This is a genomic window from Pseudomonas nitroreducens, assembly GCF_024170165.1.
Lineage (GTDB): Bacteria > Pseudomonadota > Gammaproteobacteria > Pseudomonadales > Pseudomonadaceae > Pseudomonas > Pseudomonas nitroreducens_C.
This window is the reverse complement of sequence record NZ_JALJXP010000006.1, coordinates 1-110,956: the sequence shown is the minus strand read 5'-3', so window position 1 is coordinate 110,956 and position 110,956 is coordinate 1. Positions and strand designations below refer to the sequence as shown.

Sequence of the window (110,956 nt, the reverse complement as noted above, 5' to 3'; positions counted from 1 at the left end):
GCGATGCGCTGCAGGACCACGTCACCGACCTGGTGGCCATAGACGTCGTTGATCTTCTTGAAGTCGTCCACGTCCAGCAGCAGGAACGCCAGCGGCGTGGAGGTCGCCTTGCAGTCGCGGAAGGCCTGTTCGGCGCTGTCGAAGAAGTAGCGACGGTTGCTGCTCTGGGTCAGCACGTCGGTGGTGGCCAGGCGGTGCAGCTCGGTTTCCAGGTGCTTCTTGTCGGTGATGTCCTCGGCGATGCCGACGATCATCAGCGGCAGGCCGGCGTCGCTGTGCTGGCTGACGAAGCATTTGTCGCTGAGCCAGCGCACCTCGCCGTCGGCGCGCAGAATGCGGTATTCGCGCTGCTCGATGGCGCCGCGTTCCAGCACCTCCTGCAGGGTGCTCTGGGCGTAGTCCAGGTCATCGGGATAGATGCAGTTGCGCCACTCGTTGTAGTCCGCCAGCAGCAGTGCGGCGGAGCGCCCGAAGATGCGCTCGTACGCCGGGCTGACATAGACCATGCGCTGGGCCTGCCAGTCGAAGGCCCAGAGCACCGAGTTGACGCTGGCCAGCAGCGCGCTGAAGAGTTGTTCGCGCTCCTTCAGGCGAGTCACTTCGGCGCGGCTGTGCAGCAGCGCCAACAGGGCCTCTTCCTGATCCATCGGCATTTTGTTCTGTTCATCCATGTATCGGTTTCCTCCCGCTCATTGACCGGGGCTATGACCGCAAACTACGCCAGGCTGCTGCAAAATAAACGAAAAGCCCGCCGAACGGCGGGCTTTTCTGAGACGCATCTCTCAACGTCCTAGGACGATTCCGTCAATCAGACGGCAGGGCGCAGGGAGTAGGTCTTCAGCTGCTCGGCGAACTCGCGCAGGGACTGGATGCCGCTGGCTTCCGCCTCGTGCACCCACTGCTTGATCGCGGCGAGCATGTCGTGGCCGTTGGCACTGGTTTTCACCCAGATCTGCTGCAGGGCCAGACGCTTCTCGTAGATCACCTGCAGGGACTGGCTCTGCGCGAGCAGATCCTGGATGCGCGCATGGTGGCGATCCTCCAGCAGGCTGGTCTCACGCGACAGCAGGCGCTTGGCGCGACGGAACAGATGGCGCACCGACTCGTCGGCCTTGGCCAGCTCCTGCTTCACCAGGGGGCCGATCACCAGCTTGCGGTACTGCGCCATAATCTGGAAACGGTTGTTGAGGATGGCCATGGCGGTGTCCATGTCCAAGTTGCCCTTGCCTTCCACACGGTGGGCAATCGGCGCCACGCGGGCGACCTTGGCCAGGCGCAGGAAGCTGAACACCTGAATCCAGGCCCAGCCCAGGTCGAACTCCCACTTCTTCACCGACAGCTTCGCCGAGTTCGGGTAGGTGTGGTGGTTGTTGTGCAGTTCCTCACCGCCAATCAGGATGCCCCAGGGCACCAGATTGGTGGCGGCATCGCGGCACTCGAAGTTGCGGTAGCCGACGGCATGCCCCAGGCCGTTGATGACGCCGGCGGCCCACACGGGGATCCACATCATCTGCACGGCCCACACGGTCATGCCGAGCACGCCGAACAGGGCGAGGTCGATGATCGCCATCAGCACCACGCCGCCGATGGGGAAGCGCGAATAGACGTTGCGCTCGATCCAGTCTTCCGGGCAGTTCTTGCCGTAGATTCGCAGGGTGTCGGCGTTCTCCGCCTCCTTGCGATACAGCTCGGCGCCGGTGCGCAGCACGGTGCCCAGGCCTTTGTACACCGGGCTGTGCGGGTCTTCGGCGGTTTCGCACTTGGCGTGGTGCTTGCGGTGGATGGCGGTCCATTCGCGGGTGTTCATGGCCGTGGTCAGCCACAGCCAGAAGCGGAAGAAATGCTTCAGCGCCGGATGCAGTTCGAGTGCCCGGTGCGCGGAGTAGCGATGCAGGTAGACCGTGACACCGACGATGGTGATATGGGTCAGGACCAGGGTGACTGCCACCAGTTGCCACGGCGACAGGTCAAGGAAACCGTTGTACCACATAGGCGATACTGTACCTCGGAAGGGGGTATGGCCAAGCCCTGCTGGGCGTGCCGTACCGGGAAAAGACAGCCGCATTATCACCAAGCAGGTCCGGATTACCATCCGGTCTTTTAGATACGAATGTGGCCACGTGGCCATCATTTATACTGCACAGCCAATAAATCCAACCCACTACCGCATGAATCCACGCCTCAGCGCCCTGCGCATCAGTCTCCTGTACCTGGTCGCCGCCGCCCTCTGGGTCTGGCTGGGTGACCAATGGTTACAAAATATCCTGCTCGACCCTGCCGCGCTGGAGCGGGCACTGGAGCTGAAGAAGTACGGATTCCTCGCGGTCACCTCCCTCGTCCTGTTCTTCGTGCTCTGGCGGCATTTTCGCCAGCAGGACGCCGCCTACGCCGAGCTGGCCGACAACGAGCAGCGCCTGAGCCGCGCCTTCGCGATCGTCGAGGACGGCATCTGGGACTGGGACCTGGAAACCCAGCGCATTCATTATTCCCCCGGTTACGCCAACCTCATCGGCCTGCCGCTGGAGCGCCTGAGCGACGACCTGCTGCTCTGGGAAAACCGCCTGCACCCGGAAGACCGCGCACGCGTCCTGGCCCTGCATCAGGACTGCCTCCAGGGCCTGCACTCGCGCCTGGAGTGCGTCTATCGCATCCGCCACAGCGACGACACCTACCGCTGGGTTCGCAGCAGCGGCCGCCTGACCCGCGGGGAGGACGGCCGCCCGCTGCGCCTGACCGGCGTCAACCGCGATATCACCCACCAGCGCAACAACGAAGACCACCTGCGCCAGGCTGCCGCGGTATTCGAGGCGACCCAGGAAGGCCTGCTGGTGACCGACGCGCGCGGCGTGATCGTGCACACCAACCCGTCGTTCTCGCGCATCACCGGCTACAGCGCCGAAGACGTGCTCGGCGGCCAGCCGTCGCTGCTCAAGTCCGGCCGCCAGGACGATGCCTTCTACCGGCAGATGTGGACCGCCCTGCACGATCACGACGTGTGGAGCGGCGAAATCTGGAACCGCCGCAAGAGCGGCGAGGTGTACCCGCAATGGCAGCACATCCGTGCCGTGCGCAATGAAGAAGGCGAACTGACCCACTACGTCGCAGTGTTCTCCGACCTCAGCAGCCTCAAGCGCTCGCAGCACGAGCTGGACTTCCTCGCCCACCACGACCCGCTTACCGGGCTGCCCAACCGCCTGCTGCTGCGCGAGCGCATCGAGCAGGCCCTGGCCCGCGCCGAGCGCGAACAGGGCGCTGGCGCGCTGCTGAGCATCGACCTCGACCATTTCAAGCACATCAATGACAGCCTCGGCCACACCATCGGCGACCTGCTGATCCGTGCAGTGGCCGAGCGCCTGGCAAACTGCCTGGACGAACGCTGCTGCCTGGCGCGCCTGGGCGGCGACGAATTCGCCGTGGTCCTCGAAAGCCAGCAGCCGCACCACGCCAGCAGCCTCGCCCAGCGTCTGCTGGAAGCGATGAAGGCGCCATTCGAGGTCAACGGGCAGATCATCTATATGTCGGTGAGCCTGGGTGTCAGCCTGTTTCCCGAGGATGCGCGCAACGTCGACCACCTGCTGCAGCACGCCGACGCCGCGCTGTTCCGGGCCAAGGCCAGCGGGCGCAACCTGTATGCCTTCTATACCCCCGAGCTGACGGCCCGCGCGCGCTCCCACGTGCAGGTGGAATCGGCACTGCGCCACGCGCTGGACCACGACGAGCTGCGCCTGTACTTCCAGCCGGTGCATGACCTGGCCAGCGGCCGCATGGTCGGTGTCGAGTCGCTGGTGCGCTGGCAGCATCCGAGCCAGGGGCTGATCCCGCCCAGCGAGTTCATCCCGGTGGCGGAGGAAAGCGGTCTGATCACCGCCATCGATGCCTGGGTGCTGGATCAGGCCTGCCGGCAGATGCGCCGGTGGCTGGATGCCGGAGCCGGCCTGGACTTCATCGCGGTCAACGTCTCCAGCCGGCTGTTCGGCCGCGGCGGCCTGGAAGAACGCGTCGCCCTGGCCCTGGAGCAGAGCGGCCTGGAGCCGCATCACCTGGAGCTGGAGGTCACCGAAAGTGCGGTGATGGAAAACTTCGACCAGGCCCTGGAGCTGCTCTGCCAGCTGCGCCTGCTGGGCGTGCACCTGGCCATCGACGACTTCGGCACCGGCTACTCCTCGCTGATGCGCCTCAAGCGCATGCCGGTGCACAAACTGAAGATCGACCAGGGCTTCGTCGCCGGCCTGCCGGACGAATCCGATGACGCGGCCATCGCCTGTGCGGTAATCGCCCTGGGCCAGAGCATGGGCCTGCAGGTGGTCGCCGAGGGCATCGAGCGGCCCGACCAGGCCGCCTTCCTCCTCACCCACGCCTGCGATTTCGGCCAGGGCTACTGGTACGGCGCACCGCAGCCGGCCAGCGAGTTGCTGGCCCAGTTGCCGCGCGACCCCGCATGAAATCGCGCTAAAAACTTTCGGATATATAAAAATTCTTAAACAGTATTTTTAAGAATATCCAGCTCCTGCCTAAGATGCGCTCACACCGCACGCGCCGTCGATGAAACGGCCGGTGGTAAACCCACTAGGAGCAGATACCCATGAGCGCAACCCTCCGTAGCCTGGACGGCCAGGACGAAGCCAACATCCTGCGCGAAGTGCAGAGCGCCCTGCGTGGCCTGCGTTTCGGCGCCGTCGAGATCACCGTGCACAACGGCCAGGTCGTACAGATCGAGCGCAAGGAAAAATTCCGCCTGCAGCAGAGCCCCGGCAAACCCGCCTGAGCCTGCGCCGCCCGGCAGAAAGAGCCGCGAACACGACTGGACCACCGGAGCGTCGCCATGACCGCCCTGCCCCACCGGTACTGCAGCAGCCAGCCACGAATGCGTGGCTGAGATCGCCCCCCGAAAGACCCTGCCAAACAAACATAAAGAACTGCATTTTTTTCAGGAGCTGCACATGTCCATCCGCCGTTTCGCCCTGGCCGCACTGGCCAGCGCATTGATCGCAGGCCCCGTCTCCGCCGCGACCCAACTGCTCAACGTTTCCTACGACCCGACCCGCGAGCTGTACCAGGCCTACAACGCCGCCTTCATCAAGCACTGGAAGGCCCAGGGCGGCGACGACCTGACCGTGCAGCAATCCCACGGTGGTTCGGGCAAACAGGCCCGCGCCGTGATCGACGGCCTGAAGGCCGACGTGGTGACCCTGGCCCTGGCCGGCGACATCGACGAACTGAACAAGCTGGGCAAGCTGCTGCCCGCCGACTGGCAGGCGCGCCTGCCCGACAACAGCACTCCCTATACCTCGACCATCGTGTTCCTGGTGCGCAAGGGCAACCCCAAGAGCATCAAGGACTGGGCCGACCTGACCCAGCAGGGCGTGGAAGTCATCACCCCGAACCCGAAGACCTCCGGCGGCGCCCGCTGGAACTTCCTGGCCGCCTGGGCCTGGGCGAAGAAGGAATACGGCAGCGACGCGAAAGCCCAGGAATACGTGCAGAACCTGTACAAGCACGTGCCGGTTCTGGACACTGGCGCCCGCGGTTCGACCATCACCTTCGTCAACAACAACATTGGCGACGTGCTGCTGGCCTGGGAGAACGAAGCCTTCCTGGCCAAGAAGGAACAGGGCGGCGAGAACTTCGAGATCGTCGTGCCGTCGGTGTCCATCCTCGCCGAGCCGCCGGTGGCCGTGGTCGACAAGACCGTCGACAAGAAAGGCACCCGCAAGGTCGCCGAGGAATACCTGAAGTACCTGTACAGCGAAGAAGGCCAGCGCATCGCCGCGCAGAACTTCTACCGCCCGCGTAATGCCAAGGTCGCTGCCGAGTTCGCCAACCAGTTCCCGAAACTCAATCTGGTGACCATCGACAAGGACTTCGGCGGCTGGAAAGAAGCCCAGCCCAAGTTCTTCAACGACGGCGGCATCTTCGACAAGATCTACCAGGCGCAGTGATGCGCCACCCGCCCGGCCTCGCGCCGGGCGGCCCGATCCACGCGGGCCGGTGCACAGCCCGCGTGGAAGGAAAACCCCCGCCCCATGGCGGGGGCTAAACGCGTTCAAGAGAAAGGACAGACAATGTCGCGACGCATCTCCCCGGTCATACCCGGCTTCGGGCTGACTCTGGGCTACACCCTGGTGTATCTCAGCCTGTTGGTGCTGATTCCGCTGGGGGCCATGTTCCTCAAGACGACCCAGCTCTCCTGGGATCAGTTCTGGACCATCATCACCGCGCCGCGGGTCATCGCCGCGCTCAAGCTGAGCTTCGGTACCGCGCTGATCGCCGCCCTGATCAACGGCGTGATCGGTACCCTGCTGGCCTGGGTGCTGGTGCGCTACCGCTTCCCGGGGCGCAAGATCATCGACGCGATGATCGACCTGCCCTTCGCCCTGCCCACCGCCGTCGCCGGTATTGCGCTCACCGCGCTGTACGCGCCCAACGGCCTGGTCGGCCGCTTCGCCACCGAGATCGGCCTGAAGATCGCCTACACCCCGCTGGGCATTACCCTGGCACTGACCTTCGTGGTCCTGCCCTTCGTGGTGCGCACGGTGCAGCCGGTACTGGCGGACATCCCGCGTGAAGTGGAAGAGGCCGCCGCCTGCCTGGGCGCCAAGCCGCTGCAGGTGTTCCGCCACGTGCTGCTGCCGGCGCTGCTGCCAGCCTGGCTGACCGGCTTCGCCCTGGCCTTCGCCCGCGGCGTCGGCGAGTACGGCTCGGTGATCTTCATCGCCGGCAACATGCCGATGAAGACCGAGATCCTGCCGCTGCTGATCATGGTCAAGCTGGACCAGTACGACTACACCGGCGCCACCGCCATCGGCGTGCTGATGCTGGTCGTCGCCTTCGTCCTGCTGCTGCTGATAAACCTGCTGCAACGCCGCATCGAAACGCCCTGAGGAGCGCGCCATGAGTACCGCAAGCCTTTCCGCCGCGGCCGCTGCCAACGCTGCTCGCCGGGGTAATGTCTGGGGCCGCCGTGCCCTGATCGCACTGGCCTGGCTGGCCTTCGCCCTGTTCCTGTTGCTGCCGCTGTTCGTCGTACTGAGTGAAGCGCTGAAGCAGGGCTTCGGCACCTTCTTCGAAGCCATCCTGGAACCCGACGCGCTGGCCGCGCTGAAGCTGACGCTGATCGCCGTGGGCATCTCGGTGCCGCTGAACCTGGTGTTCGGCGTCGCCGCCGCCTGGTGCGTGACCAAGTTCGAGTTCCCCGGCAAGAGCATCCTGGTGACCCTGATCGACCTGCCGTTCTCGGTCTCGCCAGTGATCGCCGGCCTGATCTACGTACTGCTGTTCGGCGCCCAGGGCTACTTCGGCGAGTGGTTGTCGGACCACGACATCCAGATCGTCTTCGCCGTGCCCGGCATCGTCCTGGCCACCCTCTTCGTCACCTTCCCCTTCGTCGCCCGCGAACTGATCCCGCTGATGCAGGAACAGGGCACCCAGGAGGAAGAGGCCGCGCGCCTGCTCGGTGCCAACGGCTGGCAGATGTTCTGGCACGTGACCCTGCCGAACATCAAATGGGGCCTGATCTACGGCGTGGTGCTGTGCACCGCGCGGGCCATGGGCGAGTTCGGCGCGGTGTCGGTGGTCTCCGGGCACATCCGCGGCGTCACCAACACCCTGCCGCTGCACGTCGAAATCCTCTACAACGAATACAACCACGTCGCCGCTTTCAGCGTCGCCACCCTGCTGCTGCTGATGGCCCTGGTCATCCTGCTGCTCAAGCAGTGGAGCGAGTCGCGCCTGTCCCGCACCAAAGTCAAAGCTGACGATGAATAAGTGAGAGCCACGCCATGAGCATCGAGATCCGTAACGTCAGCAAGAACTTCAACGCCTTCAAGGCGCTGAACGACATCAACCTCGACATCCACAGCGGCGAGCTGGTCGCCCTGCTCGGTCCGTCCGGCTGCGGCAAGACCACCCTGCTGCGGATCATCGCCGGCCTGGAAACCCCGGACGTGGGCAACATCGTGTTCCACGGCGAGGACGTCTCGCAGCACGACGTGCGCGATCGCAATGTCGGCTTCGTGTTCCAGCACTACGCGCTGTTCCGCCACATGACGGTGTTCGACAACGTCGCCTTCGGCCTGCGGATGAAGCCGAAGAAGGAGCGCCCGAGCGAGTCGCGCATCGCCGAGAAGGTCCACGAGCTGCTCAACATGGTGCAGCTGGACTGGCTCTCCGACCGCTACCCGGAGCAGCTCTCCGGCGGCCAGCGCCAGCGCATCGCCCTGGCCCGCGCCCTGGCGGTGGAGCCGAAGATCCTGCTGCTCGACGAACCCTTCGGCGCCCTCGACGCCAAGGTGCGCAAGGAGCTGCGCCGCTGGCTGGCGCGCCTGCACGAGGAGATCAACCTGACCTCCGTGTTCGTCACCCACGACCAGGAAGAAGCGATGGAAGTCGCCGACCGCATCGTGGTGATGAACAAGGGCGTGATCGAGCAGATCGGCTCCCCAGGCGAGGTCTACGAGAACCCGGCCAGCGACTTCGTCTACCACTTCCTCGGCGACTCCAACCGCCTGCACATCGGTGGTGACGAGCACGTGCTGTTCCGTCCGCACGAGGTCTCGCTGTCGCGCTCGGAAGTCGCCGAGCACCGCGCCGCCGAAGTCCGCGACATCCGCCCGCTGGGCGCGATCACCCGGGTGACCCTCAAGGTCGACGGCCAGGACGAGCTGATCGAGGCCGAAGTGGTCAAGGACCACGACAGCCTGACCGGCCTCGCCCGTGGCGAGACGCTGTACTTCAAGCCGAAGGCGTATCAGCCGGTGGCGAATATCTGATCGGGCAGTTTTCCGCCTCATGCTCCTGCGCGGGGGGCTTGCCCTCTCCCTAACCCTGAAGGGAGAGGGGACCGTTCGGAGTGCGATGGTTCCACAGAGTCCGCCGGACAAATTGGGGGCAGGGAGCAGTATTCTCTCAGCCGGCACGGATAGCGCCCTCTCTCTTCAGGGAGAGGGCTGGGGAGAGGGGCCGCGCTTTCCCCTGACCGCCAAACCCTCGTATCCTGCCGACCCTGATTTCAACAAGGCCCGGCCATGTTCGACGCCCTCCCCCAGCACCTCGAACTGATCATCCTCACCTTCCTCCTCGCCGGCCTGGTGAAGGGCGTGGTGGGGCTCGGCCTGCCCACGGTCGCCGTCGGCCTGCTCGGGCTGGTGATGCCGCCCATGCAAGCGGCCGCCATCCTGGTCGTCCCTTCCACCGTGACCAATATCTGGCAACTCGCCGCCGGGCCGCGCTTCCTCGGGCTGCTCAAACGGCTGTGGGGCATGCTGGTCGGTATCGTCATCGGCACGCTGCTGGTGGGCTGGCTGCTGGCGGGGCGCAACTGGCCGGCGGCCACGCCGCTGCTCGGCGTGGCGCTGATTCTCTATGCGCTGCTGGGGCTATCGAACAAGCGCTTCAGCGTGGCGCCGAAACACGAGCGCTGGCTGTCGCCGCTGATCGGCATGATCACCGGCGGGGTTACCGCCGTGACTGGCGTCTTCGTGATTCCCGCTGTGCCCTTCCTGCAGGCCCTTGGACTGGAGAAGGACGACCTGGTGCAGGCGCTGGGCCTGTCCTTCACCGTCTCGACCCTGGCCCTGGCGATCACCCTCAGCCAGCACGGCTCGCTGCTGCAGGCCGACGTGCTCGGCCTGTCGCTGCTGGCGCTGCTGCCGGCACTGGCAGGCATGTACCTGGGCACCTGGCTGCGCTCGCGGATCAGCCCATTGGCGTTCCGCCGCTGCTTCTTCGGCGGGCTGCTATTGCTGGGCGCTGACCTCGCCATCCGCGGCCTCTGACCCGCGCCGCCCTGCTTTTCGTAGGAGCGAGCTTGCTCGCGAACAAACCCCGCAGCGAGGCCGGGTTCGCGAGCAATAACCAGGCGTCCCACTCGCTCCTACAGGTCACACTCGACCGTAGGGCGCATAACGCCTAAGGCGTTATCCGCCATCCCGGCGGATAACCCGTGTCGGGTTATGCGCCCTACGGGATAGCACCTCACTTCTCGTCGAGATGACGGAGCAAAAACTCCCGGCTCGATTCGATGATCGCCTTCTGCGTCTTCTCGCTGGCAACCATCCGCGCCACCACCAGCGCGCCAACGCACTGCGCCAGCAGCGCCCAGGCATCCTCCGGCGAGCCCAGCGCCTCGGCCCAGGCCTGCTGCAACTCCACCAGCGCATCCTCGGCGCTCTGCCGCACGGACTCATCGGCGCGGGCGATCTCCGCGCCCAGCGCCGGAATCGCACAACCGGCGCCAGCATCCTGCACGTGGGTGACGCTCAGGTAGCGCTTCAGGCCGCGCTCCAGGCGCGCGCGGTCGAGCACCTTGCCCTTGGCGGCGAGGCGCTCGACGCTCTGCTGCAGTTCGCGTTCGACGATGGCGGCGAACAGTTCGTCCTTGGAACCGAAGTGGTTGTAGAACGCCCCGCCGGACAAGCCCACCGCCTTCATCAACCCGTCCACGCCGCTGGTGGCGAAGCCGCCCTGCTTGGCGAGCGCGCCGCTGCTGTCGAGCAGGCGCTGGCGGGTTTCTTCCTTGTGGGTGGCTGAGTAGCGCATCGGGGCGACTCCGGTGAAGCGGTTGACGATGCTGCGCAGATTAACATAACGTTCGTTTACCTAACGACCGTTTACCCAATATCGCGCACTGCAGAGGAAACGAGCATGTCGAACAAGAAAGTCGTCCTGGTCATCGGCGCCGGCGATGCCACCGGCGGCGCCATCGCCCGTCGCTTCGCCCGTGAAGGCTACGTCGCCTGCGTCACCCGGCGCTCGGCGGACAAGCTGCAGCCGCTGGTGGAGCAGATCCGCGCCGAGGGCGGCGAGGCCCACGGTTTTGCCTCCGACGCACGCAAGGAAGAGGCGGTGGTCGAGCTGGTGGAAACCATCGAGCGCGACATCGGCCCCATCGAGGCCTTCGTCTTCAACATCGGCGCCAACGTGCCCTGCAGCATCCTCGACGAGACCGCACGCAAGTACTTCAAGATCTGGGAAATGGCCTGCTTCTCCGGCTTCCTCACCGGCCGCGAAGTGGCCAGGCGCATGGTCAAGCGCCAGCGCGGCACGATCCTCTTCACCGGCGCCACCGCCGGCCTGCGCGGCGCCTCGGGCTTCGCCGCCTTCGCCGGAGCCAAGCACGGCATCCGCGCACTGGCCCAGAGCATGGCCCGCGAGCTGGGACCGATGGGCCTGCACGTCGCCCACGTGGTGGTGGACGGCGCCATCGACACTGAATTCATCCGCGAGACCTTCCCCGAGCGCTACGCACTGAAGGACCAGGACGGCATCCTCGACCCCGAGCACATCGCCGACAGTTACTGGTACCTGCACTCCCAGCCGCGAGACGCCTGGACCTTCGAACTCGACCTGCGCCCGTGGATCGAGCGCTGGTAAAAATCAACAGACGACTAGCTGCGCGTCGGCCAGGCGTCGTTGGAATCCAGCAGGGGCTGCTCATTTACAAACGTAAACTCCGCGCCCCTGCTGGATTCCGCCTAGCCTGGCTCTAGCTCGCAAGGTCGTCTGTCGATTTTGCGAACCTACAAAAAAGAGAGAGCCACTCATGAGCAAGAGCGTCGAGTTCTACTTCGATTTCGGCAGCCCGACTTCCTACCTGGCCTACACCCAGCTGCCAGGCATCTGCGCCGAGGCCGGCGCCTCGCTGGTCTATCGCCCGGTGCTGCTGGGCGGCGTGTTCCAGGCCACCGGCAATGCCTCGCCCATCGCCATCCCGGCCAAGGGTCGCTACACCCTGATCGACATGACCCGCTTCGCCCGCCGTTATGGCGTGCCGCTGAAGATGAACCCGCATTTCCCGATCAATACCCTCACCCTGATGCGCGCCGCCACCGGCGTGCAGCTGCGTCAGCCGGAACGCTTCGAGGCGCTGCTGGCCTGCGTGTTCAAGGGTATGTGGGTCGACGCGCTGAACCTCGGCGACCCGGCAGTGCTCGGCCCGTTGCTGGCCGAAGCGGGCTTCGACCCGCAGGCGCTGCTGGCGCTGACCGCCGAGCAGGAAGTGAAGGACGCGCTGAAGGCCAACACCGAGGCGGCGATCAAACGCGGGATGTTCGGCGCGCCGACGATGTTCGTCGGCAACGAGATGTTCTTCGGCCAGGATCGCCTCGACTTCGTCCGCGAAGCCCTGGCGTAAAGCAGTTCGCATCCGACGAGCACGATCCTACAAGGCTTCATCTGCAAGGCCCGGTGTAAAGCGGTTCGCGAGCAAGAACTGGGCGCCCCCCTCGCTCCTACAAGTCAGCACCGGAGTGCTCTTCGTAGGAGCGAGCTTGCTCGCGAACATCACAGCGCCAGAATCTCCGACCGGCGCAGGCCGAAGAACTCAAGCTCCGCCAGCAGCAGGACCACCAGCGCCTGGCCGATGACGAAGGCGTAGCCCAGGGCGGTCGGCTGCACATAGCCGGTCACCAGCAGGGCGACGCTCTCCACCACCCACAGCGCATTCAGGGCGATCACCGCCCAGACGCCGGTGCGCGACAGGACGCTCTGGTTGCTCATCCAGTAAAGCACCAGCGCCAGCGGCAGGAGCACGATCCCGGCCACCAGCAACAGGACGAAGGGCAGGCCCAGCAGGGTGCCCAGCGGCTGCGCGGCGAGGGCCATCAACAGGCCCATGGCGCCGCCGGCGATGGCATCGACTTTCAGGGTCAGGCGAAGCAGCGGGGAGGATTGCAGCAGAGTCATGGCGAAGCTCCTTCAGGGGTCGCCACCGGTTGGCGGCGTGTGGCTGAAGAATCTGCCCGTGACGTAGGTGCGTCGATTACCTGCCAGGTAATGGCCGTTACCGGGCGGCAGGTCTATCGTTCGAGCCATGAACAGATCAGCCCACGAAAACCCGGCCCAACCGGTCGGCGCCCTGCTCCGCCAATGGCGCCAGCGCCGCCGGCTCAGCCAGCTCGACCTGGCCTGCGACGCGGAGATTTCCACGCGTCACCTGAGCTTCGTCGAAACCGGCCGCGCTCTGCCCAGCCGCGAGATGCTGCTGCACCTGGCCGAGCAGCTGGACATTCCCCTGCGCGAACGCAACCGCCTGCTCAGCGCCGCCGGCTACGCCCCGGTGTATTCGGAGAAGGGCCTGGACGACCCGGCGCTGACCGTGGCCCGGCAGGCCATCGACCAGCTGCTCAAGGCCCACGAGCCGAACCCGGCGATGGTGGTGGACCGCCACTGGAACCTGCTGGCGTCCAACCGCACGGTAGATATCTTCCTGCTCGGCGTCGATCCGGAACTGCTGCAGCCGCCGATCAACGTGCTGCGCATGAGCCTGCACCCCAAGGGGCTGGCGCCGCGCATCCTCAATCTGGGGCCGTGGAAGGCGCATGTAGTGGAGCGCCTGCAGCGCGACTTCGAGGCCAGCGGCGACCCCGCACTGGCGGCGCTGCGCGATGAAGTGGCGGCCTACCCGGCGCCACCCTGTGACGAGGCGGCCAGCGGCGACATGGTACTGATCCCGGTGCAGCTGCAGACCGAGCTGGGTGTGTGCAGCCTGATCGGCACCATCACGGTGTTCGGCACGCCAGTGGACGTGACGCTGTCGGAGCTGGCCCTGGAAACCTTCTTCCCGGCCGACCCCGACAGCGCGCGAATCCTGCGCCAGCTCAGCGGTACGGACTGACTCGAATCAGGCAGTCGCCTTCTTCTCGCGGATACAGGTGGGGCCGGCGCGCTCCTCCACGGCGTGGCGCACTTCATCGCGCAGGCCAAGCAGAAAAGCTGCTTCGGCGGCAACGAACAGCGGGCCGACGATCAGCCCCGTGAGGTCATCGACGAAGGCCGGCTTGCGTCCCTCGTAGTAGTGGCCGACGAACTGGATGATCCAGCCCACCACGAACAGGCCGATGCCCCAGGTGAGCCAGTAGGCGGTGCTGCCGGCGGCAAAGCCGGCGCCCAGCCACAGCGACAGCGCCAGCAGCGCGGTCATCAGCAGGCCGAAACGCAGGTCCAGGCGCAGGTAGAAGACCACCGAGGCCAGCGCCAGCAAAGTAGCGGGCGAGACCAGCAGGCCGGCCAGCTCGAAGCCGGGGCGCGACAGCAGGGTGGCGATAGCCAGCACGATCATCGGGATGCCGATGAAATGGCTGACGATATTCCGCCGGTCACGGTGGTAGGCGGCATATTGGGCAAGGTGGTCGACCAGAGTTTTCATTGTTGTTCTCCCGCAAGGTACTGGCATGATGGCGATCTGTGCCTTGCCACTCTGTCAGCTAGCCGACATTGCCCATGACCGACGCCAAGCCCTACCTCGCCTGCCTGCAAGATGGCCGCTGGTTCCAGACCCTCCCCGAGGGCCTGCGCCAGGCCCTGCGCGACGCCGCCGTGGTGCGTCGCCTGCCTGCCGGCCAGCGCCTGTTTGCCCGCGGCGACGCACCGTGTGGCCTGTACTGCGTGGTGGAAGGCGCGATGCGTGTCAGCGTGGTCGGCGAGACCGGCAAGGAAGCGCTGCTGGCGCTGGTGGAAGCGCCCAACTGGTTCGGCGAGATCTGCCTGTTCGACGGCCAGCCGCGCACCCACGACGCCTACGCCGAAGGTGCCACCGTGCTGCTGCAGGTGCCCGTGGCACCGCTGCAGGCCCTGCTCGCGCAGCACCCGGAATACTGGCGCGACTTCGCCCTGCTGATGAGCCACAAGCTGCGCATCACCTTCGCCGTGCTGGAGGAGCTGTCGCTGCTGCCGGCCGCGCCGCGCCTGGCCCGGCGCCTGCTGATGATCGCCGAAGGCTACGGCGAGTCGGCCACCGCCAAGCGCGAACTGCACCTGCCACAGGAGCAGCTGGCGGCCATGCTGTCGCTGTCGCGGCAGACCACCAACCAGATCCTCAAGGAGCTGGAAGCCCAGGGCATCGTGCGCCTGAGCTATGGCGGCATCGAGATACTGGACCGCGAACGCCTGCGCCAGGCGGCCCACGCCTGACGCCCGGCGAAAGCCTCTAGAACAAAAGCCAGACGACTCTCGACAAGCTTCGATGGTCGCGCACGCTACCGCCCCGCTCTAATGCCCCCGCCGCCGCGCCGGCGCCGAAAGGCCCGCGCCAGAGCGGCACCCCACCCTCCGCAAGACAGCAAGGCGGCCGGCACTCCACGCCGGCCGCAAGGGAATCCTATGCGCCTTTCGAAACTCCTCTGCGCCCTCGCCCTGACCGCTCCGGCCCTGGCGATGGCCGATGACAGCGGCCTCTATGTCGGGGGCGGTGTCACCCGCCTGGAAATCGACGACCGCTCCTTCGACGACCAGGACGACAGCTACAAGCTGTACGCCGGCTACCGCCTGAACAACTACCTGTCCCTGGAAGGCGCGGTGGTCGACTTCGGCAACATGAGCGACGGCGACAAGCACTTCGACGGTCAATCGCTGCAGGCCAACGTGCACCTGGGCTTCCCCATCGGCCAGCGCATCCGCCTGTACGGCATCGCCGGCGTGCACGCCTGGCACGCCGATAAGGATGCCGCCGGCAAGTCCGACGACGTGGACGCGCTCTACGGCTTCGGCGGCGAGATGGACGTGATTGGCGGTCTGGGCGTGCGCCTGGAGCAGGAATACCTGGACGTCGGCGATATCGACCTCGACCAGACCACCCTCTCGGCCTACTGGCGCTTCTGACGCCGCTCCGTTCGCGTTAAAGCCCGGCGGAAGGTCCGGCTCTCTCCCCAGAGCGGTCCTCCCCCTCCAGCCTTCCGCCGGCACCTTCCCCCGTATCCAGCATCAGCTGCACAAATCACTCTTTCGGTCGGTTGCAGCCGCTTCGTTCGCGGCTAGCCTAGGAATAGCTGCGTTTCTGGCGCCAAAAAGACACACACCCGGCGAATCGCGCGGCTCACAATAACAATAAGGACGCCTCCGCCATGCTCCGGAATCTCGATGTCGTTCGTGGGTTCATGCTGTGCTGTTTCGGACTCTTCGCCCTCGCCGCCCAGGCCAACCTCCCCAGCGAGGAACTGCAGCTGCAGACCCTGCAGGTGTACACCTGCCGCTCGATCAACAGCCTGTTGCTGCTGCGCGGCGAAGGCTTCCAGGAAACCCACGCCGCCCAGCTGGAGAAGGACCTGGCCACGCTGGACAACGCGGTCAAGGGCTACCCCAAGTCCGATGACGCGTTGAAGAAGGCGCACGATGCCTTCGTTACCCAGATTCGCAATGGCGTTTCCTACGGCCCCAAGGAAGAAGACCTGCCCTGGCGCTACAACCAGGACCTGAGCCGCTCCCTGCGTGACCTGCTCAACCAGATCGAACGTTTCGTCCCCGCCACCGCCGACGCCAGCCAGATTCCGCTGTGGGAGCTGCCGGTGCGCGTGGAATACCTCGCCACTCAGTACCTGGGCCGCGCCTACATGAGCGGCCTGGAGCTGGCCCGCGAGCAGCCGCAGGAATACCTCGGCCAGGACGAAAGCGTGCTGGTGCCGCTGCTCTCCCAGCGCATCGACCAGCTGCCCGAGAGTGACGCGACCAAGAAACTGCGCACCCGCTGGGAATACCTGAGCAAGGCGCTGCTGGACATGAACAGCAAGAGCAACGCCCTGGTCAGCGCCTCCGGCCGGCCCTGGGCGCCGATCATCGTTGATCGCAACGCCCGCGCCGTCTCCGGCCAGCTCATGCTGATCAGCCAGCAGTAGCGCCTCAGGCCGGGACAGGCTCCGACTCCGGCGCCGGGACCTGCGCCGGCACCACCGATTGCCCCGGACGCTCCAGCTCGTCCCGGTCCATCAGCGCGGCGCGGCCCGTCAGCAGCGCATCCGGGGCGCGGGCGATCTTCGGGTTCTTGTCCGGGTAATCCAGGCTATGCAGGAAGTGCCGCAGGCAATTGAGCCGCGCGCGCTTCTTGTCGTCGGACTTGACCACCACCCAGGGCGCGTCGGCAGTGTCGGTGTGGAAGAACATCGCCTCCTTGGCCTGGGTGTAGTCGTCCCAGCGGTCCAGCGACTGGATGTCGATGGGCGACAGCTTCCAGTGCTTGAGCGGGTCGTCGCGGCGCGAAACGAAGCGGCGCAGCTGCTCCTCGCGGCTCACCGAGAACCAGAACTTGAACAGGTGGATACCGTTGCGCACCAGCATGCGCTCCAGCTCCGGCGTCTGCTGCATGAACTCCAGGTACTGGCGCGGCGAGCAGAAACCCATCACCCGCTCGACGCCAGCGCGGTTGTACCAGGAGCGGTCGAAGAAGACGATTTCACCGGCCGTGGGCAGGTGCTGGATGTAGCGCTGGAAGTACCACTGGCCGCGCTCGGCGTCGCTGGGTTTCTCCAGCGCCACCACGCGGGCGCCGCGCGGGTTGAGGTGTTCGGTGAAGCGCTTGATGGTGCCGCCCTTGCCGGCAGCATCACGGCCCTCGAAGAGCAGGACGATGCGCTGGCCGGTCTCCTTCACCCAGCTCTGCACCTTCAGCAACTCGATCTGCAGCTCGGCCTTGGCCTTCTCGTACTCCCTGCGCTGCAGGCGCTTGCGGTAGGGATAGCTGGCGGGCAACTGGGCGGAGGCGGAGTCCTCGTTGCTGCCGCGCGGGGCCATGGCGACGGTCAGCGCGACCGGGCCCTGGCTCTGCGCCTGGATCTGCGCGCCACCCTCGGTGGTCGCGCCGGGCAGTGCCGCGGTGTCGGGCTTGCCGGCTTCAGGTTGCGGCAGGCTCTCCTGGGAAATGGGCTGCCGGGGCTTGGACTGCTGGGCCATGGTCTCCTCCTGTGAGACGTGGGGACGGCCCTCCACTGTGCTACCCGTGCCGCAAGCCTTTCTTGACCCGTATCAACCCGTCTAGAGCCAGCCTTTGTACTTGAACCAGTAGTAGGGAATGATCGCCGAGATGACCATCGCCACCAGCGCCATGGGGTAGCCGGCCAGCCACTGCAACTCGGGCATGTGCGCGAAGTTCATGCCATACACCGTGCCCACCAGGGTCGGCGGCAGGAACAGCACGGCAGCGATGGAGAACACCTTGATGATGCTGTTCTGCTCGATATTGATCAGGCCCAGGGTGGCATCCAGCAGGAAGGTGATCTCCCCGGCCATCTTCGTCTGGTACTCGCTGAGCGAGCGCACGTCGCGTTCCACCGACTTCATGCCGAGCTTGACCTCGTCGCTGATCCAGCCGTTGCTGCCCTGGCGGAAATAGGACAACGGCCGGCTGATGCTCAACAGGCTCTCGTTGAGCTTGGACAGCAGCGAGTTCTTGCGCCCCAGCTGCTTGACCACTTCCTGCAGGTCGGCCTTCTCGCTGGCCGGGCCTTCGCGGAAGATACTGCTGCCCAGACTGTCGAGCTGCTTCTGGACGATCTCCAGCACGTCCGCGATGCGGTCCACCACGCTGTCCATCAGGGTCACGAACAGCTGGTCGCTGCGCCCTTCGCAGCCGCCGCGCTGGGTGCGCGTCTCGAAGGTGCGGAAGGCCAGCAGGTCGGTGTAGCGCACCGTCACCAGCCAGTGCGGCGTCAGCACGCAGGTGACTTCCGAGACGGTGGGATTGTGCTCGCGGATGCCACCAACCACGCTGGTGGTCATGTACAGCGCGCCATTGCTCTCGTAGAAGCGCGAGGAGTCCTCGATCTCGGCCATTTCCTCGCGGGTCGGCACATCCACCTCGATGATCGACTCCAGCAACTGTTCCTCTTCCGCCGTGGGCTGGAACAGGTCGATCCACAGCGTGTCCTTGGGCATGCCATGGCACTCGTTGCCGTTGTGGCGCACCAGGCGGTCGCCGACGAGGGTGTAATAGGTGATCATGACGCCCGACAATCCTTTTACGCACCGTAAGTTGCCCCGCAGGTTGGCCAACTTCCCGGCGCTTCACAAGTCCAGCGGAGCATCCCGTGATGAGCGAGCAAGACGACAGCGAAGAGGCCTTCGCCGAAGACACCCTGATCCAGGCCATCGAAAACCAGATCGAAAGCGAGAGCCCGGCGGCGGCCCGTGCGGTGTTCAACAAGCTGACCCTGGTCGGCTACGAACGCGAGGACGCCCTGCACCTGATGGCGCTGGTGCTCGCCCACGAGATCGAGGCGATGCTCGCCGAAGACCGTCCGTTCAACGGCGAGTGGTACGAGCAGGCCCTGCGCGCGCTGCCGACCCTGCCCGACGGTACTGTTGCCGAATGAGACAGCGACATAACAGCGCTTGCCGAACCGGTCGGACTTGAGACTACACTGAGGCCTCATTGACCATCGGGAGTTAGGCGAATGGCTTTCACGAAAGAAATGGTTGAGGAACTGGACCTGCTGGCGCTCTATGACCTGGAGAACAGCCAGGCGGGATTGAAAGTCCACCACGACGCCTCCGCCCAGGCCGTGGCGGCTGCCGGTCGGCTTCACGCCAAGGGGCTGATCGACAAACAGGACGGCGGCTATCTCACCAACCTGGGTCTCGACGCCGCCGAGCACGCCCAGGTCCTGCTCGGCATCCTGCGCGGCTGACCTCAAGTTCCCCCGCGAGCGGGCGATAAACTGGCACACTTCCGAGCGCCGCATTCCCTGATGCGGCGCCGCTGGCCAGACAGCAGTACGCCATGACGCTCACCCCCGAGATCCGCCCGGACATCGACGACGGCATCGACCGAAAGGTGCTGACGCAATTGCGTCAGCGCTTCCTCAAGGTCAATGCCGCGCGCCTGCAACGGGCCAGCGAAGCGCTTTCCACGCGCCAGCAGCTGGTTCTCAAGCTGTTGCCGCTGCTGCTGGACGTGAACCACCCGCTGCTGCCCGGCTACGTTTCGGCCAGCACGCCCGCCGGGCTGTCGAACTTCGTCCCGGACGACGAGATCCTCGCCGAGGCCCAGCGCCTGACCCGCTCCTTCAGCTACAAGACCCGTCGCGGCAATCCGCCGCTGCCGATCCACGGGCTGTTCCTGATGGGCAGCCTGGGCACCGTCGCGCAGGCCGAGCAGAGCGACCTGGACCTGTGGGTCTGCCACGCATCCGATCTTTCGGAAAAAGAGCTGGCCGAGCTGCGCCGCAAGTGCGAGCTGCTCGAACAATGGGCCGCGACCCAGGGCGCCGAGGTGCACTGCTTCCTCGTCGACCCGCAGCACTACACCCAGGGCGCCCGCGAGGCCCGGCTGACCTCCGACGACTGCGGCACCAGCCAGCACTACCTGCTGCTGGACGAGTTCTACCGCACCGCCATCTGGCTCGGCGGCCGCACGCCGCTCTGGTGGCTGGTGCCGGTCTATGAAGAGAACCGCTACGCCGACTACTGCCAGACGCTGCTGAACAAGCGCTTCATCCGCGCCGACGACGTCCTCGACCTCGGCCACCTGGCACGCATTCCGCCGGGGGAATTCATCGGTGCCGGCATGTGGCAGCTGTTCAAGGGCATCGAGTCGCCCTACAAGTCGGTGCTCAAGCTGCTGCTCACCGAGGTCTACGCCAGCGAGCACCCGCAGGTGTCCTGCCTGAGCCTGCGCTACAAGCAGGCGATCTACGCCGGGCGCCTGGACGTGGAGGAACTCGACCCCTACGTCATGCTCTATCGCCGCCTGGAGGAATACCTCAAGGAGCGCGGCGAAACCGAGCGCCTGGAACTGATCCGCCGCTGCCTCTACCTGAAGGTCGGCAAGAAGCTCAGCCGCCCGCCGCGCCAGGGCCACAAGAGCTGGCAGCGCAAGGTGATGGAGCGCGTTTCGGCGCCCTGGAAGTGGGACAGCCGCGCCTTCGCCCAACTCGACAGTCGCAGCCAGTGGAAGGTGCGCCAGGTGTTGCTGGAACGCCGTGCGCTGGTCAACGAACTGACCCACAGCTACCGCTTCCTCTCGCAATTCGCCCGCCTGCAGCACGCTGCCAGCGGCATCAACCCGCGGGACATGGGCATCCTCGGCCGGCGCCTGTACGCCGCCTTCGAGCGCAAGGCCGGCAAGGTCGAGTTCATCAACCCGGGCATCGCCCCGGACATGGCCGAAGACATCCTCACCCTCGCCCAGCTGCCCGGCGGCGAGTCCGGCAAGTCGCCGTACTGGGCGCTGTTCGGCGGCAACCTGTCGCTGCAGGAAATGGCCGATTTCGCGCCGCTGCGCCGCGCCCGCGACCTCATGGACCTGCTCGCCTGGAGCCACCGCAATGGCGTGATCGACGCCACCACGCGGCTTTCCCTGCAACCGGGTGCCAGCGACCTGACCGAATTCGAACTGCAGAACCTGCTGGGCAGCCTGCAGCAGGCCGTTCCGCTGCCTCTCGACGAAGTGCCGGAAAGCGCCCTGCTGCGCAGTGCGGTGCCATCGCAGGTGTTGCTGCTGGTGAACGTCGGTGTCGACCCGTTGCGCCAGCACAGCCAGATGAACGTGCACATGACCACCGAGCGCACCGACTCGCTCGGCTACTCCGGCGTGCGCGACAACCTGGTGCTGACCCTCGACCAGATCACCCTGAACAGCTGGAACGAACTGCTGGTCAGCCGCTATTCCGGCCCGCACGCACTGCTCGACTGCCTGCGCGAATTCCTCAACGCCGTGCCCGCCGATGCCCCGCCGCCGCGCTTGCTGGTGCGCTGCTTCTGCCGCAACCGCGCCACGGCCATTGCCCAGCGGGTGGAAGACCTGTTCCGCGACGCCCATGCGCAACTCGCCAGCGGCAAGGGCGGGCGCTACCTGTTGCAGGTGCGCCAGCACTTCCACCTGCTGCACCTGGTACCCGGCAGCGTCAGCCACCGGGTGATCGACGGCTTGCCGGCGCTGGTCGAGCACCTGGGCGATACCCAGGACGACAGCGGCTTCCTGCAACTGGACCGGCACGCGCTGGAGGGCGACGACCTCGCCATGATCCTGCCGCTGGGCCGGGCCAATACCGTGCAGGTGTTCTACCGACTGGACGAAGGCAGCGCGGAAATCACCATCCTCGACGAGCGCAACGCCCTCTGGCGGCGCCGTCAGGAGTACGACAGCGAGGAAGGCCTGCTGCTGCCGCTGCAACGCTTCCTGCAATCGGTGCAGTACCGTCGCAACGCCGTGATCTCGCTACTGGAAGCCCAGGGCCCGGTGGGCGCCGACATTCTCTTCTACGAGGTGGTGACCAACGGCCACCAGCGCGCGCAACGCATCGAGCGACGCAACGCGCCGCAGCCGCTGGAAGCATTGCCGTTCTACAACGTGCAGGCCATCGTCGAACCGGGCGAAGGCCAGCGCGCGCGCACAACGCTGTTCTGCAACCACCGCGAGTTCTCGGAACTGGAGTTCGGCAACGAGCTGTTCCAGGCCGCGGCCCGGCACATTCTCGACCGCCGGCGCGGGCAGGAGCGCTACCCCTGCTACATCACCGACCTGGACCTGTCGGCCATGCGTGAAGGCGGGGAGCTGCAGACGGTACATTTCCTGCGCTACAAGCAGAGCCTGGAGCAGGCTCTGAACCGGGCGCTGGCCGAAGCCTGAACGGCTAGGCCGGGCACCCGGGGAAAGAGGTTCCCGACGGGGAACTCAGCGATCGAAGTCGCCGGCCGCTTCGGGCTGGTATTCCACTTCCAGCAGGGTCAGCTTCAGCGTCTTGCCACTGGGCGCCGGCCAGTCGATGGTCTGGCCGGTGGTCAGGCCCAGCAGCGCGGTGCCCACCGGAGCGAGGATCGAGACCTTGCCTTCACCCTTCACATCGGCCGGGTAGACCAGGGTCAGGTGGTATTCCTTGCCACTGCCTTCCTCGCGGCAACGCACGGTGGAGTTCATCGTGACCACGCCCGGCGGAATCTCGTCGTGGCCGACGACCGTGGCACGGGCCAGCTCGGCCTCCAGCGCCTCGGCAGCGGGGCCGTACTCATCCAGGCTGTCGAGCAGGCGCTCCAGACGTTGCAGGTCGAGTCGAGTAACGGTGATGGGTGTCGTGGTCATGATGGTTGGCAGTCTCCTTACAGGAGAGCCCCGGACGCTCGCGCGTTCGGGGCCCTGGGTGTTCTGGCAGTAAAGACGTTCGTGGGCGAACGCACAGTGAATTCCGAAAAAAGAAAAACCCCGCCCAAGGCGGGGTTTTTCTGGACACTAACACAGCACAGAAAATAAGCAACACCGACCAGTCACCACTTCGGTGAGTGGTTGTTTCGGCGCTTTTCGCAGTCCGCCAGGATCGCCCGGCGCCGCTCGCCACCCGCTTCGTTCCACTCCAGGATCTCGCCCAGGGTGCGCCCGCAGCCGACGCAGATGTCCGCGTCATCCAGGCAGCAGCGCCGGCAGCAGGGCGAGGCGACGCTCGCCTGCGGCTCAGATGCCGGGGAAGTCGACATCCTCGCCCGCCTGCTCCAGGGTCGCGCGATTGAGCAGCGCGCCCAGCGGCTCACGGGTGCTGTCACAGATCCACAGCGAGCCGGATTCGTCGTAGTCGAAGTGGAAGCCGCCGGAGCGCGCCGCCACCCACAGCTGGCGCAGCGCCGGCTGGCGGCTGAGGATCAGCTGGGTGCCGTTCTCGAAGCGCACGGTCAGCACGCCGCTGGAGTTTTCCAGGTCCAGGTCCAGGTCGCTGTCGTCGAAGGCGTCCTCCACCGTTACCTGTACGGCGTCCACCAGGTCATGGAAGCGGGCTTCGCTCAAAGTGCTCATGCATCGTCCTCGGAATCAGTCAAAGGCACCAGTTTACGCCGGTATTCGCCCAGACTCTGCCCCGTCCAGCGCCGGAATGCGCGGGCGAGCGAGCCGGCTTCGCTGAAGCCCAGCAGGTAGGCGATGTCGGCGCTGTCCAGTGCCGGGTCGCGCAGGTAGTGCAGCACCAGTTGCTGGCGGGTTTCGTCCACCAGCTGGCTGAACGACAGGCCGGTGTCGCGCAGCCGTCGCTGCAGGGTGCGCGGGCTCAGCGCCAGGGTCTGCGACAGGCGCTCCAGGTCCGCACCCTGCTCGGGCAACTGCCGCGCCAGCTCCAGGCGTGCGCGGTCGAGCACGGTGTCGCCCTTGTTGATTTCCACCAGCAGGCGTTCGGCGTAGGCATCCAGGGTGCGCTGCACCTGGGCATCGGCCTGGCCCAGCGGCAGGGAAAGCAGGCGCCTGGGGAAGACCAGCGCGTTGTCCGGCTGATCGAACAGCACCGGGCAGCGGAAGATGCGCTCGTGCTCGCGGGTATCCGCCGGGGCGCTGTGGCTGAAGCGCACCTCGAACGGCGCCTCGCTCACCCCGCTGACCCAGTGGCCAAAACTGACCCAGCCGGCCAGCGTCTCTTCGCTCATCTGCCGCTGCTGTTGCGGCAGCAGGGGCTCCCAGCTGTGCTTCACCAATGCCTCGCAGCCCGGGCGCGGCGGTTCGTCGGCCAGCTCGACGCGGCCCAGGTTGCCCACCAGCGCGGCATAGCGCGCCTGCCGATGCAGGGCATCGGAGAGCGTCGCGCAACTCATGATCAGGTAGCCAAGCACACCGTAGTAACCGGGGCGCACCGCCTCGCCCAGGTGCAGGCCGAGGTTGTCGTCACCGCTCAGGCGCACGCCGGCGCCCACCAGCTCCAGGTAGGCGCTGGCGGCGATGCGCTGGTCGCGCTGGGCGAGGATCGAGGGCTCCAGGTGCACCGTCGCCAGCAACTGCGCCGGGTCCACGCCCTGACGCTGCAGATGCTCCACGAGGCCCTGCAGGTAAGCCACCGACACCGAACTGGGCAGGGGATCGCGATAATCCATCAGGCATTCCATTTTTTGCCCGCCATCATAGAGCCACCGGCCCTTTCGGCGCGAGCCGCAAGCCCCGCCGGGCGGGAGTCCGCTTGAATAGGCAAGCCGGCGGGGGGTCGGTATACTCCGGACCCATTGACGCTTTACTACAAGGATTCCGCCATGAAGCGACTGCTGCTTCCCTTCGTCGCGCTCGCCGTCTTCACCGCCGCACTGGCCGGCTGTGGCCAGAAAGGCCCGCTGTACCTGCCGGACGACCAGAAGGCCAAGAGCGAGCACAGCAAGGACCGCTACGGTCTCTGAGGGCGTTCCCATGGACGCCTTCGACGTCCGCGACGGGCATCCGGTCGCGGGAGAAGTGCCGTTTGCGGCGCTCGCCCCGTTCCCGGCTCCGCCACCGCGTCCCGGAAGAAGGTGACCTGCTGGCCGTCCGTTCGGCCGGCGCCTATGGTTTCGTCATGAATTCCAACTACAACACCCGGTGCCGCGCCGCCGAGGTGCTGGCGAATGGCTCGGCCGCGCAGGCGTTGCATCGCCGCGACGCAAGACGAGAGCTGATCGCTGGCGTAAGCCTGCAGCCGGACTGAGGCCGAGACGACGATGCTTCTGCGCTTTACCAAGATGCATGGGCTGGGCAATGACTTCATGGTCCTGGACCTGGTCAGCCAGCACGCCCATGTGCAACCACGCCACGTCAAACAGTGGGGCGACCGCAACTTCGGGGTCGGCTTCGATCAGTTGCTGATCGTCGAGCCGCCGAGCACCCCGGACGCCGATTTCCGCTACCGCATCTTCAACTGCGACGGCACCGAGGTCGAACAGTGCGGCAACGGCGCGCGCTGCTTCGCCCGCTTCGTGGTCGACAAGCGCCTGACCGCGAAGAAGACCATCCGCGTGGAAACCAAGGGCGGCATGATCGAACTGACCATCGCCAACGATGGCCAGGTCACCGTCGACATGGGCCCGCCGCGCCTGCAACCCGAGCAGGTGCCCTTCCAGGCCGGGGCCGAAGCGCTGAGCTACCCCCTCGAAGTGGATGGCCAGCAGTACCAGCTGGCAGCCATCTCCATGGGCAACCCGCACGGCGTGCTGCGCGTGGATGACGTGGACAGCGCTCCGGTACGCACCCTGGGGCCGAAACTGGAAATCCACGAAAGCTTCCCGCAGAAGGCCAACATCGGCTTCCTGCAGATCGTCAATCCGCACCAGGCGCGCCTGCGCGTCTGGGAGCGCGGCGCCGGCGAGACGCTGGCCTGCGGCACCGGCGCCTGCGCCGCCGCCGTCGCCGGCATCCGCCAGGGCTGGCTGCAATCGCCGGTGGAAATCGACCTTCCCGGCGGACGGTTGTCCATCGAGTGGGCAGGACCGGGTCAGCCCGTTATGATGACCGGGCCCGCCGTGCGGGTGTTCGAAGGCCAGGTACGTCTATAACCGGGACGCTTATGACCGATACTCCGCAGGACTCCACCGTTACGCTCGAAGCCGAACAGGTCGCCGACTATCTTCGCCGGCACCCTGAATTCTTCGTCGATCATGACGAGCTGATCCCGGAGATGCGCATTCCGCACCAGCCGGGAGATGCCGTGTCACTGGTGGAGCGCCAGGTCCGCCTGCTGCGCGAGCGCAACATCGAGATGCGCCACCGGCTGTCGCAGCTGATGGACGTGGCCCGCGACAACGACCGTCTGTTCGACAAGACCCGCCGCCTGGTGCTCGACCTGCTCGACGCCACCAGCCTCGAGGAAATCGTCAGCACGGTGGAAGACAGCCTGCGCCACGAGTTCCTCGTGCCCTACGTCAGCCTGATCCTGTTCAGCGACAACAACCTGCCGGTGGGCCGCTCAGTGAGCAGCGCCGAGGCGCACCAGGCCATCGGCGGCCTGCTGTCGGGCGGCAAGACCGTCTGCGGCGTGCTGCGTCCCCACGAGCTGGCCTTCCTGTTCTGCGAAAGCGAACGCGAGCAGGTCGGCTCCGCCGCCGTGGTGCCGCTGACCTTCCAGGGCCTGCACGGTGTGCTGGCGATCGGCAGCCCCGACCCGCAGCACTACAAGAGCTCGCTGGGCACTCTGTTCCTCGGCTACGTCGCCGAAGTCCTCGCACGGACCCTGCCGCGCTTCTCCACGCCACTGCGCTCGGTGCGCTGATCCCGCCGGGCCTTAACCGCTGGGAGCTGATCGCTTGTCGCTCGAAGCCGATCTGGATGCCTACCTGGAACACCTGCGCAGCGAACGCCAGGTGTCCGTCCATACCCTCGACGGCTATCGCCGCGATCTGCTGCGCCTCGCCACGCTCTGCGAAAAATCCTCGCTGAACGAATGGCCCGCGCTGCAGGTGCGCGACCTGCGCATGTTCGTCGCCCGCCTGCACCAGCAGGGCCTTGCCAGCCGCAGCCTGGCGCGCCTGTTGTCAGCCACCCGCGGGCTCTACCAGTACCTGATCCGCGAAGGCCGCTGCCGGCACAACCCCGCCGACGGCCTCGCCGCGCCCAAGGGCGCACGCAAGCTGCCGCGTACGCTGGACACCGACCGCACCGCGCAACTGCTCGACGGCGGCGTCGAGGACGACTTCATCGCCCGCCGCGATCAGGCACTGCTGGAGCTGTTCTACTCCTCGGGCCTGCGCCTTTCCGAACTGGTTGGCCTCGACCTGGAATGGCTGGACCTCAAGGACGGGCTGGTGCGCGTGCACGGCAAGGGCAACAAGGTGCGCGAATTGCCGGTCGGCCGCGCCGCGCGGCAGGCCATCGAGAACTGGCTGCCGCTGCGCGCCCTCGCCTCGCCGCAGGACAGCGCCGTGTTCATCGGCCGCAGCGGCAAGCGTCTGACGCCCCGCGCGATCCAGCTGCGCGTGCGCGAAGCGGGCGTGCGCGAGCTGGGCCAGCACCTGCATCCGCACATGCTGCGGCACTCCTTCGCCAGCCATATGCTGGAGTCGTCCCAGGACCTGCGCGCAGTGCAGGAGCTGCTCGGCCACGCCGACATCGCCACCACGCAGATCTACACCCACCTGGACTTCCAGCACCTCGCCACGGTCTATGACCAGGCTCACCCACGGGCACGCCGTAAACCCGGAGCAGAAGAATGAGTATCCGTCTGGTCACCTTCGACCTCGATGACACGCTGTGGGATGTCGCCCCGGTGATGAACAGCGCGGAAGCCACCCTGCGCGACTGGCTGGCGGTGAACGCCGCACAACTGGGCCCAGTGCCCATCGAACACCTGTGGGCAATCCGCTCGCGGCTGATGGAGCAGGACCCGATGCTGCGCCACCGGCTGAGCGAACTGCGCCGGCTCATCCTGTTCCACGCCCTGCTCGACGCGGGTTATCCCCAGGCCGAGGCCAGCGACCTGGCCGAGGCCGGCTTCCAGACCTTCCTCCAGGCGCGGCACCAGGTGGCACTGTTCCCCGAAGTGCACCCGACCCTGGAGCAACTGGCCAACCGCTTCATCCTCGGCGTGCTCACCAACGGCAACGCCGACGTGCGCCGCCTGGGCCTGGCCGACTACTTCCAGTTCGCCCTCTGCGCGGAAGAACTGGGCGTCGGCAAGCCCGACCCGCATCCCTTCCAGGAAGCGCTCAAGCGCGGCGGCGTAGCGGCGGAGAACGCCGTGCACATCGGCGACCATCCCAGTGATGACATCGCCGGCGCGCGCCGCGCGGGCATGAAGGCGATCTGGTTCAACCCGGCGCGCAAGCCGTGGGATGGTGAAGAAGCGCCCAGCGCGATCATCCACAACCTCTCCGAGCTGCCGGACGTTCTGGCGAAGCTCTGATGCTCCTGCTCCGCGGGCAACACTGACGCTCGGACACAAACCCTCTCCCGAGCCCTCTCCCTGAAGGGAGAGGGAGCTATCCGTGCCGGCTGATAGCAAGGCTTCATCCTGCATCGCTCCAGTCCCCTCTCCCTTCGGAGCAGGGCGCGCAGCCAGGCCGCAGATACTTCCCGCAGGAGCGGACTCCGTCCGCGATAGGTCCGCCTCGCGCCGGATGCCATCGCGGACGAAGTCCGCTCCTACGCACATGACAGGCCGCGGGAAATAAACGGACATGAAAAAGCCCCGCCGCTCCTCACGGAACGGCGGGGCTTTTCATGTCGAGTCAGATATCAGATAGGGCGGCTGCCGTATTTGCTATCCGGCTTCTTCGGCGGGTCGGCCACGACGTTCGGCTCGATCTCCTGCACCTTGCCGCCGCGAGTGAGGAATTCCTCCATCGCACGGGCCAGTGCATCACGATCCTTCTGCTTGGCTTCGACCGAGGGCAGTTCCTCTTCTTCCGCAGCGGCCTTGGCTTTCTTGCCACCGCCCTTGGGAGAAGGGGCTTCATCCCCATCGCCGCTGTCTGCTTCGGCGTCGCTGTCGTCCGCTGCGGCGAGTTCCTCGCCATCGTCCTCGTCAGCGCCGTCCAGCTCGTCCTGTTCCAGTTCTTCGTCGCTCATCGTTCAACCTCTGTGGTGCTGCAAAGCACGTTAGTTATAGCCCAGCTGCGCGCTTTGACGAACGCCGCCGGAAAAAATTCATACAAGCTCGCCCTGCCAGGTCGCCACTATGCTGCGCGGGCCGCCGTGGTCACGGTGCTCGCCCAGATAGATACCCTGCCAGGTGCCCATTGCCAAGCCTCCCCCCTGTATCGGCAGCGTCAGCTGACAGCCCAGCAGGCTCGACTTGAAATGCGCCGGAAGGTCGTCGGGACCTTCATAGTCATGTTCATAGCCGCTCTCGCCCTGGGGCACCAGGCGATTGAAGAATCGCTCGAAATCGCGGCGCACCGAAGGGTCGGCATTCTCGTTCACCGTCAGCGAGGCGGAGGTGTGCTGCAACAGCAGGTGCAGCAGGCCGACCCGGCACTTCGACAGCTCCGGCAACGCGGCCAGGATCTCGTCGGTGACCAGGTGGAAGCCTCGCGGGCGAGGGCGCAGGGTGATGCTCTTCTGCTGCCACATGGCGGGCAATCCTTGTGTCGCTAACGGTGATGCGCGCGCATTCTAGCGTGCTGTCGAAAAAAACAAAGGGCGCCCGAGGGCGCCCTTCGTCGAACTTGCGCGAACCCTTACAGGTTGTAGCCACGTTCGTTGTGCAGGGAGAGGTCCAGACCCACGGTTTCCTCTTCCTCGGTGACGCGCAGGCCCATGACCAGGTCCAGGACCTTGAGGATCACGAAGCTGACGATACCGGTGTAGACGATGGTGAAGGCCACGCCCTTGAACTGGGTGAACAGTTGCGCGCCGATGTCGGTCACGGTGCCGAAGCCGCCCAGGGCCGGTGCGGCGAACACGCCGGTGAGCAGGGCGCCGACGATACCGCCGACCGCATGCACGCCGAAGGCGTCCAGGGAATCGTCGTAGCCGACGGCACGCTTGAGGCTGGTGGCAGCGAAGAAGCAGATCACGCCAGCGGACAGGCCGATGACGATGGCGCCCATCGGGCCGCAGGTACCGGCAGCCGGGGTGATGGCGACCAGACCGGCAACCACGCCCGAAGCGATGCCCAGGGCGCTCGGCTTACCGTGAGTGATCCACTCGGCGAACATCCAGCCCAGAGCGGCGGCGGCGGTGGCGATCTGGGTGACCAGCATGGCCATGCCGGCGGTGCCGTTGGCGGCGGCGGCGGAACCGGCGTTGAAGCCGAACCAGCCGATCCACAGCAGGGCGGCGCCGATCAGGGTGTAGCCCAGGTTGTGCGGAGCCATGGCAGCGGTCGGGTAGCCCTTGCGCTTGCCGAGCACGATGCACGCCACCAGGCCAGCGATACCGGCGTTGATGTGCACCACGGTGCCGCCGGCGAAGTCCAGCACGCCCCAGTCCCACAGCAGGCCGCCGTCACCGCTCCAGACCATGTGGGCGATCGGTGCGTAGACCAGGGTGAACCACAGCGCGGTGAAGATCAGCATGGCCGAGAACTTCATGCGCTCGGCGAAGGCACCGACGATCAGCGCCGGGGTGATGATCGCGAAGGTCATCTGGAACATCACGAAGACGCTCTCAGGGAACAGCGCGGCGGCGGAAGTCAGGCCGCTGGTGGTCAGGCCGCTGAGGAAGGCCTTGTCCAGTCCGCCAACGAAGGAAGCGAAGTTGACCACGCCCTTTTCCATACCGACGGTATCGAAGGCCAGGCTGTAGCCGTAGACGACCCAGAGGATGCTGATCAGCGCGGTGATAGCGAAGCACTGCATCATGATCGACAGGACGTTCTTGGCGCGCACCATGCCGCCGTAGAACAGCGCCAGGCCGGGGATGGTCATCAGCAGCACCAGGGCGCTGGAAATCAGCATCCAGGCGGTGTCGCCGCTGTTCAGGACGGGGGCCGCAGCCTCGTCGGCCAAGGCCAGACCGGGCATTGCGAGGGGCAATAGGGCGCCTAGCCCTGCGTATTTGCGCAGAGTCATTGTTGTTTCTCCTGGGGCGTGGGGTTCGGTGTGGGCTTGGCTTAGATCGCGTCGGTGCCGGTTTCGCCGGTACGGATACGAATGGCCTGTTCCAGATTTACGACAAAGATCTTGCCGTCACCGATCTTCCCGGTGTTGGCGGCCTTGGTGATGGCTTCGATAACACGATCCAGCTGGTCATCGGCGATGGCGACGTCGATCTTCACCTTCGGCAGGAAATCGACAACGTATTCCGCGCCACGGTACAGCTCGGTGTGACCCTTCTGCCGGCCGAAGCCTTTGACTTCGGTCACAGTGATGCCCTGCACGCCGATCTCGGACAGCGACTCACGAACGTCGTCCAGCTTGAACGGCTTGATGATGGCTGTGACTAGCTTCATGTAACTCTCTCCCGTGTTTTGGTGGACCCGCCCCAGGAAGAACGAACCCGGAGACAAGTCTAAGCGCAGTGTCTGGCTTTTGTAATGCGCCGGCCGCCCTACCTCAGCACTCCGACTGCCTTGATCGAAGCGATCCACCGCCTCGCCTGCCGCACCGGAACTGCATCGGTGCACGCCATGTATGCCCCAAAGCATGAAGCTTGCCAGTTCGTGAAAATGCCCGGCGCATCAGGCACTTGGCCGGAAACAGGGGCTTCTGGCGAATCGCCAGCGCCGCCCTGGCGCACCGAAAGCGCGCACGCCGGGCGGGCACACTGCTCAAAAAGCGTGCAACCCCGCACGCCGCAGCGGGCGCAGGCTGCGTGATAGACTGCGCTCTGATTCAATCCGGAACCCATGAACCATGCTGCCGCCCAAAGCCTTCCTCGATGCCATCAGCCAACAAGCCGGACGCCTGTTCGGTGGCGAATCGCCCCTGCCGAAGGCCGAGCTGGAAGCCCAGTTCAAGGTTCTGATGCAGAGCGCCTTCAGCAAGCTCGACCTGGTCAGCCGCGACGAATTCGACAGCCAGATGGTCGTCCTCGCGCGCACCCGTGCGCGTCTCGAGGCGCTGGAAGCCAAGGTCGCGGAGATGGAAGCCAGGCTCTCGCCCGCCGACACCACCGCCCCCGCCGCCTCAGAATAAGTCCCGCCTGGCGGGTGGCATGGAATCCAGGAGTGATCCATGTCCCTCGCCATCGTCCATAGCCGCGCCCAGGTCGGCGTGGAAGCGCCCGGCGTCACCGTCGAGGCGCACCTCGCCAACGGCCTGCCTTCCCTGACCCTGGTCGGTCTGCCCGAAGGCGCCGTGAAGGAGAGCAAGGACCGCGTGCGCAGCGCCCTGCTCAACTCGGGCTTCGACTTTCCCAATCGCCGCATCACCCTCAACCTCGCCCCGGCCGATTTGCCGAAAGACGGCGGGCGCTTCGACCTGGCCATCGCCCTGGGCATCCTCGCCGCCAGCGGCCAGCTGGCCGATGCCGCCGGGCTGGATGAGCTGGAATGCCTGGGCGAGCTGGCGCTCTCCGGTACGCTGCGGCCGGTCCCCGGCGTACTGCCCGCCGCTCTCGCCGCCCGCGCTGCTGGCCATGCCCTGGTGGTGCCGAAGGAGAATGCCGAGGAAGCCAGCCTCGCCAGTGGCCTGACCGTCTACGCCGTCGGCCACCTGCTGGAGCTGGCCGCGCACTTCAGCGGCCAGGAGCGCCTGCGCCCTTACGAGGCCAACGGACTGATGCGGGTGACGCCACCCTATCCCGACCTCTCGGAAGTGCAGGGCCAGGCGGCCGCCAAGCGCGCGCTGCTGGTGGCCGCCGCCGGTGCGCACAACCTGTTGTTCAGCGGGCCGCCCGGCACCGGCAAGACCCTGCTCGCCAGCCGCCTGCCCGGCCTGATGCCGCCGCTGGATGAAGACGAGGCGCTGCAGGTCGCGGCGATCCACTCCGTCGCCGGGCGCGGGCCGCTGACTCACTGGCCGCAGCGGCCTTTCCGCCAGCCCCATCACACCGCCTCCGCACCCGCACTGGTCGGCGGCGGCAGTCGACCGCAGCCGGGGGAAATCACCCTGGCCCACGAAGGCGTGCTGTTCCTCGACGAGTTGCCGGAATTCGATCGCAAGGTCCTGGAAGTGCTGCGCGAACCGCTGGAAGGCGGCGAGATCGTCATCGCCCGCGCCAACGGCCGCGTGCGCTTCCCGGCGCGCTTCCAGCTGGTGGCGGCGATGAACCCCTGCCCCTGTGGCTATCTCGGTGACCCCAGCGGCCGTTGCCGCTGTTCGCCGGAGCAGATCCAGCGCTACCGCGCCAAGCTCTCCGGGCCGCTGCTGGACCGCATCGACCTGCACCTCACCGTCAGCCGCGAAAGCACCAGTCTCGCGCCCAGCGGGCCAAGCACCAGCAGCGCCGAACTGGCGGTTCAGGTCGCCGCCGCGCGCCAGCGCCAGCTTGCCCGGCAGGGCTGTGCCAACGCCTTTCTGACCCTGAAGAAAATGCACCAACATTGTGCATTGAGCCCGGAAGACCAGGCCTGGCTGGAGAAGGCCGGCGAGCGCCTGAACCTGTCACTGCGCGCCCTGCACCGGATTCTCAAGGTCGCCCGCACCCTCGCCGACCTGCAGCAGGCCGACGACATTGCCCGCCCGCACCTCGCCGAGGCGCTGCAATACCGCGCGGGGCACTAGCCCGGCAGGTCCTGCGCGACGGCAACGAGGTTCAGCTCGACCGTGGCGCTCTTCGGCAACTGATAGACGCCGACCGAAGTGCGCGTGTGCACACCGGCCGCGCCCAGCACTTCGTAGAGCACCGCCGATGCGCCGTCGGCCACCTCGCTCAATTGCGTGAAGTGCTCCGCCGACTGTACGAACACGTTGAGCTGCAACACCCTGCGCACCCGGTCGAGATCGCCCAGTGCCTGCCGCAGCAGCGCCAGCGCCCGCATCACGCAGACCGTGGCAGCCAACTGGGCATCGGCCAGTGAAACCTCACTGCCCGCCCGGCCGGTGACGACGATTTCATCGCCCACCCGCGGAATCTGCCCACTGACATGCACCTGGTTTCCTTCGATGAGAAACGGCACGTAGTTGCCGCCGATCTTCATCTCACCGCTGAAGTCGTAGCCGAGTTCGGCGGCGATCCTTTCGAACGCCGCAGCGCGCGTCTCGCTCATGAATACCCCCTGATGGGTCAGTTTCCGGTCAGCAGCGCCAGAACGGCCGCATCGCCTCTATCCGTGCCTGCTCGCGGGTGACGCCGATATCCTTGAGCTGCGCATCGGACAGCTCCAGCAGCTGCTTGCGGGTACGCACGCGGCGCCAGAACTGCTGCCAGCGGCTTTCCTGCGGGGCGCGCGGAGCTTCGCGCACGCCGGGGATCTCCAGCAGTTCCTGTTGGTAAAGGGTCAGCCGCACATCGCTCAGGCCGCTCATGTCGTCACTCCTCCAGTCGAGCTCTTTCGAACGTGGGACTAGCGTGACGAATCGGCGTAAACCATTACAGATTCAACCCATGGAAGTTTTTTCCATACAGAGGCGAGCGAAATCCTTCTGAATGGCGTATTTTTTCCCGATCTGTACTGCATTCCGCCGAGTCCATCCGGCACGGGAGATCTGTCATGAAACGCTACGCGCAGTTGGCCGCCACCCTCGGCGACCGTATCGAGCAAGGCCTGTACCGTCCCGGCGACCGCCTGCCCTCGGTGCGCGCACTGAGCGAGGAGCACGGCGTCAGCATCAGCACCGTGCAGCAGGCCTATCGCGTGCTGGAGGATTCCGGGCTGGTGGAGCCCAGGCCGAAGTCCGGTTACTTCGTGCCCGAACGCCGCGAGCTGCCGCCGATGCCAGCCATGAGCCGCCCGGCACAAAGGCCGGTGGACGTGTCGCAGTGGGACCAGGTGCTGGAACAGGTGCGCCGCGCGCCGGGCGGTGATTTCGTCCAGCTCGGGCGCGGCACGCCGGACATCGCCAGCCCGTCGCTCAAGCCGCTGCAGCGGGCGATGGTGCACGCCGCGCGCCGTACCGACCTGCAGAGCCTCGGCTATGAAGGCATCCAGGGCTCGTTGCCGCTGCGCGAGCAGATCGCCCGGCTGATGCTGGATTCCGGCTGCCAGGTGCCGCCCAGCGAGATCGTCATCACCACCGGCTGCCAGGAGGCGCTGGCCATTACCCTGCGCGCCATCTGCGAGCCGGGCGACATCATCGCCATCGACTCGCCGAGCTTCCACGGCGCCATGCAGGCGCTCAAGGCTTATGGCCTGAAGGCGCTGGAAATCCCCACCGACCCCAGCAACGGCATCAGCCTGGAAGCGCTGGAACTGGCCATGGAGCAGTGGCCGGTGAAGCTGATCCTGCTAACCCCCAACTGCAACAATCCGCTGGGCTACATCATGCCCGACGCCCGCAAGCGCGCCCTGCTCACGCTGGCAGCGCGCTACGACGTGCCGATCCTCGAGGACGACGTCTATGGCGAACTGGCCTACGCCTACCCGCGCCCGCGCAGCATCAAGTCCTTCGATACCGACGACCGCGTGCTGCTGGCCAGCTCCTTCTCCAAGACGGTAGCCCCCGGCCTGCGCACCGGCTGGGTGGTACCGGGGCGTTACCTGGACCGCATCCTCCACTTCAAGTACATCGCCAGCGGCACCTGCGCGCCGCAACCGCAGATGGCCCTGGCCGAGTTCGTCGGCGGCGGCCACTACGAGCCGCACATCCGCCGCATGCGCGCGCAGTACCAGCGGCATCGCGACCTGATGACCGAATGGGTCGGCCGCTATTTCCCCGAGGGCGCGCGAGTTACCCGGCCGCGTGGCGGCTTCATGCTCTGGGTCGAGTTCGACCCGCTGTTCGACAGCGTGCGGCTGAACCAGGAGCTGCGCCGCGACAACGTGCAGGTGGCCGCAGGCAACATCTTCTCGGCCTCGGGCAAGTACCGTAATTGCATCCGCATGAACTACTCGAACCGCGACCTGGCGGTGATCGAGGATGCCGTGCGCAAGGTTGGCGCCTGCGCCCGGCGGCTCACCGCCGAGCTGCGCGAGCAACAGGCCGAGCTACTGCCAGCCTGAGGCGAAACATTTATCCACAGCCCGGCGCTGCCGCGCGGCGGCGCCCTGCTGTACCTTGGTTTCCTTTTGCCAGGCACCCGCTTTGACCAGTCTCACCCTCGGCCCGCTGGCCCTTCCCCTGCCCCACGTGCTGCTCTACCTCGGCTTCTTCGGTGCCCTGCTGGCCGGCTGGCTGGCCGGGCGCAGGCGCGGCGCCAACCCCGAAGGCGCGCTGTTCGCCATGCTCATCGGCGGCCTGCTGGTGGCGCGTCTGACCTTCGTCGCGCGCTACTTCGAGCAGTACGCGGCGACGCCGCTGAGCATCGTCGACATCCGCGATGGCGGCTTTCTCGCCCTGCCGGGGGTGATTGCCGCTGCGCTGATCGGCGCGCTGCTGGCCTGGAAGCGGACAGAACTGCGCCGCCCGCTGGCCGTCGCGGCGGTGGTCGGGGTCTGCCTGTGGGGCGGCGGCAAGGCCGTGACCTCGGCGCTGGACCGCAGCCAGCAGATTCCCGAACTCACGGTGATGGACCTGCGCGGTGCCGCCGTCGACCTGCGCGCACTGGATGGCCGGCCCATGGTGGTGAACCTCTGGGCGACCTGGTGTCCGCCGTGCCGGCGCGAGATGCCGGTGCTGGAGGCCGCGCAGCAGCAGCGCAGCGACGTGCGCTTCCTGCTGGTCAACCAGGGCGAGAACGCCGAGGCCGTGCAGCGCTTCCTGCGCGACCAGGGCCTGAGCGAAGCCGCTGTGCTGCTCGACAGCGGCAACCGCCTCGGCCAGGCCACCGGCTCTTACGGCATGCCCACCACGCTGTTCTACGACGCCCAGGGGCGCCTGAAACACAGCCAGATGGGCGAGCTGTCCGCCGCCAGCCTGGAGTACGGGCTGGGCCAGCTCAAGGACTGACCCGCCCGGCGTTCCTAGCGGAAGCGCCCGACTTCGTCGCGCAGGCCGGCGGCCAGGCTGTCCAGCTCGCGTACGGTCTGCGCCAGATCGGCCACCACCTGACGCTGTTCGCTGTTGGCCTGGGCGATGCCCTGCAGGTTGCTGCTGAGCAGGGTCGCGGTGCGGCTCTGCTCCTGGGTCGCGGTGGTGATGGCGGCGAACTGCTCACCGGCCGCGCTGCTCTGCTGGGAGATTTCCGCCAGGGCGGCGGCGACCTTCTCGTTCAATGCCAACCCGTGCTGCATCAGCTGGCTGCCCTGCTCGATGGTTTCGGTGGCGCTGCCGGTGTCCTGCTGGATGGCGCCGATCATCTGCGAGATTTCCGTGGTGGCCGCCTGGGTGCGCGCCGCCAGGCTGCGCACTTCATCGGCGACCACGGCGAACCCGCGCCCCTGCTCGCCGGCACGGGCGGCCTCGATGGCGGCGTTGAGCGCCAGCAGGTTGGTCTGTTCGGCAATCGAGGTGATCACTCCGACGATGCTGCCGATCTCCTGGGAACGCGCGCCCAGACGGTTCACCCGCTCCACAGTCTGCTGCAGCGCGCCGGCGATCTGCGCCAGCGAGGCGGAGGCATCGTCCATGGAGTGCAGGCCGATTCGCGTCTGGCGGGTGTTCTCGCTGGCCATGCGCTCGGTGCTGCGCATGTTGTCGGCGATGTCCATCGAGGTGGCGCTGAACTCTTCCACCGCACCGGCCATGCTGTTGATCTCGCCGGACTGCTGCTCCATGCCGGCATAGGCGCCACTGGAAAGGCCCGACAGCGAACGCGAGCAATGCCCCACTTCCTCTGCCGCGCCGCGCACCCGCTCGACCATACGGGAGAGTGCCTCGCCCATCTGGTTGAAGCTGCGCGCCAGGTCGCCGATCTCGTCACGGCTGGCAACCGACAGGCGCGCGCCCAGGTCGCCGGCGCCCAGCGCATGGGCCTGGCGCACCAGGTCGCCCAGCGGGCGCAGGCGACGCTGCAGCAGCCAGGTGGTGGCGATCACCGCCAGCAGCATGGCGATCAGGCTGCCCATGGCCAGTTGGCCACCGACGCGCCAGGTCACCGCGCGGATCTCGTCCTTGGGCATGCTCGCCACGACGGTCCAGGGGCCACCGGCGAAGGGCTGCGCCAGGCTGTAGAACTCGTCCTGGCCGTCGCTCCAGAAGCGGCCGCGGCCGGGGTTGTCCAGCAGGCTGGCCAGGCTGTCAGCAGCGCGTTCGGGGTTGCGCGCGCCGGCCGGTGGCACCAGCCAGTGGTGCTGCTCATCCAGCAGCGCCAGCGAACCGCCCTGACCGAGGCGGAAGCGACCGAGGTTGTCGAATTGGCGTTTCTGCGCGTCGGTGTAGTCGAAGCCGACGAACAGCACGGCAATCACCCGCCCGCTGCGATCGCGCACCGGGGTGTACTGGGTCATGTAGAAGCGCTCGAACAGCAGCGCGCGGCCGACGTAGCTCTCGCCGCGCATCAGCAGCGGGTAGGCCGGGCTGTTGTGGTCCAGGACGGTGCCCATGGCGCGGCTGCCGTCCTGCTTCATCAGCGAGGTGGTGATGCGCACGAAGTCGTCGCCGTCACGCACGAACACGGTGGCGACGCCAGCGGTGAGCTGGCGGAATTCATCGACCAGGGTGAAGTCGCCATTGAGGCGGGTGTCGCCCAGGTACAGCGCCGGGGCTTGCAGCGCGGCGACCGGCACACGCTCGTCGGCGCGCGCTTTCAGGCCGGCGGTGAAGCGCTGCTCGAACAGGCCGGCGAGGCGCTGGGTGCTCTCGCGCAGGGTGCCGTGGAAGGTTTCCAGCTGGTCCGCCAACAGGCGTGCCTCGCTGGCGAGGTGTTCCTCGCGGGTAGTCAGGGTAGCGCTGTCTAGCGAGCGCAAGGCAAACAGCGTGCTGCCGCTGATCAACAGGATCAGGAGCACGGCCAGGGCCATCGCCAACTGCAGGGCGATGCGGGATCGGGGCTGGTTCATTTTTCTGTTTCTGCACGCAACGGCGGGCCGTCGCCCGTGGTTCGAGGAGCGGCCTGCTTCGGTTCGAGGGGAGTGCCGGCGTGGTTCGCCGGTCTGCCAAGGATATCGGCGGGGGCGGATAATACTTGAGTCGATCACCCGGAAATAGCGTGGGACGGGGGTTTCAGACAGGAACGCGACCCAGCCGCTCCTACGGGGGAGTCCGGCGTTGGGTGGTTCGCGAGCAAGCTCGCTCCTACAAGGAAGCGCCGGAACTGGCCTGTAGGAGCGAGCTTGCTCGCGAACATTCCCGCCGCAATCGAAGAGCGGTAGGGGATGCGGCGAGAACAGGCTGGCGCAGGAGCTACGCGCTTACTGGATTTCTTCCGGGGTGACGATCACCCAGTTCTTGTCGGCGGTGACCGGCTGGCCGAGCCTGGCCTGGGCTTCGGCATTCTTCTTGATCATGCCGTTGAGCTGGTCCATGTACTTGGCCTTGCGGTTGATCCACAGGTGCACGCCGTTCTCGGCGGTGCCGTTGAACAGCATGTAGCCATCGCTGCTGGGGGTGTCGCCGCCGACCAGGATGGGCTTCTTCCACTGGTCGATGTAGGTGAGGATCGCCGCCTGCTTGCCGGCCATCCAGGTCGCCGGGGTCCACAGGTAGGGAGTGATCTCCAGGTCCTGGTTCGCCTTGGGATCGTACTTGCCTTCGGCGATCTGCTTGCGCGCGGTGGTCAGGGCGCCGCTCTGGCGGTCCTTGAGCAGGGTGGTGACGCCGATGACGTTCTCCGGCTTGACGTTGTAGCCGTACTTCGGATCGCTGGCGACCATGCGCACCAGTTCCTCATGGGCGGCGGTCATCACGTAGACCTCGATGCCGTTCTCCATCAGCTTGTTGTACAGCTCGGTCTGGCCGGTGAAGACCTTGGGCGGGTTGATCTCGATGGTCTTGACCACGTCGCCTTCGTAGTAGGTGCTGGGCACCGGCTTGCCGTAGGCCATCAGCTCGTCGACGTAGCCCTTGAGCTCCTTGAGGGTGAAGCCGGAGAACACCTGGGCGACCCACGGGTAGCAGACCAGGTCGTCGACTTCGCAGAGGCGGTAGTAGTAGCTGTTGAGGCTTTCCTTGTGGCCGTTGACGTCCTTGAAAGGGATCAGCTTGAGCGAGGGGTCGAGCTTCTCACGGGTCAGCACGCCTTTCATTTCGAGGAAGGGCAGCAGCGATTCCTCGAGGTCGTAGCGGTAGCTGGTGTTGTCCATGTCGAAGACCGCGAAGGCGCCCTTGTTGGCATTGGCGGCGATCAGGGCATCGAGCTGCTTGGCGGCCGGCGCGGGCCAGTGTTTCAGTTCAGTCGCGGCGAAAGTAGTGCTGGCTAGGCCGGCCAGGATCAGGCCGGCGAGCAAGGTGCGCATGGGCTTCATGGAATTCCCCCGAGTGGTCTTGTGGGTATGGGGAAGGCCCATGGCGGGCCTTCACTGGACTAGTCCAGCAATGACCCTAGCAAAGCGCTGTTTCAGCTCTGCGACGGCAGCGACGTGAATAGTCGCGAGGGCGGCAGGACATATCCATCCGCGCCACGCGGCTTGGCTGCAGGCGACGGCTGGTCTAGTTCACCGCGCGACGCACGCGACCGGGGGCGTCACCGTAGGTTTCCCTGAACTTCTTGGTGAAGGACGCCTGGGACTGGTAACCGACCTGGGCGGCGATGTCGGTGAGGCTCAGCTGCGAGCTGCTCAGCAGGCGGTAGGCCAGCTCCATGCGCACCTTGGTCAGCAGCGCCCAGGGCGACAGGCCCGCCACCTGGGTGAACAGGCGCATGAAGGTGGCGCGGGACATGCTGGCGCGCTCGGCCAGCGCTTCGATGGTCCACTCGTGGGCGGGGTCGTCGAGCATCGCCTGCCAGGCTCGGCTCAGGCGCTTGTCGGCGAGCAACGCCAGGGTGCCGCTGGTGGGGACGTACTCCTGCAGGTAGACGCGCAGGATCAGGGTGAACAGTGCCGAGGACAGCGCATCGACCAGGAAGCGCGCGCCAGCCTGGTTGCCGTCGGCCTCGCCGCGCAGCAGACCGACCAGCGCAGCCAGTTGCTCGCTCAGGCCCAGCTCCTGGCTGGATATGTTGAGGAACGCCGGCAGCGCGCCGATCAGCAACGAGTCGCGCTGGTAGTGGAAGCTGCCACAGAGGATATCCAGCGCCTCGCCTTCGCTGCCGATGCGGTGCACTGGCAGCAGGCCGTCCTGGCTGACCCGGGCAGGCGCCGGGCTGACCTTCGGCCCCTGGCTGCGCAGCAGATGCGCGCCACCGCGGGGGAAGACCAGGATGTCACCGGCTTCCAGCTGCAGGACCTGGCCGTCAGGCATTTCTGCCTGGCAGCGCCCCGATAGCAGGATGTGGTACTGCGCCACGCCGCCCGGCGCCTGTTCGTGGTCCAGCGCCCAGTCGCCCTGGAGTTGGCAGCGCAGGTCGAGGCTGCCGCGCAGGCCGGCAAGCTGGATCAGGCGGTCGATGGAGTTCATGGCGTTCCACGCGCAGGAAAGGGCCTACAGATTACGCGCGAGATCAGCCAAGTAAACGCAGCTACCCCCTTCTTTCCCGCTGCCGTACTCCCTTGGGGCGAAGCCACTGGCGGGCAAAAGCGCATCTGAGACCCACCGACAAAAACCCGAGCACAACGCGCAAGAAGCGCAGCGGCGCGATTCCGACAATGGGCACTCCTGATTTCAACCGACTCGCAAGGAGTTTCCCATGACCTCTCCCATCACCCAGGGCCTGCAGGCGCTGACCCGCCTGGACCACTTCGGCGCCAACCTGATGCGCGTCGCCATCGCCGTGGTGTTCATCTGGATCGGCGCGCTGAAATTCGTGCCCTACGAAGCCGACAGCATCACGCCCTTCGTCGCCAACAGCCCGTTCATGTCGTTCTTCTACGAACACCCCGAGGACTACCGCGCGCACCTCACCCACGAGGGCGAGCTGGATGTGGACAAGCGCGCCTGGCAGACCGCCAACAACACCTACGGCTTCTCCAGGGGCCTGGGCGTGGTGGAGCTGAGCATCGCGCTGCTGGTGCTGCTCAATCCGCTGTCGCGGCGCCTGGGCCTGCTGGGCGGCTTCCTGTCGTTCGGCACGCCGCTGGTGACGCTGAGCTTCCTGATCACCACACCCGAGGCCTGGGTGCCGGCGCTGGGCGATGCGCAGCACGGCTTCCCCTACCTGTCCGGCGCGGGCCGGCTGGTGCTCAAGGACACCCTGATGCTCGCCGGCGGCCTGCTGGTGATGGCCGACTCCGCCCGCTCGCTGCTGCGCGAACGCGCCTGATCACATTCTTCCGAAGGAAACACACCATGAAAGCGCTGATCGCCCTGATCCTCACCACCCTGTTCGTCGCCGCCTGCGGCACCGTGCCGGCCCACGACAAGCCCGACGTGCACCGGGTCATTTCCATCACCGATACCCAGGAGGCCTGTGGCATCGTGCCGGTGACCATGGTCTACGAAGACGCCCAGGCCCGGCAGCACGAGCTGCATTACCAGGTCTGGGCCAATGGCTGCAGCGGCGACTGATCCGTCGCCGGGTTCATTCGAGATAGACCACCGGCGGCAATTGCATGGCCTGCATTTCCGCCTGCAGGAAGTCGCGCAACCGCCGCAGCCGTTCCTGATGCCGACGCGCACGGGGCCAGACCAGGTAGTAACTCTCGCCACTGGCCACCGCGCTGGGCCAGGGCAGCGCCAGCCGGCCCTGGTTGGCATCCTCGGCGACCATCACCAGGTCGCCGATGGACACCCCGTAACCACGGGCGGCAGCCACGATACCCAGCTCCAGGGTGTCGAACACCTGGCCGCCCTTGAGCGACACCTGCTCCCCCAGCCCCATGCGTTGCAGCCAGCGTCGCCAGTCACGGCGATCCGGCGTAGGGTGCAGCAGCTCGGCGCCGGCCAGCCGCCCGGCATCCCATGGGCCTTCGGCGAGCAGTTCGGGCGCACCCACGGGAATCAGCCACTCGGGGAACAGCAGGGTGGCCTCCCAGTCCGGCGGGAAGTGCCCGGAGCTGAGCAGCACCGCGCAATCGAAGGGCTCATGGACGAAGTCCACGCGGTCCACATCCATCCAGGCACTGGTCAGTTGCACCTCGATATCGCTGTGCTGCATGCGGAACCGGCTCAGCCGCGCCAGCAGCCAGCGCATGGTCAGGGTCGACGGCGCCTTCAGGCGCAGCACGCCCTCTTCGGCGCGCAGGCTGGCGCAGGCACGCTCCAGCGCATCGAAGCCATCGCGCAGGCCGGGCAGCAGCATCCGCGCCGTTTCGGTCAGTTCCAGCTGGCGCCCGCGGCGCTGGAACAGGCGGCAGGCGAAGTGTTCTTCCAGGGTCTTGATGTGCCGGCTCACCGCGCTCTGGGTGATCGCCAGTTCCTCGGCGGCGCGGGTGAAGGATGCATGCCGGGCGGCCGCCTCGAAGGCGCGCAGGGCATAGAGGGGCGGCAACTGGCGGTTCATGGCGGGCTCCAAAGGCTGTCATGCATGAGTATGACTCATGGATGGCATCGCATTTATCCTTTTGTGCCCACCGCCACAGCGGCCGGAGAATGGAAGGCTCCCCATCGATGCGGCACCTGCCGCTTGCTGAGCCTGACTCATGAAACGCCTGTACCGTGACGAACTTGCCGCCATCCTCCGCCTCGCCGGCCCGCTGATCGCCGCGCAACTGGCCTACGTGGCCATGGTGTTCACCGACACCGTGATGATGGGCAAGCTCGGCCGCGAGGCGCTGGCCGCTGGCGGGCTGGGCGCGTCGACCTATGCGCTGGTGTCGACCTTCTGCGTCGGCGTGGTCGCCGCCACCGGCAACCTGGTGGCGATCCGTCACGGCGCGAAGGACGCGCGCGGCGTGGTGCAGGCGACCCAGGCCGGCCTGTGGATCGGCGGCGCCCTGGCGCTGCTGGCGGGCCTGCTGCTGTGGAACCTGGGGCCGATCCTGATCGCCTTCGGCCAGGCCCCGGAAACGGTCCAGGGCACCCTGAGCTTCCTGCACAGCATCGTCTTCGCCCTGCCCGGCTACATGGCCTTCATGGTGCTGCGCGGTTTCACCAGCGCCATCGAGCGGCCGGGCCCGGTCATGGCCATCAGCCTGATCGGCGCGCTGGCCAACTTCGCCCTGAACTACGCCTTCATCGAGGGCCTGTTCGGCCTGCCGCGCCTGGGGCTGGCGGGGATCGGCATGGTAACCGCGGTGGTGATGAACGCGCTGCCGGTGATCTTCGCCCTGTACCTGCGCTGGCACCGCGCCTATGCGCCCTACCCGCTGCTGGCCGGGCTGTCGACGCCGGACTTCAAGGTGATCGGCGAATCCCTGCGGCTGGGCATTTCCATCGGCGGCACTTACGCGGTGGAGTCGGGCATGTTCACCGTGGCGACCCTGTGCATGGGCGTGATCGGCAGCACCGCGCTGGCGGCGCACCAGATCGCCATCCAGTCGGTGTACGTGGCCTTCATGGTGCCCATGGGGATTTCCTACGCGGTGACCTTCCGTATCGGCCAGCACTATGGCGCTGGGCGGCTGGTCGAGGCGCGCCGCGCCGGGCGGCTGGGCATCGGCTTCGGCGCCAGCTGCATGTTCGCCTTCGCCGCGCTGTTCTGGCTGGCGCCGGAGCTGGTCATCGGCCTGTTCATCGACCACAACGACCCGGCCAACCGCGAGGTGGTGCAGCTGGCCGTCGGCCTGCTGGCCATCGCCGCGTGGTTCGAACTGTTCGACGGCACCCAGTGCATCGCCATGGGCGCGATCCGAGGCCTGAAGGATGCGCGCACGACCTTCTTCGTCGGCCTGGCGGGCTACTGGCTGGTGGGTGTGCCGATGGCGCTGCTGCTGGCCTTCCCGCTGGGCTGGGGGCCGAGTGGCGTGTGGTGGGGGTTGGCCTCCGGGCTGGCCTGCGCGGCCATCGGGCTGACCCTGGCCTTCGAGGCGAAGACCTCGCGCCTGCTACGCCCGCACCCGGCCGGCGCGTCCCTGGCTGTGCTGGCGGGCCGCTAGCTGGCCGAGTCCTGCAGGCGCAGCGCGCGGTTGGCGCCGAACACCAGGAAGCGCGCCAGCTCCGCGAGCGGCAGCGGGCGACTGATCCAGTAGCCCTGCACCTGGTCGCAACCGAACTGGCGCAGCTCGTCCTGCTGGGCGATGGTCTCGACGCCCTCGGCGACCACTTCCAGGTTCAGGTTGTGCGCCAGGTTGATCATGGCCCTCACCAGTTGCAGGTTTTCCGGCCGCTCGTGCATGTCGCCGACGAAGCTCTTGTCGATCTTCAGCAGCGTGATGGGCAGGCTGCTCAGGTGCACGAAGGACGAGAAGCCGGTGCCGAAATCGTCCAGCGAGAAGCGCACGCCCAGTCGGCCAAGGGCCTGCATGGTCTGCTGGACCTGGTCGCTGCGGCGCATCACGGCGGTTTCGGTGAGTTCGAACTCCAGCCACTGGGCGTCGACGCCGCGCTCGCGGATCAGGCGCTCCAGGGTCGGCAACAGCTGGCTGTCCTGGAACTGGCGGAACGACAGGTTCACCGCCATGTGCAGCGGCGGCAGGCCACGCCCGCGCAGCCACTGCATATCGCGCAAGGCGCGGGAGATGACCCAGTAGCCCAGCGGCACGATCAGCCCGCTTTCCTCGGCCAGCGGCACGAAGTCGCCCGGCGTCAGCAGGCCGCGCTCGGGGTGGCGCCAGCGCACCAGCGCTTCGAGGCCGACGATCTGCCCGGAGTGCAGGTCCAGGCGCGGCTGGTAGTGCAGCTCCAGTTCGTCGCGGCGCAACGCCCGGCGCAGTTCGCTTTCCAGGTCGGCGAGGCTGCGCGCACCGCGGTTGATGCGTTCGTCGAAGATGTGGAAGGTACAGCCCTGGCGCGACTTGGCCTGCTGCATGGCGATGTGCGCGTGCCACAGCAGCGGATCGGCGGCTTCGCCGGCGCGGGCATGGGCCATGCCCAGGCTGCAGCCCAGCAACAGGCTTTCGCCTTCCACCCAGTAGGGCTCGCCCAGGGATTCGACGATCAGCTCGGCAATCTTCTCCACCCGAGCCGGATCGCGGCGGGTGTCCAGCAGCAGGGCGAACTCATCGCTGCCTAGGCGGGCAATGTCATCGCCGTTATCCAGGTGCGCCTTCAGTCGTGCCACTACCTGCAGGATCAGGCGGTCACCGGCCTGGTGGCCGAGGGCGTCGTTGACGTGGCGGAAGTTGTCCAGGTCCAGGTGGCCCAGCGCCAGGCCGCGCCCTTCGCTTTCGCTGAGACGGGCGGCGAGCAGGGTCTGGAAGCCCTGGCGGTTGGCGATGCCGGTCAGCGGGTCCTGTTCGGCCAGGCTCTGCAGGGTGTTCTGCAGCGAGGTGCGCTCACGCACGTAACGCAGGGTGCGGCGCAGGACTTCGACGTTGAGGGATTCGGCCACCAGGTAGTCGGCGACGCCGACCGGCTCTTCCGCGGGCTCGCGCTCCAGCAGCAGGACCAGCGGCAGGTGGCATTGGTGGGCGGACGGCAATTTGCCGGGCGTGGCGAGCACCAGGCCGACCTGATCTTCGTCGAACAGGCTGCTGGCAGCCTGCCAGGACGGGGCCGTGATCAGCGAATAGCCCTGCCCCAACGCGGCCAGATGCCCGCGCAGTAGCTGGGCCCACTGCGGCGCTTCCGCCAGCAGGAGCAGGCGCGTTGGTTCGACCGACGCTGCCAAGCGACCCCCATGTATCTCTGAAAAGGGGAGAAACTCCAGACGCCATCCCTGCGCCCACTTCTCCCGGTTTTGAAGCAACGTCCTCCGGACATCCCACGGATGTAGACGAAACTTCAGAGAAACTCTTAAGAGTTTTCTTCAAGTAATGCTGTCACAAGCCTAATACATGTACAGATTTATCCAAAACACATAAGTACGATCGTGTCACAGATCGCCGCTATTCCGAGCGGCACCCCGACGCCCGGCACGGCCTGCTAGAATACGCGCCCGCTCCACTACAGACCCCCGCCTTTCATGTCCCGACTCAATCCCCGGCAGCAAGAGGCCGTGAACTACGTCGGCGGCCCGCTCCTGGTGCTGGCCGGCGCCGGCTCCGGCAAGACCAGCGTGATCACCCGCAAGATCGCCTACCTGGTGCAGCAGTGCGGCATCCGCGCCCAGTACATCGTCGCCGTGACCTTCACCAACAAGGCCGCCCGCGAGATGAAGGAGCGCGTCAGCACCCTGCTGCGTCCCGGCGAAGGCAAGGGCCTGACCGTCTCGACCTTCCACAACCTGGGCCTGAACATCATCCGCAAGGAACACGCGGCCCTGGGCTACAAGCCCGGCTTCTCGATCTTCGACGAGAGCGATGTGAAGGCGCTGATGACCGACATCATGCAGAAGGAGTATTCCGGCGATGACGGTCTGGATGAGATCAAGGGCCTGATCGGCAGCTGGAAGAACGACCTGATCCTTCCGGAAGAGGCGCTGGAAAAGGCGCGCAATCCCAAGGAACAGACCGCGGCGATGGTCTACCTGCACTACCAGCGCACGCTCAAGGCGTACAACGCGGTGGACTTCGACGACCTCATCCTGCAGCCGGTGAAGCTGTTCCAGGAGCACCCGGAGATCCTCGACAAGTGGCGCAACCGCGTGCGCTACATGCTGGTGGACGAATACCAGGACACCAACGCCAGCCAGTACCTGCTGGTGAAGATGCTGGTGCAACAGCGCGCGCACTTCACCGTGGTGGGTGACGACGACCAGTCGATCTACGCCTGGCGCGGCGCGCGCCCGGAAAACCTGATGCAGCTCAAGGAAGACTTCCCTTCGCTGAAGGTGGTGATGCTGGAGCAGAACTACCGCTCCACCAGCCGCATCCTCAAATGCGCCAACATCCTCATCGCCAACAATCCCCACGTGTTCGAGAAGCAGCTGTGGAGCGAGATGGGCGAAGGCGACCCGATCCGCGTGATCCGTTGCCGCAACGAGGAGTCCGAGGCCGAGCGGGTGGCGATGGAAATCCTCACCATCCACCTGAAGACGCAGCGGCCCTACAGCGAATTCGCCATCCTCTACCGGGGCAACTATCAGGCGAAGCTGATCGAGCTGAAACTTCAGCACCACCAGATTCCCTATCACCTGTCAGGCGGCACCAGCTTCTTCGGACGCCAGGAAGTGAAGGACCTGATGTCCTACTTCCGTCTGCTGGTGAACCCGGACGATGACAACGCCTTCCTCCGGGTGATCAACGTGCCGCGCCGCGAGATCGGCTCCACCACCCTGGAGAAGCTCGGCAACTACGCCACCGAGCGCGGCTGCTCGATGTTCAACGCCTCCGGCGAGCTGGGCTTGTCCGAGCACCTGGACGCCCGTTACATCGAGCGCCTGCAGCGCTTCAAGCGCTTCATCGACAAGGTCCGCGAGCAATGCGCCGGCAGCGACCCGATCGGTGCGCTGCGCAGCATGGTGATGGACATCGACTACGAGAACTGGCTGCGGCAGAACGCGTCCAGCGACAAGATCGCCGACTTCCGCATGGGCAACGTGTGGTTCCTCATCGAAGCGCTGAAGAACACCCTGGAGCGCGACGAAGAGGGCGACATGACCATCGAGCAGGCCATCGCCAAGCTGGTGCTGCGCGACATGCTCGAGCGCCAGCAGGAAGAGGAAGAAGGCGCTGATGGCGTGCAGATGATGACCCTGCATGCCTCCAAGGGCCTGGAATTCCCCTACGTGTTCATTCTCGGCGTGGAAGAGGAAATCCTCCCGCACCGCTCCAGCATCGAGGCCGACACCATCGAGGAAGAGCGGCGCCTGGCCTACGTGGGCATCACCCGGGCGAAGAAGAACCTGGCCATGACCTTCGCCGCCAAGCGCAAGCAGTACGGCGAGATCATCGACTGCTCGCCCAGCCGCTTCCTCGATGAACTGCCGCCCGAGGACCTGGTCTGGGAAGGCCAGGAAGACGCGCCGCAGGAGGTCAAGGTGGCCAAGGGCAACTCGGCGCTGGCGGATATCCGGGCGATGCTCAAGCGCTGATCTTTCCGCGCCACCTATCACTCCCGGGCTGGGCACCCTCTCCCCCGCCCTCTCCCTGAAGGGAGAGGGAGCAGTGCGTGCCGGCTGATGCCGTGGTTTCAGCCGGCACTATCCAGTCCCCTCTCCCTTCAGGGAGAGGGCAACGCCCAGGCACAGATTCCCCGGCAGACGATCCTCGACACTTCCATCCATCGAAAAACTGTCCAGTCGATCAGCAATTGCATTGGTCGGAACGTCGCGCAGATGGCCAATGGCGTTGTAGAATGACGCGCTTCATCAGCGACAGCCGCTTTCGGAAGCACCCCCGTGAACACTCTCAAAGACAAAATTCGCAGCGAAGGCATCGTTCTCTCCGAACAGGTCCTCAAGGTAGACGCCTTCCTCAACCACCAGATCGACCCGGCGCTGATGAAGTTGATCGGCCACGAGTTCGCCGAGCGCTTCAAGAACCAGGGCATCACCAAGATCGTCACCATCGAGGCCTCGGGCATCGCCCCGGCGGTCATGGCCGGCCTTGAGCTGGGCATCCCGGTGATCTTCGCCCGCAAGTTCCAGTCGCTGACGCTGAAGAACGACCTGCTGATCTCCAAGGTCTTCTCCTTCACCAAGCAGACCGAAAGCACCATCGCCATCTCCGCCAAGCACCTGACCGCCGCCGACCACGTGCTGGTGGTGGACGACTTCCTCGCCAACGGCCATGCCGCCAAGGCGCTGATCGACCTGATCCAGCAGGCAGGCGCCAGCGTCGCCGGTCTGGGCATCGTCATCGAGAAGTCCTTCCAGGAAGGCCGCGCCCTGCTGGAAAGCGAAGGCTACCGGGTGGAATCCCTGGCTCGCGTGAAGTCCCTGGCCAACGGTCAGGTCGAGTTCCTCGAGGACTGATCCAGCGCGTTTCACGAAAAAGGCGGGCACCGACAGGGCCCGCCTTTTTTCATGCCGGAAAATCCCCCCACTGTAGGAGCGAGCCATGCTCGCGATCGCGCGTAAAACGCGCACCTACAGGAAATCATGCGTGACGGCCGGCTACCGGCGGTTCGCGGGCATGGCCCGCTCCTACAGGATTTGCTGGCTGGCTTTCAGGCCAGCCAGCACCAGGCGCTGATAGAGCTCCTCGCGCAATCCATCAGGCTTGGCCAGCCCCATGCGTTCGAGGTGCTCCGGGAATGCCCCCGGCTCCGGCGCATCCAGGGTCGCCTTGCCCAGTTCGAGTATCTCGCTCAGGCGCAGCTTGCTCTTCAGCCAGCCCAGCGCCCGCAGCAGATCGCGCTCGTGCTCGGTGAAGTCGCAGCCCAACGGGAATTCCGGCAGCAACTCACGCAGTCCCCGAGTCGCCTCGCGCAGGCGCTCCGGGGTGTTGTGGCGGTAGCGTTCGTCCAGTTCGAAATCCTTCGGCAGCTTGCCGGCCTCCCGGGCCTGGGCGATCAGTTCGTCCTGGAAGCGCGAGTCGGCCACGGCGAGCATCGCGGCGATCACCTCGGCGTCGTTCTTGCCGCGCAGGTCGGCAACGCCGTACTCGGTCACCACCATGTCGCGCAGGTGCCGGGGAATGGTGGTGTGGCCGTAGCTCCAGACGATGTTGGAGCTCAGCTCGCCCTCGGACTCGCGCCAGCTGCGCAGCATGATGATCGAGCGCCCGCCTTCCAGTTCATGAGCCTGGGCGACGAAGTTGTACTGCCCGCCTACGCCGCTGAGCACGCGGCCGTCTTCCAGCTGATCGGCTACGCCGGCGCCCAGCAGGGTGACGGTGAAAGCGCTGTTGAGGAAGCGCGCGTCGCGCCGCTGCTCGCGCTTGAGCTCTTCGTCGCGGTAGAGGTTGTTGACGAAGCCGATGCCGGTCATGCCGATCCCGGCCAGTTCCTCACGGGGCATTTCGCGCAGGCGCCGGTAGAAGGCCTGCGGGCCGAGGAAGAAGCCGCCATGCAGCCAGACGCCCGGCTCTGTGGGCGAAGAGCCCGGCCGCGCCGCCACCCGCCGGTTCAACACGCCCGCCTCGGCCAGCGCCAGCAGACCGGGAACGAACATCTCGCTGCAGCCGTACAGGCCCTGTTCGAACATTCCGAGGCCGCCGTCGCGCTCGATCAGCCCGGCGTGGCGGGCGGTGGAATCGAGGCTGTCGAGCAACGCGCGGTAACCGCCGTTGTCGCGTTGGCGCGTCAGCAGCGCGGAGGTGAGGGCATCGCCCATGGAGCCGATACCCACCTGCAGAGTACCGCCGTCGCGCACCAGGGCGCTGGCGTGCAGGCCGATGCAGTGATCCTGCAGGCCCACCGGCAGATTGGGCGTGGAGAACAGCGTGCTGCTGTCGCCCGGCGCGTCCACCAGCAGGTCGAAGAAGTCCTCGTCGACCTCGGCGTCGCCAGGCATGTAGGGCATCTGGTCGTGAACCACGCCGATGGTGACGATGGTTTCCCCCGCGGCGCGGCGGCGCTGCAGCATCGGCAGCAGATCGAGGGTGATGTCCGGATTGCAGGCCAGGCTGAGCTTGCCCGGTCGGGCCGGGTCGCGGGCCACCAGCTGGGCGACGGCATTGACGCCCTTGGCATTGATGTCACGCGCCACGTGGCTGTAGTTGCAGCTGATGTAGTTCTGCTGCGCCGGGGCGCTGTCCAGCAGGCTGCCGGGCTGCAGGTAGAACTCCTCGACGCGGATGTTCTCCGGCAGGCTGCCACTGCGCAGGTCGTGCAGGTAGTCCAGCTCGGGGTAGTCGCCGTAAATGCGCTCGACGAAGGGTTCGAGGAAGCGCCGCTGCAGCTCGCCGCCGGCCTGCGGACGGCCGAGTGACAGCGCGGTATAGAGCGTCAGCTGGCGGCGCGGGTTCTCGCGGATGTGCCGGTACAGCGCGTTGGCCAGCTGGTTGGGCTTGCCCAGCCCTAGCGGCAGGCCGAGGCGGATGTGCCCGTCCAGGCGTTGCAGCAGTTGTTCGACGGCAGTTTCGATCGAGCAGGATTGCACCGGGCATCCCTCCTGGTTCGTTTCAACGACAGGAGTTTGGACCGGCTTTACGCAAAAGTTGCTCCCGCGACTCACCCGGTGACAAATCACGGGCATGAAAAAGCCGCCCTTGGGCGGCTTTTTCGCACAGGTCGGCTATTACAGGCCGGACATGTGGTGAATCGCAGCTTTCAGCTCGTCATCGGAGCAATCAGCGCAAGTGCCCTTGGGCGGCATGGCGTTGATACCCGAGATGGCCTTGGCCAGCAGGCCGTCGAGGCCGCCCTGCTCTTTCGCGCGCTTGCCCCACTCGGCCTTGTCGCCGACTTTCGGCGCGCCCAGCAGGCCGCTGCCGTGGCAGTTGGTGCAGACCTTGCCGACAATCTCTTCGCCCGAACGCGGGGCACCGCCACCACCGGCGGCTGCTACGGCGCCAACGCCTTCGCACTCCTTGCCCTGGACGCAGACTTTGCCGACAGGTTCGAGACGCTTGGCAATGGCGTCATCGTTGGTCGCGGCCTGAACGCTTACTGCCCACAGGGCCAGTACGGCAGCTTGGGCTGCCAGGATTTTTCTAATCAGGTTCACCCTTTCACCCTCATCGTGGCTTATCACGCCCGGTCGCGGTGCAGTCACAGTCTCGGGCCGCGCGAGCGGGCGCAAGTATAACGGCAAAGGCGGCGAGCTCGAAACAATTGCACCCTCTGGCGGGGTCTTGCGGCATTAGGTCGCAGCGGGTCTGGCCGGTCCTACCGGCTGTTCAAAAATTTGCCGGTGTGGTCGCGCTGATCAGCCGGGCCGGAGCTTCGAACGGGTTGCGGAAGCGGTGCGGCTTGGTGCTGTCGAAATAGTAGCTGTCGCCGGATTCGAGGACGAAGGTTTCGTCGCCGACGGTCAGTTCCAGACGACCTTCGACCAGCACGCCGGTCTCTTCGCCTTCGTGGGCGTACATGTCATCACCGGTGTCGGAGCCCGGCGGATAGGTCTCGTCGAGCAGGGTGATGGCGCGGCTGGGGTAGTCCTTGCCGATCAGCTTCATGATGATCGAGCCACTGGACAGGTCGCTGAGTTCGTCTGCCTTGTAGACCACAGGAGTGTTGCTGCTCTGCTCGAGATCGAGGGAAAAGAACTCGACCAGGGACATCGGAATACCACCCAGCACTTTCTTCAGCGAGCTGATGGAGGGGCTGACGCTGTTCTTCTCGATCATCGAGATTGTGCTGTTGGTCACACCCGCCCGTTTGGCGAGTTCGCGCTGGGACAAACCTTTGAGCTTACGGATGGCTTGCAGACGAGCACCGACGTCCAAGGGTGGGGTCCTCCTTATTCTTGTGATCAGGCAGGCTCTGAAAGGCAGAACCCGCAGCGGCTTGAGCCGAGCGGGTTCCAAGTGCCACGTATCATGGCAACACCGTTCAGTATTTACAACAGATCGCCCGACGATCCTGCGCAAACTTTACGGGCGGTATCCGTCACTCGCCGCTATAGACCCGCGGCACCCGCTTGAGGTTGCAGAACAACTGATAAGGGATGCTGCCGCACCGGGAAGCCAGCTGGCTGGCGGGGACGTTCGGACCCCAGAGCTCGACGCGGCTACCCAGGCCTGCGCTCGGCAGGTCGGTCAGGTCTACGGTGAGCATGTCCATGGACACGCGGCCGATGATGCGGCTGGGCTTGCCGTCGATGAACACCGGCGTGCCGTCCGGCGCGTGGCGCGGATAGCCGTCAGCGTAACCCATGGCGACCACGCCGACGCGCACCGGGCGGTCAGCGATGAAGCGCGCGCCATAGCCCACCGGCTCGCCGGCCGGCAGTTCGCGGATGCTGATGACCTGGGATTCCAGGGTCATCACCGGGCGCAGCTGGTCAGCCAGCGGGTGCGCCTGTTCGAACGGGGTGGCACCGTAGAGCATGATGCCGGGGCGCACCCAGTCGCTGGGCACGTCGGACCAGCCGAGGATGCCGGGGGAGTTGCGCAGGCTGATCTCGTGGCCCTGCCCCGCGGCTTCACGCACGGCCTGGAAAGCGGCGACCTGTTCCTCGGTGCGCGGGCAATCCAGCTCGTCGGCACGGGAGAAGTGGCTCATCAGCACGACCTTGGCCACGTGCGGCAGCGCCTTCAGACGCGCCAGTGCGGCGGCGTAGTCCTGCGGGAAGAAGCCGACGCGGTGCATGCCCGAGTCCATCTTCAGCCAGACCGTCAGCGGCTTGCCCGGACGGGCGCGTTCGAGGGCTTCCAGCTGCCAGGCCGAGTGCACCACGCACCAGAAGTCGTGGGCGTCGATCAGCTCCAGTTCACTGGCCTCGAAGAAGCCCTCGAGCAGCAGGACCGGCGCACGGATGCCGGCTTCGCGCAGCTCCAGTGCTTCCTCGATGCAGGCCACGGCGAAACCGTCGGCCTCGGCTTCCAGTGCCTTGGCGCAAACTACAGCGCCATGACCGTAGGCATCAGCCTTGACCACTGCCAGCGCTCGGGCGCCGGTGACTTCACGGGCCAGGCGGTAGTTGTGGCGCAGGGCGGCGAGGTCGATCAGGGCACGGGCGGGACGCATGGCGAGGCTCTCTTATGGTCTGTGTGGAACGCAAACGACGGACGAAAAAAACCCGGCGCTCAGGCCGGGCCACGCAAAAACGATCAGGGCAGTGCGGCGACGATGGAGACCTCGACGAGAATCTCCGGGTAGCACAGCGCCGCCTGGACGGTGGCGCGCGCCGGGGCGCAGCCCTGCGGGACCCACTGGTCCCAGACGCCGTTCATGCCGGCGAAGTCGGCGGCGACGTCCTTCAGGTAGATGGTTGCCGAGAGCACCCGCGACTTGTCGGTGCCGGCTTCTTCGAGCAGGCGCTCGACGCTGGCGAGGACTTCGCGGGTCTGTTGCTCGACACCGGCGGAGAGGTCATCGGCCACCTGGCCGGCGAGGTACACCGTGCCGTTGTGGACGACGACCTGGCTCATCCGCTGGTTAGTGTGCAGGCGCAGGATGGCCATCGTGGACCTCCGAGGCAGAGCCGTAGCGGGAGATGTCCAGGCCTTCGGTGCTGATCTGCGGGCGCTTCTTGGCCATCAGGTCGGCGAGGTAGCGGCCCGAGCCGCAAGCCATGGTCCAGCCCAGGGTGCCGTGGCCAGTGTTGAGGAACAGGTTGCGGTAGCGGGTGGCGCCAACGATCGGGGTGCCATCCGGGGTGGCCGGGCGCAGGCCGGTCCAGAACTCTGCCTGGCTGACGTCGCCGCCTTCGGGGTAGAGGTCGGTGGTGATCATTTCCAGGGTGGCGCGGCGACGCGGGTTCAGCGACAGGTCGAAGCCGGCGATTTCCGCCATGCCGCCCACGCGGATGCGCTGGTCGAAGCGGGTGATCGCGACCTTGTAGGTCTCGTCGAGGATGGTCGAGGTCGGCGCCATGTCCGGGTTGGTGATCGGCACGGTCAGCGAGTAGCCCTTGAGCGGGTAGACCGGGGCGTCGATGCCCAGCGGCTTGAGCATCTGCGGCGAGTAGCTGCCCAGCGCCAGCACGTAGCGGTCGGCGGTGACCAGCTGGCCATCGACCCAGACACCGTTGATGCGGTCGCCGGCGAAGTCCAGGCGCTGGATGTCCTGGCCGAAGCGGAACTCCACGCCCAGGGCCTTGGCCATCTCGGCCAGCTTGGTGGTGAACATCTGGCAGTCGCCGGTCTGGTCGTTGGGCAGGCGCAGGGCGCCGACCAGCTTGTCGGCGACCTTGGCCAGGGCCGGTTCGACGCGGGCGATGCCGGCGCGGTCGAGCACTTCATAGGGCACGCCGGTGCTTTCCAGGACCGAGATGTCCTTGGCGGCGGCGTCGAGCTGAGCCTGGGTACGGAACAGTTGGGTGGTACCCAGGGAGCGGGATTCGTAGCTGATGCCGGTTTCGGCGCGCAGTTCGTCGAGGCAGTCGCGGCTGTACTCGGACAGACGCACCATGCGCTCCTTGTTCACCGCGTAGCTCTTGGCGTTGCAGTTGCGCAGCATCTGCCACATCCAGCTGTACTGGAAGGGATCGCCGGTCATGCGGATGGCCAGGGGCGCGTGGGTCTGCAGCAGCCACTTCATGGCCTTGAGCGGGATGCCCGGGGCGGCCCAGGGCGAGGCGTAGCCAGGAGACACCTGGCCGGCGTTGGCGAAGCTGGTTTCCAGGGCCGGGCCGGGCTGGCGGTCGACGACGACCACTTCGAAGCCGGCACGGGCGAGATAGTAAGCACTGGCGGTACCGATCACACCGCTGCCAAGCACCAGAACGCGCATCTTTGCCTCCTACGTCGCGCCAGGGACGCGGACGTTTCTTATTCTGAACGTAGATGCGCGCAGTATAGGAAGTCAGGCTCAGCGATATTCACTGATTGCGATGCGTGTTTTGACGAAAATTCCTGGCAAAAGTCGCTTTCACGGAGGGACATCCACCAGGATTACGGCGTTTTCACCCGAGACCGAATGGTCGAGGATCTGGCGAAATTTTCACCAGATCCAGAGGAAATAGCGAACAGAGCGGGATTGACCAGAACTTCTCGCGCCGGACCGTTCGCTGGCGGGAATTACCTGCTTCCGCCGCAGCACCCCGGACTCGCCGCCGGCAGCGGCGGCGAGCAGGGAAATCCCCTTGGCGCGCTTACTTGCGCACCCACTGGCCGTTGACCTGCACGTACTGCCCCGAAGGCGTACGTTCGATGGCCTTCTTGCCGGCCAGGGATTCCACGTCCTTCAGGGTGGCGCCACTCTGGCTGGCGACCTTCTGGTACTCGGCGCGGCGCGCGGCGTTGATCTGCGCGGCAATATCGGAGGCGTCGCCGCCATTCTTCACGACGCCGAGGTACCCGTCGGCCTGCTCGCCGACCAGCCCCTGGGACTTGGCGCCGCCCAGGGCGGACATCGCCTGCTCCAGGCTCATGGCCATGACCGGCAGGCTCAGGCAGAGGGCGACCAGCGCGACGCCCAGTTTGCGGTGCAATCTCATGCAAAGGCTCCTTGTCAGAACAGGCCGCTGTTCTCGTTGATGATGCCGTCGAGCGCCTTGTCGACCTTGATATAGATCTCGTGCTCGATCTTCACGTTGAGGTTGATGTTGATCGGCTCCTTGGGCGCCGCCAGCTGCACGGTGGGCGTGCAGCCCTGGGCGAGGCCGGCCAGGAGCAGTAGGGCGAATAGGGCGCGGAGGCGCATTTCAGGTTCTCCTTGCGGTCATGGCGCGGCGGCCGGGTCGTTGCGCAGGCGGTCCTGCACGCGCTTGCGGATGGTGTCGCTGACCCGGTCGCTCAGTTGCAGGCTGGTGAGCAGCTTGGGCACGTTCTCCTCCAGGTTGACGTTGAGGTTGATCGGCCGGCCCTGCTCCAGCGCGGGGTTCTTCCCGCTCAGGCTCAGGGCAAGGAGCAGCTTGCCGGATTCAGCATAATCCACGCGGCTGCTGAGCTTGTCGTAGCGGAAATCGTCGATGGCGGTGGCCACCAATTGCATGGCCGGGTTGCTCTGGCCCAGCGCCTGGATCTTCGCCGAACGGAACTGCAGCACGCCCGGCTGGCGCGCGGCCACTTCGCCATTGCGGATCACCAGCTTGCCCTCGTGCAGGCCCAGCGGCAGGTTGCCGTCGAGAATCCCGCTGCCGGACAGCCCTTCCGCGGGATACGCCGCAAGGATCGCCTCCAGCGTCAACCCTTCCAGCTTCAGGATAAGACCCTGGCCCAGGGCAGAAAGATCCACGGCCCCCGGCGGCAGCCAGGCACGGCCCTTGAACAGTCCCAGCTCCGCCTGCTGCCAGTCGACCCGGCCTGCCAGCGGCGCCGACAGCGAAGCCTTGTAATGGCCCTGCAGGGACAACGGCCCCAGGGTCACGCCGGGGTTCAGCGAGGCGACTTTCACCTGCGGCAACTGCAGCTCCATCTGCGAGCCCTTCAGGGCGAACTTCGCCTGCAGGTCGAGGCCATGCACTTCGCTGCGGTCGTAGACACCCTCCAGCCCGCTGCCGCGCAGGTTCAGGTCAAGACTTTGCGGCGCACTGCCTGGCGGCAGGCGCCAGTTCAGGTCGAAGCTGGCCTTGCCGTTGTTCAGGCTGAGCAGGCCGGGCCAGTCGCCCAGGGACTTTTCCAGCGGGTTGCCGCTGCGCAGGAAGAACTCCGGCTGCCGCGCGGCCAGGGCAACGCCCTGCTTCGCCGAGTTGTTCAGCTCGACCTCGGCATTCAGGCCGCCACTGTTGAGCAACCGGCCCTTGAACTGCTGGGCGTCGAGGCTCGCCGCGAGCGTGCCCATGGCGCTCCAGGAGAGGGGTTTGACGTGGGGCTGGCGCAGCTCGCTCACCGCCAGCTTCAACGGCGCTTCCAGTTGCAGGGTGGCCGGCGTGTCGCTGGCATATCCCAGGCTCAGCACGCCTTTCCCCAGGGTGGCGGCGAGCTTGCTGGCCTTGAGCGACGGCGGGCCGGCCAGCGTGCCGACCTGCAGTTGCGCACCATCGGCAAGGTTGAGACTGGCGGACTGCTGATCGACACGGCCGTCGAAGCTCAGGTCGATGCGGCTGTTGTCGCCGCGCAGGCCGGCCAGCTCCAGGTGCGGCACCTTGCCCTCCAGTCGTGCATCGCGCAGCTGCAGTGCCAGCGGGGTCGCCTCCAGCAGGGCGACGCGGGAACGCAGGCGCAGGTCGGCGGCACCCACGGCGCGCAGGTCGGCGCGCACGCTGCCGGCTTCCTCCTCCACGCCAGGCTCCAGATGCAACGTCAGGCGCGCCGGGCGCAGGCCGACCGGCAGCGCCTGCAGCCAGTCGCCGTAGAGATCGGAAAGGCGCAGGTCGCCGCTGACCACCGAGGGGCGCCAGCCGCTATCGGTGGCACTGGCGATCAAGCGCAGGTCGCCCTGCAGGTTGCCCGCGCCCGGCAGCGGCCAGGGCTGCGGCAGTTGCAGGGAGAGATCGATGCTGCCACGGCCATCGCGCAGGCCGGGCCAGTCCGGCCAGGCGGCGTCGCCGGCCAGGTGGGTGTCCCAGCTCAGGCGCAGGCGCCCGGCCTCGGGGATCGGCAATGGCAGGTTCGGTGTCGGCAACCACATGCCCAGCCAGTTGCGCACCGCCTGCACCGGCGGCACGGCGGGGCTGGCGATGCTGCCGCTGAGCTGGCGGCTGGCAGGGGCCCAGCTGGAATCCAGGGAGAGCAGCTGCTCGTTGTCCAGGTAACTGTCCAGGTGCAGGCGCCACTGGCCATCGCCGGGTTGCAGCAGGCCATTGAACGCCAGTTGCTGGCCACCCTGGCGCAGTTCGCCGCCCAGTGCCGCGGCGCCACCCTGGATCTGCTGCCAATGGGCGCTGCCATTGAGCGTGCAGCGCTGCTCGCGGGCGCAGGGCAATTCGACGGCGACGTGCTCCAGCGCCAGCCGGCCGGGCAGCAGCGCCAGCCAGCGGTTGAGCTGGGCAATGTCCGGCAACCCGGCGTCTTCCTCCGGCGAGCCCTGCCCCGGCCACTGGCGCACCTCGATGCTGCCGGCAGCCAGTTCCTTCAGACGCCAGCGTCCGTCTTCGTGCTCGGGCCAGCCAATGCGCAGGTCCTGCAGCTGGATCACCAGGCGCGCGCCGTCCGGCGTCTGCCGCTGGGCAGCAAAGCGCTGCAGCGTCAGCCCCTGGCGGGAAATGCCCGGCCCCTGCCACTGCTCGACGCTGACTCCGGCACCCGCCAGCAGGCGCGGAACCGCCAGCCACGCCGCGCCGACCGCCATTGCCAGGAGCAGCAACAGCAGCAGGAGAACGGTGCGCAGGCGGGGCAGCGACATGCGAAAACCTCGGCGGAAACGGCAGGCTTCGCCCGACAGGGACAGAAGCTTGGCCTACAGGCTGGCCGTCCAACGCGGGAAGTTCAAGGGTTGCCAGTGATATTCCCTGCGCAACCGACTATATTGCCGACATTCCCCCAAAGCTCATCGCTCGACTTCAGAGTCATACCCATGAGAACCCAGCACCAAAGCCGCCGCGAACTGGACAAGATCGACCGCAACATCCTGCGCATCCTGCAGGAGGAAGGTCGCATCTCCTTCACCGAACTGGGCGAGCGCGTCGGCCTCTCCACCACGCCGTGCACCGAGCGCGTGCGCCGGCTGGAGCGCGAGGGAATCATCATGGGCTACAACGCCCGGCTGAATCCGCAGTACCTCAAGGCCAGCCTGCTGGTGTTCGTCGAGATCAGTCTGGACTACAAGTCCGGCGACACCTTCGAGGACTTCCGCCGCTCGGTGCTCAAGCTGCCCCACGTACTGGAGTGTCACCTGGTGTCGGGCCACTTCGACTACCTGGTGAAGGCGCGCATCTCGGAGATGGCCTCCTACCGCAAGCTGCTGGGCGACATCCTGCTCAAGCTGCCCCACGTGCGCGAATCCAAGAGCTATATCGTGATGGAAGAGGTGAAGGAAAGCCTCACCCTGCCCATCCCGGACTGAAACGCGGGCTGATTCCCCGCCGTTCGCGGCAAGCTCCACAGATTTATTTACGACTTCCCGGCGTTTTTTCCCGTGCGGCTATTGGCTGGGCGGGAAGTCGGCGTTTATCCTGCGTAAAATTTTAACAACACAAAAATCAGGATATCGCACATGAACGCCCGCGTTCACCAGCCGGTGCACACCGACCGCCACGCCCCGTCCTACTACGCCGCGAGCGCCAACCGCCGCCTCGAAGTACCGCCCCTGGCCGGCGAGGAAAAGGCCGACGTGTGCGTCATCGGCGGTGGCTTCTCCGGGCTGAACACGGCCATCGAACTGGCCGAGCGCGGGCTCTCGGTGATCCTGCTGGAAGCGCATCAGATCGGCTGGGGTGCCAGCGGCCGCAACGGCGGCCAGCTGATCCGCGGCGTCGGCCACGGCCTGGAGCAGTTCGAGCCGGTCGTCGGCGCCGCTGGCGTGCACGCCATGAAGCTGATGGGCCTGGAAGCGGTGGAGATCGTCCGCCAGCGCGTCGACAAGTACGCCATCGACTGCGACCTGACCTGGGGCTACTGCGACCTGGCCAACAAGCCCTCGGACGTCGAAGGCTTCCAGGAAGATTTCGACGAGCTGAAAAGCCTCGGCTACCGCCACGAACTGCGCATGATCCCGCAGGAGCAGATGCGCTCCATCGTCGGCTCCGACCAGTACGTCGGCGGCATGGTGGACATGGGCTCGGGCCACCTGCACCCGCTCAACCTGGCCCTGGGCGAAGCCGCCGCGGCGCAGAGCCTGGGCGTGAAGATGTTCGAGAATTCTGCCGTCACCGGCATCGACTACGGCAGCGAAGTGCGCGTGCGCACCGCCCAGGGCAGCGTGCGCGCCAAGTCCCTGGTGATCGCCTGCAACGCCTACCAGAACGGCCTGAACCCTTACCTCGACGGCAAGGTGCTGCCCGCCGGCAGCTACGTGATCGCCACCGAGCCACTGTCCGCCGAACAGGCCCGCGCCCTGCTGCCGCAGAACATGGCGGTGTGCGACCAGCGCGTGGCGCTGGACTACTACCGGCTCTCGGCCGACAACCGCCTGCTGTTCGGCGGCGCCTGCCACTACTCCGGGCGCGACCCGGCGGACATCGCCGCCTACATGCGCCCGAAGATGCTCAAGGTGTTCCCGCACCTGGCGAACGTGCGCATCGACTACCAGTGGGGCGGCATGATCGGCATCGGCGCCAACCGCCTGCCGCAGATCGGCCGCCTGCCCGAGCAGCCCAATGTGTACTTCGCCCAGGCCTACGCCGGCCACGGGGTGAACGCCACGCACCTGGCCGGCAAGCTGCTCGCCGAAGCCATCAACGCCCAGCAGGGCAGCGGCTTCGAGCTGTTCGCCAAGGTGCCGCACATCACCTTCCCCGGTGGCAAGCTGCTGCGCTCGCCACTGCTGGCCTTAGGGATGGCCTGGTACCGCTTCAAGGAAACCCTCGGCGGCTGACCGCCCAAGCGATCCAGCGGCTAGAATCTTCCGCAGCCCGTCATCGGCGGGCTTGTCGGAGACTCCTCCTTGCTTCCACGCCTGCTCCTGCTGGTCCTGCTGGCCCTGGGAGGCTGCGCCAGCGCGCCGCCGCCCGAGCCCTCGCACGTGCTGCCGGTGCAGGGTACGCGGCTGGACAGCGAGATCGGCGAACGCGCCGCAGCCCATCCCGGCCAGTCCGGCTTCCACCTGCTGGCCTCCAGCGTCGATGCCTTCCTCGCCCGCGCCGAGCTGATCCGCAAGGCCCAGCGCAGCCTCGACGTGCAGTACTACATCGTCCACGACGGCCTCACCACCCGCGCGCTGATCCGCGAGCTGCTGCACGCGGCCGATCGCGGCGTGCGCGTACGCATCCTGATCGACGACACCAGCAGCGACGGCTGGGACTACGAGCTGGGTACCCTCGCCGCCCACCCGAACATCCAGGTACGCCTGTTCAATCCGCTGCACCTGGGCCGCAGTACCGGTGTCACGCGCAACCTCGGGCGGCTGTTCAACCTCTCAGAGCAGCACCGGCGCATGCACAACAAGCTGCTGCTGGCGGACAACAGCGTGGCCATAGTCGGCGGCCGCAACCTGGGTGACGAGTACTTCGACGCCAAGGCCGAGATGAACTTCAGCGACCTCGACCTGATGGGCGTCGGCCCGGTGGCGCAGTCGCTGGGGCAGAGTTTCGACCAGTACTGGAACAGCCGCATCAGCCGGCCCATCGAGGACTACCTGTGGGGTGACCCGGACCTCGACGAGCTCAACCGCATGCGCCGCAGGCTGGACCACTACCTGGCCAAGGAGCGGGTGAAGAGCTCCAGCTACATCGCCCGGCTCAACCGCAACAGCGACCGCCCGCACCTGCAGAACTGGCTGGACGATCTGGTCTGGGCGCCGGGCAAGGCGGTCTGGGATACCCCGCTGAAGGTGCTCGACCAGGGCGACCCGCAGGGCGAGCAGTTGCTCAGCACCCAGTTGCAGCCGCTGTTCGATGGCGTGTCGAAGGAACTGATCCTGGTCTCGGCCTACTTCGTGCCGACCAGCGCCGGCGTCGACTACCTGACCCGGCGTGCCGACAGTGGTGTCAGCGTGCGCCTGCTGACCAACTCGCTGGAAGCCACCGATGTGCCGGCGGTGCATGCGGGCTACGCGCCCTATCGGTTGGAATTGCTGGAGCACGGGGTGAAGCTCTATGAACTGCGCGCCGACCCGGACCAGCGCCTGTCCGGGGCGCCGTGGATGGTGCGCGGATCGAGCAGCGCCAGCCTGCACAGCAAGGCAGCGGTATTCGACCAGCGCCAGGTGTTCGTCGGTTCGCTGAACTTCGACCCGCGCTCGGTGATCTGGAACACCGAGGTCGGCATCATCGTCGACAGTCCGGAGCTGGCCGAGCAGGTGCGCCGCCTGGCGCTGGCGAGCATGTCGCCGAGTGTCAGCTATCAGGTGAAGGTCGCGCCGCACAGCGACCCGCCGAAGCTGGTCTGGATCGAGGAACGCAACGGCCACCTGGTGGCGCTGGAGCGTGAGCCGGGCAACGTCTGGCGCCGGCTCAACGCGTGGATCGCCGGTGCCATCGGGCTGGAGAAGATGCTCTAGGAGCGTTCCTGCTGCAGCTGCGCGTCGGTGCTGCGCATGACCGGCGGCAGGCCGCGCAGGCCCACCAGGACCACGAAGCCGGCGGCGCCCAGGGCCATCACCAGCGGCAGCGCATGGCCGCTGATCCACTGGCTGGCCGCCCCGGTCGCCAACGGCCCGATCAGGCAACCGATACCCCAGAGCTGGGCGATGTGCGCGTTGGCGCGGACCAGCGCGTCGTCGCGATAACGCTCACCGATGAGGATCAGCGACAGGGTGAACAGCCCGCCGGCGCTGGCACCGAACAGCACCAGCACCGGCCAGATGGCGATGTGGTGCAGCAGCATCGGCATGGCCAGGCTGCTGGCGCAGAGGACGATGCCGCAGCCCTTGAACAGCGTCTGCCGGGAAATGCGGTCGGCCAGCCAGCCGATGGGCAGTTGCAGCAGCGCATCGCCGACCACCACGGTGCTGACCATCGCCAGTGCTACCGCCTGGGTAAAGCCCTGCTGGATGCCGTAGACCGGCAGCAGGGTGAGGATCATCGCCTCGAAGCCGGCGAACAGCACCACCGCCCAGGCGATGGCCGGGAGTTGGCCGCAGAAGGCGAACAGCCCGCGTCCGTTGGCGCTGTGCGGGTCGACCTTGGGCGCGCCGGTACGGCCGAGCAGCAGCAGGGAACCGCCTACCAGCAGGCAGACGCTGAACCAGAAGCCGCGGTTGTCGGCGGTGCCTATGAACGTCAGCAGCACCGGGCCGGACAGCTGGCTCAGGGCATAGCCGGTGCCATACAGGGCGACCAGGCGACCGCGCCATTTCTCGATGGCCAGCTGGTTGATCCAGCTTTCTCCGAGGATGAACACGACAGTCAGTTGCACGCCGATCAGCAGGCGCAGGAACAGCCAGATCGGGTAGCTCTGCAGCAACGCCAGCAGGCCGACCGAGAAGGCCCCGGACAGCAGGCACAGGCGCATCAGCAGCGGGGTACCGACCCGCGCGGCCAGGCGCCCGGCAATCATCGCACCGAGCAGCACGCCCACAGCCGGCGTGGACGCCATGACGCCAATGGCGAAGTTGCCGTAGCCCCAGCCCTCCAGGCGCAACGAGACCAGCGGCATGGTCAGGCCCAGGGCCAGACCGATGCTGATGACGGCAGCACACACAGCAAAATACGGTCCCCAACGCATTGTCTTTCTCCCGTTCCATCCGGAGCGCACGCCAGGCGCGAGGGGTGCCCGATGCGCAATGCACAGCGGCCGGGCTTCCCTGAGGGAAACCCGGCCGCGGGTGTGGCTCTTTGTCAGAGCCGGCCCCTGACTCGGGGCCGACCTGTACCAGCCTGGATCGCTAAGTTCGCCACGGAGGGCGCGAGCTAGAGCCAGGCAAGGCGAGAACGAATTTTGGCGCGGAGTTTACTCTCGTAAATGAGCAGCCAAAATTCGTTCTCAACGCAGCATGGCCGACGCGCAGCCCCTCCGAACCGACCTTAGAGTTTGATCCAGGTGGCTTTTAGCTCGGTGTACTTGTCGAACGCGTGCAGCGACTTGTCGCGGCCGTTGCCGGACTGCTTGAAGCCACCGAACGGAGCGGTCATGTCGCCGCCGTCGTACTGGTTCACCCACACGCTGCCGGCGCGCAGCGCCTTGGCGGTCAGGTGGGCCTTGGACAGATCGCTGGTCCACACCGCAGCGGCCAGGCCGTACGGGGTGTCGTTGGCGATGCGTACGGCTTCTTCGGCATCGGTGAACTCGATGACCGACAGCACCGGGCCGAAGATCTCTTCACGGGCGATGCGCATGGCGTTGGTCACGCCGTCGAAGATGGTCGGCTCGACATAGGTGCCGCCAGTCTCTTCCAGGGTGCGCTTGCCGCCGGCCACCAGCTTGGCGCCGTCGTCGTGGCCAGCCTGGATGTAGCTCAGCACGTTGTTCATCTGGGTGGTGTCGACCAGCGCACCGACGTTGGTTTCCGGGTCCAGCGGGTTGCCCGGCTTCCAGCCCTTGATGGCTTCGACGACCATCGGCACGAACTCGGCCTTGATCGACTTCTCCACCAGCAGGCGCGAGCCGGCGGTGCAGACTTCGCCCTGGTTGAAGGCGATGGCGCTGGCAGCGGCTTCGGCAGCGGCTTTCAGATCCGGGGCGTCAGCGAAGACGATGTTCGGGCTCTTGCCGCCAGCTTCCAGCCAGACGCGCTTCATGTTGGACTCACCCGCGTAGATCATCAGCTGCTTGGCGATCTTGGTCGAACCGGTGAACACCAGGGTGTCGACGTCCATGTGCAGGGCCAGAGCCTTGCCCACGGTGTGACCGAAGCCCGGCAGGACGTTGAACACGCCTTTCGGGATACCGGCCTCGATGGCCAGCTGGGCGACGCGGATGCCGGTCAGCGGGGACTTTTCGGAAGGCTTGAGGATCACCGAGTTACCGGTGGTCAGCGCCGGGCCGAGTTTCCAGCAGGACATCAGCAGGGGGAAGTTCCACGGCACGATGGCGGCAACCACGCCGACCGCCTCGCGGGTGACCAGGCCCAGTTCGTTGTGGGGAGTGGCGGCCACTTCGTCGTAGATCTTGTCGATGGCCTCGGCGCTCCAGCGCAGGCTGTTGGCCGCACCGGAAACGTCCACGTTCAGCGAGTCGCTGATCGGCTTGCCCATGTCGAGGGTTTCCAGCAGGGCCAGTTCCTCGGCGTTCTCCAGCAGCAGCTCGGAGAAGCGGATCATGACCTTCTTGCGCTTGGCCGGAGCCATGCGCGACCACACGCCGGAATCGAAGGTGGCACGGGCAACCTGCACGGCACGTTCGGCATCGGCCAGGTCGCAGCTGGCGACCTTGGCCAGGAAGCGGCCATCCACAGGGCTGAGGCAATCGAAGGTGGCGCCGGATGCGGCGTCGACATATTCACCGTTGACGAAGGCGCGGCCTTCGATCTTCAGGTCCTTGGCGCGAGCTTCCCAATCGGCGCGAGTGAGGGTACCCATGACAACGTGTCCTCTTATTAATGTACTTATCAGGTGCAGGCGCCCGACGGGCGCACTGTCAAAAATTCCGCAAGGCGGAGCAAACGCATGCTGTTCGCCACCCTAAACCGGAGACCGCCAATTTTCAATATTTTTTACACTAAGCGGCTAAATGGCCTTGTCACGTTCGTTTTATTAAACATAGACTGCCCTGATTCGTCGGCTGATGGTTTTCCGACAGCCGCTTCGGAGTAAATATCCAACAGCGCTGCGCGTGCCCGCACGCACTCTCGCCAACAACTCTAAAGAACCGAGACCGCCATGAACGTCGAGCAGATCGTCGATTTCGCCCAGGCCACCACCGCCCCCGAACACTACCGCCCCGCCCCGGACCGCATCATCAAGGGCGACCCGGCGCAGAACGTGCGCAACCACTACGCCAGCGCGTGCGGCCAGTTCAACGTGGGTATCTGGGAAGGCGAGCCGGGCCACTGGAACGTCAGCTACACCGAGCACGAGTACTGCGAGATTCTCCAGGGCGTGTCGGTGATCCGCGACGCCAATGGCGGCGCCAAGACCGTGCGCGTCGGCGACCGCTTCGTCATCCCGGCCGGTTTCAGCGGCACCTGGGAAGTGCTGGAGCCCTGCCGCAAGGTCTACGTGATCTTCGAACAGAAGGCCTGAGCCCCGCACACGAAAAAGCCCGCCGATCGGCGGGCTTTTTTTTCGCCCGGAGTTTCTTCAGGGCAAGAAAAAACCCGCCACGAGGGGCGGGTTTCTTCACAAGGGCGAAGATCAATTACTTGATCTTGGCTTCCTTGTAGATCACGTGCTTGCGAACAACCGGATCGAATTTCTTGATCTCGATTTTCTCAGGCTTGGTGCGCTTGTTCTTGTCGGTGGTGTAGAAGTGGCCGGTACCGGCGCTGGACACCAAACGGATCAGTTCACGCATGACTGCAGCTCCTTAGAATTTTTCGCCGCGGGTGCGCAGGTCGTTCAGAACGGCCTCGATACCACGCTTGTCGATGATACGCATGCCTTTAGCGGAAACGCGCAGACGCACGAAACGCTTCTCGGATTCTACCCAGAAACGGTGGTGCTGCAGGTTCGGCAGGAAACGGCGACGGGTTTTGTTGTGTGCGTGGGAAATGTTGTTCCCGGTAACCGGACCCTTACCGGTCACTTGGCAAACTCTCGACATGGCTCAGCCCTCTGTAAACCACATGCCAAACCCGGCATGGGTTGGCTGCTTAACTCAATAGGATTCTCAGTTTCACCGGGGTCTTAACTGCCGCTTCGCCGCGATCGAGTCGCAGGATCAGAGCAGGGCCCCAGAAAAGAGCGCAGCTTTATATCAGAAAGTCACTTCCAGCTGCAAGGGAAAGCATGACTCGGAAAAGCCGACGCCAGCCCCCGCGGGCCGCGGCACGGGTGCCGTTCGTCGCTTGTCATCGTTGTGACGGGCCGCAGCTTGGTCTAGGGTAGCCCCTTCGAGGCTGCCAACAGCCTTGCATGACCCGCCCAGCCTCGCGGATGGGCATCTTGCCAGCTCACACGGAGTTCGTCATGCGTCTTGCCCTTCTTGCCCTCCTGCTTTCCCCGGCCCTGGCCAGCGCCGCCTCGCTGAGCGTGTGCACCGAAGCCAGCCCCGAAGGCTTCGACGTGGTGCAGTACAACTCGCTGACCACCACCAACGCCTCGGCCGACGTGCTGATGAACCGCCTGGTGGACTTCGACGCCGCCCGCGGCGAAGTGGTGCCGAGCCTGGCCGAAAGCTGGAAGGTCTCCGCCGACGGCCTGACCTACGACTTCCAGCTGCGCGACGGCGTGGCCTTCCACCACACCGACTACTTCAAGCCGAGCCGCGCACTGAGCGCCGACGACGTGGTGTTCAGCTTCCAGCGCATGCTCGACCCGGCCCAGCCCTGGCACAAGGTCGCCCAGAGCGGCTTCCCCCACGCCCAGTCGATGCAGCTGCCGAGCCTGGTGAAGGCCGTGGAGAAGGTCGACGAGCACCACGTGCGCTTCAGCCTCAACCACCCGGACGCCACCTTTCTGGCGATGCTCAGCATGGGCTTCGCCTCCATCTATTCCGCCGAGTACGCCGACCAGTTGATGAAGGCCGGCACCCCGGAGAAGCTCAACGCCCAGCCGATCGGCACCGGCCCCTTCGTGTTCAAGCGCTTCCAGAAGGACGCCGTGGTGCGTTACAGCGCCAACGCCGAGTACTTCGGCGGCAAGCCGGCCGTGGATAACCTGGTATTCGCCATCACCCCGGATGCCAGCGTGCGTCTGCAGAAGCTCAAGCGCGGCGAATGCCAGATCGCCCTGTCGCCCAAACCGCTGGACGTCGAGGCCGCGCAGAAGAGCGCCGAGCTCAAGGTCGAGCAGACCCCGGCCTTCATGACCGCCTTCGTCGGCATCAACAGCCAGCACCCGCCGCTGGACAACCCCAAGGTGCGCCAGGCGATCAACCTCGCCTTCGACAAGGGCACCTACCTGAAGAGCGTGTTCGCTGGCAGCGCCACCGCCGCGGAGGGCATCTACCCGCCCAACACCTGGAGCTACGCCAAGGACATCCCGGGCTACCCCCGTGACCTGGACAAGGCCCGCGCGCTGCTGGCCGAAGCCGGGCAGAAGGACGGCTTCAAGACCACCATCTGGACCCGCCCCTCCGGCAGCCTGCTCAACCCCAACCCCAGCGTTGGCGCGCAGCTGCTGCAGGCGGACCTGGCGCAGATCGGCATCCAGGCCGAGATCCGCGTGATCGAGTGGGGCGAGCTGATCCGCCGCGCCAAGGCCGGCGAGCATGACCTGCTGTTCATGGGCTGGGCCGGCGACAACGGCGACCCGGACAACTTCCTCACCCCGCAATTCTCCTGCGCCAGCGTCAAGTCCGGGCTGAACTTCGCGCGCTACTGCGACGACAAGCTCGACGGCCTGATCAGCCAGGGCAAGGCGGTAGCCGACCAGGCCAGGCGCAGCGAGCTGTACCACCAGGCCCAGCAGATCATCCACGACCAGGCGCTGTGGCTGCCGCTGGCGCACCCGACCGCCTCGGCGCTGACCCGCCAGAACGTCAAGGGCTACGCGGTAAACCCCTTCGGCCGACAGGACTACTCGAAGGTGCAGCTCTGAGCAGCGCGCTGCTCGACCAGCTGCTGCCCGAGTTCCAGTTCGCCGAGCGGCACTCGCTGACCATGCGGGCGTCGCCCGGCCAGGTGCTGGACGCCGTGAGCCAGCTGACCGCCGAGCATGACCCGCTGGTGCAGCGCTTCCTGCAGATCCGCGAGGCGCCAGCGCGGCTGGCCTTGCGCCTGGGGCTGCGCAACGCGCTGGCAGACCGCCCGCGCTTCGGCCTGCATGAATTCACCCTATTGGGTCGCCGGGGCGACCAGGAAATCGCCTACGGGCTGATCGGGCGCTTCTGGCGCAGCGACTTCGGCCTGCGCCCGTGCGCCGACACTGAAACCTTCGGAAGCTTCGCCGAACCCGGCACGGCCAGGCTGATGCTGCATTTCTCCTGCGAACCGACGGGACTGGACGGCCTCACCCACGTCCGTACGGAAACCCGCGTGCATTGCCCGGACCGCCGCAGCCGCCTGCTGTTCACGCCCTACTGGCTGGCCATTCGCCCAGTCAGCGGGCTGATCCGTCGGCGCCTGCTGCGCGACATCCAGCGCCGTATCTCAGACCATCCCCAGCTCAGCCATTGACTGTGGATCACCGTCACCGACGATGAAGTGATCCAGCACGCGCACGTCGATCAGCGCCAGCGCCTCGATGATGCGCCGGGTCAGCAGGCGGTCGGAGTGGCTCGGCTCGCAGATGCCCGAAGGATGGTTGTGCGCCAGGATCAGCGCCGCGGCGTTGTGCGCCAGGGCGCGCTTGACGATCTGCCGCGGGTAGACGCTGGCGCTGTCGATGGAACCGTGGAACAGCACCTCGAAGTCCAGCATGCGGTGGCGGTTGTCCATGAACAGACAGGCGAAGACCTCGTGGGGCTCGTGGCGCAGCCGCGCCTTGAGGAAGTCGCGCACCGCCTGCGGGCTCTCCAGCGCGGGGCCACGGTCCATGTCCTCGGCCAGGTGCCGGCGGCTCATTTCCAGCACCGCCTGCAGCTGGGTGAACTTGGCCGGACCCAGCCCGCGGTGACTGCAGAACGCCTCGAAATCCGCCTCCAGCAACGCACGCAGGCTGCCGAACTCGACCAGCAGCCGGCGCGCCAGGTCGACGGCACTGCAACCGGTGACACCGGTGCGCAGGAAGATGGCCAGCAATTCTGCGTCACTCAGGCTCGCCGCGCCCTGTTCGAGCAAGCGCTCACGGGGTCGCTCGGATGCAGGCCAATCCAGAATTCTCACGCAACCTCCCAGGTCTGGTCCGCCCGCTGTTCCGGCGCAGGCGCTGTGCTATCTTAGCCCCCTCGCTTCGCGCAGCCGGAGGCCTGGGGAGGCGTCATCGGCTTCAGCGCGCGTCATCCATTTCCGTATTTAAGGCTGGCCTATGCAGCGGCTCTATCGTAAACGCATCGTTCTGGGCGTCGGCGGCGGTATCGCCGCCTACAAGAGCGCCGAACTGGTCCGCCGGTTGCGCGACCAGGGTGCCGAGGTGCGTGTCGTGATGACCCAGGGCGGCCGCGAGTTCATCACCCCGCTCACGCTCCAGGCGCTGTCCGGCCATCCGGTGCACCTGGACCTGCTCGACCCCGCCGCCGAAGCGGCCATGGGGCATATCGAACTGGCCCGCTGGGCTGACCTGGTGCTGATCGCCCCCGCCACCGCCGACCTCATGGCGCGCCTGGCCCAGGGCGTGGCCAACGATCTGCTGACCACCCTGGTACTGGCCACCGACGCACAGGTAGCCCTGGCGCCAGCGATGAACCAGGCCATGTGGCGCGACCCGGCCACCCAGGTGAATGCCGAACTGCTGCGCTCGCGCGGCCTGCACTTCTTCGGCCCCGCTGCCGGCAGCCAGGCCTGTGGCGACGTCGGTCCGGGGCGCATGCTCGAGGCCGAAGAGCTGGCGCAGCTGGCCGCCGACTGCTTCGAGTTCAAGGCCCTGACCGGCCAGCACATCCTCATCACCGCCGGGCCGACCCAGGAAAACATCGACCCGGTGCGCTACATCACCAACCACAGCTCCGGGAAGATGGGCTTCGCCCTGGCCGAAGCCGCTGCCGAAGCCGGCGCCCGCGTGACCCTGGTGACCGGCCCGGTGCACCTGCCTACCCCGGACCGGGTGAGCCGCGTCGACGTGGTCAGCGCCCGCGACATGCTCGCCGCCTGCGAAGCGGCGATGCCGGCGGACATCCTGATCGCCTCTGCCGCCGTGGCCGACTATCGCCCGGAACTGGTCGCCACGCAGAAACTCAAGAAAGACCCCACCACCGGTGACGGTCTGCTCTTGCAGCTGGTGCGCAATCCCGACATTCTCGCCACCCTCTCGCTGCGCGAAGACCGGCCCTTCAGCGTCGGCTTTGCCGCGGAGACCGAGAACCTGCTGGAGTACGCCTCGCGCAAGCTCAAGGACAAGAATCTCGATCTGATCGTCGCCAATGACGTCGCAAATCCGTCCATCGGCTTCAATAGTGAAGAGAACGCCATCACGGTCATCGACCGCGAACTGCACAAGACTGCGTTCGCCCAGACCAGCAAGGCCAAGATCGCCCGCCAGCTGATCGCCTTCATCGCCGAACGCATCAATCAACACTGAGAACTCAATGCATTCCCTGCAAGCCAAGATCCTCGATCCCCGCCTGGGCAGCGACTTCCCGCTGCCGCAGTACGCCACCCCGGGTTCCGCCGGCCTCGACCTGCGCGCCATGCTCAAGGAGGACTGCGTCCTCGAGCCGGGCCAGACCGTGCTGATCCCCACCGGCCTGTCCATCTACGTCGCCGATCCGGGCCTGGCTGCGCTGATCCTTCCGCGCTCCGGCCTGGGCCACAAGCACGGCATCGTGCTGGGCAACCTGGTCGGCCTGATCGACTCGGACTACCAGGGCGAGCTGATGGTCTCCTGCTGGAACCGCGGCCAGACGGCTTTCAAGATCGCCATTGGCGAGCGCATCGCCCAGCTGGTCCTGGTGCCGGTGGTGCAGGCACATTTCGAGCTGGTCGAGAGCTTCGACGAGAGCCAGCGCGGTGCCGGCGGCTTCGGTCACTCCGGCAGCCATTGACCCCTTTCCCTTTCAGGATGAATCGCCGAGGAGACGTTGCATGAAACTTTTCCAACGCACTGCCAAGGACAGCGCCGAGCTGCCGGACCTCGTGCCGGCGGAGAAGGCCGTCAGAGGGCCGGCGGCCAGGCTCGACCTCAAATCGCTGCTGCCAGCCTTCGCCATTACCGTAGGCGGTGTCGCGGCGGCCGGCGCGCTGCTGTGGTTCAGTCTGTTCGGTCATGCCGACAAGACCCACGTCACCCAGCTGAGCAGCGCCTGGACGGAAAACCAGGCCGGTGCGCTGCACCAGTCCCTGAACCTGCTGGCGGCGGATAGCCGCGCCGTGGCGAGCGATCCGCAGCTGCTGCCGGCCCTGCAGAGCAATGATCCGACGCGCATCGCCGCGCTGGAGAAAGCGCTGACCCAGGGGCATCTGGACGGGCTGGTGGACGTCCACCTGAACGCCAATGGCCAGGCCGTGCAGGACACCGCCCGCCCCGGCCCGCTGAACTACGCCGCGCTGGACATGCTGCACCGTGTCGAAAGTGGCCAGACCGTGGCGCCGGAGGCCTACAAGGTCGGCAGCCGCTGGCTGGTCTACAGCCCCACCGCCCTGCGCGGCGCGGACAACTCGATCCAGGGCTCGCTGCTGCTGGTCGTCGACCTGCAGCGCCTGCTCGGCAGCCTGCCACCGATGTCCGACGACATCGGCCAGCTGCAGCTGTCCCAGCAGTTCGGCAACTCGCCGGCCCAGGTCCTGCTGCAACGCGGCCAGGCGGGCGATGCCGCGCCGGTCAGCCTGCCCAGCGGCAACCCGAACTGGAAGCTGAGCTTCACCCCCGGGGCGACCATCACCGACCCGCTGTACTCGCCGGCCATGCTCGGCATCGCAGCGCTGATCGCCCTGGCGGGCGCCCTGCTCGGCCTCTATCTTGCGCAAAGTGCGATGCAGCGCCGGGTCAGCAAGGATGCCCAGGCCCTGGGGCAGTTCATTCAGGAACTCGCCGGCCAACGCACTGCCAAAGCTCCTGAGCTGAGCCTGCCGAGCCTGCAGGCGCTGGCTCAGGCACTGGCCCGCCAGCCGCGCCGCAAGACCGAAACACCCAGTGCCAGCGCTCCCGCCGCGCCTGCAGCCGCCGCCCAGCCGGTTCCGGTTGTCGCCGCTGCCAGCGCCCCGGCCGCTGCCACTGAAACGCCAATGGTCGATCCGCTATTCCAGAACACCGACATTCTGGACATCGACATTCTTGATGAAGACCAGGATCTCCTGGGATTGGAGCAAACACCCGCTATGAGCACGCCTAAAGCCCCGCAGCTACCCGCCAGCATCTTCCGCGCCTACGACATTCGTGGCGTGGTCGGCGACACCCTGACCACCGAGACCGCCTACTGGGTCGGCCGTGCGATCGGTTCCGAAAGCCTGGCGCGCGGCGAGCCGTGCGTCTCCGTAGGCCGCGACGGCCGCCTGTCCGGCCCCGAGCTGGTCCAGCACCTCATCCAGGGCCTGCTCGACTGCGGCTGCCAGGTCACCGACGTCGGCATGGTGCCGACGCCCGTCCTGTACTACGCCGCCAATGTCCTGGAAGGCAAGTCGGGCGTGATGCTCACCGGCAGCCACAACCCGCCGGACTACAACGGCTTCAAGATCGTCGTCGCCGGCGAGACACTGGCCAACGAGCAGATCCAGGCCCTGCGCGAGCGCATCCAGAACGATGACCTCGCTTCGGGCGTGGGCAGCGTGCAGCAGGTCGACATCCTGCCGCGCTACTTCCAGCAGATCCGCGACGACATCGCCCTGGCCAAGCCGCTGAAGGTGGTGGTGGACTGCGGTAACGGCGTGGCCGGCGTGATCGCCCCGCAACTGATCGAAGCCCTCGGCTGCACCGTGATCCCGCTGTACTGCGACGTCGACGGCAACTTCCCCAACCACCACCCGGACCCGGGCAAGCCCGAGAACCTGGAAGACCTGATCGCCAAGGTGAAAGAGACCGGCGCCGACCTCGGCCTGGCCTTCGACGGCGACGGCGACCGCGTGGGCGTGGTGACCAACGAAGGCACCATCATCTACCCCGACCGCCTGCTGATGCTGTTCGCCAAGGACGTGGTATCGCGCAACCCGGGCGCCGACATCATCTTCGACGTCAAATGCACCCGTCGCCTGATCTCGCTGATCAGCGGCTACGGCGGTCGTCCGGTGATGTGGAAGACCGGCCACTCGCTGATCAAGAAGAAGATGAAGGAAACCGGCGCCCTGCTCGCCGGCGAGATGAGCGGCCACATCTTCTTCAAGGAACGCTGGTACGGCTTCGACGACGGCATCTACAGCGCCGCGCGCCTGCTGGAAATCATCAGCCTGGACAAGCGCGACGCCGAGCGCGTGTTCTCCGCGTTCCCGATGGACATCTCCACCCCGGAAATCAACATCACCGTCACCGACGAGGGCAAGTTCGCCCTGATCGAGGCGCTGCAGGCCCGCGGCCAGTGGGGCGAAGCCAACCTCACTACCCTCGATGGCGTGCGTGTGGATTACCCCAAAGGCTGGGGCCTGGTTCGCGCGTCCAACACCACTCCGGTGCTGGTCCTGCGCTTCGAGGCGGATTCCCAGGAAGAACTGGAACGCATCAAGGAAGTGTTCCGCACCCAGCTGAAAGCGGTCGACCCCGCCCTCAGCCTGCCCTTCTGACCCTGTAGCACTATGCCGGAGCCCACCATGACCCAGAGCCGCGATGACGCCGCCCAGGTTGCCCGCGTCCTTGCCGAAGCCCTGCCCTACATCCGCCGTTTCGTCGGCAAGACGCTGGTGATCAAGTACGGCGGCAACGCCATGGAAACGGACGAGCTGAAGAACAGCTTCGCCCGCGACGTGGTGCTGATGAAAGCCGTCGGCATCAACCCGGTGGTGGTCCATGGTGGTGGCCCGCAGATCGGCGACCTGCTCAGCCGCCTGTCGATCGAAAGCCACTTCATCGACGGCATGCGCGTTACCGACGCGCAGACCATGGACGTGGTGGAGATGGTCCTCGGCGGCCAGGTGAACAAGGACATCGTCAACCTGATCAACCGGCATGGCGGCAGCGCCATCGGCCTGACCGGGAAAGACGCCGAGCTGATCCGCGCGAAGAAGCTCACCGTCACCCGCCAGACGCCGGAGATGACCAAGCCGGAAATCATCGACATCGGCCACGTCGGCGAAGTCACCGGGGTCAACGTCGACCTGCTGAACATGCTGGTGCAGGGTGACTTCATCCCGGTCATCGCACCGATCGGCGTGGGCGCCAACGGCGAGTCCTACAACATCAACGCCGACCTGGTGGCCGGCAAGGTGGCCGAGGCGCTGAAGGCCGAGAAGCTGATGCTGCTCACCAACATCGCCGGCCTGATGGACAAGCAGGGTCAGGTGCTCACCGGCCTGACCACCGAGCAGGTCAACGAGCTGATCGCCGACGGCACCATCTACGGCGGCATGCTGCCGAAGATCCGCTGCGCCCTCGAGGCGGTCCAGGGCGGCGTGACCAGCGCGCACATCATCGATGGCCGCGTACCCAACGCGGTGCTGCTGGAGATCTTCACCGACAGCGGTGTCGGTACGCTGATCACCAACCGCAAACAGCGCTGATCAATAAAAAACACCCGCCAGGAGCGATCCTCGCGGGTGTTTTTCTGCCTGGAGTTTTCGTATGGCCGCGTCCCCCGTTTCCCGTAACGACTTCAGCTTCTTCCACGGCCTGCGCGTGCGCTGGTCGGAAGTCGATCCGCAAGGCATCGTCTTCAACGGCAACTACCTGACCTACGCCGACGTCGCCACCACCGAGTACTACCGCCACCTGGGCGTGAGCTACCCGGCTGACCTGCTGCGCGGCGGCGGCGATCTGTTCGCGGTGAAGACCACCCTGGAATACCTGGCGCCCGCGCGCTTCGACGACTGGCTGGAAATGGGCGTGCGCGTCAGTCGCCTGGGGCGCAGCAGCCTGACCTTCCAGGTGTCGATCTGGTGTGATGAAACCCTGCTGACGCTGGGAGAGCTGATCTACGCCTATGCCGGCGAAGACCGGACGAGCCAGCCCCTGCCGGACTGGCTGCGCGGGAAGATCAACGAATTCGAGCGCGTCTCGCCGCAACAGTAAGCGCGGCGAGCGCCTGCCTCAGTTGCCGCCGGAGATCTGGGCGAAACGCGCCCGGTCGGAGGCGAAGCTGTCCTGCGCCTGGGTGCGCAGCTGCTGATAGCGCGCGATGTCCTGCTGCAGGCGTTGCTCGTCGCTGCGCAGGTTGCTCAGCTGCGCGACCAGGTCATCCGGCACCTGGCGCCCGGCGCGCTCCTGGTCGGCAGCGCGAGCCTGCAGATTGGCTTGCTGTGCCTTGAGCGACTGCAGGTTGCCCTTGGCCACGCTGGTCAGGCCGTCGAGCTCGGCCAGCTTGCGATCGCGGGCACGGTCGACGTCATCCACGCTGGTGTACATGCGCAGCAGTTGCTGGTCGGAACTGGCGCGGGCGGCATCCGCCTTGCGCTGCTCGATCTCGGCAGCGGTCGGCGCCGGCGGTACCTCGCGGATCACCCGGCCCTGGTCGTTGAGCACCTGGTAACCCTTGCCGATGTACTGCGGCGGAACGCCAAGACGGTCGATGACGGTGATACCCCGGTCATCGACGTAACGGTACATCTCAACCGGACCGCCGGCAGTGGCGGCCGGCTTGCCCGCAGCGAACACCTGGCCAGCGAGCATGGCCCCCAGAAGCCCCATCAACACCCTGTAGCGGTAAGCACCCTGCTTGGCCATGCCCGACACCCTTGTTCCGGTTAGATACCGTACTGCGCTCGATACGCCTCGACAGCTGCGAGATGCTGCTTGAGCTGTCCGTCGCCGGCCAGGTACTCCAGCACTTGCTCCAGCGAGACAATGCTTACGACCGGGATCGAGAAGTCCCGTTCAACTTCCTGGATCGCCGACAGCTCGCCCTTGCCGCGTTCCTGGCGGTTCAGCGCGATCAGCACGCCGGCGGCCTGGGCCCCTTGTGCGTCGATGATCTGCATGACCTCGCGGATCGCGGTGCCGGCGGTGATCACGTCATCGATGATCAACGCGCGACCCGTCAGCGGTGCGCCAACCAGCGTGCCGCCTTCGCCGTGGTCCTTGGCTTCCTTGCGGTTGAAGCACCAGGGCAGGTCGCGGCCGTGCTGTTCCGCCAGCGCAATGGCTGTAGCGGCCGCCAGCGGGATTCCTTTATAGGCGGGGCCGAACAACACGTCGAAAGGTATGCCGCTGTCGACCACCGCGCTGGCGTAGAAACGACCCAGCTGGGACAGCGCAACGCCGGTGTTGAACAGGCCTGCATTGAAGAAGTACGGACTGGTGCGTCCGGACTTGAGGGTGAATTCGCCGAAACGAAGAACGCCGCGCTCGATGGCGAAGCGGATGAAATCGCGTTGATATGGCTGCATGGGAGAGAACCGGCCGGTATGAATTTAGCTAAACCGTTTGAGCTCGGGTATCATACACACACGTGATTTTGGGGGCCATTTATGCGGATCATCAGTGTGAACGTGAATGGTATTCAGGCTGCAGCCGAGCGTGGATTGCTCAGTTGGCTGCAAGCCCAGAATGCCGACGTGATCTGCTTGCAGGATACCCGCGCCTCCGCTTTCGATCTGGATGACCCATCCTACCAACTGGATGGCTACTTCCTGTACGCCTGCGATGCCGAAGTGCCCAGTCAGGGCGGCGTCGCACTCTATAGTCGTCTGCAACCCAAGGCTGTCATAAGCGGCCTGGGTTTCGAGATGGCCGATCGTTACGGGCGCTACCTGCAAGCCGATTTCGATAAGGTGAGTATCGCCACTCTCCTGCTGCCTACCGGGCAGGAAGGGGATGAGAACCTGAACCACAAGTTCAAGTTCATGGACGATTTTGCCCAGTACATGAACAAGCAGCGCCGCAAGCGCCGCGAATACATCTATTGCAGCTCGCTCTACGTTGCGCACCAGAAGCTGGACGTGAAGAACTGGCGCGAATGCCAGCAATCGCCGGGCTTCATGGCGCCGGAGCGTGGCTGGATGGATGAGATCTTCGGCACCATGGGCTACGTCGACGCCCTGCGCGAGGTCAACCGCGAAGGCGACCAGTACAGCTGGTGGCCGGACAGCGAACAGGCCGACCTGCTCAACCTGGGCTGGCGCTTCGACTATCAGATCCTCACGCCGGGTCTGCGCCGTTTCGTGCGCAGTGCCAAGCTGCCGCGCCAGCCGCGCTTCTCCCAGCATGCGCCGCTGATCGTCGATTACGACTGGACCCTGAGCATCTGAGTCCTGTCGCGCCGCCGCAAGGCGGACAGAAAAAAGCCGGCTTCGAGCCGGCTTTTTCGTGCCTGGAGCGTGCTTACTTGATCGGCCGCCAGGTGAAGGGATAGCGGTAATCCAGCCCTTCGTTGGCCTTGATCCCGGCAATGATGGTCAGCACCAGCGCGCCGATGCTCACCAGCCCCAGCAGGAAGAAGCCGATCACCACCAGCATCAGCAGGCAGCTGACCACCACGGCGAGACTCACGGTGATCTGGAAGTTCAGCGCTTCCTTGCCCTGACGGTCCACGAACGGGTCCGATTCGCGCTTGATCTGCCAGACGATCAGCGGCCCGAGCAGGTTGCCGAAGGGGAAGATGAAGCCGAGGAAGGCGGCGAAGTGGCAGAACATCGCCCACTGGCGGGCTTCCTGGCTCGGCTGAACCTGCTGTACCGGTACTTCGTCGCTCATCCTTTCGCTCCTTGCACGTGAAGATCGGGCGAGCTGGCCGCCCGTCGGATCAGTCTGCCAGCGCGGCGCGCTGCAGATCGAACAGTTCGCGCAGGCCCTGCTGCGCCAGTTCCAGCATGGCATTGAGTTCGGCTGGCTGGAAAGGAGCGCCCTCGGCGGTGCCCTGGACTTCGATGAAGCCGCCGGCATCGGTCATGACCACGTTCAGGTCGGTCTCGGCGGCGGAGTCTTCCAGGTAGTCCAGGTCCAGTACCGGCTCGCCCTGGTACATACCCACGGACACCGCGGCGACCATCTGCTTGAGCGGGTTGCCCTTGAGCGCGCCGCGCTTCTTCAGCACGGCCAGGGCATCGATCAGCGCCACGGTGGCGCCGGTGATGGAAGCGGTGCGGGTGCCGCCATCGGCCTGGATCACATCGCAGTCGATGTACAGGGTGTTCTCGCCCAGCTTGGACAGGTCCAGCGCGGCGCGCAGGGAGCGGCCGATCAGGCGCTGGATTTCCAGGGTGCGGCCACCCTGCTTGCCGCGCGCGGCTTCGCGCTGGTTACGCTCGCCGGTGGAGCGCGGCAGCATGCCGTATTCGGCGGTCAGCCAGCCCTGGCCCTGGCCCTTGAGGAAGCGCGGCACACCGGATTCGGCGCTGACGGTGCAGATCACCTTGGTGTCGCCGAACTCGACCAGCACGGAGCCCTCGGCGTGCTTGGTGTAATGGCGGGTGATACGGATCGGGCGCAGTTGGTCGGCGGCGCGGCCACTGGGACGGTTCATGGAGGCATCCTGTACAGATTACTGGCGGGGAATGTCCGCCATTATAGAGGCCAGCGGACGGGCGCAACCACCGCCAGCGTGCTGCGGCGCGCTACGCTGGGGTACAATTACCGGTTTCCGACGACCTGTCGGCCGTTTTCCCAGCCCATTCAGAGAGGTGACTCCATGGTCCACAGCATGACCGCTTTCGCCCGCGTCGAGCGCGCCAGCAGCCATGGAACCCTGAGCTGGGAGCTGCGCTCGGTCAACCACCGCTACCTCGAACCCAACCTGCGCCTGCCCGAAGCCTTCCGCGACCTCGAAGGTGCGGTGCGTGAGGCGCTGCGCCAGGGCCTGTCGCGCGGCAAGGTGGAATGCACCCTGCGCTTCAACGAGGAAAACGCCGGCAAGACCCTGCAGGTCGACCGTGAGCGCGCCGCGCAACTGGTTGCCGCCGCCGAGAGCGTTGCCGGCCTGATCCAGAACCCCGCCGCGCTCGACCCGCTGGCCGTGCTGGCCTGGCCGGGTGTGCTGGTGGGTGACGCTGCCGACCCGCAGGCGCTCAACGCCAGCGCCCTGGCCGCCTTCACCCAGGCCCTGGACGAGCTCAAGGCCGGCCGTGCCCGCGAAGGAGCGGAGCTTTCGAAAATCATCGAAGAGCGCCTGACGGCCATGCAGGACGACGTCGCCAACCTGCGCCAGCTGGTGCCGGAAATGCTCGCCAACCAGCGCCAGAAGGTGCTCGACCGCTTCGCCGAGATGAAAGCCGAACTCGATCCGCAGCGCCTGGAGCAGGAAATGGTCCTGCTGGCGCAGAAGAGCGACGTCGCCGAGGAACTGGACCGCCTGACCACCCACGTCACCGAAGTACGCCGCGTGCTCAAGGCCGGCGGTGCCGCCGGCCGTCGCCTGGACTTCCTGATGCAGGAACTCAACCGCGAGGCCAACACCCTGGGTTCGAAGGCTTTCGACCCGCGTTCCACCCAGGCCGCGGTCAACCTCAAGGTCCTGATCGAGCAGATGCGCGAACAGGTGCAGAATATCGAGTAAGCCGGACGCTTCCGGCTTCAATACCCGTCAACCGCAACTCCAGGAAAGCGCCATGTCCGGCACCCTGTACATCGTTTCCGCGCCGTCGGGCGCCGGCAAGACCAGCCTGGTCAAGGCCCTGCTCGACGCCATGCCCAGCGTGCGCGTCTCCGTCTCCCACACCACCCGCGGCATGCGCCCGGGCGAAGTGGACGGGGTGAACTACCACTTCGTCGGCCACGACACCTTCCGCGCCATGCTCGAACGCAACGAGTTCCTCGAGCATGCGCAGGTCTTCGACAACCTCTACGGCACCTCCCAGCGCTGGGTCGAGAAGACCCTCGCCGAGGGCAACGACCTGATCCTGGAGATCGACTGGCAGGGCGCACAGCAGGTGCGCCGGCTGATGCCCCAGGCGCAGTCGATCTTCATCCTGCCGCCGACCCAGGAGGCCCTGCGCCAGCGCCTGACCAACCGTGGCCAGGACAGCGACGAGGTGATCGAGCGGCGCATGCAGGAAGCCGTCAGCGAAATGAGCCACTATGTGGAATACGATCACCTGGTGATCAACGACGATTTCGCCCACGCGCTGGAAGACCTCAAGGCGATCTTCCGCGCCCGCCAACTCCGTCAGGACGCCCAGCAGCAACGTCACACCGAGCTGCTGCAACGCCTGTTGGCCTGAAGTCGCCGAGAGAAGGCACTTCCATAAAGATTGGCGATTTTTTAGACTATCCAGTCCGCCCGGCATTTTCCGGGCCTACATTTCAGTACGAGGAACACCATGGCCCGCGTCACCGTTGAAGACTGCCTGGACAACGTCGATAACCGTTTCGAGCTGGTCATGCTCGCCACCAAGCGTTCGCGTCAGCTGGCCACCGGCGGCAAAGAGCCGAAGGTACCGTGGGAAAACGACAAGCCCACCGTCGTCGCCCTGCGCGAAATCGCTTCCGGCCTGATCGACAACGAAATCGTGCTGCTGGAGGACGTGGTTGAAGAAGAACCGCTGTTCGCTGCCTTCGAAGACGAGGCCAACAACGAGGCCCTGTAAGTCGATGTCCGGCCGACGAATCGGTGCACTGCGACGTACCGCTCGGCAGGGGGTGAACCCATGCCGAGCATAGATGCCTTCGCCGATCGTCTGTCGAGCTATCTGGGCCCGGATCAGGTCAACCTGGTCCGCCGCGCCTACTACTACGCCGAGCAGGCCCATGACGGGCAGCGCCGCCGCAGCGGCGAGGCTTACGTCACCCATCCGCTCGCCGTCGCCAACATCCTCGCCGACATGCACATGGACCATCAGAGCCTGATGGCGGCCATGCTGCACGACGTGATCGAGGACACCGGCATCGCCAAGGAAGCGCTCACCGCGCAGTTCGGCGAAACCGTCTCGGAACTCGTGGACGGGGTCAGCAAGCTGACCCAGATGAACTTCGAGTCCAAGGCCGAGGCGCAGGCCGAGAACTTCCAGAAGATGGCCATGGCCATGGCGCGCGACATCCGCGTGATCCTGGTGAAGCTGGCCGACCGCCTGCATAACATGCGCACCCTGGAAGTGCTGTCCGGCGAAAAGCGCCGGCGCATCGCCAAGGAAACCCTGGAAATCTACGCCCCCATCGCCAACCGGCTGGGCATGCACAGCATGCGCGTGGAATTCGAGGACCTGGGCTTCAAGGCCATGCACCCGATGCGCTCCGAGCGCATCCGCCAGGCGGTGAAGAAGGCCCGTGGCAACCGCCGCGAGATCGTCGGCAAGATCCAGGAATCGCTGGTCAACTGCCTCGCCCGCGAAAGCATGGAAGGCCAGGTCCTGGGCCGCGAGAAGCACCTGTTCAGCATCTACAAGAAGATGCGCGGCAAGCGCAAGGCGTTCAACGAGATCATGGACGTCTACGCATTCCGCATCGTGGTCGACAAGGTCGACACCTGCTACCGCGTGCTCGGTGCCGTGCACAACCTGTACAAGCCGTTCCCCGGTCGCTTCAAGGACTACATCGCGATTCCCAAGGCCAACGGCTACCAGTCGTTGCACACCACGCTGTTCGGCATGCACGGCGTGCCCATCGAAATCCAGATCCGCACCCGCGAGATGGAAGAGATGGCCAACCACGGCATCGCCGCGCACTGGCTGTACAAGTCCAGTGAAGAAGAGGCGCAGAAAGGCACCCATGCCCGCGCCCGCCAGTGGGTGAAGGGCATCCTCGAGCTGCAGCAGCGCGCCGGCAACTCGCTGGAATTCATCGAGAACGTGAAGATCGACCTGTTCCCGGACGAGGTCTACGTCTTCACGCCCAAAGGCCGCATCATGGAGCTGCCCAAGGGCTCCACGGCCGTCGACTTTGCCTACGCAGTGCACACCGACGTCGGCAACAGCTGCATCGCCTGCCGCATCAACCGCCGTCTGGCGCCGCTGTCCGAACCGCTGCAGAGCGGCGCGACAGTGGAAATCGTTACCGCGCCGGGCACCCGGCCGAACCCGGCCTGGCTCAACTTCGTGGTCACCGGCAAGGCGCGCACGCACATCCGCCACGCGCTCAAGCTGCAGCGCCGCTCCGAGTCGATCAACCTCGGCGAGCGCCTGCTGAACAAGACCCTGGCCGGCTTCGACAGCCACCTGGAGAAGATCCCGCAGGAACGCATCCAGGGCGTGCTCAACGAGTACCGCATGGAAGTCTTCGAGGACCTGCTCGAAGAGATCGGCCTGGGCAACCGCATGGCCTACGTGGTCGCGCGTCGTCTGCTGTCCAGCGAAGGCGAGCAGGCGCCCAGCGCCGAAGGGCCGCTGGCGATCCGCGGCACCGAAGGCCTGGTGCTCAGCTACGCCAAGTGCTGCACACCGATCCCCGGCGACCCGATCGTCGGCCACCTGTCGGCCGGCAAGGGCATGGTGGTGCACCTGGAGAACTGCCGGAACATCAGCGAGATCCGCCACAATCCGGAAAAGTGCATCCAGCTCAGCTGGGCCAAGGATGTCACCGGCGAATTCAACGTCGAACTGCGTGTCGAGCTGGAGCACCAGCGCGGCCTGATCGCCCTGCTGGCGACCAGCGTCAACGCCGCCGACGGCAATATCGAGAAGATCAGCATGGACGAGCGCGACGGTCGCATCAGCGTGGTCCAGCTCGTCGTCAGCGTGCACGACCGCGTGCACCTGGCCCGCGTCATCAAGAAGCTGCGCGCGCTCAAGGGCGTGATCCGCATCACCCGCATGCGCAGCTGATCCCACCCCGTTAGGAGTCGACATGACCAAGACCGTTATCCACACCGACAAAGCCCCGGCCGCCATCGGCACCTACTCCCAGGCGATCAAGGCTGGCAACACCGTCTATGTCTCCGGCCAGATCCCGCTGGACCCGAAAACCATGGAGCTGGTCGAGGGCTTCGAAGAGCAGACCGTCCAGGTCTTCGAGAACCTGAAAGCTGTCATCGAAGCGTCCGGCGGTTACCTGCACGACGTCGCCAAGCTGAACATCTTCCTCACTGACCTGTCGCACTTCGCCAAGGTCAACGAGATCATGGGCAAGTACTTCGTCCAGCCCTATCCGGCCCGCGCCGCCATCGGCGTTGCCGCCCTGCCCAAGGGCGCCCAGGTGGAGATGGACGCCATCGTCGTCCTGGAATAAGCCGCACTTCCCGAACGGGGCCTTCAGGGCCCCGTTCTTTTATCTGCAAGGAGCAAACATGCGTCGCGCCCTGATCCTGAGCGCCCTGATCGGCCTGCTCACCGGCTGCGCCGGCACCCCTTCCGACCCTTCCGGCGTCTGGGTCAACCAGGCCGCCATCGATGCAGCCGGCAAGGGTGGCAAGCTGCGCGAGGCGCTGCTGGCCTACGGCCCGAACCTGGAATGGAAGCTGGACACCAAGGCCAACCAGGCCACCTTCAGCAACGGCTTCGAGCTCGGCGAAGGCCAGCTGACCGCCGAAGATCCCAAGCACTACCGCGTCGACTTCTACGGCAGCAACCAGGAGTCCCTGGAGCTGGACGGCAAGGAGCTGGTGCAGGTGGGCAGCGACAACTGGCCCGAGCAGCGCTTCCTGCGTCCCAAGGAGCAGGCTGCGGCGCAAGGCCCGGCCGGCAGCACCTTCGAGAACGCCCTCTACGCGGCCTACCTGAACGGCACCTGGATCATCGAGGAAGGCGAAGGCAAGGGCAGCAAGGTCAAGTTCGCCGCCAACGGCAGCCTCGAAGGCATGCCCGGCTTCGACCGCTACGCGCTGTGCCTGGCCGGCGACTGCGCAGCCATGAGTGGCGACAACGACAGCATCTGGCTGCAACAGGGCCAGCAGGGCCGCGAATTCCTCTTCGAGCGCGATGGCGACAAGCTGGAGCTGTTCGAGGCGGTGAACCGCGCCCAGGCCGACGAGATGCCGCAGTACGAGCCCGGCAACAAGGTCTGGACCCTGGAACGCGACTGATCCGTGTGAGCGGGCAAGCGTGCTCGAATACAACAGTCAACGCAGCCCGTTCCACAACAACCAGCCACCCAGCGCCAGCAGCAGACCGCCGCAGAGGCGGTCCAGCGCCGTGACCCGGCGTTTCAGCCAGCCGCGCCAGCGCGGGCGATCCAGCAGGCGCACCAGTGCCATGTCCCACAGCAGCACCACCGCGCCCATCCACAGCACGCAGGCGCCGAGCGCCCAGCCCGGCAGGTGGAACTGCCCGAGTACGCCGAACAGTCCGGTATAGAAGATCGGCAGCTTGGGATTCAGGCTGCTGGCGAACAGACCTTCGCGCATCCCCCGCAGAAATCCCCCGCTGCGCTGCTCGCCCAGCGCCATCGGAATCTCCAGCTCCCGCCGCGCCAGCAGCGCCTGCGCACCGAGCCAGACGAAATAGGCGCCACCGAGCAGCTGCACGACCCGCAGCCCGTGGCTCGCCACGTCCGGCAGCAGGCCGAGAACGAACAGTACCAGCAGCATGCTCGCCAGATTGGCCAGGGCGATGCCCGCCGCACAGCCGTCGGCATGCCGCCGCCCCCGCAACAGGGCAGCGCGGATCAGCAGGAAGAAATCCGGCCCCGGCGACAGCAGGGCGGCAAAGTGGGTGCTGGCGACCAGCGCGAAGGCAGCGAACATGGCGATCTCCCGGATAGCGGCGTCGCGCAGTCTGGAAGCGCCGGCCTCGGGCAGTCTTGGAAGAAACTCAGGTGCGCGTGGCGCGCAGGAAGCGGCCGGGCGTGACGCCGGTGAAGCGACGGAAAGTGCCGGAGAAATGCGCCTGGTCGTAGAACCCCAGGGTCAGCGCGACCTCCAGCGGCTTCTCGCCAGCCACCAGCAGGCGCTTGGCCTCGCGGATGCGGCGCTGCAGCAGGTAGGTGTGCGGCGGCACGCCGTAGGCATTGCGGAAGGCTTCGATCAGGTGGCGCGGATGGCGCTGCAACAGCTCAGCCAGCGCTTCGAGACTGACCGCCTCGCGGTAATGCGCCTCCAGGTAGTCGCGCAACCTCGCGGTAACGCTGCCGTCGCGGGATGCCGAAGCATTCGGGCGCATGCCGCCGTGGCGGACGAACACCAGCTCCAGCAGCGCCAGCAATTCGCTTTCCAGCGCCAGCGCATCGTTGCGCTCGAACTCCGTGGCGACGCGGCGCAGCGCTTCCGCCACCTGGCCGTCATCGTGCGGATTGAGCGCCTGGAAGCCACGCGGCAGCTGCTTGCGGCCGAGCAGCGGGAGCAGGCGCGATTCCTCGATGTAGAGCATGCGATAAACCAGTCGCTCGGACTCGGCGTTGCCGGTGTGCGGCTCCTCCGGGTTCATCAGCGACAGGGTGCCGGCAGGCAGCACGTGGTGCGCACCACGGCACTGGTAGCCACCCGCGCCCTGGAGGATGGCGCCGATGGCGAAAGCGTCGTGGCTGTGACGCCCGAACGGCTGGCCGGAGAAGTCCGCATGGAACAACTCCACCCCCGGCAACCAGGGGCGCGCCAGCAGCCGGTTGGCGTCCATCAGTCCTGCTTGCCGGCGAGAATGGCTGCGTAGCCTTCACGGAAGCTCGGGTAGCGCGGCTCCCAGCCCAGCGCACGGGCTCGGGCGTTACTGCAGCGCTTGCTGCCGGCGCGGCGCACGGTCTGCTCGTCGGCCCAGTGGGTCACACCCAGATGCTCGCGCAGCCAGCCGACCACGTCGTGCAGCGCCGCCGGGTCGTTGTCGACGCCGAGGTAGCAGTCATCCAGCGCGGTACCACTGCGGTCAGCCTCCAGCAGCGTGGCGAGCAGGCCGGCGGCATCTTCGGCATGGATGCGGTTGGCGTACAGCGGCGGCTCGCTGGCGACGCGATAGCCCTCGCGCACCTGCTTGAGCAGCCACTCGCGGCCGGGGCCGTAGATGCCGGTGAGGCGCACGACGCTGGCGGGAATACCGCTCTGCAGCGCCACCTGCTCGGCTTCGAGCATCACGCTGCCGGAATAGCTCTGGGCTTCGGCGGGCGAGGTTTCGTCGATCCACTCACCATCGCGCTGGGCATACACACCGCTGCTGGAAACGAACAGCAGGCGCCTGGGCCGTTGCCCGCGCTGCTGCAGCCAGCCGAGGGTGTTGCGCAGGCCTTCGACGTAGGCCGCGCGATACCCCGCTTCGTCGTGCTGGGTCGCCGCCGCGCAGTACACCAGGTAGTCCAGCTTGCCCACCGGCCAGGTGTCCGGGCATTCGAGCTGGCCGAGGTCGCCGGCCACCGGCAGCACTTCCAGCGGCAGCGCGGCGACGTTGCGGCGCAGACCATGGACGCGCCAGTCGCGGGCGGCCAGTTGGCGGCCGAGACGGCTGCCGACATCGCCGCAACCGACGATCATCAGGCTCGGGAAGGTGCTCTTGCTCATGCTTGGCTCCGCGAATCAAAGCTCGGCAGTTTAGCGCGGTTGGTTCGCGGCGGTGCAGCCGCTATGCTTGGGCCACCTCAACGGACTTAGTCGCCATGACCCTTACCGAACTGCGCTACATCGTCACGCTTGCCCAGGAGCAACACTTCGGCCGCGCCGCGGAACGCTGCCACGTCAGCCAGCCGACCCTGTCAGTGGGCGTGAAGAAGCTGGAAGACGAGCTTGGCGTGCTGATCTTCGAGCGCAGCAAGAGTGCAGTGCGCCTGACCCCGGTCGGCGAAGGCATCGTGGCGCAGGCGCAGAAGGTACTGGAGCAGGCCCAGGGCATCCGCGAGCTGGCCCAGGCCGGCAAGAACCAGCTGACCTCGCCGCTCAAGGTCGGCGCCATCTACACCATCGGCCCGTACCTGTTCCCGCACCTGATCCCGCAGCTGCACCGGGTCGCCCCGCAGATGCCGCTGTACATCGAGGAAAACTTCACCCACATCCTGCGCGACAAGCTGCGCACCGGCGAGCTGGACGCGATCATCATCGCCCTGCCGTTCCAGGAAGCCGACGTGCTGACCCTGCAGCTGTTCGACGAGCCCTTCTACGTGCTGATGCCGGCGGACCACCAATGGACCGCGAAGAAGACCATCGACCCGGAGCTGCTCAACGACAAGAGCCTGCTGCTGCTCGGCGAGGGCCACTGCTTCCGCGACCAGGTGCTCGAAGCCTGCCCGACCACCCACAAGGGCGGCGAAAACAAGCACACCACGGTGGAATCCAGCTCGCTGGAAACCATCCGCCACATGGTCGCCTCCGGCCTGGGCGTGTCGGTGCTGCCGTTCTCCGCCGTGGACAGCCACCACTACGCGCCGGGGGTGCTGGAAGTACGCCCGTTCAGCGCGCCGGTCCCTATGCGCACCGTCGCCATCGCCTGGCGCGCCAGCTTCCCGCGGCCGCGCGCCATCGAGGTGCTGGCCGACTCGATCCGCCTGTGCTCGGTCGCCAAGCCGACCGTCAAGGGTGAAGCCGAGCCGGCATGACCGATCTGTCGAATGTCCCGGTCACCGCGCTCAAGGGCGTGGGCGCCGCGCTGGAAGAAAAGCTGGCGAAGGTCGGTCTGGAGAACCTCCAGGACATCCTCTTCCACCTGCCGCTGCGCTACCAGGACCGCACCCGCATCACCCCCATCGGCGCACTGCGCCCTGGGCAGGATGCGGTGGTCGAAGGCGTGGTCTCCGGCGCTGATGTGGTGATGGGCAAGCGCCGCAGTCTGTTGGTGCGCCTGCAGGACGGCACCGGCACCCTGAGCCTGCGCTTCTACCACTTCAGCCAGGCGCAGAAGGAAAACCTCAAGCGCGGCACGCACCTGCGTTGCTACGGTGAGGCGCGCCCCGGCGCTTCGGGCCTGGAGATCTACCACCCCGAATACCGCTCGCTGACCGATGCCGCCGCGGCGCCGGTGGAGCAGACGCTGACGCCGATCTACCCGACCACCGAAGGCCTCACCCAGCAGCGCCTGCGCCAGCTCAGCGAACAGACCCTGGCGCGCCTGGGCCCGTCGAGCCTGCCGGACTGGCTGCCGGCGGAACTGGCCCGCGACTACCGCCTGGGCCCGCTGGACGAAGCCATCCGCTACCTGCACCGGCCACCACCGGACGCCGACCTGGAAGAGCTCGCCGAGGGCCGCCACTGGGCCCAGCACCGCCTCGCCTTCGAGGAGCTGCTGACCCACCAGCTGTCGCTGCAACGCCTGCGCGAGAGCGTGCGCTCGCAAGCCGCGCCGCAGCTGCCGCCGGCGAAGAAACTGCCGGCGCTGTACCTGAAGAATCTCGGCTTCAAACCCACCGGGGCGCAGCAGCGGGTCGGCGCGGAGATCGCCTACGACCTCGCCCAGCCCGAACCCATGCTGCGCCTGGTGCAGGGCGATGTCGGCGCCGGCAAGACCGTGGTTGCCGCCCTCGCCGCCCTGCAGGCACTGGAGGCCGGCTATCAGGTGGCGCTGATGGCACCCACCGAGATCCTCGCCGAACAGCACTTCCTCAACTTCACCAAGTGGCTGCAACCGCTGGGCATCGAAGTCGCCTGGCTGGCCGGCAAGCTCAAGGGCAAGGCCCGCGCCAGCGCGCTGGAACAGATCGCCGGCGGCGCGCCGATGATCGTCGGCACCCATGCGCTGTTCCAGGACGAGGTGAAATTCAAGCGCCTGGCCCTGGTGATCATCGACGAACAGCACCGCTTCGGCGTACAGCAGCGCCTCGCCCTGCGCCAGAAAGGCGTCGACGGCCGGCTCTGCCCGCACCAGCTGATCATGACCGCCACGCCCATCCCGCGGACCCTGGCGATGAGCGCCTACGCCGACCTCGACACCTCGATCCTCGACGAGCTGCCGCCCGGCCGCACCCCGGTGAACACCGTGCTGGTCGCCGACAGCCGCCGCATCGAAGTGATCGAGCGGGTGCGCGCCGCCTGCGCGGAAGGCCGTCAGGCGTACTGGGTGTGCACGCTGATCGAGGAATCCGAAGAACTCACCTGCCAGGCCGCGGAAACCACCTATGAGGAGCTCTCCTCGGCGCTGGGTGAACTGCGCGTCGGCCTGATCCACGGGCGCATGAAGCCGGCGGACAAGGCCGTGGTCATGGAGGCCTTCAAGGAAGGCATGCTGCAGCTGCTGGTCGCCACCACGGTGATCGAGGTCGGCGTGGACGTGCCCAACTCCAGCCTGATGATCATCGAAAACCCCGAGCGCCTCGGCCTCGCCCAGTTGCACCAGCTGCGCGGCCGCGTCGGCCGGGGCAGCGCGGCGAGCCACTGCGTGCTGCTCTACCATCCGCCGCTGTCGCAGATCGGCCGCGAGCGCCTGGGCATCATGCGCGAGACCTGCGACGGCTTCGTCATCGCCGAGAAGGACCTGGAATTGCGCGGCCCCGGCGAAATGCTCGGCACCCGCCAGACCGGCCTGCTGCAATTCAAGGTCGCCGACCTGATGCGTGACGCCGACCTGCTGCCGGCGGTGCGCGATGCCGCCCAGGCCCTGCTGGCACACTGGCCGCAATCAGTCAGCCCTTTGCTGGCACGCTGGCTGCGACACGGACAGCAATACGGACAAGTGTGATCTATTTCACTTTCATCGGTCAGCTGACTGCTCGGTCACGCTGACTGCGTGGTTATACTCCGACCCAGCCGTTGATAACCGGATCACATTCATGAGCGACGCCGCACGCGCCCCATCCGACTCCTCGCAGGCCCCCGAGGTCATCCTGCAGCTGCTCGCCAAGCTGGGCATACCGTCTCGCGAAGTCTGCGATGTCACCACGCTTCCGGCCGCGCGCCGGGTGCAGGCCAGCCTGCTGGAAGATGCCGTCGGCACCCTGCTGGTGCTGTTCCCGCAAAGCCAGCTGCTGGACCTCAACCGCCTGGCCGAACTCACCGGGCGCAAGCTGGTGGCGGTCAAGCCCGATCGCCTGGAGCGCATGCTCGGCAAGCACCAGCTCGGCCGCCTGCCGGCGCTGCCGCCGCTGACCAGCTCGCCGTGCCTGTATGACGAGCGCCTGCTGCAGGAACCCCAGCTGCTGATCGAATCCGGCGCAGCGGGCACGCTGCTGGAGATTCCCACCGCGTCCTTCCGCAGCCTGCTGGAAAAAGCCAGCGCGGCGCGTTTCGGCGTGGCGCTGGAATCGATCCGGCCGAACCTCGACCGCCCGGACGACGACCGCAAGGAAATCACCCAGGCCGTGCAGGCGTTCACCGCCCGCCGCATCCAGCAGCGCCTCGAGGAAACCATCGAGATTCCGCCGCTGCCGGAAACCGCACAGAAGATCATCAAGCTGCGCGTCGACCCCAACGCCACCGTGGACGACATCACCGGCGTGGTGGAAACCGACCCGGCGCTGGCCGCGCAGGTGGTCAGCTGGGCGGCATCGCCCTACTACGCCGCGCCCGGCAAGATCCGCTCGGTGGAGGACGCCATCGTCCGCGTACTGGGCTTCGACCTGGTGATCAACCTCGCCCTGGGCCTGGCCCTGGGCAAGACCCTGAGCCTGCCCAAGGACCAGCCGCAGCACGCCACGCCCTACTGGCACCAGGCGATCTACACCGCCGCGGTGATCGAGGGCCTGACCCGTGCCGTGCCGCGCGCCGAGCGACCGGAAGCCGGCCTGACCTACCTCGGCGGCCTGCTCCACAGCATCGGCTACCTGGTCCTGGCACACATCTTCCCGCCGCACTTCTCGCTGATCTGCCGGCACCTGGAGGTGAACCCGCACGTCGAGCACAACCTCGTCGAGCAACACCTGCTGGGCATCACCCGTGAGCAGATCGGCGCCTGGCTGATGCGCACCTGGGACATGCCGGAAGAGATCTACACCGCGCTGCGCTTCCAGCACGACCCGACCTACGCCGGCGACTGCTCGGCCTACGCCAACCTGGTCTGCCTGGCGACCCGCCTGCTGCGCAACCACGGCATCGGCAGCGGCCCGGAGACCGACATTCCGCAGGACCTGCTGGATCGCCTGGATATCCCTCGCGAGAAGGCCGAAGACGCCGTGCGCAAGGTACTCGACGCCGAGGCGGTGCTGCGCGAGCTGGCCAGCCAGTTCAATCCTGCGCACTGAATGTACCAACGCTGAAGCCGTTGCGATGCAGACATGAAAAAGGCCCCGTCAGGGGCCTTTTTTCTGTTCGTCGAAAGCGCCTCAGGCGGCTTTCTTGTCGCTGCCCGGAGCCGCCTTCTTCTTCGGCTTGAGGTACTTCACCAGGCCCTGGAACCAGATCACCAGACCGGGGTTGCCCTGGATCTGGATGTCCTTGTTCTGGATGCCCTGCATGAAGGCCAGCTGCGGGTTCTTCGAGGTCATGGTGGCGAAGCCGTAGGCGCCGTCCTTGAAGCCCAGGGCGAAAGCCGGCTGCGGGTGGGTGCCGCGACGGGCGCTGACCTTGAGGTCCTTGACGATGTAATGGCGGGCGACCTTGCCGTCGAGCGTGTGGAGCTGGAACACCAGGTCCTTGCCTTCGAGCTGCTTCTGGAACGCCGGGTTTTCGCGACTGGCCTTGGCCATCAAGCGACCGAGCATCCACAGGAGAAGACGGAATTTCATGCACAAACCTCGACGTTCGAGACAATAGTCTGCGCATTGTAGCCAGTTTGAAAACGGACTACATCCGGTCTTTTGGAGGGATTATGTAACGGGAGGAGGCAACCCGGAGCCGCTCTGGCTCCGGGTCAGAGGCGATCAGTTGACCGCGTCTTTCAGCGCCTTGCCCGGTTTGAAGGCAACGGTATTGCTGGCTTTGATCTTGACCGGCTGGCCGGTTTGCGGGTTCTTGCCGGTACGGGCGCCACGGTGGCGCTGAACGAAGGTACCGAAACCGACAAGGGTAACGCTGTCCTTGCGGTTGAGCGCGCCAGTGATTTCATCCAGCAGCGCGTTCAGCACCTTGTTGGCTTGTTCTTTGGTGAGGTCGGCCTTCTCGGCGATCGCGGCGGCGAGTTCTGGTTTACGCATAAATGCCTCTTTGACGGTTTGTTGTTGTTGTGTCCGTGCTGTCTTCCCAACAGCGCCCAAGGCACCGCAGGCTTGCCGTACAGGCTCTAGGCTGCGGCAGACGGGGGGAGAATGGCACGCCGAAAGCTGGTACGCCAGTATCGTCTGACAATTTGCGAGCAGTTTCCCAAGGCAAATCCGCCATTGGCGAGGACTGTCACGCCAGCAGGGCAGGCAACTCCTTGTTCAGGGAGAGTTTTTCGCTCACCGCGGCCCCTGTGAGGGCATATCCGAGCAATCGACCGGCGGTATCCCGGCACAGCACCTTGAGGTCCGGGCCAGAGCCTTCCACCCGCCATTCGCCTTCGCTGCCACGCGGCGGCGGCGAGACCACCAGCGGGCAGACCGGGGTCTTCACCGTGACCGGCATGGCACCGTAGGCGACCGGCGTCGGTTTGCCGGCCAGCGTCTGCGCCAGTGCGCGGGCGCAGGACATCAGCGGCATCACGTAGAGCAGGTTGAGGCCGTCGACTTCGGCGCAGTCGCCCAGGGCGTAGATGTTGGCGTGGGAGGTGCGCAGCTCGCGGTTGACCATCACGCCGCGGTTGATGTCCAGGCCGGCGGCAGCGGCCAGGTCGATGCGCGGGCGCAGGCCGACGGCGGAAACGACCAGGTCGCAGGGGATCACCTGGCCATCGGAGAGGTGCGCTTCCAGGCCGTCACCGGCGCGCACCAGGCTGTTCAGCACCGGTCCCAGGTGGAAGCGCACGCCGAGGCCTTCCAGCCCCTGCTGCACCGCCTGGGCGGCAGCCGGATGGAGCAGGCCGGGCATGACCTGCTCGCAGGGCGCTACCACGTCGAGCTGGTAGCCGCCGCTGGAGAGATCGTTGGCAAACTCGCAGCCGATCAGGCCGGCGCCCAGCAGCAGCACGCGGCGCTTGCCGGCGGCGGCACTGCGGAAGCGCGCGTAGTCTTCCAGGTCGTTGATCGGGAAGATCAGGTCCTGGGCGTCGCCCTCGACCGGTACACGGATGGTCTCGGCGCCCCACGCCAGCACCAGGTCGCGGTAGTGGATCTCTTCCTCGCCGATCCAGATGCGCCGATGGCCCGGATCGATGCCGGTGACACGGGTATGGGTGAGGATGCGCGCCTTGAGCTGATCGGCCATGGCGCCAGCCTCGGCCATGGCCAGGCCGTCGGCGTCCTTGTCCTTGGAGAAGCCGGTGGAGAGCATCGGCTTGGAATAGGAGCGGCCGTCGTCGGCGGTGATCAGCAGCAGCGGCGTCTCGCCATCCAGCTTGCGCCACTCGCGGGCCAGGTTGTAGCCGGCCAGGCCGGTGCCGATGATCACCAGCGGTGCGTTCTCGCTCATTGCTCTCTCACTTTAAAATCGCCACAGCGTAAAGACGGAACGGCGGCCCGGAAGCCACCGCATGTTAGTTATGCCACCAAGAATCCATTCAGGACCTGGCGAGCTAGAGCTTCCAACGCAGTTATGCCGACGCGCAGCCCGGTCATGGATGGATTCTCAGGAGATTTCGATCATCTCGAAGTCCATCTTGCCGACACCGCAGTCCGGGCAGACCCAGTCCGCCGGGATGTCTTCCCAGCGCGTGCCGGGGGCGATGCCTTCGTCCGGCAGTCCCAGCGCCTCGTCGTAGATGAAGCCACAGACCACGCATTGCCATTTGCGCATCAGCCAAGCCCTCCTGCGAATACCCAGTGAACCTAACCCGGTTTGCCTGCGCCAGCCAACGGCGCCCGCGCCGCCGGGTCGCGTCAGCAGGGCCAACCCGGCAGCCAGCCCAGTCTAACGCGCCGGGCCCAGACTGTCGGGCGCACAAACGCGAACGGCGGCCCGAAGGCCGCCGTCGCGGGAATCATTCCTGGCGGGATCAGCCGATTTCGATCATCTCGAAATCCAGCTTGCCGACGCCGCAATCCGGGCACAGCCAGTCTTCCGGTACGTCTTCCCAGCGGGTACCGGCGGCGATGCCCTCTTCCGGCCACCCCTTGGTTTCGTCATAGATCAGGCCACAAACCACGCACTGCCACTTCTTCATCAGCTATCACCCTCATGTTCTTGTCGCTTGGACGTCAGTGCATCCAATGTCCGGCTTTGTACTGGCGATGGGCTTGCGGCGCAAGTGCCGGGTGACGAGCCAAACCTTTGGTGGGGTTTCGTGCAACGCACTCTTGCGGACAACGCAATCGGCCGCACAAAGGCGCCATGTTAAGCTGCCGCGTCCCTGGCCAACCGCAGTCCAAGCCGTGCCCGAAGCCGCCCTGATCCACCCGCCCCGCTGGCTCACCGCCGCGCAGTTGCACCCCGCTCCCGCCGCCCAGGTGGTGGACTGGCTGTTCGACGACGGCTCGCTGACGCGCCGCCTGACGGCATTGTCCGCTGGCGCCTTCGCCGTGCAGCCGCTGGCCGAGGGCTGGCATCGCCTGCGCACCGACGAGTGCGCCGCGCTGGGCGTGCCCGACGGCAGCCAGGGCTGGGTGCGCGAGGTCTACCTGAAAGGCCACGGCACGCCCTGGGTGTTCGCCCGCAGCGTCGCCGCGCGCTCGGCTCTCGAAGGCTCCGGCTTCGACCTGCGCCTGCTCGGCACACGCTCGCTGGGTGAATTGCTGTTCAGCGACCGCGCCTTCCAGCGCGGCCCCATCGAGGTGTGCCGCTACCCGGCCGCCAGCCTGCCGGCCGACGTGCGCGCCGAGCGCCTCTGGGGCCGCCGTTCCTGCTTCAGCCGCGACGGCCTGGGCGTGCTGGTCGCCGAGGTTTTCCTGCCAACGCTGTGGCACCGGGTGGAACAACAGCCCGTATAATTCCCGGATCGTTTTCCGGAGGCCGCCATGTTCGTCGCCCTGATCAAACCCCTCGCCCGCCTGCATCCCCGCGCCTGGGACTTCATCCAGCTGACGCGCATGGACAAGCCGATCGGCATCTACCTGCTGCTCTGGCCGACGCTGTGGGCGCTGTGGATGGCCAGCGGCGGCGTGCCGAGCGTGAAGAACCTGGTGATCTTCGTCCTCGGCACCGTGCTGATGCGCATGGCCGGCTGCGTGATCAACGACTTCGCCGACCGCAAGCTCGACGGCCACGTCGAACGCACCAAGGCGCGCCCGCTGGCGACCGGCAGGATCAGCGTGCGCGAGGCCTGGATCGCCTTCTTCGTGCTGCTGGGGCTGAGCTTCCTGCTGGTGCTGTGCACCAACGCGCAGACCATCTGGCTGTCCTTCGGCGGCGCGGCGGTGGCGGCGCTCTACCCCTTCATGAAGCGCTACACCTACTACCCGCAGGTGGTGCTGGGCGCGGCGTTTTCCTGGGGCATCCCGATGGCCTTCACCGCGGCCAGCGGCACCCTGCCGGCGGTGGCCTGGCTGCTGTTCTTCGCCAACGTGCTGTGGACGGTGGCGTACGACACTTACTACGCGATGACCGACCGCGAAGACGACCTGAAGATGGGCATGAAGTCCACGGCGATCCTCTTCGGCGACGCCGACCGGGTGATCAACCTGAGCCTGCAGGGCCTGATGCTCCTGCTGCTGGTCCTGGCCGGCAACAAGCTGGCGATGCACCTGTATTACTACCTGGGCCTGGCCATTGCGGCCGGCTGCTTCGCCTGGCAGTTCCATTCGACCCGCGACCGCGAGCCGATGAAGTGCTTCAAGGCCTTCCTGCACAACCACTGGGCGGGGCTGGCGATCTTCCTCGGCACCGTGGCGGACTTCGCCCTGCGCTGATCACGGCGACCTTGTAGGAGCGAGCTTGCTCGCGAACCCGCTTGATACTGAAGTGCCAGGCAAGGTTCGCGAGCAAGCTCGCTCCTGCATAAAGCCGTTACGGCTTGGCCATGTGCCAGACGCCCATCTTGCCTTCGCCGACCCTGTCGCCGGCCTTCTTGTCCTGCACGAAGGTGTACAGCGGCTTGCCCTTGTAGGCCCACTGCACGGTGCCGTCATCGCGCTTGATCATGGTCCAGTCGCCCATCGCCTTGGCATCGGCCGAGGCCATCAGGGGCGGCCAGTTCTGCGCGCAGCCGCCATTGCACATCGACTTGCCGCCACTGTCCTTGTCGAAGGTGTAGAGCGTCATGCCCTTGGCATCGACCAGCATGCCGTTCTTTTCCATGCCGGGTGCCGCGGCCAGGGCGGACATCGCCGGCAGCATCAGGCCCAGTGCCAGGGCCGGGAATAGCAGTTTCATGAAGGCTTCTCCTCTGGTGAGGTGGAAACGGCGCGAGCATCGGTGCAAAGGCGGGCGAAATTGCAGGCAGGGCCGGCCAGGGCGACGTCGACAACGCACTCACTACCGTCATCGCAAGACTCCGGCAGGCTCCCTGCCGGCACACCGCCGACCGGGCCGGTGCGTTCCGCTTGTGCCGCGCGGTAAACGCGCGGCGACCCCAAGAGCATAGACGAGCGCTCTGGCGCGAGGCTCGGCTACCATCGGGCTGTCACATTCATGAAATATTTCCGTTATCTAATGCGGCGCATTACAGAAATTCTGAGGCCTCAGCATGGTTGGCAAGACAATCCTCATCGTCGATGACGAAGCTCCGATCCGGGAAATGATCGCCGTGGCCCTGGAGATGGCCGGCTACGAGTGTCTGGAGGCCGACAGCGCCCAGCAGGCACACGCGGTGATCGTCGATCGCAAGCCGGACCTGATCCTGCTCGACTGGATGCTCCCGGGCACCTCCGGCATCGAACTGGCCCGCCGCCTCAAGCGTGACGAGCTGACCTCGGCCATCCCGATCATCATGCTCACCGCCAAGGGTGAAGAGGACAACAAGATCCAGGGTCTGGAAGTCGGCGCGGATGACTACATCACCAAGCCCTTCTCCCCCCGTGAGCTGGTTGCCCGCCTGAAGGCCGTGCTGCGCCGCACCGGCGCCGGTGACAGCGAGACGCCGATCGAGGTCGGCGGCCTGATGCTCGACCCGATCAGCCACCGCGTGACCATCGACGGCAAACCCGCCGAGATGGGCCCGACCGAATACCGCCTGCTGCAGTTCTTCATGACCCACCAGGAGCGCGCCTACACCCGCGGCCAGCTGCTGGACCAGGTCTGGGGTGGCAACGTCTACGTCGAGGAGCGCACCGTCGACGTGCACATCCGCCGTCTGCGCAAGGCCCTGGGCGAGGTATACGAAAATCTGGTTCAGACCGTGCGCGGCACCGGGTATCGTTTCTCGACCAAAAGCTGATCGAGCTTCCAGCTCGACGGGTACAAGGAACGGAATTTCGTGACCCAGAACTGGAGTGGCGTGCTGATACGCCACCTGCTGCTAGTCGTCGCCGCCGGCGCCCTGCTCGGCCTGATCACCGGCCAGTACGGCTGGGCCATCGCCGTGGCGCTGGCCGCCTACCTCGGCTGGTCGACCTGGCAGCTGCTGCGCCTGCACAAATGGCTGAAGAACCACCAGCCCGATGAAGCCCCGCCCGATGGCTACGGCCTGTGGGGCGAGGTGTTCGACAGCATCTACCACCTGCAGCGACGCAACCAGCGCGCCCGCGGGCGCCTGCAGGCAGTGATCGACCGCATGCAGGAATCCACCGCGGCGCTGCGCGACGGCATGATCCTGCTCGACCGCGACGGCAACCTGGAGTGGTGGAACCAGTCCGCCGAGCGCCTGCTGGGCCTGAAGAGCCCGCAGGACGGCGGCCAGCCGGTGACCAACCTGGTGCGCCATCCGCGCTTCAAGGAATACTTCGAGGGCGAGGACTACCGCGAGCCGCTGGAGCTCTCCTCGCCGATCAACGACAACCTGCGCCTGCAGTTCCACATCACCCTCTACGGCGCCGGCGAGCACCTGATGCTGGTGCGCGACGTGACCCGCGTCCACCAGCTGGAGCAGATGCGCAAGGACTTCGTCGCCAACGTCTCCCACGAGCTGCGCACACCGCTGACGGTGATCGCCGGCTACCTGGAGACGCTGCTGGACAACGTCGAGGACGTCAATCCGCGCTGGACCCGCGCGCTGCAGCAGATGCAGCAGCAGGCCGGGCGCATGCAAAACCTGCTCAACGACCTGCTCCTGCTGGCCAAGCTGGAGGCCACCGATTACCCGGCGGACAACAAGCCGGTGGCGGTGGACCTGATGCTGCTGTCGATCCGCAACGATGCCCAGGCACTGTCCGGCGCACGCAGCCATCGCATCAGCCTGGAGGCGGATTCGAAGGTGAAGCTCAAGGGCAGCGAGGCGGAGTTGCGCAGCGCTTTCTCCAACCTGGTGTTCAACGCCGTGAAGTACACCCCCGACGAAGGTGAGATCCGCATTCGCTGGTGGGCGGACGAGCAAGGCGCGCACCTGGCCGTGCAGGACAGCGGCATCGGCATCGATCCCAAGCACCTGCCGCGCCTGACCGAGCGCTTCTACCGCGTCGATTCCAGCCGCAACGCCAGTACCGGCGGCACCGGCCTGGGCCTGGCCATCGTCAAGCACGTGCTGCTGCGCCACCGTGGCACCCTGGACATCAGCAGCGTACCGGGCAAGGGCAGCAGCTTCACCTGCCACTTCCCGCCGCAGCAGGTCGAGAGCCGCGCATAACGGTGCCCGACTTCGACTCTGGTATAGACGGGCTTGCCAGCCAGGCCCGACGAACCGCATTCTTGTCCGTCCATTCTTGACCCAACTGAACCATGGACCCTTCCCCTAGTAGCAACTTCCTCACCTATTTCGCCGATTTCGGCCTGATCCTGTTCGCCCTGTTCCTCGTCGTGCTCAACGGCTTCTTCGTCGCCGCCGAGTTCGCCATGGTCAAGCTGCGCTCGACCCGCGTGGAGACCATCGCCAACCAGCACGGCTGGCGCGGCACCATCCTGCGCAAGGTGCACAACCAGCTCGACGCTTACCTCTCCGCCTGCCAGCTGGGCATCACCCTGGCCTCCCTGGGCCTGGGCTGGGTCGGCGAGCCGGCCTTCGCCGAACTCCTGGAGCCACTGCTGGCCGCGGTCGGCGTGCACTCCGAGGAAGTCATTCGCGGCGTGTCGTTCTTCAGCGCGTTCTTCATCATCTCCTACCTGCACATCGTGGTCGGCGAGCTGGCGCCCAAGTCCTGGGCGATCCGCAAGCCGGAGCTGCTGTCGCTGTGGACGGCGGTGCCGCTGTACCTGTTCTACTGGGCCATGTACCCGGCGATCTGGCTGCTCAACGCCAGCGCCAACACCATCCTCAAGATCGCCGGGCAAGGCGAGCCGGGGCCGCACCACGAGCACCACTACAGCCGTGACGAGCTCAAGCTGATCCTGCACTCCAGCCGCGCCCACGACCCCAGCGACCAGGGCATGCGCGTGCTGGCCTCGGCGGTGGAGCTGGGCGAGCTGGAAGTGGTGGACTGGGCCAACTCCCGCGAGGACCTGGTCTACCTGGAACGCAGCGCGCCGCTGGACGACATCCTCGCCACCATCCGCCGCCACAAGTACAGCCGCTACCCGGTGTACGACAGCGAGAAGGGCGAGTTCATCGGCCTGCTGCACATCAAGGATCTGCTGCTGGCCCTGGCCACGCTGGACAGCCTGCCGGAGTCGTTCGACCTCGACGAGCTGACCCACCCGCTGGAGATGGTCACCAAGCACCTGCCGCTGGCCCGCCTGCTGGAGCAGTTCCGCCAGGGCGGCTCGCACTTCGCCCTGGTGGAGGAAGCCGACCACAAGGTCGTCGGCTACCTGACCATGGAAGACGTGCTGGAAGTGCTGGTCGGCGATATCCAGGACGAACACCGCAAGGCCGAGCGCGGCATCGTCGCCTACCAGCCCGGCAAGCTGCTGGTGCGCGGCGACACCCCGCTGTTCAAGCTGGAACGCCTGCTGGGGCTGGACCTGGACCACGTCGAGGCGGATACCCTCGCCGGGCTGGTCTACGACACCTTGAAGCGCGTGCCGGAAGAAGAGGAAGTGCTGGATACCGAAGGCCTGCGCATCATCGTGAAGAAGATGAAAGGCCCGAAGATCGTCCTTGCCAAGGTGGTGAAGCTGGACTGAGTCCCGCAAGCGCCCATGAAAAAGGCTGCCCCCGGGCAGCCTTTTTTGTTGGCAAATGCGCTTCTACAGGCTGGCGCCGGGCATCGCGTCCAACCGGATGGAATCAGTGCTCCCGAACCACCGCGAAGTTCGGCAGCGTATCCACCGGCTGGGAGAAGTCGTAGGGAATCGACTCCAGCGCCAGGCCGACGTTGCGCTGCACCACGAAGTGCAGGTGCGGGCCGCTGCTGTTGCCGGTATTGCCCGACTGCGCCAGCGGCGTGCCGGTAGCGACGCGCTGGCCCTCGCGCACCAGCACCGAGCCGCGCATCAGGTGCAGGTACACGCCCATGGTGCCGTCGTCATGCAGTATCCGCACGAAGTTGCCGGAGGGATTCTTGCCACGCCCGTCCTGGCCGTTCTCGATCTTCACCACGGTGCCGCCGCGCGCCGCGACGATGGGCGTGCCCACCGGCATGGCAATGTCCATGGCGTAGCGACCCTTGGGCGTGAAGTGGCTGTAGCGGCCGTTGGCGCCCTGGGTCAGGCGGAACGGTCCGCCGGTCCATGGCAGCGCGTACTGGTAGGACAACGGCGTCAGTCGCGGATCGCCCAGCGCATAGCGCAGCTTTGGCTTGTAGCGCAGCGGCCTGGCGGGATCGAGCGGCGCCAGGGTGGCGAGGCGAATCGAGCTGCGCGGCGGCAGCACCCAGCGGATCGGCCGCTCCGGCGCGCCCACGGCGTTCTGCACACCGGTCACGCTCAGCTCGACTTCCACCGGTGCGTACAGGTCGTTGCGCACCTGCAGGGTCTCGCCGCCGGCATGCTTCTTCGTCTCCAGCTTCACCTGTTCTTCCAGGTGCTCGACCATGCGATCGCGGAAAACGAACACAGCCGCACCCGCCACGGCCTTGTCCGTGTAGGTGACCACGCCATTGGCGTCGGTGTACTTGTAGATGGTCACGGCCGAAGCCGTCCCGGAGGCGGCCAAGAGACCGCACAGGAGGATACTGCGCCCTAGCATGTCGACTCTGGTTATAGGTATGGCGACGCTGGCAAGACTAGCAGCGTCGCCCCTGCGTCGCGACCTGCCGCCGGTCGGCCTGTGAAACAGTCCCGGTTGCCGGCGGGAGGATTTGTAACCGGATCAGGCGCCGGGCACGTAGTGCTTCTGCGAGCTGCCGCGGGCGATCAGGCGGGACAGGTAGTCGAGCTTCTGCGGGTCGCGGTCGACGAAGCGGAAGGTCAGCTGCAGCCACTCGCTGTCCGGCCTGGGCTCCAGCGCGGCGACGGCATGCAGGTAGCCGTTGAGACGGGCGACGTCGCTGTCTTCTTCCAGATCGAGCACGGCGCTTTCCAGCACCTGCGGCAGCGGCGCGCCGCGCTTCACCACCAGCAGCGCTTCCTTGAGGCTGAGCGCCTTGATCACGCAGGGCAGGCTCGCCGACGGCAGGCGCAACTGGCCTTGCTGGCCCTTGGCACCACTGCGGGCGGCCGGAGCGGGGGCAGCCGGTGCCGGAGCCGCCGGGCGTGGAGCAGCCGGCGCGGCCGCCGGGCGCAACACCTCGGCCTTGCCGCCGGTGAGGGCAGCCAGCGAATCATTGGGCATGGAACCCACCAGGCTGCGCTGCGGCGCCTGGGCTGCGAGAGCTTCCAGCTTGCCGGCGCGCGACAGCGCCTTCTTCACCTTGCTCACCAGCTGGTCATTGGAGAACGGCTTGCCGATGAAATCGGAGACGCCGGCCTGGATGGCCTGCACCACGTTGTCCTTGTCGCCTCGGCTGGTGACCATGATGAAGGGCGTGGTCTTCAGGTTGTCCTGCTCACGGCACCAGGTGAGCAATTCGATGCCCGACAGTTCGGGCATTTCCCAGTCGCAGAGGATCAGGTCGACGGCCTGGCGCGCGAGGAACTGCTGCGCCTTGCGGCCGTTGACCGCCTCTTCGATCTGCAGACCGGGGAAATGGTCCCGCAGCCCCTTTTTCACCAGGTCACGGATGAACGGAGCGTCATCCACCACCAGCACACTGACCTTGCCCATCGGCATCTCCCGAAAACGATAGGGCGAAGGATAGCCTTGCCGGGTGGCTACGTGCCATTGGTGCGGAACCGCTCGGCCATAAAATGACGAACCCGGCGCAAGGGCCGGGTTCGTTCTGGTACGAGCGTCAGGCTTATTCGGCCTTGTCCGGCTTGTTCTCGGACTTGCCCTGCACTTCTTCCTTCATGCGGGTCAGGCCGAGGTGGCGGACATCGGTGCCGCGCACCAGGTAGATCACCAGTTCAGCGATGTTGCGCGCGTGGTCGCCGATGCGCTCCAGCGAACGCAGGGCCCAGATGACGTTGAGCACGCGGGAGATGGCCCGCGGGTCTTCCATCATGTAGGTGACCAGCTCGCGCAGGGCGGTCTTGTATTCGCGATCGACGGTCTTGTCGTACTGCGCGACCGACAGGGCCAGGTCGGCGTCGAAGCGGGCGAAGGCGTCCAGCGCCTCCTGCACCATCTTGCGCACCTGGTTGCCGATGTGGCGCACCTCGACGTAGCCGCGCGGCGACTCGCCTTCCTCGCACAGCTGGATGGCGCGGCGAGCGATCTTCGAGGCTTCGTCGCCGATGCGCTCGAGGTCGATCACCGACTTGGAGATGCTGATGATCAGGCGCAGGTCGGAGGCAGCCGGCTGGCGGCGGGCGAGGATGCGCAGGCATTCCTCGTCGATGTTGCGCTCCATCTGGTTGATCTGGTCGTCGATCTCGCGCACCTGCTGGGCCAGGCCCGAGTCGGCGTCGATCAGCGCGTTGACCGCGTCGTTGACCTGCTTTTCCACCAGGCCGCCCATGGCCAGCAGATGGCTGCGCACATCTTCCAGCTCGGCGTTGAACTGCTGCGAGATGTGGTGGGTGAGGCTTTCTTTGTTGATCATGTGCAAACCCTTGAAAGGTGCGAAGTTCGGAACTCAGTCTTTTTCCGGTCTCAACTGGAGCATTGAGGCCCTTGAGAAATCTTCGCTGGCGCGAAGGCGGAGCGCCGACAGTACATCCCGTACGGCAAGCTCCGCCGACAAAGCCAGAGGAGATTTCTCATGGCCTCAACCGTAGCGACCGGTGATGTAGTCTTCCGTCTGCTTCTTGGCCGGGTTGGTGAACAGGGTATCGGTATCGCCGAACTCGATCAGCTTGCCCATGTACATGAACGCCGTGTAATCGGAGACGCGCGCGGCCTGCTGCATGTTGTGGGTCACGATGACGATGGTGAACTTGGATTTCAGCTCGTAGATCAGCTCTTCGATCTTCAGGGTAGAGATCGGGTCCAGCGCCGAGCAGGGTTCGTCGAGCAGCAGGACTTCCGGCTCCACGGCGATGGTGCGGGCGATGACCAGACGCTGCTGCTGGCCACCGGAGAGGCCGAGGGCGGATTCGTGCAGGCGATCCTTCACTTCATCCCACAGTGCCGCGCCCTTGAGCGCCCATTCGACAGCTTCGTCGAGCACGCGCTTCTTGTTGATGCCCTGGATACGCAGGCCGTACACCACGTTCTCGTAGATGCTCTTGGGGAACGGGTTGGGCTTCTGGAACACCATGCCGACACGGCGGCGCAGTTCGGCGACGTCGACGTTCTTGGCGAAGATGTTGTGGCCATCGAGGAGGATCTCGCCCTTCACGTTGCAGCCGTCGACCAGGTCGTTCATGCGGTTGAAGCAACGCAGCAGGGTGGACTTGCCGCAGCCGGACGGGCCGATGAAAGCGGTCACGCGCTGCTTGGGGATGTTCATGCTGACGTCGAACAGGGCCTGCTTCTCGCCGTAGAACAGGCTCAGGCCGGGCACTTCGAGGGCGACGGTCTCGCTTTCCAGGTTCATGCCCTGGCGGTCGCTGCGGCCGAGCGCGCCGATGTCGATGCCGTGGGATGAGTTTTCATGTTGCATGTTCAGTCTCCTTGGGAGGCTTGGCGGCGGGCACGGCCCGCCGCCTGCAGAATCAGTTTTCCAGCGCCTTGTACTTTTCGCGCAGGCGGTTACGAATCGCGATGGCCGAGAAGTTCAGCAGGGCGATCACCATCACCAGCAGCAGCGCGGTGGCGTAAACCAGCGGGCGCGCGGCCTCGACGTTCGGGCTCTGGAAGCCGACGTCGTAGATGTGGAAGCCCAGGTGCATGATCTTCTGGTCCAGATGCACGTAGGGGTAGTTGCCGTCCACCGGCAGCGCCGGAGCCAGCTTCACCACGCCCACCAGCATCAGCGGCGCCACTTCACCGGCGGCACGGGCCACGGCGAGGATCAGGCCGGTCATCATCGCCGGGCTGGCCATCGGCAGGACCACTTTCCACAGGGTCTCGGCCTTGGTCGCGCCCAGGGCGAGGGAGCCTTCACGGGTAGCCCGCGGGATACGCGCCAGACCTTCCTCGGTGGCCACGATCACCACCGGCACCGCGAGGATGGCCAGGGTCAGCGAGGCCCAGAACAGCCCCGGCGTGCCGAAGGTCGGCGCCGGCAGGGCTTCGGGGAAGAACATCCGGTCGAGCGAGCCGCCCAGCACGTAGACGAAGAAGCCCAGGCCGAACACGCCATAGACGATCGCCGGAACACCCGCGAGGTTGTTCACCGCGATGCGGATCACACGGGTCAGCAGGCCCTGGCGAGCGTACTCGCGCAGGTAGACCGCGGCGATCACACCGAACGGGGTGACGATCACGGCCATCACCAGGGTCATCATCACGGTGCCGAAGATGGCCGGGAAGATACCGCCCTCGGTGTTGGCTTCACGCGGGTCGTCGCTGAGGAATTCCCACAGCTTCTTGAAGTAGAAGCTCAGCTTGGTGGCAACGCCCATCTGGTTCGGCTGGTAGGCGTGCACCAGCTTGCCGACACTGATTTCGGTCTGCTGGCCGGTGGCATCGCGCATGACGATGCTGTCGCGGTTGAACTCCTGGTGCAGGCCGTTGAGCTGCTCTTCCAGCACCTTGTACTGGGCGTTCAGCTCGGCGCGGCCGGCGGCGATGTCAGCCTCGGCGGTGGCATCCAGCTTGTTGTTCAGCTGCAGGCCACGTTCCTTCAGGCGCAGGCGTTCCAGGCCGTGGTTGATGCCGCCGATATCCCCCTTTTCCAGCTGATAGAGCTTGGCGTAGAGCTCATCGACGCGCTTCAGGCGGGTCTGCAACTCGGCCATGGCGCCCGGTCCTTCGGCGACCACCTTGCCGTTTTCCTTCACGCTCAGCAGGTAGCCATAGAAGTTGCCCCACTCGCGGCGCTCCAGGGTGACCAGTTCGGCTGGGTGGCGGCGGTCGGTGAGCCATTCGCCAATGACCCAGGAGAAGTCGCTGCCGTACAGGTCGCGGTTGCCCAGCTTGAGCAGTTCGCGGGTCATGAACTCGGGAGCGTTCGCCGGCACCGGCAGGCCGGCGCCGCGCAGACGTTCGCGCGGTACCTGCTCGATCTGCACTTCTTCACCGATCAGTGTCTTGGGTGCTTCACCGGGGACGGTGTAGGTCGCCTCGATCACGTCCGCCGGCCAGAAGTGGCCGAGACCGCGCACGGCGATCACGGCGAGCAGGCCGATGGTCATGATCACGGCGATGGACACCGCGCCCGCGTTCATCCACACCCAGGGAGAACCGCTGGCAAACCACGCTTTGACGGATTCCTGTTTCTGTTTCACGGAACGTAGCCTCGTCGGGCGCCGCTTAGAGCGACGCGTATTTCTTGCGCAGGCGCTGACGGATCAGCTCTGCCAGGGTGTTCATCACGAAGGTGAAGGACAGCAGTACCAGTGCCGAGAGGAACAGCACGCGGTAGTGAGTCCCGCCCACCTCCGATTCGGGCATTTCCACTGCGACGTTCGCCGCCAGCGTGCGCATGCCCTGGAAGATGTTCACGTCCATGACCGGGGTGTTGCCGGTGGCCATCAGCACGATCATGGTCTCGCCCACGGCGCGACCCATGCCGATCATCAGCGCGGAGAAGATGCCCGGACTGGCGGTCAGAATCACCACGCGGGTCAGCGTCTGCCAGGGCGTGGCGCCCAGGGCCAGGGAGCCGTAGGTCAGGCTGCGCGGCACGCTGAAGATGGCGTCTTCGGCGATGGAGAAGATGTTCGGGATCACCGCGAAGCCCATGGCCAGGCCCACTACCAGGGCGTTGCGCTGGTCGTAGGTGATGCCCAGGTCGTGGCTGATCCACAGGCGCATGTCGCCGCCGAAGAACATGGTCTCCAGGTGCGGGCTCATCCACAGGGCGAAGGCGCCGGTAGCGAGGACCACGGGGATCAGGATCGCCGCTTCCCAGCCGGCCGGCAGGCTCAGGCGGATGCGCTCGGGCAGGCGGCTCCAGATCAGGCCGGCAGCGAGGATGCCCAGCGGCGTGAGCAGCAGCAGGCTGAAGATGCCCGGCAGATGACCTTCGACGTACGGCGCGAGGAACAGGCCGGCGAAGAAGCCGAGAATCACGGTCGGCAGCGCTTCCATCAGCTCGATCACCGGCTTCACCTTGCGGCGCATGCCCGGAGCCATGAAGTAGGCGGTGTAGACGGCGGCGGCGATGGCCAGCGGAGCGGCAAGGATCATCGCGTAGAAGGCGGCCTTCAGGGTACCGAAGGTCAGCGGCGACAGGCTCAGCTTGGGCTCGAAGTCGGTGGTCGCGGCGGTGGACTGCCAGACATAGGACGGCTTGTCGTAGCTCTCGTACCAGACCTTGCCCCACAGCGCGCTGAAGGACACTTCCGGGTGCGGGTTGCTCAGGCTGAAGCGACGCAGCTCACCACCCTGTTCGAGAATCAGGCGGTTGGCGCGCGGCGAAAGGGCCATCGGGCCGGCGGCCGAGGCGACGTTCTCCACCAGCAGCGTTCGGTGCGCAGTACTGTGGAAGATGCCCAGGTTGCCCTGCTTGTCGATGGCCAGGAAGCCCTTGCGGCGCTGCTCCGGCGCGATGCTGGAGATCGGCTGGTCGCCCAGCTTGAAGTCCCGCACGTGGGACAGGCGCGGTTCGCCATCTTCACCACGGGCCATGAACCACTGGGTGATGCCACCCTTGGAATCGCCGACCATCAGCGAGATGCCACCCAGCAGCTGGCTGCTGGCGGTCACTGCGGCGGAGGCATCATCCAGCAGCTTGTAGCGGCCGTTGAGCTGGTGGCTGTTCAGGTCGAACACATCGGCCTGCGCGCGGCCATTGAGCACATAGAGCCACTGCTTGCGCGGGTCCATGTAGATGGCCTTCACCGGGTCGGCGATCTGCGGCAGGTTGATGCGCTCTTCCTGCAGGGTGCTCTCGCCGGTCAGCATGTTTTCCTGCTGGGTCAGGCCGAGCAGGAGCATTTCGCTGCCGGTGGACGCGGCCAGCAACAGGCTGTCATCACCCGAGACGATCGCCACGTGCTCCAGCGGACGACCCTGGGGATCCAGGTTCATCGGTGCTTCGCCGTAGGGATAGTCGATATGCGGGGTGATGGTCTTCTTGTTGTCCGGGTAGGTGACCTTGTAGTTGTGCTTGAACACCAGCACCTGGCCGTTGGACAGGCCCAGCGCGACGGTCGGGTGACCCGGCTGGTCCTCGGCGATGGAGGTGACGCTGGTGCCGGCAGGCAACTTCAGCGCAACGCGGTCCATCTCGTCGCCTTTCTTGGCGTCGAAGAACACCACTTCGCCGTTTGCGGCGACGCGCATGCCCACCATGTTCTGCTCTTCGATGCTCAGCAGCAGCGGCGCCTGGGCCGTCTTCAGCCAGGCCGGAGCCAGGGGATCACGCGTCTCCAGTTCGGCGCCACGGAACAGCGGCAGCACGACATAGGCCAGGTAGAAGAAAATCAGGGTAATGGCGGCCAGCACGGCGAGACCGCCGACCAGCACGTACCAACGGGTCAGTCGATCCTTGAGCGCCCGGATACGGCGCTTGCGCTGCAGGGCAGGCGTATTGAAATCGATCCGCTCGGGTTGAGAAGAAGTCATCGGGGAGTTGGCCATGTCGTTCATGGAGTGACACCCTAGCGGCCCTATATGACAGAAAGATGACATGGAGGTGACGCGACAAAGCCCGCCAGCAGAGCCATGCTGGCGGGCTCGGTCGAGTATGCGTCAGCCCATGCCGGGCGGGGATTTCCGCCCGATTGGAGGACTGATTACAGACCCAGGTCCTTGATCGCTTTTTCGGCGACTTTGGACGGCAGCGGGATGTAGCCGTCTTTCACGACAACCTGCTGGCCAGTCTTGGAGAGCACCATCTTCAGGAACTGTGCTTCCAGCGGGTTCAGCGGCTTGTTCGGCGCCTTGTTGACGTAGACGTAGAGGAAGCGCGACAGCGGGTAGGAGCCGTTCAGGGCATTCGCCTCGTTGTCTTCGATGAACTCGCCGCCTTCTTTCTTGGCCAGGGCAACGGTCTTCACGCTAGCGGTCTTGTAACCGATACCGGAGTAGCCAACGCCGTTCAGGGACTGGCTGACCGACTGTACAACGGAAGCCGAACCCGGCTGCTCGTTCACGTTCGGCTTGTAGTCGCCTTTGCACAGGGCTTCTTCCTTGAAGTAGCCGTAGGTGCCGGATACGGAGTTACGACCGAACAGTTGCACAGGCTTGTTGGCCCAGTCGCCGGTCAGGCCCAGGTCACCCCAGGTCTTCACTTCCGCCTTGGCGCCGCACAGGCGGGTGGAGGAGAAGATGGCGTCGACCTGTTGCATGGTCAGACCCTTGATGGGGTTGTCCTTGTGCACGAAGATCGCCAGGGCGTCCACGGCAACCGGAACAGCGGTCGGCTTGTAGCCGTACTTCTGTTCGAAGGCCTGCAGCTCGACGTCCTTCATCTTGCGGCTCATCGGGCCCAGGTTAGCGGTGCCTTCGGTCAGAGCCGGCGGCGCGGTGGAGGAACCGGCGGCCTGGATCTGCACGTTCACGTTCGGGTACAGGCGCTTGTACTCTTCCGCCCACATGGTCATCAGGTTGGCCAGAGTGTCGGAACCGACGCTCGACAGGTTGCCCGACACGCCGCTGGCTTTCTGGTATTCCGGCAGGGCCGGATCGATCGCGGCTACCGCACTGGCGGTGCCTACGCCTGCAGCGACAAAAGTCAGGGCCGCCATCAAACGCTTGAGTTTCATGCCTTGCTCCTTAAGGAGAATGGGGTTGGATGGAACGGGGGCCAGTATCGTCAGGCCGCATGAAGACTCTATGACACGAATGTGACAGCTGGATGAAATGCCATCATTGAGGCAGCAGTGGCTTTGTAACAGGTACAGCGCTGCCTGCAGGAAAGGGCAACGAGTGCTGAAATGGCCGTTCTAGAGGGGCTACGAGCCCTTCTCTCAGCTCAGGGACTCAGCTATGGCGGGCCTCATCCAGCCATGATCATGGCCACGAGGAAACAGCCCATGCACACCAGGTACGGCAGCAGGAGCCATTTATAGATGCCGTGCCGGCGCCCCAGAAAGAAGCCGAATCCCGGGATGACCAAGGCGAGAAGCGCAGCCGGCCCGGCTCGCGTCACAAGCAGGCCGAAGGCAAGCAATTGACCGACGCTGAGGCTCAGGACGCCCAGCAGGATCAAGGTCGAGATCAACGTTTCCATGTCGGGCGGCGTCCTTTTTTTGCCATAAAAGCAAAACCCCCGGCCAGCGATGCTGACCAGGGGTCTTGGGATAGGAGCTTGACGATGACCTACTCTCACATGGAGAAACTCCACACTACCATCGGCGATGCGTCGTTTCACTACTGAGTTCGGGATGGGATCAGGTGGTTCCAACGCTCTATGGTCGTCAAGCAATTCTTTATGGACGCTCGTGGCAAGTGCACACGCTCATCCAGATTCGGGTATGTGACAGGTAATTTGCGGTTCACACGAACTTTCGGTTCGTTACGTCTTCACCGTACAACACGCAAATTGTTTGGGTGTTATATGGTCAAGCCTCACGGGCAATTA

Annotated in this window: 113 protein-coding genes, 1 rRNA gene and 1 pseudogene (1 of these 115 cut by a window edge); 57 read left to right on the top strand and 58 right to left on the bottom strand. The window is 66.0% G+C overall.

Translation table 11 applies throughout. The features are described 5' to 3' along the window. On the bottom strand, positions 1-671 hold the 5' portion of the coding sequence (locus J2T47_RS13830; RefSeq protein WP_253447566.1) for a GGDEF domain-containing protein. It extends 301 nt beyond the left edge of the window; the window shows 671 of its 972 coding nt (coding positions 1-671); its start codon is at positions 669-671; the stop codon falls past the left edge of the window. Between the two features lie 137 nt (positions 672-808). Next, a complete protein-coding gene (gene desA / locus J2T47_RS13825; protein ID WP_253447563.1) occupies positions 809-1,990 on the bottom strand; it encodes a delta-9 fatty acid desaturase DesA in 1,182 nt (393 codons plus the stop codon). A gap of 178 nt (positions 1,991-2,168) precedes the next feature. Here desA and J2T47_RS13820 point away from each other — a divergent pair, with 178 nt between their 5' ends. From J2T47_RS13820 to J2T47_RS13790, 7 genes are all read left to right on the top strand, one after another. Beyond that, positions 2,169-4,442 (top strand): putative bifunctional diguanylate cyclase/phosphodiesterase, encoded by a 2,274-nt coding sequence (locus J2T47_RS13820; protein ID WP_253447560.1) that lies wholly within the window; start codon positions 2,169-2,171, stop codon positions 4,440-4,442. Positions 4,443-4,582: 140 nt separating this feature from the next. Then, positions 4,583-4,765 carry a sulfur starvation response protein OscA gene (gene oscA, locus J2T47_RS13815; RefSeq protein ID WP_017520779.1) on the top strand — a complete coding sequence of 61 codons (183 nt, stop codon included), beginning with the start codon at positions 4,583-4,585 and terminating at the stop codon, positions 4,763-4,765. A 175-nt stretch (positions 4,766-4,940) separates the two neighbouring features. Further along, positions 4,941-5,939, top strand: coding sequence for a sulfate ABC transporter substrate-binding protein (locus tag J2T47_RS13810; protein ID WP_253447557.1), 999 nt, complete (start codon positions 4,941-4,943; stop codon positions 5,937-5,939). A gap of 123 nt (positions 5,940-6,062) precedes the next feature. Beyond that, positions 6,063-6,881, top strand: a complete 819-nt coding sequence (cysT, locus tag J2T47_RS13805) for a sulfate ABC transporter permease subunit CysT (RefSeq protein ID WP_017520777.1) — start codon at positions 6,063-6,065, stop codon at positions 6,879-6,881. 10 nt (positions 6,882-6,891) lie between these two features. Then, positions 6,892-7,764, top strand: a complete 873-nt coding sequence (gene cysW / locus J2T47_RS13800; protein WP_045215472.1) for a sulfate ABC transporter permease subunit CysW — start codon at positions 6,892-6,894, stop codon at positions 7,762-7,764. Positions 7,765-7,778: 14 nt separating this feature from the next. Beyond that, the gene (locus J2T47_RS13795) at positions 7,779-8,768 is read left to right on the top strand and encodes a sulfate/molybdate ABC transporter ATP-binding protein (protein ID WP_253447554.1); all 990 of its coding nucleotides are present in this window, start codon (positions 7,779-7,781) and stop codon (positions 8,766-8,768) included. Positions 8,769-9,023: 255 nt separating this feature from the next. Then, a complete protein-coding gene (locus J2T47_RS13790) occupies positions 9,024-9,773 on the top strand; it encodes a sulfite exporter TauE/SafE family protein (RefSeq protein WP_253447551.1) in 750 nt (249 codons plus the stop codon). A gap of 199 nt (positions 9,774-9,972) precedes the next feature. Here the strand turns inward: J2T47_RS13790 and J2T47_RS13785 are convergent, their stop codons facing one another. After that, positions 9,973-10,536 (bottom strand): TetR/AcrR family transcriptional regulator, encoded by a 564-nt coding sequence (locus J2T47_RS13785; protein WP_253447548.1) that lies wholly within the window; start codon positions 10,534-10,536, stop codon positions 9,973-9,975. A 105-nt stretch (positions 10,537-10,641) separates the two neighbouring features. Here J2T47_RS13785 and J2T47_RS13780 point away from each other — a divergent pair, with 105 nt between their 5' ends. Then, positions 10,642-11,370 carry an SDR family oxidoreductase gene (locus J2T47_RS13780; protein ID WP_253447545.1) on the top strand — a complete coding sequence of 243 codons (729 nt, stop codon included), beginning with the start codon at positions 10,642-10,644 and terminating at the stop codon, positions 11,368-11,370. 169 nt (positions 11,371-11,539) lie between these two features. Continuing rightward, entirely contained in the window at positions 11,540-12,130 is a 591-nt protein-coding gene (locus tag J2T47_RS13775) for a 2-hydroxychromene-2-carboxylate isomerase (RefSeq protein WP_253447542.1), read from the top strand. Positions 12,131-12,279: 149 nt separating this feature from the next. Here J2T47_RS13775 and J2T47_RS13770 read toward each other — a convergent pair whose 3' ends face one another. Beyond that, complete coding sequence (locus J2T47_RS13770) at positions 12,280-12,681, bottom strand: hypothetical protein (RefSeq protein ID WP_253447539.1); 402 nt, start codon at positions 12,679-12,681, stop codon at positions 12,280-12,282. Positions 12,682-12,808: 127 nt separating this feature from the next. Between J2T47_RS13770 and J2T47_RS13765 the strand changes: the two genes are divergently transcribed. Continuing rightward, a complete protein-coding gene (locus J2T47_RS13765) occupies positions 12,809-13,612 on the top strand; it encodes an MmyB family transcriptional regulator (protein WP_253447536.1) in 804 nt (267 codons plus the stop codon). 6 nt (positions 13,613-13,618) lie between these two features. Here J2T47_RS13765 and J2T47_RS13760 read toward each other — a convergent pair whose 3' ends face one another. Next, positions 13,619-14,143, bottom strand: a complete 525-nt coding sequence (locus J2T47_RS13760; RefSeq protein WP_253447533.1) for a DUF962 domain-containing protein — start codon at positions 14,141-14,143, stop codon at positions 13,619-13,621. Between the two features lie 74 nt (positions 14,144-14,217). Here J2T47_RS13760 and J2T47_RS13755 point away from each other — a divergent pair, with 74 nt between their 5' ends. The 3 genes from J2T47_RS13755 (at position 14,218) to J2T47_RS13745 (ending at position 16,604) form a co-directional block, all read left to right on the top strand. Beyond that, positions 14,218-14,907: a Crp/Fnr family transcriptional regulator gene (locus tag J2T47_RS13755; protein ID WP_253447530.1), complete on the top strand. Its 690-nt coding sequence runs from the start codon at positions 14,218-14,220 to the stop codon at positions 14,905-14,907. 189 nt (positions 14,908-15,096) lie between these two features. Further along, on the top strand, positions 15,097-15,594 hold the full coding sequence (locus tag J2T47_RS13750; protein WP_253447527.1) for an outer membrane beta-barrel protein: 498 nt from the start codon (positions 15,097-15,099) through the stop codon (positions 15,592-15,594). Positions 15,595-15,836: 242 nt separating this feature from the next. Continuing rightward, positions 15,837-16,604, top strand: coding sequence for a hypothetical protein (locus J2T47_RS13745; protein ID WP_253447524.1), 768 nt, complete (start codon positions 15,837-15,839; stop codon positions 16,602-16,604). A 4-nt stretch (positions 16,605-16,608) separates the two neighbouring features. On the opposite strand, the gene ppk2 is transcribed toward J2T47_RS13745, so the two are convergent. Beyond that, positions 16,609-17,496, bottom strand: coding sequence for a polyphosphate kinase 2 (ppk2, locus tag J2T47_RS13740; protein WP_253448154.1), 888 nt, complete (start codon positions 17,494-17,496; stop codon positions 16,609-16,611). 240 nt (positions 17,497-17,736) lie between these two features. After that, on the bottom strand, positions 17,737-18,702 hold the full coding sequence (locus J2T47_RS13735) for a magnesium transporter CorA family protein (protein WP_253447521.1): 966 nt from the start codon (positions 18,700-18,702) through the stop codon (positions 17,737-17,739). Between the two features lie 89 nt (positions 18,703-18,791). Between J2T47_RS13735 and J2T47_RS13730 the strand changes: the two genes are divergently transcribed. The 3 genes from J2T47_RS13730 to J2T47_RS13720 all read left to right on the top strand — a co-directional run bounded on the left by J2T47_RS13730 (position 18,792) and on the right by J2T47_RS13720 (position 22,330). Continuing rightward, positions 18,792-19,073 carry a hypothetical protein gene (locus J2T47_RS13730; RefSeq protein WP_253447518.1) on the top strand — a complete coding sequence of 94 codons (282 nt, stop codon included), beginning with the start codon at positions 18,792-18,794 and terminating at the stop codon, positions 19,071-19,073. 81 nt (positions 19,074-19,154) lie between these two features. Next, positions 19,155-19,388 (top strand): TIGR02647 family protein, encoded by a 234-nt coding sequence (locus J2T47_RS13725; protein WP_253447515.1) that lies wholly within the window; start codon positions 19,155-19,157, stop codon positions 19,386-19,388. 92 nt (positions 19,389-19,480) lie between these two features. After that, positions 19,481-22,330, top strand: coding sequence for a class I adenylate cyclase (locus J2T47_RS13720; RefSeq protein ID WP_253447512.1), 2,850 nt, complete (start codon positions 19,481-19,483; stop codon positions 22,328-22,330). A 45-nt stretch (positions 22,331-22,375) separates the two neighbouring features. Here J2T47_RS13720 and rnk read toward each other — a convergent pair whose 3' ends face one another. The 4 genes from rnk to J2T47_RS13700 form a co-directional block, all read right to left on the bottom strand. Continuing rightward, entirely contained in the window at positions 22,376-22,780 is a 405-nt protein-coding gene (gene rnk / locus J2T47_RS13715; RefSeq protein ID WP_253447508.1) for a nucleoside diphosphate kinase regulator, read from the bottom strand. Positions 22,781-22,962: 182 nt separating this feature from the next. Beyond that, positions 22,963-23,169 carry a DUF1289 domain-containing protein gene (locus J2T47_RS13710; RefSeq protein ID WP_253447505.1) on the bottom strand — a complete coding sequence of 69 codons (207 nt, stop codon included), beginning with the start codon at positions 23,167-23,169 and terminating at the stop codon, positions 22,963-22,965. Further along, positions 23,147-23,482, bottom strand: coding sequence for an iron donor protein CyaY (gene cyaY / locus J2T47_RS13705; RefSeq protein ID WP_024762102.1), 336 nt, complete (start codon positions 23,480-23,482; stop codon positions 23,147-23,149). Before cyaY ends, J2T47_RS13710 begins: the two co-directional genes overlap by 23 nt. Then, on the bottom strand, positions 23,479-24,540 hold the full coding sequence (locus tag J2T47_RS13700) for an AraC family transcriptional regulator (protein ID WP_253447502.1): 1,062 nt from the start codon (positions 24,538-24,540) through the stop codon (positions 23,479-23,481). The genes cyaY and J2T47_RS13700 overlap by 4 nt, the downstream gene beginning before the upstream one ends. Before the next feature lie 153 nt (positions 24,541-24,693). Here J2T47_RS13700 and lptM point away from each other — a divergent pair, with 153 nt between their 5' ends. The 6 genes and pseudogenes from lptM (at position 24,694) to J2T47_RS13670 (ending at position 28,304) form a co-directional block, all read left to right on the top strand. Further along, on the top strand, positions 24,694-24,834 hold the full coding sequence (gene lptM / locus J2T47_RS13695; RefSeq protein ID WP_081515193.1) for an LPS translocon maturation chaperone LptM: 141 nt from the start codon (positions 24,694-24,696) through the stop codon (positions 24,832-24,834). Positions 24,835-24,941: 107 nt separating this feature from the next. Continuing rightward, a pseudogene (locus tag J2T47_RS13690) lies at positions 24,942-25,118 on the top strand (diaminopimelate decarboxylase); the annotation flags it as partial. Between the two features lie 13 nt (positions 25,119-25,131). Next, a complete protein-coding gene (dapF, locus tag J2T47_RS13685) occupies positions 25,132-25,962 on the top strand; it encodes a diaminopimelate epimerase (RefSeq protein ID WP_253447499.1) in 831 nt (276 codons plus the stop codon). Between the two features lie 11 nt (positions 25,963-25,973). After that, positions 25,974-26,675: a DUF484 family protein gene (locus tag J2T47_RS13680; protein ID WP_253447496.1), complete on the top strand. Its 702-nt coding sequence runs from the start codon at positions 25,974-25,976 to the stop codon at positions 26,673-26,675. 34 nt (positions 26,676-26,709) lie between these two features. Beyond that, positions 26,710-27,615, top strand: a complete 906-nt coding sequence (gene xerC / locus J2T47_RS13675) for a tyrosine recombinase XerC (protein WP_253447493.1) — start codon at positions 26,710-26,712, stop codon at positions 27,613-27,615. Then, complete coding sequence (locus J2T47_RS13670; RefSeq protein ID WP_253447490.1) at positions 27,612-28,304, top strand: HAD family hydrolase; 693 nt, start codon at positions 27,612-27,614, stop codon at positions 28,302-28,304. The genes xerC and J2T47_RS13670 overlap by 4 nt, the downstream gene beginning before the upstream one ends. A gap of 332 nt (positions 28,305-28,636) precedes the next feature. Here J2T47_RS13670 and sutA read toward each other — a convergent pair whose 3' ends face one another. From sutA to glnK, 4 genes are all read right to left on the bottom strand, one after another. Then, positions 28,637-28,969, bottom strand: coding sequence for a transcriptional regulator SutA (gene sutA / locus J2T47_RS13665; protein WP_045215410.1), 333 nt, complete (start codon positions 28,967-28,969; stop codon positions 28,637-28,639). 78 nt (positions 28,970-29,047) lie between these two features. Continuing rightward, positions 29,048-29,473: a secondary thiamine-phosphate synthase enzyme YjbQ gene (locus tag J2T47_RS13660; RefSeq protein WP_253447487.1), complete on the bottom strand. Its 426-nt coding sequence runs from the start codon at positions 29,471-29,473 to the stop codon at positions 29,048-29,050. A gap of 107 nt (positions 29,474-29,580) precedes the next feature. Continuing rightward, on the bottom strand, positions 29,581-30,915 hold the full coding sequence (locus J2T47_RS13655) for an ammonium transporter (RefSeq protein ID WP_253447483.1): 1,335 nt from the start codon (positions 30,913-30,915) through the stop codon (positions 29,581-29,583). Between the two features lie 41 nt (positions 30,916-30,956). Next, the gene (gene glnK, locus J2T47_RS13650; RefSeq protein ID WP_003457590.1) at positions 30,957-31,295 is read right to left on the bottom strand and encodes a P-II family nitrogen regulator; all 339 of its coding nucleotides are present in this window, start codon (positions 31,293-31,295) and stop codon (positions 30,957-30,959) included. A 403-nt stretch (positions 31,296-31,698) separates the two neighbouring features. Here glnK and J2T47_RS13645 point away from each other — a divergent pair, with 403 nt between their 5' ends. Further along, complete coding sequence (locus J2T47_RS13645; protein WP_138213693.1) at positions 31,699-31,980, top strand: accessory factor UbiK family protein; 282 nt, start codon at positions 31,699-31,701, stop codon at positions 31,978-31,980. A 39-nt stretch (positions 31,981-32,019) separates the two neighbouring features. Then, positions 32,020-33,510: a YifB family Mg chelatase-like AAA ATPase gene (locus tag J2T47_RS13640; RefSeq protein ID WP_253447480.1), complete on the top strand. Its 1,491-nt coding sequence runs from the start codon at positions 32,020-32,022 to the stop codon at positions 33,508-33,510. Here J2T47_RS13640 and J2T47_RS13635 read toward each other — a convergent pair. Next, a complete protein-coding gene (locus J2T47_RS13635; RefSeq protein ID WP_253447477.1) occupies positions 33,507-33,995 on the bottom strand; it encodes a RidA family protein in 489 nt (162 codons plus the stop codon). The genes J2T47_RS13640 and J2T47_RS13635 overlap by 4 nt on opposite strands. 28 nt (positions 33,996-34,023) lie before the next feature. Beyond that, the gene (locus tag J2T47_RS13630) at positions 34,024-34,254 is read right to left on the bottom strand and encodes a DUF1127 domain-containing protein (protein ID WP_138217074.1); all 231 of its coding nucleotides are present in this window, start codon (positions 34,252-34,254) and stop codon (positions 34,024-34,026) included. Positions 34,255-34,439: 185 nt separating this feature from the next. Here J2T47_RS13630 and J2T47_RS13625 point away from each other — a divergent pair, with 185 nt between their 5' ends. Beyond that, positions 34,440-35,888, top strand: a complete 1,449-nt coding sequence (locus tag J2T47_RS13625; RefSeq protein ID WP_253447474.1) for a PLP-dependent aminotransferase family protein — start codon at positions 34,440-34,442, stop codon at positions 35,886-35,888. A gap of 82 nt (positions 35,889-35,970) precedes the next feature. Next, positions 35,971-36,774, top strand: a complete 804-nt coding sequence (locus J2T47_RS13620; RefSeq protein ID WP_253447471.1) for a TlpA disulfide reductase family protein — start codon at positions 35,971-35,973, stop codon at positions 36,772-36,774. A 14-nt stretch (positions 36,775-36,788) separates the two neighbouring features. Here the strand turns inward: J2T47_RS13620 and J2T47_RS13615 are convergent, their stop codons facing one another. From J2T47_RS13615 to J2T47_RS13605, 3 genes are all read right to left on the bottom strand, one after another. Then, the gene (locus tag J2T47_RS13615; RefSeq protein WP_253447468.1) at positions 36,789-38,765 is read right to left on the bottom strand and encodes a methyl-accepting chemotaxis protein; all 1,977 of its coding nucleotides are present in this window, start codon (positions 38,763-38,765) and stop codon (positions 36,789-36,791) included. A gap of 351 nt (positions 38,766-39,116) precedes the next feature. After that, the gene (locus J2T47_RS13610) at positions 39,117-40,169 is read right to left on the bottom strand and encodes a haloacid dehalogenase-like hydrolase (protein ID WP_253447465.1); all 1,053 of its coding nucleotides are present in this window, start codon (positions 40,167-40,169) and stop codon (positions 39,117-39,119) included. A 184-nt stretch (positions 40,170-40,353) separates the two neighbouring features. Continuing rightward, on the bottom strand, positions 40,354-41,262 hold the full coding sequence (locus J2T47_RS13605) for an AraC family transcriptional regulator (protein ID WP_253447462.1): 909 nt from the start codon (positions 41,260-41,262) through the stop codon (positions 40,354-40,356). Between the two features lie 229 nt (positions 41,263-41,491). Between J2T47_RS13605 and rclC the strand changes: the two genes are divergently transcribed. Both rclC and J2T47_RS13595 read left to right on the top strand, forming a co-directional pair. Continuing rightward, complete coding sequence (gene rclC / locus J2T47_RS13600; RefSeq protein WP_301295524.1) at positions 41,492-42,064, top strand: reactive chlorine resistance membrane protein RclC; 573 nt, start codon at positions 41,492-41,494, stop codon at positions 42,062-42,064. Positions 42,065-42,090: 26 nt separating this feature from the next. Then, positions 42,091-42,309: a DUF2790 domain-containing protein gene (locus J2T47_RS13595; RefSeq protein ID WP_253447459.1), complete on the top strand. Its 219-nt coding sequence runs from the start codon at positions 42,091-42,093 to the stop codon at positions 42,307-42,309. Between the two features lie 13 nt (positions 42,310-42,322). Here the strand turns inward: J2T47_RS13595 and J2T47_RS13590 are convergent, their stop codons facing one another. Further along, positions 42,323-43,243, bottom strand: coding sequence for a LysR substrate-binding domain-containing protein (locus J2T47_RS13590; protein WP_253447457.1), 921 nt, complete (start codon positions 43,241-43,243; stop codon positions 42,323-42,325). 139 nt (positions 43,244-43,382) lie between these two features. Here J2T47_RS13590 and J2T47_RS13585 point away from each other — a divergent pair, with 139 nt between their 5' ends. Beyond that, a complete protein-coding gene (locus tag J2T47_RS13585) occupies positions 43,383-44,777 on the top strand; it encodes a NorM family multidrug efflux MATE transporter (RefSeq protein WP_253447454.1) in 1,395 nt (464 codons plus the stop codon). On the opposite strand, the gene J2T47_RS13580 is transcribed toward J2T47_RS13585, so the two are convergent. After that, positions 44,774-46,450 carry a putative bifunctional diguanylate cyclase/phosphodiesterase gene (locus tag J2T47_RS13580; protein ID WP_253447451.1) on the bottom strand — a complete coding sequence of 559 codons (1,677 nt, stop codon included), beginning with the start codon at positions 46,448-46,450 and terminating at the stop codon, positions 44,774-44,776. The genes J2T47_RS13585 and J2T47_RS13580 overlap by 4 nt on opposite strands. Before the next feature lie 294 nt (positions 46,451-46,744). On the opposite strand from J2T47_RS13580, the gene rep reads away from it, so the two are divergent. Together rep and J2T47_RS13570 are read left to right on the top strand one after the other, a co-directional pair. After that, complete coding sequence (rep, locus tag J2T47_RS13575) at positions 46,745-48,754, top strand: DNA helicase Rep (protein WP_138217085.1); 2,010 nt, start codon at positions 46,745-46,747, stop codon at positions 48,752-48,754. Positions 48,755-49,060: 306 nt separating this feature from the next. Continuing rightward, the gene (locus tag J2T47_RS13570; RefSeq protein ID WP_081515169.1) at positions 49,061-49,636 is read left to right on the top strand and encodes a xanthine phosphoribosyltransferase; all 576 of its coding nucleotides are present in this window, start codon (positions 49,061-49,063) and stop codon (positions 49,634-49,636) included. A 171-nt stretch (positions 49,637-49,807) separates the two neighbouring features. On the opposite strand, the gene J2T47_RS13565 is transcribed toward J2T47_RS13570, so the two are convergent. The 9 genes from J2T47_RS13565 to J2T47_RS13525 all read right to left on the bottom strand — a co-directional run bounded on the left by J2T47_RS13565 (position 49,808) and on the right by J2T47_RS13525 (position 59,439). Next, positions 49,808-51,646, bottom strand: coding sequence for an acetyl-CoA hydrolase/transferase C-terminal domain-containing protein (locus J2T47_RS13565; protein WP_253448148.1), 1,839 nt, complete (start codon positions 51,644-51,646; stop codon positions 49,808-49,810). Between the two features lie 198 nt (positions 51,647-51,844). After that, positions 51,845-52,273 carry a c-type cytochrome gene (locus J2T47_RS13560; RefSeq protein WP_054910073.1) on the bottom strand — a complete coding sequence of 143 codons (429 nt, stop codon included), beginning with the start codon at positions 52,271-52,273 and terminating at the stop codon, positions 51,845-51,847. A gap of 172 nt (positions 52,274-52,445) precedes the next feature. Further along, the gene (locus tag J2T47_RS13555; RefSeq protein WP_184596604.1) at positions 52,446-52,994 is read right to left on the bottom strand and encodes a cupin domain-containing protein; all 549 of its coding nucleotides are present in this window, start codon (positions 52,992-52,994) and stop codon (positions 52,446-52,448) included. A 163-nt stretch (positions 52,995-53,157) separates the two neighbouring features. Then, positions 53,158-54,237: an alanine racemase gene (gene alr / locus J2T47_RS13550; protein ID WP_253447447.1), complete on the bottom strand. Its 1,080-nt coding sequence runs from the start codon at positions 54,235-54,237 to the stop codon at positions 53,158-53,160. Between the two features lie 83 nt (positions 54,238-54,320). Beyond that, positions 54,321-54,674, bottom strand: a complete 354-nt coding sequence (locus J2T47_RS13545; RefSeq protein WP_081515166.1) for a RidA family protein — start codon at positions 54,672-54,674, stop codon at positions 54,321-54,323. After that, positions 54,649-55,944: a D-amino acid dehydrogenase gene (dadA, locus tag J2T47_RS13540; protein ID WP_253447444.1), complete on the bottom strand. Its 1,296-nt coding sequence runs from the start codon at positions 55,942-55,944 to the stop codon at positions 54,649-54,651. Before dadA ends, J2T47_RS13545 begins: the two co-directional genes overlap by 26 nt. Before the next feature lie 361 nt (positions 55,945-56,305). Further along, complete coding sequence (locus J2T47_RS13535) at positions 56,306-56,650, bottom strand: YdbL family protein (RefSeq protein WP_184596596.1); 345 nt, start codon at positions 56,648-56,650, stop codon at positions 56,306-56,308. Between the two features lie 14 nt (positions 56,651-56,664). Continuing rightward, entirely contained in the window at positions 56,665-56,856 is a 192-nt protein-coding gene (locus J2T47_RS13530; protein WP_081515164.1) for a YnbE family lipoprotein, read from the bottom strand. Between the two features lie 18 nt (positions 56,857-56,874). Further along, the gene (locus J2T47_RS13525; protein ID WP_253447441.1) at positions 56,875-59,439 is read right to left on the bottom strand and encodes an intermembrane phospholipid transport protein YdbH family protein; all 2,565 of its coding nucleotides are present in this window, start codon (positions 59,437-59,439) and stop codon (positions 56,875-56,877) included. A gap of 171 nt (positions 59,440-59,610) precedes the next feature. Here J2T47_RS13525 and dadR point away from each other — a divergent pair, with 171 nt between their 5' ends. The 3 genes from dadR (at position 59,611) to J2T47_RS13510 (ending at position 63,192) form a co-directional block, all read left to right on the top strand. Further along, the gene (gene dadR, locus J2T47_RS13520) at positions 59,611-60,099 is read left to right on the top strand and encodes a transcriptional regulator DadR (RefSeq protein WP_015479539.1); all 489 of its coding nucleotides are present in this window, start codon (positions 59,611-59,613) and stop codon (positions 60,097-60,099) included. Positions 60,100-60,249: 150 nt separating this feature from the next. After that, entirely contained in the window at positions 60,250-61,569 is a 1,320-nt protein-coding gene (locus J2T47_RS13515) for an NAD(P)/FAD-dependent oxidoreductase (RefSeq protein WP_253447438.1), read from the top strand. A 69-nt stretch (positions 61,570-61,638) separates the two neighbouring features. Next, the gene (locus tag J2T47_RS13510) at positions 61,639-63,192 is read left to right on the top strand and encodes a phospholipase D family protein (protein ID WP_253447435.1); all 1,554 of its coding nucleotides are present in this window, start codon (positions 61,639-61,641) and stop codon (positions 63,190-63,192) included. On the opposite strand, the gene J2T47_RS13505 is transcribed toward J2T47_RS13510, so the two are convergent. Beyond that, the gene (locus tag J2T47_RS13505; protein ID WP_253447432.1) at positions 63,189-64,358 is read right to left on the bottom strand and encodes an MFS transporter; all 1,170 of its coding nucleotides are present in this window, start codon (positions 64,356-64,358) and stop codon (positions 63,189-63,191) included. The two genes, J2T47_RS13510 and J2T47_RS13505, sit on opposite strands and share 4 nt — an antisense overlap. A gap of 299 nt (positions 64,359-64,657) precedes the next feature. Further along, positions 64,658-66,151: an aldehyde dehydrogenase gene (locus J2T47_RS13500; protein ID WP_253447429.1), complete on the bottom strand. Its 1,494-nt coding sequence runs from the start codon at positions 66,149-66,151 to the stop codon at positions 64,658-64,660. Between the two features lie 300 nt (positions 66,152-66,451). On the opposite strand from J2T47_RS13500, the gene J2T47_RS13495 reads away from it, so the two are divergent. Beyond that, positions 66,452-66,814: a cupin domain-containing protein gene (locus tag J2T47_RS13495; RefSeq protein ID WP_253447426.1), complete on the top strand. Its 363-nt coding sequence runs from the start codon at positions 66,452-66,454 to the stop codon at positions 66,812-66,814. Positions 66,815-66,929: 115 nt separating this feature from the next. Here the strand turns inward: J2T47_RS13495 and rpmG are convergent, their stop codons facing one another. Continuing rightward, a complete protein-coding gene (rpmG, locus tag J2T47_RS13490; RefSeq protein ID WP_009614117.1) occupies positions 66,930-67,085 on the bottom strand; it encodes a 50S ribosomal protein L33 in 156 nt (51 codons plus the stop codon). Positions 67,086-67,097: 12 nt separating this feature from the next. After that, positions 67,098-67,334 carry a 50S ribosomal protein L28 gene (gene rpmB, locus J2T47_RS13485; RefSeq protein WP_015479545.1) on the bottom strand — a complete coding sequence of 79 codons (237 nt, stop codon included), beginning with the start codon at positions 67,332-67,334 and terminating at the stop codon, positions 67,098-67,100. A 365-nt stretch (positions 67,335-67,699) separates the two neighbouring features. Here rpmB and J2T47_RS13480 point away from each other — a divergent pair, with 365 nt between their 5' ends. Beyond that, positions 67,700-69,271 (top strand): ABC transporter substrate-binding protein, encoded by a 1,572-nt coding sequence (locus J2T47_RS13480; RefSeq protein ID WP_253447423.1) that lies wholly within the window; start codon positions 67,700-67,702, stop codon positions 69,269-69,271. 95 nt (positions 69,272-69,366) lie between these two features. Beyond that, positions 69,367-69,849, top strand: a complete 483-nt coding sequence (locus J2T47_RS13475) for a hypothetical protein (RefSeq protein WP_253447420.1) — start codon at positions 69,367-69,369, stop codon at positions 69,847-69,849. Here the strand turns inward: J2T47_RS13475 and radC are convergent. Then, the gene (gene radC, locus J2T47_RS13470; protein ID WP_253447417.1) at positions 69,823-70,497 is read right to left on the bottom strand and encodes a RadC family protein; all 675 of its coding nucleotides are present in this window, start codon (positions 70,495-70,497) and stop codon (positions 69,823-69,825) included. The genes J2T47_RS13475 and radC overlap by 27 nt on opposite strands. Before the next feature lie 142 nt (positions 70,498-70,639). Between radC and coaBC the strand changes: the two genes are divergently transcribed. The 5 genes from coaBC to J2T47_RS13445 all read left to right on the top strand — a co-directional run bounded on the left by coaBC (position 70,640) and on the right by J2T47_RS13445 (position 76,417). Then, positions 70,640-71,848, top strand: a complete 1,209-nt coding sequence (gene coaBC, locus J2T47_RS13465; RefSeq protein WP_253447414.1) for a bifunctional phosphopantothenoylcysteine decarboxylase/phosphopantothenate--cysteine ligase CoaBC — start codon at positions 70,640-70,642, stop codon at positions 71,846-71,848. Between the two features lie 7 nt (positions 71,849-71,855). After that, entirely contained in the window at positions 71,856-72,311 is a 456-nt protein-coding gene (gene dut / locus J2T47_RS13460; RefSeq protein ID WP_081515156.1) for a dUTP diphosphatase, read from the top strand. A 40-nt stretch (positions 72,312-72,351) separates the two neighbouring features. Further along, positions 72,352-74,976 carry a phosphomannomutase/phosphoglucomutase gene (locus J2T47_RS13455; RefSeq protein ID WP_253447411.1) on the top strand — a complete coding sequence of 875 codons (2,625 nt, stop codon included), beginning with the start codon at positions 72,352-72,354 and terminating at the stop codon, positions 74,974-74,976. Between the two features lie 27 nt (positions 74,977-75,003). Beyond that, positions 75,004-75,909, top strand: coding sequence for an acetylglutamate kinase (gene argB / locus J2T47_RS13450; protein WP_024762065.1), 906 nt, complete (start codon positions 75,004-75,006; stop codon positions 75,907-75,909). Positions 75,910-75,970: 61 nt separating this feature from the next. Then, positions 75,971-76,417 carry an acyl-CoA thioesterase gene (locus tag J2T47_RS13445; protein WP_138525938.1) on the top strand — a complete coding sequence of 149 codons (447 nt, stop codon included), beginning with the start codon at positions 75,971-75,973 and terminating at the stop codon, positions 76,415-76,417. Between the two features lie 18 nt (positions 76,418-76,435). Here J2T47_RS13445 and J2T47_RS13440 read toward each other — a convergent pair whose 3' ends face one another. Further along, on the bottom strand, positions 76,436-77,068 hold the full coding sequence (locus J2T47_RS13440; RefSeq protein ID WP_437180979.1) for a DUF4124 domain-containing protein: 633 nt from the start codon (positions 77,066-77,068) through the stop codon (positions 76,436-76,438). 20 nt (positions 77,069-77,088) lie between these two features. Then, positions 77,089-77,730 (bottom strand): orotate phosphoribosyltransferase, encoded by a 642-nt coding sequence (gene pyrE, locus J2T47_RS13435; protein ID WP_045217699.1) that lies wholly within the window; start codon positions 77,728-77,730, stop codon positions 77,089-77,091. A gap of 81 nt (positions 77,731-77,811) precedes the next feature. Between pyrE and J2T47_RS13430 the strand changes: the two genes are divergently transcribed. After that, positions 77,812-78,591, top strand: a complete 780-nt coding sequence (locus J2T47_RS13430) for an exodeoxyribonuclease III (RefSeq protein WP_253447408.1) — start codon at positions 77,812-77,814, stop codon at positions 78,589-78,591. A 73-nt stretch (positions 78,592-78,664) separates the two neighbouring features. On the opposite strand, the gene J2T47_RS13425 is transcribed toward J2T47_RS13430, so the two are convergent. Together J2T47_RS13425 and rph are read right to left on the bottom strand one after the other, a co-directional pair. After that, positions 78,665-79,036, bottom strand: coding sequence for a DUF4870 domain-containing protein (locus J2T47_RS13425; RefSeq protein ID WP_088419871.1), 372 nt, complete (start codon positions 79,034-79,036; stop codon positions 78,665-78,667). Positions 79,037-79,085: 49 nt separating this feature from the next. After that, entirely contained in the window at positions 79,086-79,805 is a 720-nt protein-coding gene (gene rph / locus J2T47_RS13420) for a ribonuclease PH (RefSeq protein ID WP_253447404.1), read from the bottom strand. A gap of 165 nt (positions 79,806-79,970) precedes the next feature. On the opposite strand from rph, the gene J2T47_RS13415 reads away from it, so the two are divergent. The 6 genes from J2T47_RS13415 (at position 79,971) to J2T47_RS13390 (ending at position 85,229) form a co-directional block, all read left to right on the top strand. Beyond that, positions 79,971-80,834 carry a YicC/YloC family endoribonuclease gene (locus tag J2T47_RS13415; RefSeq protein WP_253447401.1) on the top strand — a complete coding sequence of 288 codons (864 nt, stop codon included), beginning with the start codon at positions 79,971-79,973 and terminating at the stop codon, positions 80,832-80,834. 52 nt (positions 80,835-80,886) lie between these two features. Next, positions 80,887-81,498, top strand: coding sequence for a guanylate kinase (gmk, locus tag J2T47_RS13410; protein ID WP_045217706.1), 612 nt, complete (start codon positions 80,887-80,889; stop codon positions 81,496-81,498). Positions 81,499-81,597: 99 nt separating this feature from the next. Further along, positions 81,598-81,864: a DNA-directed RNA polymerase subunit omega gene (rpoZ, locus tag J2T47_RS13405; protein WP_045217709.1), complete on the top strand. Its 267-nt coding sequence runs from the start codon at positions 81,598-81,600 to the stop codon at positions 81,862-81,864. A gap of 60 nt (positions 81,865-81,924) precedes the next feature. Beyond that, entirely contained in the window at positions 81,925-84,033 is a 2,109-nt protein-coding gene (spoT, locus tag J2T47_RS13400; RefSeq protein WP_151188729.1) for a bifunctional GTP diphosphokinase/guanosine-3',5'-bis pyrophosphate 3'-pyrophosphohydrolase, read from the top strand. A gap of 22 nt (positions 84,034-84,055) precedes the next feature. Next, complete coding sequence (locus J2T47_RS13395) at positions 84,056-84,436, top strand: RidA family protein (RefSeq protein WP_017520704.1); 381 nt, start codon at positions 84,056-84,058, stop codon at positions 84,434-84,436. A 58-nt stretch (positions 84,437-84,494) separates the two neighbouring features. Then, positions 84,495-85,229 carry a hypothetical protein gene (locus J2T47_RS13390; protein WP_253447398.1) on the top strand — a complete coding sequence of 245 codons (735 nt, stop codon included), beginning with the start codon at positions 84,495-84,497 and terminating at the stop codon, positions 85,227-85,229. Between the two features lie 36 nt (positions 85,230-85,265). On the opposite strand, the gene J2T47_RS13385 is transcribed toward J2T47_RS13390, so the two are convergent. The 3 genes from J2T47_RS13385 to J2T47_RS13375 form a co-directional block, all read right to left on the bottom strand. Further along, positions 85,266-85,889 carry a LysE family translocator gene (locus tag J2T47_RS13385; RefSeq protein WP_253447395.1) on the bottom strand — a complete coding sequence of 208 codons (624 nt, stop codon included), beginning with the start codon at positions 85,887-85,889 and terminating at the stop codon, positions 85,266-85,268. Positions 85,890-85,956: 67 nt separating this feature from the next. Continuing rightward, entirely contained in the window at positions 85,957-86,757 is an 801-nt protein-coding gene (locus J2T47_RS13380; RefSeq protein ID WP_253447391.1) for a helix-turn-helix transcriptional regulator, read from the bottom strand. Continuing rightward, on the bottom strand, positions 86,757-87,626 hold the full coding sequence (locus J2T47_RS13375) for an NAD-dependent epimerase/dehydratase family protein (protein ID WP_253447388.1): 870 nt from the start codon (positions 87,624-87,626) through the stop codon (positions 86,757-86,759). The genes J2T47_RS13380 and J2T47_RS13375 overlap by 1 nt, the downstream gene beginning before the upstream one ends. A gap of 95 nt (positions 87,627-87,721) precedes the next feature. Between J2T47_RS13375 and J2T47_RS13370 the strand changes: the two genes are divergently transcribed. From J2T47_RS13370 to J2T47_RS13360, 3 genes are all read left to right on the top strand, one after another. Further along, complete coding sequence (locus J2T47_RS13370; RefSeq protein WP_138217111.1) at positions 87,722-88,654, top strand: hydrogen peroxide-inducible genes activator; 933 nt, start codon at positions 87,722-87,724, stop codon at positions 88,652-88,654. Beyond that, positions 88,651-90,726, top strand: a complete 2,076-nt coding sequence (gene recG, locus J2T47_RS13365) for an ATP-dependent DNA helicase RecG (protein ID WP_253447385.1) — start codon at positions 88,651-88,653, stop codon at positions 90,724-90,726. Before J2T47_RS13370 ends, recG begins: the two co-directional genes overlap by 4 nt. Positions 90,727-90,817: 91 nt before the next feature. Beyond that, entirely contained in the window at positions 90,818-92,224 is a 1,407-nt protein-coding gene (locus tag J2T47_RS13360) for an aminoacyl-tRNA deacylase and HDOD domain-containing protein (protein ID WP_253447382.1), read from the top strand. An 81-nt stretch (positions 92,225-92,305) separates the two neighbouring features. Here the strand turns inward: J2T47_RS13360 and J2T47_RS13355 are convergent, their stop codons facing one another. The 5 genes from J2T47_RS13355 to J2T47_RS13335 form a co-directional block, all read right to left on the bottom strand. Beyond that, the gene (locus J2T47_RS13355) at positions 92,306-92,707 is read right to left on the bottom strand and encodes a helicase (protein WP_081515143.1); all 402 of its coding nucleotides are present in this window, start codon (positions 92,705-92,707) and stop codon (positions 92,306-92,308) included. Between the two features lie 135 nt (positions 92,708-92,842). After that, positions 92,843-93,115, bottom strand: coding sequence for an HU family DNA-binding protein (locus J2T47_RS13350; RefSeq protein ID WP_017520695.1), 273 nt, complete (start codon positions 93,113-93,115; stop codon positions 92,843-92,845). Between the two features lie 196 nt (positions 93,116-93,311). After that, the gene (locus J2T47_RS13345; protein WP_253447379.1) at positions 93,312-94,466 is read right to left on the bottom strand and encodes an NAD(P)/FAD-dependent oxidoreductase; all 1,155 of its coding nucleotides are present in this window, start codon (positions 94,464-94,466) and stop codon (positions 93,312-93,314) included. A 156-nt stretch (positions 94,467-94,622) separates the two neighbouring features. Then, on the bottom strand, positions 94,623-94,790 hold the full coding sequence (locus tag J2T47_RS13340) for a rubredoxin (RefSeq protein WP_045217729.1): 168 nt from the start codon (positions 94,788-94,790) through the stop codon (positions 94,623-94,625). Positions 94,791-94,989: 199 nt separating this feature from the next. Beyond that, entirely contained in the window at positions 94,990-95,157 is a 168-nt protein-coding gene (locus tag J2T47_RS13335) for a rubredoxin (protein ID WP_015479573.1), read from the bottom strand. Positions 95,158-95,380: 223 nt separating this feature from the next. Here J2T47_RS13335 and J2T47_RS13330 point away from each other — a divergent pair, with 223 nt between their 5' ends. Then, positions 95,381-95,920: a chorismate lyase gene (locus J2T47_RS13330; protein WP_253448142.1), complete on the top strand. Its 540-nt coding sequence runs from the start codon at positions 95,381-95,383 to the stop codon at positions 95,918-95,920. A 27-nt stretch (positions 95,921-95,947) separates the two neighbouring features. Beyond that, a complete protein-coding gene (gene ubiA / locus J2T47_RS13325; RefSeq protein ID WP_253447376.1) occupies positions 95,948-96,838 on the top strand; it encodes a 4-hydroxybenzoate octaprenyltransferase in 891 nt (296 codons plus the stop codon). 97 nt (positions 96,839-96,935) lie between these two features. Here ubiA and J2T47_RS13320 read toward each other — a convergent pair whose 3' ends face one another. Beyond that, positions 96,936-97,301 carry a COG4315 family predicted lipoprotein gene (locus J2T47_RS13320; RefSeq protein WP_253447373.1) on the bottom strand — a complete coding sequence of 122 codons (366 nt, stop codon included), beginning with the start codon at positions 97,299-97,301 and terminating at the stop codon, positions 96,936-96,938. Between the two features lie 313 nt (positions 97,302-97,614). Here J2T47_RS13320 and phoB point away from each other — a divergent pair, with 313 nt between their 5' ends. The 3 genes from phoB (at position 97,615) to J2T47_RS13305 (ending at position 101,081) form a co-directional block, all read left to right on the top strand. Further along, positions 97,615-98,304, top strand: a complete 690-nt coding sequence (phoB, locus tag J2T47_RS13315) for a phosphate regulon transcriptional regulator PhoB (RefSeq protein WP_138217117.1) — start codon at positions 97,615-97,617, stop codon at positions 98,302-98,304. A gap of 39 nt (positions 98,305-98,343) precedes the next feature. Then, entirely contained in the window at positions 98,344-99,648 is a 1,305-nt protein-coding gene (gene phoR, locus J2T47_RS13310; RefSeq protein WP_253447370.1) for a phosphate regulon sensor histidine kinase PhoR, read from the top strand. Positions 99,649-99,740: 92 nt separating this feature from the next. Then, positions 99,741-101,081 carry a hemolysin family protein gene (locus tag J2T47_RS13305; protein WP_253447367.1) on the top strand — a complete coding sequence of 447 codons (1,341 nt, stop codon included), beginning with the start codon at positions 99,741-99,743 and terminating at the stop codon, positions 101,079-101,081. Between the two features lie 103 nt (positions 101,082-101,184). Here J2T47_RS13305 and J2T47_RS13300 read toward each other — a convergent pair whose 3' ends face one another. The 9 genes from J2T47_RS13300 to rrf form a co-directional block, all read right to left on the bottom strand. Beyond that, entirely contained in the window at positions 101,185-102,084 is a 900-nt protein-coding gene (locus J2T47_RS13300; protein ID WP_253447364.1) for a peptidoglycan DD-metalloendopeptidase family protein, read from the bottom strand. 123 nt (positions 102,085-102,207) lie between these two features. Continuing rightward, on the bottom strand, positions 102,208-103,101 hold the full coding sequence (locus J2T47_RS13295) for a response regulator (protein WP_253447361.1): 894 nt from the start codon (positions 103,099-103,101) through the stop codon (positions 102,208-102,210). A gap of 133 nt (positions 103,102-103,234) precedes the next feature. Continuing rightward, positions 103,235-103,981, bottom strand: coding sequence for a phosphate signaling complex protein PhoU (gene phoU / locus J2T47_RS13290; protein ID WP_253447358.1), 747 nt, complete (start codon positions 103,979-103,981; stop codon positions 103,235-103,237). Between the two features lie 165 nt (positions 103,982-104,146). Beyond that, entirely contained in the window at positions 104,147-104,983 is an 837-nt protein-coding gene (gene pstB / locus J2T47_RS13285; protein WP_253447355.1) for a phosphate ABC transporter ATP-binding protein PstB, read from the bottom strand. 52 nt (positions 104,984-105,035) lie between these two features. Beyond that, on the bottom strand, positions 105,036-106,712 hold the full coding sequence (gene pstA, locus J2T47_RS13280; RefSeq protein WP_253447352.1) for a phosphate ABC transporter permease PstA: 1,677 nt from the start codon (positions 106,710-106,712) through the stop codon (positions 105,036-105,038). Between the two features lie 25 nt (positions 106,713-106,737). After that, positions 106,738-108,771, bottom strand: a complete 2,034-nt coding sequence (locus tag J2T47_RS13275; protein ID WP_253448139.1) for an ABC transporter permease subunit — start codon at positions 108,769-108,771, stop codon at positions 106,738-106,740. Positions 108,772-109,166: 395 nt separating this feature from the next. After that, positions 109,167-110,138 carry a phosphate ABC transporter substrate-binding protein PstS gene (gene pstS / locus J2T47_RS13270; RefSeq protein WP_253447349.1) on the bottom strand — a complete coding sequence of 324 codons (972 nt, stop codon included), beginning with the start codon at positions 110,136-110,138 and terminating at the stop codon, positions 109,167-109,169. Between the two features lie 233 nt (positions 110,139-110,371). Next, positions 110,372-110,605, bottom strand: coding sequence for a hypothetical protein (locus tag J2T47_RS13265; protein WP_253447346.1), 234 nt, complete (start codon positions 110,603-110,605; stop codon positions 110,372-110,374). Between the two features lie 76 nt (positions 110,606-110,681). Further along, positions 110,682-110,797: ribosomal RNA gene (gene rrf / locus J2T47_RS13260) — 5S ribosomal RNA — on the bottom strand. Positions 110,798-110,956: the final 159 nt, after the last annotated feature.

Bases quoted from the DNA above. Each gene is read 5' to 3' on its own strand.
- desA (WP_253447563.1), bottom strand. From the start codon at position 1,990: ATGTGGTACAACGGTTTCCTTGACCTGTCGCCGTGGCAACTGGTGGCA.
- J2T47_RS13820 (WP_253447560.1), top strand. From the start codon at position 2,169: ATGAATCCACGCCTCAGCGCCCTGCGCATCAGTCTCCTGTACCTGGTC.
- oscA (WP_017520779.1), top strand. From the start codon at position 4,583: ATGAGCGCAACCCTCCGTAGCCTGGACGGCCAGGACGAAGCCAACATC.
- J2T47_RS13810 (WP_253447557.1), top strand. From the start codon at position 4,941: ATGTCCATCCGCCGTTTCGCCCTGGCCGCACTGGCCAGCGCATTGATC.
- cysT (WP_017520777.1), top strand. From the start codon at position 6,063: ATGTCGCGACGCATCTCCCCGGTCATACCCGGCTTCGGGCTGACTCTG.
- cysW (WP_045215472.1), top strand. From the start codon at position 6,892: ATGAGTACCGCAAGCCTTTCCGCCGCGGCCGCTGCCAACGCTGCTCGC.
- J2T47_RS13795 (WP_253447554.1), top strand. From the start codon at position 7,779: ATGAGCATCGAGATCCGTAACGTCAGCAAGAACTTCAACGCCTTCAAG.
- J2T47_RS13790 (WP_253447551.1), top strand. From the start codon at position 9,024: ATGTTCGACGCCCTCCCCCAGCACCTCGAACTGATCATCCTCACCTTC.
- J2T47_RS13785 (WP_253447548.1), bottom strand. From the start codon at position 10,536: ATGCGCTACTCAGCCACCCACAAGGAAGAAACCCGCCAGCGCCTGCTC.
- J2T47_RS13780 (WP_253447545.1), top strand. From the start codon at position 10,642: ATGTCGAACAAGAAAGTCGTCCTGGTCATCGGCGCCGGCGATGCCACC.
- J2T47_RS13775 (WP_253447542.1), top strand. From the start codon at position 11,540: ATGAGCAAGAGCGTCGAGTTCTACTTCGATTTCGGCAGCCCGACTTCC.
- J2T47_RS13770 (WP_253447539.1), bottom strand. From the start codon at position 12,681: ATGACTCTGCTGCAATCCTCCCCGCTGCTTCGCCTGACCCTGAAAGTC.
- J2T47_RS13765 (WP_253447536.1), top strand. From the start codon at position 12,809: ATGAACAGATCAGCCCACGAAAACCCGGCCCAACCGGTCGGCGCCCTG.
- J2T47_RS13760 (WP_253447533.1), bottom strand. From the start codon at position 14,143: ATGAAAACTCTGGTCGACCACCTTGCCCAATATGCCGCCTACCACCGT.
- J2T47_RS13755 (WP_253447530.1), top strand. From the start codon at position 14,218: ATGACCGACGCCAAGCCCTACCTCGCCTGCCTGCAAGATGGCCGCTGG.
- J2T47_RS13750 (WP_253447527.1), top strand. From the start codon at position 15,097: ATGCGCCTTTCGAAACTCCTCTGCGCCCTCGCCCTGACCGCTCCGGCC.
- J2T47_RS13745 (WP_253447524.1), top strand. From the start codon at position 15,837: ATGCTCCGGAATCTCGATGTCGTTCGTGGGTTCATGCTGTGCTGTTTC.
- ppk2 (WP_253448154.1), bottom strand. From the start codon at position 17,496: ATGGCCCCGCGCGGCAGCAACGAGGACTCCGCCTCCGCCCAGTTGCCC.
- J2T47_RS13735 (WP_253447521.1), bottom strand. From the start codon at position 18,702: ATGATCACCTATTACACCCTCGTCGGCGACCGCCTGGTGCGCCACAAC.
- J2T47_RS13730 (WP_253447518.1), top strand. From the start codon at position 18,792: ATGAGCGAGCAAGACGACAGCGAAGAGGCCTTCGCCGAAGACACCCTG.
- J2T47_RS13725 (WP_253447515.1), top strand. From the start codon at position 19,155: ATGGCTTTCACGAAAGAAATGGTTGAGGAACTGGACCTGCTGGCGCTC.
- J2T47_RS13720 (WP_253447512.1), top strand. From the start codon at position 19,481: ATGACGCTCACCCCCGAGATCCGCCCGGACATCGACGACGGCATCGAC.
- rnk (WP_253447508.1), bottom strand. From the start codon at position 22,780: ATGACCACGACACCCATCACCGTTACTCGACTCGACCTGCAACGTCTG.
- J2T47_RS13710 (WP_253447505.1), bottom strand. From the start codon at position 23,169: ATGTCGACTTCCCCGGCATCTGAGCCGCAGGCGAGCGTCGCCTCGCCC.
- cyaY (WP_024762102.1), bottom strand. From the start codon at position 23,482: ATGAGCACTTTGAGCGAAGCCCGCTTCCATGACCTGGTGGACGCCGTA.
- J2T47_RS13700 (WP_253447502.1), bottom strand. From the start codon at position 24,540: ATGGATTATCGCGATCCCCTGCCCAGTTCGGTGTCGGTGGCTTACCTG.
- lptM (WP_081515193.1), top strand. From the start codon at position 24,694: ATGAAGCGACTGCTGCTTCCCTTCGTCGCGCTCGCCGTCTTCACCGCC.
- dapF (WP_253447499.1), top strand. From the start codon at position 25,132: ATGCTTCTGCGCTTTACCAAGATGCATGGGCTGGGCAATGACTTCATG.
- J2T47_RS13680 (WP_253447496.1), top strand. From the start codon at position 25,974: ATGACCGATACTCCGCAGGACTCCACCGTTACGCTCGAAGCCGAACAG.
- J2T47_RS13670 (WP_253447490.1), top strand. From the start codon at position 27,612: ATGAGTATCCGTCTGGTCACCTTCGACCTCGATGACACGCTGTGGGAT.
- sutA (WP_045215410.1), bottom strand. From the start codon at position 28,969: ATGAGCGACGAAGAACTGGAACAGGACGAGCTGGACGGCGCTGACGAG.
- J2T47_RS13660 (WP_253447487.1), bottom strand. From the start codon at position 29,473: ATGTGGCAGCAGAAGAGCATCACCCTGCGCCCTCGCCCGCGAGGCTTC.
- J2T47_RS13655 (WP_253447483.1), bottom strand. From the start codon at position 30,915: ATGACTCTGCGCAAATACGCAGGGCTAGGCGCCCTATTGCCCCTCGCA.
- glnK (WP_003457590.1), bottom strand. From the start codon at position 31,295: ATGAAGCTAGTCACAGCCATCATCAAGCCGTTCAAGCTGGACGACGTT.
- J2T47_RS13645 (WP_138213693.1), top strand. From the start codon at position 31,699: ATGCTGCCGCCCAAAGCCTTCCTCGATGCCATCAGCCAACAAGCCGGA.
- J2T47_RS13640 (WP_253447480.1), top strand. From the start codon at position 32,020: ATGTCCCTCGCCATCGTCCATAGCCGCGCCCAGGTCGGCGTGGAAGCG.
- J2T47_RS13635 (WP_253447477.1), bottom strand. From the start codon at position 33,995: ATGAGCGAGACGCGCGCTGCGGCGTTCGAAAGGATCGCCGCCGAACTC.
- J2T47_RS13630 (WP_138217074.1), bottom strand. From the start codon at position 34,254: ATGAGCGGCCTGAGCGATGTGCGGCTGACCCTTTACCAACAGGAACTG.
- J2T47_RS13625 (WP_253447474.1), top strand. From the start codon at position 34,440: ATGAAACGCTACGCGCAGTTGGCCGCCACCCTCGGCGACCGTATCGAG.
- J2T47_RS13615 (WP_253447468.1), bottom strand. From the start codon at position 38,765: ATGAACCAGCCCCGATCCCGCATCGCCCTGCAGTTGGCGATGGCCCTG.
- J2T47_RS13610 (WP_253447465.1), bottom strand. From the start codon at position 40,169: ATGAAGCCCATGCGCACCTTGCTCGCCGGCCTGATCCTGGCCGGCCTA.
- J2T47_RS13605 (WP_253447462.1), bottom strand. From the start codon at position 41,262: ATGAACTCCATCGACCGCCTGATCCAGCTTGCCGGCCTGCGCGGCAGC.
- rclC (WP_301295524.1), top strand. From the start codon at position 41,492: ATGACCTCTCCCATCACCCAGGGCCTGCAGGCGCTGACCCGCCTGGAC.
- J2T47_RS13595 (WP_253447459.1), top strand. From the start codon at position 42,091: ATGAAAGCGCTGATCGCCCTGATCCTCACCACCCTGTTCGTCGCCGCC.
- J2T47_RS13590 (WP_253447457.1), bottom strand. From the start codon at position 43,243: ATGAACCGCCAGTTGCCGCCCCTCTATGCCCTGCGCGCCTTCGAGGCG.
- J2T47_RS13585 (WP_253447454.1), top strand. From the start codon at position 43,383: ATGAAACGCCTGTACCGTGACGAACTTGCCGCCATCCTCCGCCTCGCC.
- rep (WP_138217085.1), top strand. From the start codon at position 46,745: ATGTCCCGACTCAATCCCCGGCAGCAAGAGGCCGTGAACTACGTCGGC.
- alr (WP_253447447.1), bottom strand. From the start codon at position 54,237: ATGCGTCCCGCCCGTGCCCTGATCGACCTCGCCGCCCTGCGCCACAAC.
- J2T47_RS13545 (WP_081515166.1), bottom strand. From the start codon at position 54,674: ATGGCCATCCTGCGCCTGCACACTAACCAGCGGATGAGCCAGGTCGTC.
- dadA (WP_253447444.1), bottom strand. From the start codon at position 55,944: ATGCGCGTTCTGGTGCTTGGCAGCGGTGTGATCGGTACCGCCAGTGCT.
- J2T47_RS13535 (WP_184596596.1), bottom strand. From the start codon at position 56,650: ATGAGATTGCACCGCAAACTGGGCGTCGCGCTGGTCGCCCTCTGCCTG.
- J2T47_RS13530 (WP_081515164.1), bottom strand. From the start codon at position 56,856: ATGCGCCTCCGCGCCCTATTCGCCCTACTGCTCCTGGCCGGCCTCGCC.
- J2T47_RS13525 (WP_253447441.1), bottom strand. From the start codon at position 59,439: ATGTCGCTGCCCCGCCTGCGCACCGTTCTCCTGCTGCTGTTGCTGCTC.
- dadR (WP_015479539.1), top strand. From the start codon at position 59,611: ATGAGAACCCAGCACCAAAGCCGCCGCGAACTGGACAAGATCGACCGC.
- J2T47_RS13515 (WP_253447438.1), top strand. From the start codon at position 60,250: ATGAACGCCCGCGTTCACCAGCCGGTGCACACCGACCGCCACGCCCCG.
- J2T47_RS13505 (WP_253447432.1), bottom strand. From the start codon at position 64,358: ATGCGTTGGGGACCGTATTTTGCTGTGTGTGCTGCCGTCATCAGCATC.
- J2T47_RS13500 (WP_253447429.1), bottom strand. From the start codon at position 66,151: ATGGGTACCCTCACTCGCGCCGATTGGGAAGCTCGCGCCAAGGACCTG.
- J2T47_RS13495 (WP_253447426.1), top strand. From the start codon at position 66,452: ATGAACGTCGAGCAGATCGTCGATTTCGCCCAGGCCACCACCGCCCCC.
- rpmG (WP_009614117.1), bottom strand. From the start codon at position 67,085: ATGCGTGAACTGATCCGTTTGGTGTCCAGCGCCGGTACCGGCCACTTC.
- rpmB (WP_015479545.1), bottom strand. From the start codon at position 67,334: ATGTCGAGAGTTTGCCAAGTGACCGGTAAGGGTCCGGTTACCGGGAAC.
- J2T47_RS13480 (WP_253447423.1), top strand. From the start codon at position 67,700: ATGCGTCTTGCCCTTCTTGCCCTCCTGCTTTCCCCGGCCCTGGCCAGC.
- coaBC (WP_253447414.1), top strand. From the start codon at position 70,640: ATGCAGCGGCTCTATCGTAAACGCATCGTTCTGGGCGTCGGCGGCGGT.
- dut (WP_081515156.1), top strand. From the start codon at position 71,856: ATGCATTCCCTGCAAGCCAAGATCCTCGATCCCCGCCTGGGCAGCGAC.
- J2T47_RS13455 (WP_253447411.1), top strand. From the start codon at position 72,352: ATGAAACTTTTCCAACGCACTGCCAAGGACAGCGCCGAGCTGCCGGAC.
- argB (WP_024762065.1), top strand. From the start codon at position 75,004: ATGACCCAGAGCCGCGATGACGCCGCCCAGGTTGCCCGCGTCCTTGCC.
- J2T47_RS13445 (WP_138525938.1), top strand. From the start codon at position 75,971: ATGGCCGCGTCCCCCGTTTCCCGTAACGACTTCAGCTTCTTCCACGGC.
- J2T47_RS13440 (WP_437180979.1), bottom strand. From the start codon at position 77,068: ATGGCCAAGCAGGGTGCTTACCGCTACAGGGTGTTGATGGGGCTTCTG.
- pyrE (WP_045217699.1), bottom strand. From the start codon at position 77,730: ATGCAGCCATATCAACGCGATTTCATCCGCTTCGCCATCGAGCGCGGC.
- J2T47_RS13430 (WP_253447408.1), top strand. From the start codon at position 77,812: ATGCGGATCATCAGTGTGAACGTGAATGGTATTCAGGCTGCAGCCGAG.
- J2T47_RS13425 (WP_088419871.1), bottom strand. From the start codon at position 79,036: ATGAGCGACGAAGTACCGGTACAGCAGGTTCAGCCGAGCCAGGAAGCC.
- rph (WP_253447404.1), bottom strand. From the start codon at position 79,805: ATGAACCGTCCCAGTGGCCGCGCCGCCGACCAACTGCGCCCGATCCGT.
- J2T47_RS13415 (WP_253447401.1), top strand. From the start codon at position 79,971: ATGGTCCACAGCATGACCGCTTTCGCCCGCGTCGAGCGCGCCAGCAGC.
- gmk (WP_045217706.1), top strand. From the start codon at position 80,887: ATGTCCGGCACCCTGTACATCGTTTCCGCGCCGTCGGGCGCCGGCAAG.
- rpoZ (WP_045217709.1), top strand. From the start codon at position 81,598: ATGGCCCGCGTCACCGTTGAAGACTGCCTGGACAACGTCGATAACCGT.
- spoT (WP_151188729.1), top strand. From the start codon at position 81,925: ATGCCGAGCATAGATGCCTTCGCCGATCGTCTGTCGAGCTATCTGGGC.
- J2T47_RS13395 (WP_017520704.1), top strand. From the start codon at position 84,056: ATGACCAAGACCGTTATCCACACCGACAAAGCCCCGGCCGCCATCGGC.
- J2T47_RS13390 (WP_253447398.1), top strand. From the start codon at position 84,495: ATGCGTCGCGCCCTGATCCTGAGCGCCCTGATCGGCCTGCTCACCGGC.
- J2T47_RS13385 (WP_253447395.1), bottom strand. From the start codon at position 85,889: ATGTTCGCTGCCTTCGCGCTGGTCGCCAGCACCCACTTTGCCGCCCTG.
- J2T47_RS13380 (WP_253447391.1), bottom strand. From the start codon at position 86,757: ATGGACGCCAACCGGCTGCTGGCGCGCCCCTGGTTGCCGGGGGTGGAG.
- J2T47_RS13375 (WP_253447388.1), bottom strand. From the start codon at position 87,626: ATGAGCAAGAGCACCTTCCCGAGCCTGATGATCGTCGGTTGCGGCGAT.
- J2T47_RS13370 (WP_138217111.1), top strand. From the start codon at position 87,722: ATGACCCTTACCGAACTGCGCTACATCGTCACGCTTGCCCAGGAGCAA.
- recG (WP_253447385.1), top strand. From the start codon at position 88,651: ATGACCGATCTGTCGAATGTCCCGGTCACCGCGCTCAAGGGCGTGGGC.
- J2T47_RS13360 (WP_253447382.1), top strand. From the start codon at position 90,818: ATGAGCGACGCCGCACGCGCCCCATCCGACTCCTCGCAGGCCCCCGAG.
- J2T47_RS13355 (WP_081515143.1), bottom strand. From the start codon at position 92,707: ATGAAATTCCGTCTTCTCCTGTGGATGCTCGGTCGCTTGATGGCCAAG.
- J2T47_RS13350 (WP_017520695.1), bottom strand. From the start codon at position 93,115: ATGCGTAAACCAGAACTCGCCGCCGCGATCGCCGAGAAGGCCGACCTC.
- J2T47_RS13345 (WP_253447379.1), bottom strand. From the start codon at position 94,466: ATGAGCGAGAACGCACCGCTGGTGATCATCGGCACCGGCCTGGCCGGC.
- J2T47_RS13340 (WP_045217729.1), bottom strand. From the start codon at position 94,790: ATGCGCAAATGGCAATGCGTGGTCTGTGGCTTCATCTACGACGAGGCG.
- J2T47_RS13335 (WP_015479573.1), bottom strand. From the start codon at position 95,157: ATGAAGAAGTGGCAGTGCGTGGTTTGTGGCCTGATCTATGACGAAACC.
- ubiA (WP_253447376.1), top strand. From the start codon at position 95,948: ATGTTCGTCGCCCTGATCAAACCCCTCGCCCGCCTGCATCCCCGCGCC.
- J2T47_RS13320 (WP_253447373.1), bottom strand. From the start codon at position 97,301: ATGAAACTGCTATTCCCGGCCCTGGCACTGGGCCTGATGCTGCCGGCG.
- phoB (WP_138217117.1), top strand. From the start codon at position 97,615: ATGGTTGGCAAGACAATCCTCATCGTCGATGACGAAGCTCCGATCCGG.
- J2T47_RS13305 (WP_253447367.1), top strand. From the start codon at position 99,741: ATGGACCCTTCCCCTAGTAGCAACTTCCTCACCTATTTCGCCGATTTC.
- J2T47_RS13300 (WP_253447364.1), bottom strand. From the start codon at position 102,084: ATGCTAGGGCGCAGTATCCTCCTGTGCGGTCTCTTGGCCGCCTCCGGG.
- J2T47_RS13295 (WP_253447361.1), bottom strand. From the start codon at position 103,101: ATGGGCAAGGTCAGTGTGCTGGTGGTGGATGACGCTCCGTTCATCCGT.
- phoU (WP_253447358.1), bottom strand. From the start codon at position 103,981: ATGATCAACAAAGAAAGCCTCACCCACCACATCTCGCAGCAGTTCAAC.
- pstB (WP_253447355.1), bottom strand. From the start codon at position 104,983: ATGCAACATGAAAACTCATCCCACGGCATCGACATCGGCGCGCTCGGC.
- pstS (WP_253447349.1), bottom strand. From the start codon at position 110,138: ATGAAACTCAAGCGTTTGATGGCGGCCCTGACTTTTGTCGCTGCAGGC.
- J2T47_RS13265 (WP_253447346.1), bottom strand. From the start codon at position 110,605: ATGGAAACGTTGATCTCGACCTTGATCCTGCTGGGCGTCCTGAGCCTC.